The sequence below is a fragment of the Nocardia jiangxiensis NBRC 101359 genome (assembly GCF_000308615.1).
Lineage (GTDB): Bacteria > Actinomycetota > Actinomycetes > Mycobacteriales > Mycobacteriaceae > Nocardia > Nocardia jiangxiensis.
This window is the reverse complement of sequence record NZ_BAGB01000026.1, coordinates 1-115343: the sequence shown is the minus strand read 5'-3', so window position 1 is coordinate 115343 and position 115343 is coordinate 1. Positions and strand designations below refer to the sequence as shown.

Sequence of the window (115343 nt, the reverse complement as noted above, 5' to 3'; positions counted from 1 at the left end):
CCAGCCGCTCTCGAACCCGCATCCGCTCGTCATCCCGCGCCATGCCAGCCACCGTAGGACCGACACCACGGCCCATTGCCGCGCCGACCTGCGGTTATAACTCCCCTGTGGACAACCGATTCGCTGTGGACAACACACCCGACCGGACCCGCGCATGTCGGTCCCCTGTGCTGATGCCGACAAGTAGGCCCCCGTCGACAACGACACAGACCTCACCCGACCCGAACCGGTCCTGGCAGCTGCGGCCCAGTAGATCGAATAAGGTTCTGCTACAGCAATATTCGGGCGACTGCGCCACGATCCGCCGCATGCTCGGGACACCCCCCGAAGTCAGCCGCAGCCGCCGGGGACCACCAGTACACCGACCGCACCCGAGCCCAGATGCACCCCGAGGGTCGGGCCGAATTCCGCGGTGATCAATTCGCGGATGTCGGGAATCAGTTCGTGGAGCTGGGTGGCGAGGGTGACGGCGGCGTCGGGGGCGGCGAGGTGCTGGACGGCGATTGCCGCGCCTGCCTCTCCGGCCGCATCCACCGCCGCGGCAACGAGTTTCGCGTAGGCCTTGGACCGGGTACGGGCCTTCTCCCGCAATTCGAGGCGGCCCTCGACCATCTGCAGCAGGGGTTTGGTCACCAGCTCGGTGCCGAAGAACGCGGCGGCACTGCTGAGCCGCCCGCCGCGGCGCAACTGCTCGGTGCGGTTGACCATGATGAACGCCCGGCCCCGACCGGCCGCGGCGACCGCCGAGTCGTAGACGATGTCCAGCGGCGCACCGGCGGCGGCGCGGCGCGCGGCGGCCAGGACCGGCAGCCCGGTGCCGAGCCCGGCGCCGAGCGAATCCACCAAGCGAACCCGGTCGGCGACGTCCATGTCGAGCACGGCCTGTCGCCCGGCCTCCCAGGTCGCCGAGAGCTGACGAGAAATATGTACGGCCACAACGCCATCGCCGCCGCTGAGCGCCAGCGCGCGTTCGTAGACCGCCCGCAGCTCACCCGGCGAGGCGGCCGAGGTGCTCACCGTCGCCGAGGCGTAGTCGATCGCGCATTCGTCCACGCCCTCGCGAATTTCGCGGTCGTCCACCAGCACATGCAGCGGCACCACGAGAATGCCCAGGTCCGCCACCAGATCGGCGGGCAGGCTCGCGGAGGAATCGGTCACCACAACTACGGACATCGCCTCAGCGCCCTCCGGTCCGCATCGTCAGCAACTCACCTCCGAGATCACCTTCACCATCGCCCGCGCGACCGCGGTATGCCCTTCCCAACCCCAGTGGATGCCATCCGGATTCGACTCGCCGTGGAAGACGTTGTCGCGCACCGCCTCCCCCAGATCCACCAGTGGCACAGCGGTTTTCGCGGACCATTCGCGCAACGCCCGCACCGCGGGTTCGCGACCGTCGTGTACCCGGCCGTACGCCTCGCAGTCGTGCACCGACGGCAGCACGCCCACCACCGGCAACTCGGGACGCAACTGCGCCAGCGAGTTACGGCACTGTTCGAGGTAGTCGATGCTCACATGCGGCGGCAACGCCACCGGCCGACCCAGTTTCGACAACCGCGGCTGCAACCAGTTGTAGCCGTCGCGCACTCGCCGCCGCACCGCGGGCGGCCGCACATAGCGAATCAACTCGCGCAGTGCGGTCGGCAGCGGCGAGGGCAGCGAGTCCATCCCGCCGGTCGCGAAGACCACCGCACCGGCCCGCGGCACCGCGGCCCAGACCCGCGGGTCGCCGATCAGCGCCCAGTACGCGTCGCGGCAGGTCCAGCCGATCCGGCCGATCAGCTCGACATCCCAATCCAGCTCCGCCGCAACCAGATTCGGCCAGATACGCGGATCATCGGCGGGCAGCCCGCCCTTGGGGCCGAAATAGGCCAGCGAGTCGGCGATCACCAGCAGCACCGGCCGCCCGGATCCCTCCGCCGCCTCCGACTCGGCGCTGCTACTCACCGCAGAGCCGGTCTCGGCGACAGCCGGAGCATCCGCATCGTCCGCGACCTCGACCTCCTCAGCCGAATCACTCTCGCCCGAAACGGATTCCGACTCCACATCGGGTGATCGGAGCTGTGCAGCCTCGTCCGCCGTCACCGCCCCGGCATCGGACGATCCACCGAAACTCGGCGAACCGACGCTCGAATCTGCCGGGTCAGCAGCGGAATTCACAGCAAGGGGGCCATCCGGCCCGGACTCGACAGGCAACACCGGATCACCGGAATCACCGGCGACCACAGCGGTTTCGACATTCACCGACCCCCCGGGCGGTCCGGTATCTCCCTCGGAATCACCCGCAGAAGTCCCCGAACCGACGCGTCCGTCCTCGTTCGCCCCCGAGTTCGGTTCCGACGCAGCCGGTTCCGGCGCGGGCCCGCCGAACAGCAGGTCCGGCAGATGCCGCACGGGCCCGCCGGACGCCTTGCGCAACAGTTCGTCGGAGACGGTCCCGCCGTGCTCGGGTGCGGGTGTTTCACCACCGGCCGACACGTCGCCGGGCCGAGCGGGCGCCGGCCCGCCGAACAGCGCGTCCGGCAGATGCCGGACCGGCCCCTCGGACGCCTTGCGCAGCAATTCGTCCGAGACCTGCCGGGTCGCATCGTCCCGGTCGTTCGGGGTGGGTTTGTCAGAGGACATCAGGTGCTACCTTCGCCGCCGCGTTCCATACATCCAGCCGCCACCCGGGCTGCTCGATGCTCGGACCGTGACTGCTGAGCTGCACCCAGCTGGTATTCGCCAGTCCACCCAGGACGGGCCAGTTCGCCGCAGGCAGTTCGAGCAGCGCGGCGGTCAGAGCCGCGATCAACCCGCCGTGCGCGACGAGGATGATCGTACGGCCGGGCCAGTCGGCGCGCGCGTCGAACAATTCGCGTACCACCGGCAGCGCCCGCGCGCCCACCTCGAGCTTGCTCTCACCACCGGGCGGGGTGAACGAGGCATCCAGCCGCCACCGTTGGCGCGCACCGGGATAGCGTGCGTCCACCTCGATATGGGTCAGGCCCTCCCAGTCGCCGAGCCGGGTCTCGCGCAGCCGCTGATCGGGCACCACGTCCAGATCGCTGTGATCGGCCAGGGCGCCGGCGGTGTCGAAGGCGCGCCGTAGATCCGAGGAGATCAGCGCGATCGGCTCGATCCCCATCAGCTCGCGGGCCGCGTCCTTGGCCTGCCGACGACCCAGTTCGCTGAGATCGGTGTCGTACTGGCCCTGCATGCGGTCGGCAGCATTCCATTCGGTCTGGCCGTGCCGCAGCAGGATCAACCGGCGAACGCCGACGTGCTTAGTCATCTGTATCCGTATCCGTCTCCGACGCCGAGCCGACCACCGGACGCCGTGTCCTCGAACACGCCGCCGCGGATCCGTCCGTCACTCGGGCGATCCATCCGCCGTCCGGGCCTCGCCGACCCCCTCGACCGGCACCTGCGGGCAATCCTTCCAAAGCCGTTCCAGCCCATAGAAATCGCGCTCGTCGCTGTGCTGGATGTGCACCACCACCTCGACGTAGTCCAGTAGCACCCAGCGTCCCTCCCGGGTGCCCTCCCGGCGCACCGGCTTGTGCCCGGCCAGACGTAGCTGCTCCTCGACGGCGTCGACGATCGCGTTGACCTGCCGCTCGTTGGGCGCGGACGCGATGACGAAGCAGTCCGTGATCACCAACTGTTCGGACACGTCGAGGACGACCACATCGGTGGCCAGCTTGTCGTCGGCGGCACGCGCGGCCACCTGTGCCATCTGCACCGCTTCGGCGGATGCTGTCATTACGCCCGGCCCACCTTCCCGTTCCCTACCGGCACGTACAGATGCCGCTTCGATATGTACTGCACGACCCCGTCCGGCACCAGGTACCACACCGGCCTGCCTTCGGCGGCCCGGCGACGGCACTCGCTCGAGGAGATCGCCAATGCCGGGATCTCGATCACGGTCACCGCATCGGGCGGGCTGCCCTGCAGATGCTTCTCCAGATGATCGGTGTTCAGTTCGTACCCCGGACGGCTCACCCCGACGAACTTCGCCAGTTCGAACAGTTCGGCCCAATCCTGCCATGTGAGGATGCTGGACAGTGCGTCCGCACCGGTGATGAAGTACAGCTCCGCGTCGGGGTGCTGTTCCTTGAGGTCACGCAGGGTGTCGACGGTGTAGGTGACCTTGCCGCGGTCGATGTCCGCGCGACTCACCGAGAACCGCGGATTGGACGCGGTGGCGATGACCGTCATGAGATAGCGGTCCTCGGGCGGACTTACCTGCTTACCGGACTTCTGCCAGGGCTCGCCGGTGGGGACGAAGATCACCTCGTCGAGGTCGAAACGATGCGCGACCTCGCTGGCAGCGACCAGGTGTCCATGGTGGACGGGATCGAAGGTTCCGCCCATCACACCCAGTTTGCGCCGGCCTGTTTCTTGCACGACTGCCGAGCTTACTGGGCGGCGTTTCCCCGGCGTGTCACTCCCCGCCCGTCGCGGGCGCTCAGGGGGCGGCGCTCAGCGGTGTACCAGCGACCTGAATCCCGCCGCTGCGCAGCGTTCCACCCGGACCACGGACGTCCGGTGGTGATGTCCGGTCTGGGTCGCGGTGCAGGAGGCCGATCCGGATCCGGCCCACAGGCATGCGCCGATCACCGCGAGGATCACCAGCACCAGGGCCGCGCGGGGCGCCATGCCGGTCATATCGCGCTCGCCTCCTCTCGCATCGTGTCGAGCTGTCGGCGGGTCTGCAGGAGTTCACCGCGTACCTCCGCTGAGGATGCGGTCCGTGCGAGCCGCTCCAGATCTTCCAGCAGAGTCCGCATGGTCGCCAATCCGACGCGCGGTGCCGCCGCGACCGATTCCCCGCCCCAGAACTGCAGCCACGCCGCCGAACGCAGACTGCGAGCCCGCGGCCCGACGCGCTCGAGGGTTTCGAACAGATCCGCGGCCCGCAGATACGCGACGAGTGCGTCGGCGTCGCGGCCGCATACGGACAGCGCCGCGGCTTCGGCGTGCACCAGTTCCGAGGTGAGCCCGCGCTGCTGCGGATCGTGCTCGATCAGCCGGGCGGCCTCGGCGAATTGTGTGGCGGCGTCGTGGTATCGGTTCAGCGCGTTGAGCGATTCCCCGAATTGCCGTCGGATCAAGGCGATCTCGGTCGGCGGATAGGGAATCGCATTGCCGGGCAAGGCCTGTCCCGGCGAACCGGATTCCAGCGCCAGCGGCTGCTCGAACAGCGCCGCGGCCTCGCCGTGCCGCTCGGCGCGGTGATAGGCGCGCGCTGCGACCAGGGTGTGGTGCAGTGCGTCGACGGGCGAGAGCGGTTCCCACCGCCAGGCAGCGACGAGCGCCGCGTCGGCCAGGGCGGGTTCGCGACCGCGCTGTCCCGAGATCGCGGTCACCAGCAGCGAACTCAAGCGGGCCAGTTGCTCGCCGGGCAGTACCGACGCGCCTGCCTCGAGCGCCCGGCGCAGGCGCTGCTCGGCCCCGGCGGGATCGACCCCCAGCCGGGCGACGGCCACTTCGGCCAGCCGCTCGGCCTGGGGCCATTGTCCGGACTTCGCGGTCGGCGCGGTGGGTCGGATCGGCGGCCGTACATCGACCGCGGCACGAACTCCCAGCGGCAGATGGTCCACGAGTGGAGCCCGGTCCAGCCGTTCGCGTACCGACCTGCTGATCGAATCGGTGCCGTTGCGAGCGTCGTATCGGGCGCACAGTCCGTAGATCTCCGCGGTGAGCGTCTCCAGCAGCGCTGTGGCGGTGCTCTCGCCGACGCGCACGTCTGCGCGTCCGAGTTCGACCAGCCGCCGCAGCAGCACGCAGACGCCGGTGAGGAATTCCAGTCGCAGATTCGCGTCCGCGGCGCTGTCGGTCAGCCAGTCGGTGTGCTCGGCGAGGATGTCCAGACCGCGCGCCACGTTACCGGTCAGCGCACAGAACTCGATGTGCTGAGCCACCGCGTGACGTAGTCCGAGAACGCCTCTGACCAACGGGTATCCGGTCAGGTGAGCGGCACGGGCCGCCTCGAAACCGCCGGTGCGCACCAGCGGCAGCAGGGCGTGTGCACGGACCCGGTGCGGTTCGTGCGCGCACCGCCGCCTACCGTGCAGAACCGGAGCCCACCGACGCAGCGCATCGGCGTCCGCGGCCGTGGCGGCCGACAGTGATCCCGCCCAATTGCATTCGCACGCTTCACAATCGGTCATCTCATCTCGCGGCGCATCGAGGGCGAGGGCGCGCAGCCGCGCGGCCTCCTCGTACTCACCGAGATCCCGGGCCAGGATCGATCGCAGCTTCAGTACCGGGCGCAGACTGTATCCCGCCGTGCGATAGCGGTTTTCGAGTTCGTCGAACCAACGGCGGACCGTACCCAGCGGAACCGCCGGATTGTCGATCAGGTCGCTGGTCATCCACTTCATGTACCAGTGCACCGAACGCGACAACTCCGCGGTGGCATCGGGATGCTCGTCGAAGATCCGCAGCAGCCGGACGATGGCGATGGGCGCCAGATCCCGTTCTCCCGCATACGTGTACGCCTGCACCAGATCCAGCAGCACCTCCGCCTCCGCTGCGCGATCGGCGCCGATGCGCGCGGTCGTGGCGAGGGCTTCCAGGCACCGGGTGCGATCACGGCCCTCGGGTACCGTGCGGGCACGGGTGAGTGCGTGCCTGATCTCCGCCGAATCCATGCGTGGATGATCGCGACCCGCTCATGTGGCGCGCTTAATAAAAGCTAATGATCACCCCGCCGCTCAGATCGGGAGCAGTCCCCCGACGACGGCGGTCAGCTGCCGGGCCGACCGGCATTCGTACATCTCGACAATCTCCGCATACCGTTTGGCAGCAGAATCACCTGTGCCCCAGGACTTTTCCGCCTCAGGATTGAGCCAGTACGCATGTTTGGCGGTATCGGCGAGACGGCGAAGTGTATCGAGCGCGGGATCGCGATAATTGGTGCGCGCGTCGCCGAGAATCAGCAGTGAGGTGCGGCTGGTGACCGCGTCGGGCCACTGTTCGGCGAATCCTTCCAGGGCGGCACCGTAATCCGAGTGCCCCTCGATGCCCACCACCTTGGTCTCGGTGAAGATGCGCCGGGTCACCTGATCCAGCGGTGTCACCTGGTCGAACAGGTGCGTCACCTCGTCGGCGCGATCCACGAACGCGAAGATCCGCACCCGGGAGAACTGTTCGCGCAATGCGTTCACCAGCAACATGGTGAAACTGGAGAATCCCGCCACCGAGCCCGAGATATCGCACAGCAGAACCAGATCCGGACGTCCGGGACGCGGTTTGCGCGAGGCGAGATCGATCGGCACCCCGCCGGTGGACATCGACCGCCGCAACGTCTTGCGCAGATCGATCTCCCCGCGCCGGGCGCGACGACGGCGCGCGGCCAGCCGGGAGGCCAGCACCCGGGCCAGACGCTGACTGCTGCGCCGCAGTTCGGCCAGTTCGTTCTCGGAGATGCGCAGGAAATCCGCATCCTCGGCCTGTCGTTGCACGCCGTAGGTGGCGACGCGTTCGCGGCCGATCCGCTCGGCAACCCGTCGCCGGGTCTCGGCCTCCACGGTGCCGCGGAACTCCTTGACCCGCGCCCGCGCGGCCCGACGCGCGACCTCCGACCCGAAATCCGAATCGTCGACTCCCGCGGCCAATCCCGCGAGCAACTTGCTCACCAGCAGTTCGGGCTGCACATCCTTGAGCGTCTGATAGGCGGAGAACGACGGGCCGTTGGCCGACCGATACTGTCCCATCTGCTCGACCATCTGCGCGGCGAGCTGCTGCAACTGCTGGGTCCGCTCGCCGGAGGGATCCGCGACGAGCAACTCGGCCAGCATCTTTCGCAGTTCGAGGATGTCGACCTCGCCGTCGGGCCGACGCGGGATCTCCACCTCGTCCGCACCGGTGCGCTCGCCGAGCGCAGCCGGGAACCACAGGTCGAACAGGCCGTCGAAGGTGGCGCGCTGGGTGGTGCGGCGCAGCAGCGCACAGGCCAGGCCCTCGCGCAGCATCTCGCGGTCCATCAGATCCAGGACCGCGATGACCTGTCCGGCGTCCACCGTCTCCGAGGGACCGACCGGAATTCCCCTGGCGCGCAACGCCTTCACGAAGCCGACCAGATGTCCGGACAGCCCGTGCGGCGCCGCGTCCGGGAGGTCGGCGGGCTGGCTGTCCGTCCCGGGCGTTCGGGCTCTGCCGCCGAACATCAGGCCAGCTTCAACTCGGCCAGCGCACGCTGGTGATCGCTGTGATGTTTGAGCACCACGCCGAGGGTGGCGCGCACGGACCTGTCGTCCAGATCCTTCAGGCCCAGGGCCAGCAGCGTGCGGCCCCAGTCGATCGACTCCGCCACCGAGGGCAGCTTCTTGAGCTGCATACCGCGCAGCACGTGCACGATCCGCACCAGCTGCGCGGCGACCGCCGGTTTGAGTTCGGGCACCCGGCTGGCCAGGATGCGCCGTTCGAGTTCCTCGTCGGGGAAGTCGATGTGCAGGTAGAGGCAGCGGCGTTTGAGCGCCTCGGACAGCTCGCGGGTGGCGTTGGAGGTCAGCACCACGAACGGGGTGCGGGTGGCGGTGATGGTGCCCAGTTCCGGGACGGTGACCGCGAAATCGCTGAGCACTTCGAGCATCAGGCCCTCGATCTCGACATCGGCCTTGTCCGCCTCGTCGATCAGCAGCACCGTGGGATCGCGGCGCCGGATCGCGGTCAGCAGCGGGCGCGAGAGCAGGAACTCCTCGCTGAACACGTCGGATTTCGTTTCCGCCCAACCGTTCTCGGCCGAACCGGACTCGGCTCCGGCCGCCCCGGCTTGGATTCGCAGGATCTGCTTGGCGTGATTCCACTCGTACAGCGCCCGCGCCTCGTCGATGCCCTCGTAGCACTGCAGCCGGACCAGTTCCGCGCCCGCGACCTGCGCGACCGCACGGGACAGCTCGGTCTTACCGACACCGGCCGGACCTTCGATGAGTAGGGGTTTGCCCAGGCGATCGGCGAGGAATACCGAGGTCGCGGTCGCCTTGTCGGACAGGTAGCCGGTCGTGGCGAGGCGGGAGATCACATCCTCGACCGACGCGAAGATCGGTTCGTGCACCGGGGTCTGCACTGTTGGACTCCATCCTTGCGAAGTGGGCGGCCACTCCCGTCGGCCCTAGCGGCCGCTACTCGACTGTATACCGTACAAACGTAACTTACCCATCGGTAACGTTACCTCGACGGTAAGGGTGCTGTCGCCGTCATGCGCCTTGCCTCATGGCCTGACCTGGCCGTCTCCCCACACGATCCACTTGGTGGAGGTGAGTTCGGGCAGCCCCATCGGGCCGCGGGCGTGCAACTTCTGGGTAGAGATGCCGATCTCCGCGCCGAAGCCGAATTGCTCGCCGTCGGTGAACGCGGTGGACGCGTTCACCATGACCGCGGCCGCGTCCACGCGATCGGTGAACTCGCGCGCGGCGCGCAGATCCGCGGTGACGATGGCCTCGGTGTGGCCGGTACCCCACCGATTGATGTGCTCGACGGCCGCGTCCAGGTCGTCCACGACCTGCAACGCGATGTCCAGCGACAGATACTCCTGCGCCCAGTCCTCTTCGGTGGCGGGCACCAGGCCCGGCAGATCACCGTGCACGGTGACGCCCACGCCCTCGAGCGCACCGATCAGCCGGGGCACGGCAGTCTCCGCGACGGCCCGGTCGATCAGCACCGTCTCGGCGGTATTGCACACGCTCGGCCGCCGGGTCTTGGCATTGAGCAGGATCGACTCGGCCATATCCAGATCGGCGGCGGAGTGCACGTAGACGTGGCAGTTGCCGGTGCCGGTCTCGATGGTGGGTACCTGCGCGTCGCGTACGACGGCCTCGATCAGCCCGGCGCCGCCGCGCGGGATCACCACGTCCACCAGGCCGCGCGCCTGGATCAGATGGGTGACGCTGGAGCGGTCGTGACTCGGCAGCAGTTGCACCGCGTCGGCCGGAAGCCCCTGTGCGACAAGCGCATCGCGCAGCACCTCGACCAGGGCGGCATTCGAGCGCGCCGCCGAGGACGAGCCGCGCAGCAGCGCGGCGTTACCGGATTTGAGCGCCAGGCCGAACGCGTCGACCGTGACGTTGGGCCGCGCCTCGTAGACCATGCCGACCACGCCGAGCGGCACCCGCACCTGCCGAATCTCCAGGCCGTTGGGCAGCGTGGAACCGCGGATCACCACACCGACCGGATCCGGCAGGCCCGCGACCTGACGCAGGCCCGCGGCGATGCCGTCGACCCGCGCCGAGGTCAGGCGGAGCCGGTCCAGCAGCGAATCGGCGGTGCCGCCGGCGCGGGCGGTCTCGATGTCCTCGGCATTGGCCGCGAGCACCCGGTCCGCGGCCGCGAGGAGGGCATCGGCGCAGGCCTGCAACGCGTCGTTCTTCTCGGCGGTGGTCAGCCGGGCGAGCGTGCGCGAGGCCACCCGGGCACGGCGAGCCGCGTCGTGCACCGCCGTGCGAACGTCGTCGAGATCCGGGGCAGTGGGAGCGGGACCATCCGTCACCCGACCGCCACCCGTCAACGAATCACTACGCGATGCTGTCATGTCGACCAGCGTACTGACCGGGTGATACATCCCACCTCGGCATCCCCCGGCGAACCATTGCCGACCCGGGACACCCATTCCTAAGATGTCTGACATCTGACAGGAGGTAGCGCCGTGGAGCTGACGCCGGTGGCGACCGGATCGACCGTGGACGCCGTGCTGGACCAATTGCAGGCGAGTGTGATGAGCGGGACGTGGGCCGTGGGCCAACGCATTCCCGGCGAACTCGAGCTCACTCGACAGTTGCGGGTCAGCCGCCCCGCGGTGCGCGAGGCGATCCGGGCGCTGAGCCATATCGGCCTGCTCGAGGTGCGGCGCGGCGACGGTACCTATGTGCGCAGCACCGCCGATCCGCGCCCGCTGCTCCAGCGGATGCAGCGCTGCGACGTGCGCGACGTCTTCGAGGTACAGCTCGCCTACGACGTCCAGGCGGCTCGTCTGGCCGCACGCCGTCGCACCGACGCCGACCTCGCCCGGCTCACCGAACTGCTCGAGGCGCGCGATACCGTCTCGGACGCAAGCGAATTCGGCGACGCCGATGCACAGTTCCACCTCGCGATCATCGAGACCACCCGCAATCCGGTGCTCATCGAGGCCGCCCGGTTCTTCGCGACCCGGTTGCGCGAGGCGCTGGGCGCGGTGCGCCTGGATCACGAGGTCCCCGAGGCGGGCCCCGCGCCGCACCGCGCGGTGCTCGACGCGATCGCCGCGGGTGATGCCGAGGCGGCCGGGCGATTGGCCGCGGCCGTGGTGGAACCGACTCTGGCCGTGCTGGATTCGCTGACCGAGCGGGAGATGAGACGATGACGGGACATCGCCTGCGCCTGCTGCTGATCGTGCTGGTCGCGATCAATCTGCGCCCGGCGGTGACGGCGGTCGGCCCGCTGCTCGACGAGATTCGGCGGCAGTTGCACCTGTCCGGTGCGGCGGCGGGCGCGATGACGACGCTGCCGCTGGTCTGCTTCGGTCTCTACGGTCTGATCGCGCCGTTCCTGCGACGTTCGCCCGCACCGGAAACTCTGCTGGTCGCCGCGATGGGCCTGCTCACCGCGACGTTGCTGATCCGGATCATCCCGGTGACGGCGGTGTTGTTCGCGGGCTCGCTGGTGGCCGGTGTCGCGATCAGCATCGGCAATATCGCGGTGCCCGCGATCATCAAGCGCGACTATCCCGAGCGGGTCACCACCGTGACGGCGGTGTACACCGTCGCGGTCACCGTCGGCGCGGCAGGGGCCTCGGCGCTGGCCGTCCCGGTCGAGCACGGTCTGCATTCGAGCTGGCGACTTCCGTTGGCGCTGTTGGCCATTCCCGCGCTGGTGGCGGGGCTGGCCTGGCTGCCCCGAATGCTGCGCGCCCGCGGACAGGGCGCGAGCGCACCGGGCGGGCACGGCGAGTTGTGGCGCGACAAACTCGCCTGGCAGGTGACCGCGTTCATGGGGTTGCAGTCGCTGCTGGCCTACGCGGTGATCGGCTGGATGCCGACCATCTGCATCGATCGCGGCATGGGCAGGGAAGCCGCCGGATACGCGGTGTCCCTGGTCAGTCTGACGCAGGCGGTCGGGGCGATGGCCGTGCCGATCTTCGAGCGACGCCTCACCGATCAGCGTCCACTGGTGGGCGCCGTCGTGGTGCTGAACCTCATCGGCTTCGCCGGAATCGCCTGGGCCCCCATCGGTTCGGTGTGGGTGTGGGCGGTGGTGCTGGGCATCGGCCAGGGCGTGGCCTTCGCCGCCGCACTGTCCTTCCTGGGCCTGCGTGCCCCCGACGCGCACACCGCCCGCCAATTGTCCGGTATGGCACAGGGTGTCGGTTACGTCCTCGCCGCGACGGGTCCGCTGGTCCTGGGCGCGCTGCACGATGCGGCGGGCAGCTGGACCCTGCCGATGATCATCATGCTGGGCGTCGCGATACTCACCGGCCTTCCCGGTCTGGCCGCGGGCCGCAACCGCACCGTCCTGCCCCATCGCGCACCGGCAGCCCGAGAAGCCGCGCATGCCGCGAATTGACCACTAGCGCAATCCAACTCGCGATAGGCGCATCGATCGCGCACGCCCGGCACGGTCGAGGCGCTCAGGCGGCTGCGGTGTGATGAGCCACCAGGGTGGACATCTGGGCGGCGACCCGTTCCAGAGGTGCGGGCGAACGGGTGGCCAGCGACATCACCACCGCGCCCTCGACCGCGGCGATGATGGTGGTCGCCAGGGACCGGGCCAGTTCGGGTTCGATGTGTTCGGCGCGCAGACGTTCGGCGAGGATCGACTCCCAGTCGGCGAAGGTCTCCCCCGCCGCGTCGGCGGCCTCGGGGGCGTCGGCGCGGCCCAGGGCGGCGGCCACGATCGGACAGCCCGCGGTGAAATCGCTGTCGATGACCGTATCCCGCCAGAGCGCCGGGAATGCGGCCAGGCACGTCGCCATATCCGAACTCGCGGCGACCGAGCGCATCAGCGCGCTGTAGGCGCGACCGGCGCTACGCGTCGCCTCGGCGACCAGTTCCGATTTGCCGGACGGGAAATTCAGATATATCGAGCGCCGCGAGACGCCGCTGCACTGCAGCAACTGCGCGATACCGGTCCCGGCCACGCCGTTGCGCCGGATGAGATCGATCGCGCCCTCGATCAGCCGATCCCGCACTCCCATGGGCGACCTTCCTGGTACGCATTTCCGCTGGCCCACCAGCATACCTTGCCACTATACCGATCGGTGTACTACCCTCCCGTTACACCGATCGGTCTACCCGCGGGTGACCGCAGACGAGGGAGCACGACGATGGCGAATCCGCACGACCCCCTGCCGCTGCCCTGCGGGCAGACACTGCCCAACCGGATCATGAAATCCGCGCTAAGCGAGGGACTGGGCAGCGCGGACCTGGCCCCGGACGAACGCTTGCGGCGGCTCTACAGTCGTTGGAGCACAGGCGGTTTCGGCCTGATCGTCACCGGCAACGTGATGATCGACCGGACACAGCTCGGCGAGCCCGGCAACGTCGCGATCACCGACGACCGGGACCTCGATGCGCTGACCCGCTGGGCGAAGGCGGCCAAGGAGGGCGGCACGCCGATCTGGATGCAGCTGAATCACCCTGGGCGGCAGGCCAATCCGCTCGCCGGGCGACACCGTCCCGTCGCTCCCTCGGCGATCGCGCCGTCCATACCCGGCATGCCGACGCCGCGGGCGCTGAGCGAGGACGAGATCGTCGAGCTGATCGAGCGATTCGCCACCGCCGCCCGGGTGGCCGAGGCCGCGGGGTTCGACGGGGTGCAGGTCCACGGCGCGCACGGATATCTCGTCTCGCAATTCCTCTCGCCGCTGTCCAACCAGCGCACCGATGCCTGGGGCGGGGACGCCGCACGGCGGATGCGTTTCGCCCTCGAGGTGGTGCGGGCGATTCGCGGCGCGGTGCGGCCAGGCTTCGCGGTGGCGGTGAAACTCAATTCCGCCGACTTCCAGCGCGGCGGATTCAGCGAGGCCGAATCGCGAGGCGTACTCGAGGCGCTCGCCGCCGAAAGTCTGGACCTGCTCGAAATCAGCGGCGGCAGTTACGAATCCCCGGCCATGATGGGACGTCCGCGCCAGGCCGCGAGCACCCGGGCCCGCGAGGCGTACTTCCTCGAATACGCCGAGACGGTCCGGCATTCGGCGGGCGCGGTGCCGCTCGCGGTCACCGGCGGTTTCCGGTCGCGGGCGGCGATGTCCGCGGCGATCGAATCCGGAGCGTGCGATGTCGTCGGCATCGGCCGGCCGACGGCCGTACTGCCCGACGCCGCACGCGATCTGCTGGAGGGCCGCACCGATGTGCTGCGCACGCCGGCCATCTCGCTGGGGCTGCGCGGACCACTCGCCCGCAGCGGCGGTCTCAAATCCTTCGACGGCGCACTGGATCTGCAGTGGCACACCGATCAACTGCATCGGCTCGGCGCCGGACTGAATCCGGATCCGGCCCGTTCCCCGTGGCGCACGGCGCCCACGATGGTGCGGCGCAACGGAATCGAGGCGCTGCGGTCCCGGCGCGGCGGGTCCGGATCGCGCCCCGACCCGCTGGCTCGCAAGTTCGCCGTCGAACGCAATATCGGTCGGTACGTGGTGAATCCGCTGTTCCGCAACCTGAACCGGATCGGGATCCGGTCGAGTTTCGCGACCGAACTCGAGACGATCGGCCGCAAGTCCGGACAGCCGCGCCGGGTCCCGGTCTCGGTCCGGTTCGAGGACGACGGCGCCTGGATCATCTGCCAGCACGGCCTGCGCTCGGGTTGGGGCAACAATGTCGCCGCCAACCCGAATATCCGTCTGCGTCAGGGTAACCAGTGGCGTACCGGGATCGCCGAACTACGTCCCGAGGACGATGTCGTCGCCCGCGCCCGCGCCTTCGCACCCCATCGACTGCTCGCCCCGCTCACCGCCGCCGGGTTCGCCGCCCTGCAGACCACGCCGGTCTCGGTGCGCGTGACGTTCACCGACGACCGGTAACCTCACTCCCGCACCCACTCGTGACCCCAGTAGCTGTCCGCGGTCATCTCCTCGGCGACGTAGTCCGGACCGACGAGCATTCCATCACAACCGAATTCGAGATCCCAGCCGCCCGGTGTGCGAACGTAGAAGGAGATCATCTTGTCGTTGGTGTGCCGTCCGAGCGTCGAGGACAGGTGATATCCCGATGAGGTCACCCGATCCAGTGCCCGGCCGACGTCGTCCAGCTGATCCACCTCGACCATGATGTGCACCAGACCCGGCCCCGGCGACGGATTTCCGGGAATCAGCGCGAGACTGTGATGCCGCGGGTTGACCCCGAGAAAGCGGATCCACAGCGGATGCTCGGGCGGGCCCACCCGGAACGATCCGCGGGCGGCGAAGCCCAGGACCTCGGCGTAGAACCAGCGGGCGGCTTCGAGATCCGGCACCGGAAGCACAACATGTCCCAAACCCATTGCCCCGCTGACGAATCGGTTGCCGAACCGGGACAGCACCGGAGTATGGTCCAGCAGCGGACCGTGGAACACCTCGACGCTCAGCCCGGACGGATCGGCGAAGGCGATCGCCTCCTCCACATGCCGCGACCGGGCCTGCGCGGGCGTGAGCGTGGTGACCGCGACGTCGGCCTTCTCCAGGACCTCACGCACCAGCGCCAGGGATGTCGCATCGGCCACCTGCCACCCGACCGCGAGCACCTCGTCGCGCTCACCGGGCACCAGTTCGAGCCGGTAGGTGTGCTCGTCCATCCGTAGATAGATCGAATCCGCGGCGGGACCGTGCCCTTCGGCGAATCCGATGGTCTCGAAGGCGAACGTGCGCCAGGCGTCCGGATCGGTGATCCCGATCCGGACGTAGCCGAGGGAACTGAAGGCAGCCACTGTGATCACTCCTTGGGTGTTTCCGGGGATTGCGCGCGTTACCGATGCTCACCGCCCGGCATGCTCACCGGGGCCGACAGTCCCGCTGGACGGGAGAACGACGCCGCCCGGCCGCACGCGGGACATCGCAAGCCACCGCGCTTGCGCCGAAAAGACATATAGCCGACGGTAATCGGAACAGCTCGGCGTGCTCGGTGGTCAATACGTAGCCCCGGTGACCGGGACGAATCGGTAGAAGATACGTAGTTCCACCGATTCGCCGTTCCCCGCGAGAGTCCACTGTGACTGGTAACACGAGTATGCAACCCGAACATGCCCAGTCCACATACTTCGAGACTGCATATGAGCCAACGGAGGAACATATGACCGTCACCGCGCTGCCCGTCACCGAACGCGCCGTTCCTGCCCGAGGCCACGCGAGCGATTCCGACCGGCAGCCCACACGCGCCGCGACCCGGCCGATCCCGGTGTCGATGATCGAGCGGATGACGCTGATCCTGGACGTGTTCGACGCCGCGACCCCGACGCTGACCCTGGTGGAAATCGTTGAGCGGACCGGACTTCCGCGATCGACCGTGCACCGGATCCTGGATCAGATGATCCGGCTGCGCTGGCTTGCGCACACCTCCGGCGGCTACCGGCTGGGCATGCGCACCCTGGAACTGGGCGGCCTGGCCGCCGATCACAACGAGACCCGCGACGCAGTCGGCCCACTGCTGCACGAACTGGCCCAACGCACCGGTCTGGTCGGTCATCTGGCCGTACTGGACGGCCGCGAGGTGGTGTACCTGGACAAGGTCGGCGGCCGGTTCGCCGCCGCACTGCCGACCCGCCTCGGTGGCCGGATGCCCGCGCACGCAACGGCTCTGGGCAAGGCGATGCTCTCGACGCTGGAGCCGCCCATCGCCGAATCGGTGGTCCGGACCCGTCCGGCGCGGCTGACCGCGCGCACGGTCTGTGAGCCCGACGCACTGCGACGCGAACTCGAGCGCATCCGGCTTCGCCAGGGCGTGGCGATCGACCACGAGGAGGCGATGGCCGGAATCGCCTGTGTCGCAGCGCCGGTGCGTGTGCGCGGTGCGGCCCCCGCGGCGCTGTCCCTCACCGGTCCGGCCGATGCGATGGGGTTCGATCGGCTGGCCCGGGTCGTGCTCGAGGTCGCGCACGAGGCCGGACGCGCCCTGTTCCCGAGGCGTGCGCGAGGACGCTAGTCCGGGCGCGGATTCAGCGTCGCGCGATCCGCGCCACCCAGGCCGCGGTCTCCACATTCCCGTCCGCGTCGGCCCGCACCCCTTCGAGGGCTTCCGGCGACAGGACCGCGGTGATCCGGCCGCGATAGCGCGCGGGCTGTAGATCCTCCAATTCCCATCCCTCGCCGAATGATTCGCGAATCATGCCGTCGCTGATCCGCGGCCCGAAGCCGGGCTCGGCATCGGAGAGCGCCAGCAGCAGGACTCGACCGCCCGGTGCGCACAGCGCGTGCAGGGCCTGCACATAGGCGGCCCGCGCCTGGGGGTCCTCCCGGAAGACGTGGAACAGCGCACTGTCCAGAATCGTGTCGAAGACGCCGAGTTCGGCCGCGAGGCCGGGATCGCCGCCGATCGCGACCATATCGGCGAGTTCGAATCGCGCAGCGGGCACACCCTTGTTCGCGGCATTGGCGCGCGCGTAGGCGACCGCGCTGGGCGAGAGATCCACGCCGAGCACGTCGTAGCCGAGGGCGGTCAGTGCGATGGTGTGCTCACCGGCACCGCACCCGGGATCCAGGACACGACCACGGATCCAGCCCTCCCGTTCCAAGGCCAGTACCTGCGGCTGCGGCTCGCCGATCACCCAGGGGGCGGTGTCGTTGTCGTAGACGGTGTTCCAGATCTCTGCGGACTGTGTCATGAGTCCAGCCTGCAACCTCAACCCCGGTAGAGGTCAACCGATCTCGGACCGAATTGTCGCCGGTCGGTTCAGAGCCTGTTCTCGGCCAGCCAGCGCTCGGCCCGCGTCGCCGAGGCCCGGGACAACCAGGCATCCTGCACGACCTCGCGCAACTCGTCCAGGCGCAGTTCGCCGAGCCGGCCCGCCCGGACCAGGACCGAGGAATGCCCGTCGAAATGCGTGGTGCTGAACCAGGGCGACTCCTGATCCTGCACCAATGCCAGCTTGTCGGACTCGGACGGAACCCAGATCACGATCACGTCCGGATAGCGGTCCCCGGTGTCCGGATCGACCGCGTCCGGGCGCGGGGTCCGGAAGAAGATGAACGACTTGCGCCCGACCTGATAGATCGGATTCTCCTGCGGACCGTACTCGACCGTGACGTGCGGCATGGCCAGCGCCAACTCGTGCACGTCCTCGACCCGAGCGCGCCGTGATCGGGGCACGGGTCAGTCCGCCAGCCCGGTGAGCAGGGCTCGGGTGCGGACCGCCTCCTCGCCGCCGACGAAGATCGCGCCGACGAATTCCGTGGCGCCAGCGTGGAAGATGGACCGAATGCGTTCGGCGACATACTCTTCCGAACCGATGATGGCCAGATCCGCCGGGCCCTCGGCGCCTTCGCGATCCATCATCGCCCGGTACGAGGGCAGCGAACCGTAGGCGGCGTAGACCTTGGCCGCCCGCTCCCGGGCGGCGTCCACGTCATCGGTGACGCAGACCGGCAGCGGGCACACCACGCGCGGTGCGGGGCGTCCCGCCTCGGCCGCCGCGGCGGTGATCGCCGGTGCGACGTGATCGCGAACGGTCGCCGGACCCGTCATCCACAGCACGGTGCCGTCGGTGACCCGGCCCGCGAGTTTGAGCATCGCCGGACCCATCGCGGCCAGCAGCACCGGCACCGTTCCCTCGTTCGGCACCGACAGCGCCAGATTGGCCTTCACCGTCTCGCCGGCGAAAGAGACCGGCTTGTTCTCCAGCAGCGGCATCAGCACCGACAGGTACTCGCGCATGTGCCGGGCCGGGCGCTCGAAGCTGTACCCGAACATGTTCTCGATCACGATCTTGTGCGACAGGCCGAGACCGAGCGTGAGCCGCCCGGGGCCCACCGCGAGCGCGGTCGTGCGCGCCTGCTGGGCCAGCGCGCCCGGATGACGCGGATAGCTCGGCACGACGGCGGTGCCGATATCGATCCCCGGCACCTGACTACCCGCGACGGCCAGCGCGGTGAGCGCGTCCACGCCGAAGATGTGCGTCATCCAGGCGGAGTTGAAGCCCTCGTCCGCGGCGCGGCGCAGCTCGTCGGTCAGGCCGCGCAAGCCCTCGGGCCCGGTCGGTTCGTTCAACAGGATGCCGATACGCACAGCGGGCCTCCTCGGTCGTGGGATGCTTCTCGCTCGTGGTCGGCACCGGCGCCGACCACGCATCGGCAAGCCTATGCCCGCCGGATCGGCGGCCCGCAGCCGGTTCGCCGCGAGGTCGATTCGAGCGATCCGGGCACGCGCTAGTGTGGCGGATATGGCGCGGCGTGTCAGCGGGAACCTTCCCGCCGAGGTCACCAGCTTCGTCGGCCGCCACGACGAACTGGCCGCCGCGAAGCGTCTGCTGTCGACCACGCGAGTGCTGACGCTGCTCGGGCCGGGCGGCGTCGGCAAGACGCGCCTGTCGCGTCAGCTCGGCGCCTCGGTCGGGCGGGCCTTCCGCGACGGGGTCTGGCTGGTCGAACTCGCCGACGTGCGGGATCCGGATCTGGTGACGCTCAGCGTCGCCGAGGCGCTGCACCTGGGCGACGACACCAGCGATCCGCTGCCGCGACTGCTGAAATTCCTCGCCACCCAGCGGATGCTGTTGGTCCTGGACAATTGCGAGCACCTGATCGACGCCTGCGCCGAACTGGTCGAGCGCATCGTCACCGCCACCCCGGCGGTGCAGGTGGTCGCGACCAGCCGTGAGGTGCTCGGTATCGCGGGTGAACAGGTGATGCCGGTGCCGCCGCTGCCGGTCGGTGGCCAGCGCCGCGGATGCGAGGAGCCGGGCGGCGACAGCGATGCGGTGCGGCTGCTGGTCGAACGGGCCGGCGCGGTCGATCCCGGTTTCACCAGCACCACCGCCAACCGCGCGACGCTCGCCGCGATCTGTCGTCGCCTGGACGGAATGCCGCTGGCACTCGAGTTGGCGGCCTTGCGTTTTCGCGTCTTCACCCCCGCGCAAATCCTGGACCGGCTCGACGACACGATGACTCTGCTCAGCGCCGGTCCGCGCACCGCGCCACACCGCCAGCAGACCATCGACGGCGCGATCCGCTGGAGCTATCAGCTGTGCACCGACGCGGAACAGACTCTGTGGCAACAACTCTCGGTCTTCGCCGGTGGGCTGGACATCGATGCCGCGGAGGCGGTATGCGCACTGTCCGCCGAGGGGCAGGATCTCGTCGGCGCGCTCACCGGACTGGTCGACAAATCGGTGCTGCTGCTGCGTCAGGACGACGAGAAGGCCAGATATTCGATGCTGGAACCGATTCGGCAGTTCGGCCACGACCGGCTGATCGAATCCGGCACGGAGGCAGCCGTGCGGGCGCGCCATCGCGACCACTATCGACGGCTGGCATTGCGCGGACCGCGCGCCTACTGCAGCTCCGAGGATGTGGCCTGGTTCCGGGACCTGTCCCGCGAACACGCGAATCTTCGTTCGGCCCTGCAGTTCTCGATGTCCGATGCGCCGCGCCTGGCCCTGGACACCGCCACCGCGCTGCGCCCGTACTGGGAGCACTACCGGTTCCTGTCCGAAGGACGCCGCTGGCTCACCGACGCCCTGATGCGCACCCCGACGACGCCCTCGCGCGAGCGGGCGCGCGGGCTGTCCTCGGCGGCCTCACTCGCCGCGCTGCTGTCCGATCGCGAATCCGCGGCCGGATTCGTCGAAGAGAGCCTGGCGCTGGCGACGGAACTGGGCGCGGCAGACGTCCTGGCCGAGAATCGGCTGGACAGCGCCTTGATCGCATTCACCGACGGTGACACCCGGCGGGCGCTGACGATGGCCGAGCAGGCCGCCGCACTGGCCCGCGATGCCGGGCACACCACCACCGAGATGGACAGTCTCTCTTTCGGATTCATGTGCGCGACATTGCTCGAGGACGACCGGTCGACCACGATCGCCGAAACTCTGCGAGCGTTGACCGAACGGCACGGCGTGCACCTGCTGGGTGGTCTGGCGCTGTGGACGGTCGGGGTCGATCATTGGCGGCACGGCAATCAGGAGGCGGCCGCGGCGTACATGAGTCGCGCGGTGGAGATGTTCGCCGAATTCGACCGATGTATCTGGCTGGCCTCGGCATTCGACGGTATGGCCTGGTCGGCGGCGGCCCGCGGCGATATGGTGCGCGCGGCCCGGCTGATGGGCGCGGCGCAGACCCTGCAGCGCGACACCGTGCGCCTGGCCCACGCCATCGCCACCGCGGTCGGCGAGAAGGTGCGTGTCCAGGTCCTGGAAGAATTGGGCGAGAAGGGATTTCGCGAGGCGTACGACAGCGGTGCGGCCCTGTCGCTGCCCGCCGCCATCGACTACGCGCTGGGCCGCACCGCCGCCCCCGCGCAGACCGAGCCGAAACCGTTGCGCGCCGAACCGGTCGACGATGCGGCCGTCGACGTGCTCACCCGCCGGGAGAAGGACGTCACCCGGCTGGTCGCGGCCGGTCACAGCAATAAACGCATCGCCGCGGATCTGGTGATCTCGGTGCGCACCGCCGAAACCCACGTCGAGCACATCCTGACCAAACTCGGCTTCACCTCCCGCACCCAGATCGCCGCCTGGGCCCGCGATCACGGTCTGTGAAAGTTATTCGCCGGTCACGCCGTCGATCCGTTCGCGCAGCAGGTCGGCATGGCCGTTGTGGCGGGCGTACTCCTCGAGCATGTGCAGGTAGATCCAGCGCAGGCTGATCTCGCGACCCGTGCGCGGGTGGACGAAGGTGTAATCCAGCGCGAGTGGGGCGACCGCGGCGTCGCACTGGTCGATCTCGCTGCGGTACAGCGCGAAATCGTGTGCCGCGTCGGCGGTGTCGACGTCGTCGAAATCGCCGTCCTGGTTCTGCTCGGTGGTGTGCTGGTACGGCACGTCCTGCCCCGCCGCACGTTTGCGGAACCAAGCTCGTTCCACCTCGGTCATATGCCTGACCAGGCCCAGCAACGTCATCGAGGACGGTTCGACACTGCGGATCACCAACTGTTCGGCGGTCAGGCCACGGCATTTCCACAGCAGCGTCGCACAATGGTGATCGAGCCTGTTCTGCAGCATCGAACGCTCGTCTCCCACCACGAGCTGCGGGGAACGCACTGTCTCCGGGGCAGTCCACGTCATCCCTCGAGGCTAAGCGGCCGGTCGTCGAGGCGAAACCGAATTCCGTGGCACCCCGACGCGCCGAGCGCGGACCACCGGCGGAGCCGATCCACCCCCGCGGCCACCGACGGCATGCAAAAATCGCAATGGTGCACGAGATATGGCGGATCGATCAGGCCCGGACCCGCTCCATCAGCCCGGAGAACCCGACCGGTGCACCGGGCGGGGGCGGGCGCGCGACGGAGGGCACCGGCGCGCATGCGGCCGCGGAGCTGGGCGTCGGCTGGAAGATGTCGCCGTCGATAGATCTGCCGCCCGGCGAAACCGCCACCCTGGCCGACGTTTCCGGCCCCGGCGTGGTCCGGCACTTCTGGCTGACCACCGACCGCTCGGTGCTGAACGAGATGACGCTGCGGGTGTACTGGGACAACGATGCCGAACCGGCCGTCGAGGTGCCGCTGGGATCGTTCTTCTGCAACGCCTGGGAGGAACTGGCACAGGTGAATTCGGAGATGGTGGTGGTCGCCCCGGCGGGCGGGCTGAACAGCTTCTGGCCCATGCCGTTTCGCGCGCACGCCCGCTTCACCCTGCACAACGGCGGCGATCGCTCGGTGCCGGTCTATTACCAGATCACCTATCTGGAAGAGGATGTGCCGCGCACCGCGGGCTATCTGCACGTGCGGCGGCGGCACAGCAATCCACTGGGCAATCCGGCGATTCACACTGTGCTGGAGGATATTCCGGGACCGGGTCGCTACGTCGGCACCTATCTGGCGATCGTGCCCAACGCGCCGGGCTGGTGGGGTGAGGGCGAGATGAAATTCTATCTCGACGGCGACACCGAATACCCCACCATCTGCGGCACCGGTACCGAGGATTTCTTCGGCGGCGCATGGAATTTCGACATGCAGGACGCCTACCACACCTACTCCACGCCCTATCTCGGCCTGGTGCAGGTACTGCCGCCGGATCAGATCTACCAGCCGCAACAGCGATTCGGCATGTTCCGCTGGCATGTGCGCGACCCGATCTGCTTCGACCGGAGTCTGCGCGTCACCCTGCAGGCGCTCGGCTGGCGGGATGGCGGCCGGTATCTACCGTTGGAGGACGCCGAGGTCGCGACCACCTCCTGGTGGTATCAACACCGGTCGGTCACCGGGCGACGCCACCGTCTCTGAATCGGAATCCGCTGCCCAGCAGTGTAATTCACGATCCGGAGTCGGCGGTGACCACCTCGTGCCGGTGGGACCGGTGCGAGCGCCGGTACTCGCTGGGCGAGATGCCGACCTCCCGGCCGAAGTGCGCGCGCAGGTTGGCCGCGCTACCGAGGCCGCAGCGTTCGGCGACGACGTCCACCGAGAAGTCGGTGGCCTCCAACAACTCTCGCGCCCGGATCAACCGCTGGGTGAGCAGCCACCGCAGCGGTGTCGCACCGAGTTCGGCATGGAAACGCCGGGCCAGGGTCCGCTCGCTCATCCCGGCCCGCTTGGCCAGATCGCCGACGGTGAGCGGAGTGTCCAGCCGTTCCAGCGCCCATTGCAGGGTCGCGGTGAGACCGGGATCGGTGGCCTGGGCGGGCACCGGCGCGGCCAGGAATTGGGCCTGGCCGCCCGCGCGATGCGGCGGGACGACCAGATTCCGGGCGACAGCATTGGCGATGCGGGAGCCGAGATCCTTGCGGACCAGGTGAATACACAGATCCATCCCCGCCATCGTGCCCGCGCTGGTGAGGATGCGGCCGTCATCGATGTAGAGCACCGACGGGTCGACGTCCATGCCGGGAAACCGGTCCAGCAGCACATCGACGTGCTTCCAGTGCGTGGTCATCCGCCGGCCGTCGAGCAATCCCGCCGCGGCCAGTACGAAGGCTCCCGAGCACAGCGCCACGATCCGCGCCCCGCCCGCATAGGCCGCGCGCACGGCCTCGACCAGTTCGGCGGGCGGATCCTGCCGGACGTTCGGCGTGCTGGGGACGATCACGGTTCCGGCGGTGAGCAGGTCGTCGTAGTCGTAATCGGTGAGCGTGACGAACGGATCGCGCAGTGTCGCATGACGAGTCCCGCGCGGACCGCACAGCCGCAGGTCGTACCAGTCCGCTGCGTCGACGCCGGGCGGCGGTTCGAAGAACACCTGATACGGAATCGCCACCTCGAACATCGGCTGTCCGGGAGCGACGGCGATGGCGATGGTCCGCTCGCTACGATCGATCATGTCGGTAATCTAGCGCATATTGTCGATTCAGCCACTGGTTGACGTTCATTCGTGACGGGATAGTTGCACCCATGACTGTTTCCGCCAGTGTCAATGGGCCTGCACGAGTCGAGTTCGTGCCCCCGTCCGCATCATCGCGCCGATGGCGGGTGCTGGCGGTCGCGGCCGTCGCCCAATATCTGGCCATCCTGGATCTGTTCGCCGTCACGGTCGCCTTCCCCACCCTGCAGACATCCTTCGGCCACGCCTCGGCGAGCACGGTGTCCTGGGTGCTCAACGCCTACACGATCGTCATGGCCGCGCTGCTGGTTCCCGCGGGGCGTCTCGCGGACGACACCGGCCGCAAACGCGGATTCCTGCTCGGCATAGCGCTTTTCGGGCTGTCCTCGATCGCCTGCGCGGCCGCGCCCGGTCTGGGCGCGTTGATCGCCGCCCGCATCGTGCAGGCCGTGGCCGCGGCGCTGCTGGTACCGACCGGTCTCGGACTCGTACTGCCCTCGTTCGACAGGCGCGAACACCCGACCGTGATGGGCATCTGGACCGCGATCGCCGCCGCGGGCGCGGGCAGCGGACCGGTGATCGGCGGCCTGCTGCTGCAGGCGGGCTGGCGCTGGATCTTCCTGCTCAACATCCCGTTCACGGTGGCGGCCTTCGTATTCGGGCTGCGTGTACTGCCCGATATTCGCGGGCAGGCGGGACGGAAACTCGACATGTTCGGCGCGGCACTGATTCTCGCCGCCATCGCCGCCCTGACCACCGTCTTCGTGCAGGCATCGGACTGGGGATACACCTCGCCCGCCACGATCGGCACGCTGCTGGCCGCGCTGGCGCTGGCAGGCGTGTTCGGCTGGCACGCGCGACGTCACCCGGATCCGGTCGTGAGCCCGGCAGTCCTGCGGCACAAGCTGTTTCGCATCGCGACGGCCGGAGTGTTCGCCTACTACCTGGCCTTCGCCGCGCTGATCCTGGAGGGCACCCTGTTCCTGACTCGGCAGTGGCACTACTCGCAATTGGCCGCGAGCCTGGGCATCGCGCCCATCCCGATCAGCTGCCTGCTGCTCTCACCGCTGTCCGGACGCCTCGTGGCCCGATTCGGTGCGCGGACCTGCGCGGCGCTGGGTGGGGCGACCATCGCGCTGGGCGCGGCATGGTGGACCGTCACGGCCGGACTCACCACGTCGTATCCGATCATGTTCCTGCCCGGCGCGATCCTCGCGGGGGCGAGTACAGCGCTGTTGCAACCGCCGTTGTTCGGCGCCTCGGCACTGCTGCCCGCCGATCAACTCTCACTGGGTTCGGGGACGTTGATGATGGCGCGGCAGACCAGTTCCGCACTGGGCGTGGCGATTCTGACCGCCATTCTCGCGCGGGCGGCCGTTCCCGGACTCGTCGACTATCGCGCCGGGTGGATGTACATGGTCGCGGTCGGTCTGCTCGCTGCCGTGGCCGGGCTGGCGTACCGGCCCGAGGCGCGGGCTCAGCTCACCGCGGCGGCCCGCAGCCCCGGCCAGCCGTAAAGGCGCGGTCCGTCGGCCAGTCCGGCGATCGGATGCTTCTGCTGAGCCAACTCCGGGGCCTGCGCGAGTTCCGGATTCTGCTTCACCAGCTCGCGGCGAACCTCGTCCATGTCCAGCCACATGATCTCCTGCACAACGTTTTCCAGTTGTTCGGAGGTCTTGAAACCGGGCTCGGCGTAGACCGGCAGGCCGTCGCGGAAGGCCAGCAGCATCGGCAGGCTGCTGACCTGCGCGACGGCCGCCAACTGCTGTTCGACGTCGGCATCGACGGTGGCGTGCACGATATCCGGGTGCATCCGCGCGGATTCCTCGTATACCGGCGCGAATCTGGTGCACCACCCGCACCAGGTCGCCCAGAAGTCCACCAGAACGATGCCGCCGCGAGAGACGACCTGCTGGAAATTCTGCTGATTCAGCGCCTGCGTAGGCATGCGGCCCTCCCGATATCACAACTCGCCTGCATGGCATCGGATTCTTCCACGAAACCCCGGCCACGTCACTGTCCGGGACACGCGCCCCGGATCACTCGGTTCACACCGCGTGAGCTGCGACCCGAGGTGCGCGAGTTCCGGTCCGCCCCAGCGCGGCTCGCAGCAGCCGCACATAGCGGTTCCAGCGCGCCGGGGTGCGCACGGATCCGGTGAGTTCGAATTCGGCGCGATCGAGCAGGTCCTCGATCAGCGCATCGTGCAGCCAGCGCACGGCCAGTGGCCAGAGCAGCCGGAACCGGCCACCGCCCCGGGCCGCCAACTGGTGGACCAGCAGCGTCTCGCCGTCGGCGTCGAGGATCAGGAATTCATGGCAGCCCTCGACGTCCGTCGAGCCGAAGACACTGTCGAATCGGCAGTTCAGCCACCTGCCCGGCTGATATCCCTGCACCGTGTAGCGGACCACGCCGTGGCCTCCGGACGCGCCGACCGACAGCGGCCGGTCCAGGACCAGGGGCGGCCAGGAGTCGCCGGGCCACAGTGCGTCGTGCGGACCGGCGAGTGTGTCGAGCAGAGCTCCCGCCTGCGCGGCAGGCACCGGAATGCGGCAGGTGTGGATATTGAGCACGGCCATCGTGAATCACCCTCTCGGCCGGACCCGCGGGTCGCGGCCGGTCTCGATATGGAATGTTCCCTCTATATCGAATTAGAGCATACATTCCATATCGATGCCATGGCGATGGCCGTGAGCCGGGACACGCGGTGAGCGAGAGTCAGCTCGAGGCGGTGCGATGCTGCTCGGCGGCGAGGAAATGCGCTGTGTCGCTGGTGGATTCGTAGAGTGCGCGATAGTGCCGGTAGTACCGCCCATACAGTTCGGTGTGCGCCGGATCCGGATCGACCGTGGTGACCACCGGATTCCACTGGGTGGTGTCCACCCCGGCCGCCTCGGCGGCGAGCATGGCGTCACCGAGGCAGGCGCCGACGGTCTCGGCCGGGAGCTGCTGCGGCAAGCCGGTGATATCGGAGACGATCCGCGTCCACAGACCGCCCTTGGTGCCACCCCCGACCGCGACCAGCCGGTGCGCCTGGCCACCGGCCTCGGCCATCGCCTCGAGATTGTGGCGCACGCCGTAGCCGATGCCCTCGAGCGCCGCGCGATAGAGCTCGGCGCGACCGTGCGTCAACGTCAGGCCGGCGACGATGCCGCGAGCGTCCGGATCGAACAGCGGCGTGCGCTCACCGGCGAAATAGGGCACCACGATCAGCCCGCAACTGCCCGCCGGAACCTGGCCCGCCTCGGCGACCAGATCGGTGAAATCCCCGCCGACCAGGCGGCGCAACCAGTCGGTCACCGCGCCGGAGGTGGCCATACCGGCCGCGAGAGTGTATGTGCCGGGCCAGGTTCCGCACGTGCCCCACAGACCCGGATGCGGATGCGGATCGGTCAGCACCTGCACCAGGAACATGGTGGTGCCGTACATGACCATGGCGTCTCCGGGCGCGCGCACCCCGACACTGGTGGCCTCGGCCCAGGCGTCGATCGTGCCGGTGGTGACGGGCAGACCGACCGGAAGTCCGGTCGCGGCGGCCGCGGTCCGGCTCACCTGCCCGACGATCTCGGTGGGCCAGCACAATTCGGGCAGTTCGAGTCCGGGCGCGACCGAATCCGCCCAGTCCGTTGCCCATTCGCGGCGGCGCAGATCGTACATCGGCACGCACTGGCTCGCCGATTGGTGATCGAGCACATAGCGACCGGTGAGCCGGTGCACCAGAAAGGAACTCGCCATCAACAACATCCGGGTGCGGGCGTAGATCTCCGGCTCGTGCCGCGCCAGCCAGCGCACCTTGGGTCCGACGGCCTGGCTGGTGAGCGGCGAGCCCGCACGCGAAAGTACCTGTTCCGCACCAAATTCCGCGTTCAGTTCCGCGATTTCGGTGGTTGCGCGAGTGTCCACGCCGTAGAGGATGGCCGGACGAAGCGGAGCTCCCGTGGCGTCGGCGGGCAGCAGACACGGGCCGATACCGCTGACCGCCAGCCCGCGAACCGATTCCGGCCCCGCGGCATCGAGCAGTTCCCGTGTGATCGCGACGAAATCGGCCCACCACACCGCCTCCGCATCGTGCTCGACCCACCCGGGCCGCGGCGTCGAAACACCGTGCACCCGTTCGGCTCTGGCCGCGATCGTGCCATCTGCGGTAACCAGCACGCCCTTGGAGCCGGAGGTGCCGATATCGATCCCTAGAAACATCAGCGCTCCCTTCCTCGCATGCCCGGACACATCGTCCCGCTCCCGCGCCGATCAGTCGGCCGACGCCACCAGAATTACAGGTCCACGGCTCGGTCGGCCGCAATTCTGTCGAACTCGGCGCAGATTGCACCTCGAGGGATTGCGCGCACCCGCCTTCGGCTTGCCTACCGAACATTGGGACGAATCCCACACGCCCAGGTATATCGAGACGGCCCCGGCGCTCGTTCAGGTCGGGTCGGCGAATTGCAGGGGTGCGATGTGCACGCCCCCCTGGCCCCAGCCCGCAGTCGTGATCCACCATTCGCCGTCGTCGGTGACGATCTCGGCGGCGTGGGCCTCGATGTGTCCGACGCGGTCCTGGACGCGGAAGTGCAGCGGATCGGAGCTGAGGAACACGTCGGTGCCGATGTAGTCGGGGCGCGGGCCGACGAACAGATACCAGAAGTCGTTGTGCCGCACCACGAATGGGGATTCGGTCGGTCCGGCGCCGGTGCCGGTGGCCGGATCGGTGTAGGCGATCGCGCGATCGCTCCAGTGCACGAGATCGGTGCTGGTGCGGTAGGCGACCACGTGGTTGCCGCCTGCCGGCTCGCTGGTCGCGCAGTAGTACATCACCCAGCGGTCATCCAGACGCAGCACCATCGGATCGCGGGCGTCGTAGCCGTCGCGGAACAGCGGGCCCTGCGGATGACGCGTCCACTGCCGCAGATCGGTGGAAGTCGCCAGATTCATCGCGGTCCCGGTGCGGTCCGCACCGCCGCCGTCGTAGAACATGGCGTAGCCCGCGCCGCCGTCGACGACGTACGGGGCCCACAGATGCGTCTCGCCGTACTCGCGGTCCACATTCAGCGCGGGCGGCTGCTTCGTCCACGGACCCAGCAGATGTTCGGCGGTCGCGTGCGCGAACTGCGTCTCGTCCCACGGATCGGCGGGCTCGGGGTGGGTGATCCCGAACAGGTGCCAGAGCCCGGTCCCATCACGAATCACGGTGTGGTCGTTGACATACCACGGATGCGTCTCGCCGTCACTCGGATCGTAGATACGCCGGAAGGAGCCTGCGGTCACCTGCATACGGCTACCGTGCCGCCTCCGCCGAACGCGTACACGCCGACACGCCGTCGCCCCGGGGGGTGGGGAGAAATCCGCGCTCGTTCGGGTACCCGGTCAGCATGGCAGGACATCCGCGACGGACCGCGTTCCTGGGAACGCTGATGATGCTGGTCGCCTTCGTCACCGGTCTGTGGGTGCACGAACTGCCGACGACGGCGCTGCGGGTGATCGCGTACGTTCTGCTGTTCCTGTTCGCCGCCCTCGGATTCGTGCTGAGTTTCCGCGACTACTCCTGATGCTCAACGTCTGCGGATCAGACCGGCGAAACCCGCCCCCATCAGCATGAATCCGGAGATCAACGCGAATCCGTTGGTGACCCAGGAGTGCAGCGCCACCTGCCAGGTGGAATCGATCGACGGTAGATCGCCGATCAGTCGGAAGGTGTCGTCCGGGAACAGGATGTGCAGAATCCCCGGGAACACGCCGTACACCAGCCCGGCCGCGAAGGTGCCCGCCGGGGAGAACGCCGCCATTGCCGCCACCAGCATCAATATCACCGAACCGACGATGATCTCACCGGCCGCGGTCCAGCGGTCCGTGACACCGCCGATGATCACCCAGTACCGGATATCCGCACCGCCCTTGGCCGCGAAGGCGATACCGATCGGCGTCACCACCAGCCCGATCAACACACCGATCACGGTGCGGCCGGTTACGCCATGGCTCTGGAACTGCGCACCGGGCGGCGCCCAGCCCGGGGGTGACTCGAACTTGTTCGGCATCGCCCGTCCTCCCTGCTCCCGCGGTGCTCGAGGGCTCATCGCCTCTGCCGCACCCATTGTCGCGCCCGGCGCCTGAATTATCCTCGCGGACGCCGAAATCCTTTGTGCGACGACTCGCCGGGTTGCGGACGGTTAGCATCGGATATGCCCGATGCGATCTCACAGCCCCCCGACATCGCCGGAGTGCGCCGCAGCCACATCACCGCCCGCGGTGTGCGATTCCACGTCACCGAGGCGGGCCCGGCCGAGGGCCGCCCGGTCCTGGCATTGCACGGCTGGCCCCAGCACCACTACGCCTACCGGCACCTGCTCGCCGACCCGCCGCCCGGACTGCGGATCATCGCGCCGGATCTGCCCGGCTACGGCTGGTCCGGACCGGCGCCGCACCGCTGGTTCAAAGAAGAGGTCGCCAGTGATGTGCTGGCGCTGCTGGATTCGCTGACCTCCGACCGCACGCTACTGGTCGGTCACGACTGGGGCGGGTACATCGGATTCCTGATGGCGCTGCGCGAACCCGAGCGGTTCTCCGGATTCGCGCCGCTGAACATCGTGCACCCCTGGCAGACCCCACGCACCCTCGCACCGCACCTGTGGCGATTCCTGCTGTACCAACCTCTCGTCGCGGCACTGGGCATGCCACTGCAACAGCACACTCCCTTCCTGAACCAGCTGTTCCGGCTCGCGGTCGCCGACTCCACCGAATTCACACCGGATGTGGTGCACGCCTACACCGATCGTTTCCGCGATCCGATCCCCGCTCGCGCGGCCACCGACACCTACCGCACCTTCCTGCTGCGCGAGGTCCCCGCCCTGCGGCGCGGTGAACGACGTCGCGCCACCCTCCCGATCCGCGCCCTGTTCGGCACCGCCGACGGCGCCATCCATCGTTCGCTGGCCGCCGCCGAAACCGCCGACGCCACCGATTACACCGTCGAATACGTCTCCGGCTGCGGACATTTCATCCCCGAGGAACGTCCCGGCCTGGTCCGGGCGCACCTGCTGGCGCTGGCCGCCGAAACCGCCTGAACGCGAGAGCGCGACCCCGGCTCGGGCGGTTGTCGCCGCCCGAGCTGCCGCCGTGCCGGTGTGTCTTCCGGTGCGAATACCGCTGTCGGTCAGAGACTTCGGATCATCAAGGGTCTGGGCTCGGGTAGGGAGGAGCGGCGGATGTGTCCGTGCGGGCGTTGCCGGCCGATGCGGGTCAGTGCGGCGCGGAAGCGGGCGGCCACCGCGGCGGTGGGCAACTCGTCCCAGGTCCAGCGGATGACGTGAAACCCCGTGCTGCGCAGGGCATCCTCACGTCGGCGCTCGGCCGCGGCGGTGTCCGCCGGATCGTGCCCGGGGTGTGACCGGCGGCCGTAGCGAGTGCGGCCGTCGAACTCGCCGACGACGCCGGTGTCACCGAAATAGAAGTCGACCCGGCCCAGGAATCTGCCCTCGGCGGTGAAGACGTCGCCCTGCGACTGCGGTATCGGCAGACCGAGTTCGCGCAGCATCACCCGGCTGCGCGACTCGCCGACGCTCTCGCTGTGCGGATTCAGGAAGTTCGCCACCTGCCGTGCTCGATCGATACCCCGACGCCGACCGGCGGCCGCCAACTCCACATCGAGATCGGCTGCGGTGACACCGTATTCACGAGCCAACCAGTCCCCCGCGACGACCGCGGACTCGAACGGAACCGTGCGACCGAGATCGACGATGGTGCGCGCGGGGGTGCTCAGTACCAGACCGCCCACCTCGGCCACGGCGTCGATCGGCGCGCAGTGCACCTTCAGATCCGGTTTGATCCGACCGCCGTTGCGCCGGTTACGGGTGACGCACAGGCGGTCCATCGGCGCGGCCCAGATCGGCGCGCCGTAGAGCGCCGCCGCCGACTGGTGACTCACCACCGCGTCGGCCGCCATGTCCGGCAATACCGCCGCGGCCAGAATGCGATGGCGGGCAACCACATCCAGTTCGGCGTAGACCGCCTCCTCGGAATAGATCCCGCGCCGCAGCCGCCGCCACCGCCCACCGGTGCACATTCGGCGGATCTGATCGTCGGTCACGCCTCGGGCGAGCGCGTCGCGCCGCCGATGGATCCGGGCCTGCTCGGCGGATGCCGAACACGGCTGCGCGGCGGCGTTGTAGTCGTACGGCGCGGCGGCTTCTCCCTCATCGTCTCCCGCGATCACAGGGCTGATCGGTGGACGATATCCAGGACTCGCCGACAACCCGGCGGGACGAGCCGGCCGATCGCCCGGACGCGGGCCCGATCCGGAACCGAATACCGGATGCAACCTCGTGACGCTCATCGGAGATCGGTCTCCGGGCGCGAGCGCCGCGTGGGGCGCGAGGTGAACCGCTCACAGAGCTCACCGTGCCGGAGGACGGGGCGTACCCGCGGTGTGCGAGAGCCGATTCCGTTCCGCCACGAGGTGCGGCAACCTGGACAATTCTTCACGCTCGAACCTCCCCATACGAATTGAGTCGAACCGGGTTTGTTCTAGTTCGACGCGAGGTGGCTCGATCCGGTTCCATAAGTCATTTGACCAGGTCACAGCCGCACCCGCTGGCATCATTCGCATACTTCGCAGCCCGGCCGAAACCGTGCGGATTCGGACACAAGGTGCGGCCGGTCAGCACCCGACTCGGCACCATGCGAAGTCTTGGACGGTGTACAGACGACCAGTTCGCGCGATCCCGCCGCCGACGCAACCGATCGCCGACCCGCACCCTTTACCGACGCCCGCACTCGAAGCAAGTTGGCCGAACGGGTGCACGCGCCGGCATCGGGTGCGTGCGCTGCCGCGCGGTGGAGTGTGTCGGTGGGCTCGGGCACCATGGTCGGCGTGACTACAACCGACCTGCGTGAATCCGCCGAGGCACTGCTGCGTGACCTGGCCGGGCCACAGGCTCGCCTGCGAGAGGACCAGTGGACCGCCATCGATGCGCTGGTCCGGGAGCGCCGGCGGGCCCTGGTCGTACAGCGCACCGGCTGGGGAAAGTCGGCGGTGTACTTCATCGCCGCCAAACTCCTGCGCGCGGCGGGCCGCGGGCCGACGGTGATCGTCTCGCCGCTGCTCGCGCTGATGCGCAACCAGGTCGCGTCGGCTCGCCGGGCGGGTGTCGTCGCCGCGACGATCAATTCCGGCAATATGACCGAGTGGGACGATATCCACGCGCAGGTCGCAGCCGGCGCGGTCGATGTCCTGCTGGTCAGCCCAGAACGCCTGAACAACCCCGACTTTCGCGATGCGGTCCTGCCCGAACTGGCCGCCGACGCCGGACTGGTCGTGATCGACGAGGCCCACTGCGTCTCGGACTGGGGTCACGATTTCCGGCCCGACTACCGCCGGATCCGCACCCTGGTCGCCGACCTCGGCGACGATGTCCCGGTCCTGGCCACCACGGCCACGGCGAACGACCGCGTGGTCACCGATGTGGCCGGTCAGATCGGTACCGACACACTGGTTCTGCGCGGCACCCTGGACCGCGAATCACTACACATGTCCGTCGTCCACATCGAGGACGCGACCGTACGCACCGCATGGCTCAGCAGATATCTGCACGAGCTCCCCGGCTCGGGCATCATCTACACCCTCACCGTGGCCGCGGCCCACGACCTCGCGGACGTCCTCGGCTCGCACGGCCACCGGGTCGGCGCGTACACCGGCCGGACCGATCCGGCCGAGCGGGAGGTGCTCGAACAGGCCCTGCTCGACAACGAGGTGAAGGCACTGGTGGCGACCTCGGCCCTGGGCATGGGCTTCGACAAGCCGGATCTGGGGTTCGTCGTGCACATCGGTGCGCCGTCCTCACCGATCGCCTACTACCAGCAGGTGGGTCGCGCGGGCCGCGGCACCGCACGCGCGGAGGTGGTGCTGCTCCCCGGTCCGGAGGACAAGCGGATCTGGAGTTACTTCGCCTCCGTCGCCTTCCCGCGCGAACATATCGTCCGTGCCGTCCTGGACGCGCTGGATTCCGAGCGCCCGCTGTCCACCTCCGCACTCGAACCGCTGGTCGAGCTCAATCGCTCCCGGCTCGAGATGGTGCTCAAGGTCCTCGATGTCGACGGGGCGGTGCGCCGGGTCCGAGGCGGCTGGCTCGCCACCGGCCAACCGTGGACCTACGACACCGAACGCTACGAGCGCCTGTCCCGAGCACGCGAAGCCGAGCAGCAGGCGATGATCGACTACCAGTCGAGCACCGAATGCCGCATGAGTTTCCTGCGCCGTCAGCTCGACGATCCGGCGCTGTCGGGAGCTGTCGCCGATGCACTCGACTGCGGACGTTGCGACAACTGCACCGGCACCCGTCCCGATACGACGGTCGACACCGCGGATCTGGCCGCCATCCGCACCCGCCTGGACCGGCCCGGTATCGATCTGTCCCCACGCAAGCAGTGGCCGACCGGTATGGCGAAACTCGGAATTTCGCTGTCCGGCAAGATCACCGACGGTCCGGCAACCGGCCGGATACTGGGCCGACTCAGCGATCTGGGCTGGGGCCAACGCCTGCGCCCCCTGCTCGACGGCCCCGATGCACCGGTCCCCGATCACATCGTCGACGCCTGCATCGCCGTCCTGCGCGACTGGGGTTGGGAGCAACGCCCCACCTCCGTCCTGGCCATGGAATCGCCCACCCACCCGAAACTCACCGCCGACCTGGCCGCCCGCCTGGCCCACATCGGCCGCCTGCGTGACCTGGGCACCCTGCACATCCGCCCCGGCCGCCCGCCGGTCTCCGCCGCCAACTCGGCCCACCGCGTAGCGGCCCTGCACGATTCCTGGGAGATCCCGCCCCTCGACGACCTCGACGGCCCAGTCCTGCTCGTCGACGCCCTAACCGAGACGGGCTGGACCCTCACCCTGGCCGCCCACACCCTGCGTGCCGCGGGAGCCCCGGCCGTGCTCCCCTTCGCCTTGGCCACCCCCACCTGACACCCCGGCTGCCCATCGAGCACGGCGAGTGGGCATGTTCACGTGCGGTGAGCGTGATCGACTCGCTATCGTCGGTCGGGTGGCCAGTAAGTCTGCCTCGCCGGCGGTGGAGTTGCCGGTCGGTGAGCATACGGTGCGGGTGTCCAACCCTGATCGGGTCTACTTCCCCGAGATCGGGGCCACCAAGCTGGATCTGGTGCAGTACTACCTCGGGGTGGGCGACGGGATCGTGAATGCGCTGCGGGATCGGCCCTGCATGTTGCATCGGTTTCCGAAGGGATTGCCCGGCGGGAAGGTGCATCAGAAGCGGCTGCCCGCCGGGGCGCCGGACTGGATTTCCACTGTGCGCGTGTACTTTCCACGTTACGGGCGGCATGCCGACGAGCTGTGTGTCCGTGAGCTCGCGGACATCGTGTGGGCCGTGCAGATGTCCACCGTGGAGTTCCACCCCTGGAACTCGCGCCGGTTCGACACCGAGAGCCCCGACGAGTGGCGGATCGATCTGGATCCGATGCCCGACTGCCCGTGGTCACGGGTACAGCGGGTGGCCGGGGTGGTGCACGAGGTGCTGGATGAGATCGGTGCCGTCGGCTGGCCGAAGACCTCCGGGGGTAAAGGGCTGCACGTGTACGTCCGGATCGCGCCGGAATGGGGTTTCGCCGACGTGCGCAGGGCCGCACTGGCGTTCGCCCGCGAGGTGGAACGCCGCGCACCCGACGACGTGACCACCACCTGGTGGCGCAAGGACCGCGATCCCGCACTGCTGTTCGTCGACTACAACCAGAACGCCCGCGATCACACCATCGCCGCCGCCTACTCGGTGCGCGGCGTCCCGGAGGCGACCGTCTCCACCCCGGTGCGCTGGAACGAGATCCCGGATATCGAACCCCGCGACTTCACCATCGCCACCGTGCCCGCCCGCTACGCCGAACTGGGCGATCTGCACGCAGGCATCGACGACGCGGTCTTCCGGATCGATCAGCTGCTGGAATGGGCCGATCGCGAACCCGTCGACCTGGACGCGGACACCGCCGACGCCGAATCGGACGCACCCGGCTAACGTCGGATCCGACCGGCCCCGGACATCGCACAGGAGACCTCATGACGGCGACCCCCATCGCGCTCGGACCGACCCGCACTCCGCTGCTGGAAGGCGCGATCACCGGGGCCGGGGGCGCACTGGCCGACCTGGACGCCGCACGGGCCCTGATCTGGGACGGCGGTCCGGAGGGATTCCCGGAACATCTGCCCGAGAACATCGAATGGGTGCAACTGTTCTCCGCGGGCGTCGAGGAATGGTTCGACACGCCGATCTTCGACCGGCACCCGAACGTCCTGTTCACCTCCGCGGCAGGCGCTTTCGCCAGGACCGTGGCCGAACACACGCTGATGCTGCTGCTCGCGGGTGTGCGCGCACTGCCCGAACACCTCGCGGCCCGCGCCTGGCGCCGACAGGAACTCGGCCGGAGCATCGGCACCCTGCGCAACGCCACGGTGGCCGTCGTCGGCGCCGGAGGCATCGGTCGCGAACTGATTACCCTGCTCGCCCCGCTCGGTTCCCGGGTGATCGCGGTGAACCGTTCGGGCACCCCGATCGATCTGCCCGGTGTGGTGGAAACCCTTCCCGCACAGCGGCTCCCGGAGGTCTGGTCACGCACCGACCACGTGGTGATCGCCGCACCGGCAACCCCCGGCACCCGGCATCTGCTCGGCAAGGCCGAACTCGCCCAGCTCAAACCCGATTCGTGGGTGATCAACATCGCCCGCGGCAGCCTCGTGGACACCGACGCGCTGGTCGAGGCGCTGCGTGCGGGCACGATCGGCGGCGCCGGGCTGGACGTGACCGACCCCGAACCGCTACCCGAGGGCCATCCGCTGTGGGATCTGCCCAATGCCCTGATCACACCGCACGATTCGAATCCGCCGCAACTGCGCACCGTCGCCTTCGCCGGACATGTCGCGGAGAATGTGAGCCGTTTCACCCATGGCCGCGAGCTGATCGCCCGTATCGACGTCGCGGCAGGGTACTGATCGGACCGTTACTACTCGGCGTCCTCCGGATCGACGAATTCGAGTCCGGTGACCATATCGGGCAGGATGCGCACGAGGTGTTCCCGCGGCCCCGGCAGCCACGGCTGCAGCAGCCCGCGACAACGCTCGATCTCGTCCGGATCCTGCACCGGTTCGGCGGAACCGGTCACGATCACGCACCACCCGCGGCGGGTGTTCTCGTCGATGACGTCCGCCTCGTACGCGACCATCTGCCGCTCGGCCGACAGCGCCGCGGCGCGATTGGCGTGCACCACGATCGTGTCACCGTCGACGATGTGATTGACCGGGCGAATGATGGGTAATGCGTAGCGCGCGAACACGATCCGCCCGTATCGCACCAGCCCCAGTCGTCGCAGTGACTCGGCGGAGGTCAGATCGCGCGATGCCTGCGGTGCGAGGGCATCCATATCGGCGATCATTCCCGCACCGTGCCCACCGCCCGGGGGCATGCCGGATCCACCCGACTGCCCGGGGTATTCCTCGGCTCGGTTGTCCATTTGCGCTATCTGCCCCGCTGATCATGAACCTGTTGTTCCGGGTCACCACAAGATTCCCGCAATCGGCAACGATCAAACCCATCCCAGGCCACGCGCACGGAAACGGTGGGCGAACAGCACTGCCTTTCCTCGGCCCTGCCACTGCCTCACTGTCCGGCAGCGCGGGGCGGCTGGATCTGTTCAGGAGGCGGGACCGGCGTCGTCCGGCGAACCATCTCGGCCCACTCGTCCGCCAGGGCGGCCAGCAGGGACCACGCGGTATGGATGCGTTCGTCGCCGATGTCCTCACCGCCGCGCAGCAGTGCGACCGCGCGCACCTGAGCCGCGGCCATCGCGTCCACGACCGCGCCGAGCGATTGCGGAGCCGGGCGCCGGGTGTGTGTGACCACGGCGATCCAGTCGTCGATGTGGGCGACGATTTCGGCACGGCGACAATCGATCCCGGCGGTGCGCAGCGGCGATTCACGACGGGTCAGGTGGAGTTCGGCGAGTGCGCGGGCCCAGCTCGTGACCGGGTGGGCGTCGGGTTCCTCGCCGATGTGCCCGCAGAAAGCCGCGAGCAATTCGTGCCAATCCGGCAGGCGGGCAGCGGAATCGCCGCCCTGCCACGGTGCCGGATCGTCGGGTTGCGGTACGTACATGACGTGTACCTCCAGGACCGCGGCGAGCCGGTCCGGCGGCCTGCGCGCCCCGCAGGCAGTACCTCGCCCACCTTCACTACGTACACACCCGGCGCCACAAACGCGGGAACCGGACCGCGAGCCCGGTGTGGTAAGGGCGGACCACACCGGATCCGGTTGCGCCGCAATCTGCGAAGGGGACATCTCCTTGCGGCGCCGGGTGCACTTCCAGCATGCACTTTTCCGGCGGCCCTCCCACTGCCCTTTCCATGGCCTTCCGGTGACTGTCGAATCGCGGAATCGGTGACGCCGTCTGGCCGCCCCCGCAGCGCCCCGTTACGCTTGTTCGGGTTCGGGGGATGGAACGGTGAAGGGTGAGTCTGGGCGTGAGTTGGTCTTTCACACCGGATGAGTTCGCACACATCTGGCGAGAGACCGACCTGGACCGGTACCCCTTCCCGATCCGGATTCTGGAGACCCCGCGCACCGAGCAGGAGGCGGCCACACTGCGTCGCACGCTGGCCGAGCGCATGCCGTTGGGGTTGGATCCGGATCTGTCCGCATGCCTGCGCATTCTCGCCCGGCCGCATACCCGGGTGGTCGCCATCGGCGGCGCACACGATCCGGGTTCGCAGATCCGGGCGCTGGGAGCCGCGGTCTACGATCACGCCGTACTGGCCGTGCAGGACACCGGCTCATCGCCGGATTTCGGTGGGCAGGTGCATATTTCGATCGGCCACAGCGGCAAACTGGGCGCGCGCATCGCCGCACTGCTGCCCGAGGCTCCCGCCGGGCACGAACCGGCCCGCTCGGCGACCGCGGCCGCGGTGCGCGACGAGGAGACCGTGATCGCCGGTGACCGGCTGGCCGCGCGCATCCGCCGGCTCCTGCTCAAACCGCACAGCGCCGAGGGGCAGATCCGGATCGAACCGCGGCTGGACCGGCCCACCCCGCCCCCGCCGGTCTACTACACCTGGATCGACGTCGCCGGTGACGGCCGCTATCTGATCCGCGCCGGCGAACAGGTGCACCTGACCCCTGCCTCGAGCCAGCAGATCGGCGCCCACCTGCAGAAACGTATTCCACGATGATGCCGTCGAAGCCGTCATCGCCTCACCGCGGTCGTACCCTGCGGTTACGCTTGGCACGACCGACCGATCCTCGAGGGGTGCGCATTGACTATCGATACCAGTCAGGCCGAAATCGCCCGGTTCATGCAGGCGGCGCGCAGCGGCACGGTCCGTTTCGATCCGGACGCGGCTCGGCGGTGCGCGGAACAGTACGAGGAGCAGGCCGAGGGGCTCATCGCCCTGCAGCAGCAGCTGGAGTCGGTGTCGCAGCTGCACGGTTTCGGTGGATTCTTCTCCGCGGAGCAGTTGCAGGCCGGGTTCTCCCGCAAGGCGCGCGACGCGGCAGCACAGCTGGATCGGTACATCTCCGCCTCCTATCGAATGAAGGAAGCCTTCCTGATCAGCGCCGGACTGTACGAGGAGGCCGATATCGCGCACGCGGCCGCTCTGCGCACGCTGTCGTCGAGGCAGCCGTGGTGAGCGAGTTCGAGCGCGGTCGCTGGTCGGTTCGGGTGCGGACAGGGGTGTGTCATGAGTGAGCGCGTCCTGGGTTCCGCGCAGTTCGGCCCGCAGCCGCGGCCCGCCGATCCCGAATACATCAGCGCGATGGAACATTTCGAGTCCGTACCGCACGAGCGGATCTACGCGGGCACCCAGCAGATCGATGCCGGGGAAATCGCGCGGGCGTCACTCGTATGGCTGAACGGCGCCGCCACGATCGGAACGGCGATGCCGATCACCCGGTCCACGACGGACGGAGTGATGAATTCGGCCGGTTGGGAGGGCGCCGCGGCCGACGCCGCCTATGCCAGCACGCGCAGCTTCGCCGAATCGCTCGACGATCTGGCCGAGGTCATGGCCGAGGTCGGCGCGCGATTGGGTGCGGTAGCCGCCGCGGCCGAGGCGGTGAAACTGGCCGTCGTCCCACCCGGCGCATCCGGACCGATCGGCGCGGTCGCCCGCGCCCTCGAAGCTGCGCACGTCATCGATGCCCAGCTGGCGCAGGAGACGCTGCGTCAGGAGGCCGTGCTGGCGATGAACATGATCTACAAACCGGCGTATTCGGGTGCGGGAACCGGAATTCCGGCACTGCCCGATCCTCCCGCACTGCCCGGAGACACCTCGCCGAATGCTTCCGGCACGAATCACACTGCACCACAATCACTCCCACCCCAACAGCAACACCCTGCGACGCCACAGCAACCGGAAACGTCGCAAACTCCCACTCCCCCAGCAACTCCCACGCCGCCGACCGAATCCACGCCCTCGCCGACTCCCCCCGAGTCCACCCAACCCCCCTCGACAGCTCCGACCCCGGCGCCCCAATCACCAAGCCCTTCAGCCGCTCCCGCACCCCCAGCTTCACCCGCACCGGCACCCCCAGCACCGGCACCCCCGGCTTCGCCCGCTCCTGCGCCCCCAGCAGACCCGCGACTCAGCGACCCCGGCGGCCAACCCGGCATCACCGGCCCCATCCCGCACAACACCACCCCCACCACCCCGGACCAACCCGGCATCTCTCCGGACCACTGACCCCACGGATTCGCCGACCGCAGCCGGGAAGTCCAGCGACCCGCGGGTTGCCGAACAGTCTGCCGCTACCTCAGCTCGAGGCTTCGGGATCCTGCGCCAGGACGTTCCAGCCGCGATGATGATCACCGACGCGGGTCATCTGCGTCGAATCAACTCGATCTCGCCTGGCGAATCGTCGCATGCGGCTCACAAGCTCACGAATATGCCGCAACCGCGCTACGACAAAAAGCGCGCGTTCTGCGAGCTTTCGAGTCGCCACACAGACGGAAAGACTTGCCGTGGTGGACAATTCATCGCCCGGTCGGCATCGGCCACAGCGCGTGACCGACGCCGGGCCGACTGACGAGGGTCAGACCTTGACCAGGTCGTCGGCGTGGATGACGGGGCGTTGCATGCCATCCGGGAGTTCGCTGGTGGAGCGGCCGACCATGGTCTCCAGTTCGGAGCTGTCGTATTCGACGACGCCGCGGGCGACGAGGGCGCCGTCCGGAGCGATGAGATCGATCACGTCGCCGCCGGAGAAGCGGCCGCGGACGCCGGTGATTCCCGCAGCCAGCAGAGAGCGGCGGCACTTGGCGACCGCGCGCACGGCGCCGGCGTCCAGCAGCACCGAACCGCGGCTGTCCGCGGCGTGCCGAACCCAGAACTTCCTGGCGGACAGGCGAATCGGCCGGGCGGCGAAGGCGGTGCCGACCGTGGCCGAGGTCAGCGCGGCAGCGGCGTCGGAGGCGGCGGCCAGCAGCACCGGGACCCCGGCGTCGGCGGCCAGGCGTGCCGCGGACAGTTTCGAGGCCATTCCGCCCGTGCCCAGCGCACCACCACTTCCGGCGATCACGCCGTCCAGATCGGCACTGCTGCGTACCTCCGGGATGAACGTCGCACCGCCCCTGCGCGGATCGCCGTCGTAGAGGCCGTCCACATCCGAGAGCAGCACCAGCGCATCGGCGCCGACCAGGTGCGCGACCAGGGCGGCCAGTCGATCGTTGTCACCGAAGCGGATCTCGTCGGTGGCGATGGTGTCGTTCTCGTTGACCACCGCGATCGCGTGCAGCGACCGCAGCCGGTCCAGCGTGCGCTGTGCATTGCGATGGTGTTCGCGCCGCGAGAAATCACCGGCGGTCAGCAACACCTGCCCGACCGTGCGGCCGTAACGCTGGAACGAGGTGCCCCAGGCATGCGCCAAGGCCAGCTGACCGACGCTCGCCGCGGCCTGTTTGGTCGCGAGATCCTTCGGCCGCGAGGTCAATCCGAGCGGCGCGATACCCGCGCCGATGGCGCCCGAGGACACCACGACCACGTCGGATCCGGCACGCATTCGGGCCTCCACCGCATCGGCCAGCCGATCCAGCCGCCCGGTGTCGAGCCCGCCCTCGAGGCTGGTCAGCGCCGAGGATCCGATCTTCACCACCACACTGCGCGCCGACGCGATCACCTGCCGCGTCTCACTCAGTGCATGATCCGAATCCGCCTGCGTCATACCGGAACTCATCAAACCTCACCTGAACCGATCAACACCACAACATTTTTCGGACTGCTGTGTCCGAACACCGACCGCACCCGGCACACCACGCCGCGTGAGCAGCGGCGGCCGGGCCACCGACCGCGCGCCACTCCGTACGGAAAGCGGAGTGGCGGAAGCGGTTCGGCGGACAGCGGTCATTCGGTGATCTCGTCCTCGGAGACCAGACCACGACGGACCCGGGACGCGTGCTTGCGCTCGGCCGCGGAGATGCGGTCGGACTGGTCGAGGCGCGGATCGGTGCCGCGACCGGTCATCACCATGTCCACACCCGCGGAAACCTGCGGCTCCCACTCGAAGGTGACATCGCCGATGGTGACAGGCGCACCCGGCTCGGCGCCGAGCTTCTCGAGCTTCTCCTCGACCCCGAGACGAGCCAGCCGGTCCGCCAGATAGCCGACGGCCTCGTCGTTGTCGAACTGCGTCTGACGCACCCAACGCTCGGGACGTTCACCGCGCACGATGAAACCACCCTCGATTTCGCCATCGCGCTCGACACTGAAACCGCTCTCTCCCGCGGCGACCGGACGAATCACCTGCCGCGGCGGGGCCGCCTTCGGATGCGCCGCACGATACTCGAGCACCATCTCCGCGAGCGCGAAAGTCAACGGCCGCAACCCTTCCCGACTCACCGTCGAGATCGTGTAGACCGGCCAGCCGCGCTCGGAGAATTCGGCGCCCACCATCTCGGCCAGTTCGGCGGCGTCGGGGATATCGGCCTTGTTGAGGATCACCACGCGCGGGCGGTCGGCCAGATCCCCGAGTTCGGCATCGGCCTTCAACGCGGGCTTGTAGGCGGCCAACTCCGCCTCCAGCGCGTCCACATCGGACACCGGATCGCGGCCGGGCTCGAGCGTCGCACAGTCCACCACATGAGCCAGGACCGCACAGCGTTCGAGATGGCGCAGGAATTCCAGACCCAGGCCGCGCCCCTCGCTCGCCCCTGGAATCAGGCCGGGCACATCGGCGACGGTGAACGTGGTGTCACCACTGGACACCACGCCGAGATTGGGCACCAGCGTCGTGAACGGATAGTCCGCCACCTTCGGCTTCGCCGCCGAGAGCACCGAGACCAGCGAGGATTTACCGGCCGACGGGAAACCGACCAGGCCCACATCGGCGACCGACTTCAGCTCCAGAACGACATCGCGTTCCTCACCGTCCTCGCCCAGCAGCGCGAATCCGGGCGCCTTGCGCGCCTTGGACGCCAGCGCCGCATTGCCGAGTCCGCCGCGACCACCACGGGCGGCGACATAGGTGGTGCCGACGCCGACCAGGTCGGCGAGCACCTCACCGTCGGAACCGATCACCACCGTCCCGTCAGGAACCTGCAACAGCAGATCCGCACCCTGTTTGCCGTCACGGTTACCACCCTCGCCGGGTTTGCCGTTACCGCCCTTGGCATGCGGATGGAAGTGGAAGTCCAGCAGGGTGTGCACATTCGGGTCGACCTCGAGGACCACATTCCCGCCGTGCCCCCCGTTCCCACCGTCGGGGCCGCCCAGCGGCTTGTACTTCTCCCGGTGCACCGAAGCACACCCGTGCCCGCCCTTACCCGCGCGGACATGCAGCACGACGCGGTCGATGAACTTCGACATGCTGTTGATCATCCTCCTGTGTCTTCGGCCTCCGCTTCGCTCCGGCGGGGCCGCGGCCGCCAAGGGCCGATTCTTCCCTCCCTCCGCTCCCCCGCTTCGCTCCTCCGCTCCGGTCAGTCCAGAATCGACCCGGGCCGCGGCCTTTCGAGTCGGCGTTGTTCGAGGCGGGTGGAACTTGGTACTCCAGCGTGTAGCGACACTCTGAAGGTGATTCTTCCCTACTGTGTCTTCGGCCTCCGCTTTGCTCCGGCGGGGCCGCGGTTCCCAGAGGCCGGTTCTTCCCCGCTTCGCTCCTCCGCTCCGGTCAGTCCGGAATCAATCTGGGTCGTGGCCTCGGAGCCGGCGCTATTCGAAGTGGGCGGAGCCAGGTGACCTGCGGTTGCGTTGCCTGGAACGGATGCGCCGAAACCGTGAGTCGCTGGGCTCCATCGGGGTCGCGCCGTTGCTGTCGGCGCTCTTCGGGTGGGTCAGCCGGGTGGCTGAGGTTGGTGTTCGGTGACCAGCAACTCCATCGTGACTGCGGTCAGGTGTGGTTCAGCCGCGGTCTGGCGTGATGTTCGGCGCGGCTGTCCCGGACGCACGAAGCGGGCCAGGGTTACTCACCCTGACCCGCTTCGAAGAATGTGTGGAAGGCTCCGGTGCGGCTCAGGCCTGCACCGGCTCCGGAACCACGATGTTCACGGTCTTGCGGCCACGCTTGGTGCCGAACTCGACCGCGCCCGCCGCGAGGGCGAACAGCGTGTCGTCGCCGCCACGGCCGACGTTCACGCCGGGGTGGAAGTGGGTTCCGCGCTGACGCACCAGGATCTCACCGGCCTGAACGGCCTGGCCGCCGAAGCGCTTCACGCCGAGCCGCTGGGCGTTGGAATCACGACCGTTACGGGAGCTGGACGCACCCTTCTTATGTGCCATTGCTGGTTACTCCTCGTAGCCCGGGATGGTTGGTCCCGGGAATCCTGACGGACGTGTGCGGGGTGGAGTCCCCGCAGGCCGCTTACTTGATGCCGGTGACCTTCAGGACCGTCAGCTTCTGACGGTGGCCCTGACGCTTGTGGTAGCCGGTCTTGTTCTTGAACTTGTGGATGCGGATCTTCGGACCCTTGGTCTGGTCGACGATCTCGGCGGAAACCGAGACCTTGGCCAGCTTGTCCGCATCGGTGGTCAGCTCAGCGCCATCGACGACGAGCACCGGGGAAAGCGACACCGCGCTACCCGTCTCGCCCTCGATCTTCTCGACCTTCACCAGGTCACCGACCGCGACCTTGTACTGCTTTCCGCCGGTCTTGACGATCGCGTACGTTGCCATCGGTCGGCTGCCCTCTTCTCTACTAGTGCTCGGCACTCTGCTCACACGGCTGCTTGTCCGGCTGATGCCGGAAAACCGCCGCACGACTGGTCTGGTATTCACCGCCGCCTCAGCGCCTGTGGCTCTCGTCGGAACCGGGCCACGGGCCAGCGCACAAGGCAGTGCTGACGCCGAGCAGCGACTGACCAAGGCTACAGGACGCGCACCCCAGCAACCAAACCAGGGCTACGTCGGTCGTCCACTCGGACAAGGCAGGACGCGGGGTCCGGGCGTTCGTGCGCCCGGACCCCGCGTCCCCGATCAGCTTGCCTGTGACCGACCGCTCAGCCTGTCACCTCGGCTCAGTCGCCCTGTTCCGGGGCTCCCGCGGCGCGTCCGGAGCTGCGTCGGCGGGGACGGCTGCGCGGCACCACGACCGGCGTGAAATCCGTCACCGAGGTCGCCGGACCGTCCGACTGCTCGGAGCTGGACAGTACGAATACCGCCGCAGCGCTGTCGGTGCTGAGCGCGGCCGAGGAGCGAGCCACCCGGCGACGCCCCTTGCGGGCGGAATCCGACGGAGAGCTGTCGGCTGCCGCCTCGGCGGCGACGTCGCCGCGGTCTGCGGCCTCCTCGGCGGCCGCTGTGGCCACAGCGGATTCGGAGGTCCGCGCCGACCGGCTCGCGTCCTCGGCGGAATTCGCGCCTGCCGACACGGCCTCGGGCTCGGTGTCGGCCGCCGTCGCATCGGTCTGAACCGAAGCAGCCACAGCCACCCGATCCTCGTCCGATCCGACGGCCTCCGGCTCGACCGCCGCAGCGGACTCGGCCTGCGCCGACTCGTCCGGACGACCCGACTCCTCGGCATGCGCCGACTCGCTCGCCCGCTCCCGCGCAGCCTCACGACCGGACCGCGAACGGCGTCGACGCGACGGCCGCTCGGTGGTCTCCTCCGACGCGACCGCGGCCTTCTCCGGCTCGGCGGACGAATCCACCGTCGCCACGTCCACCCGCGCCTCGCCATCCTCGCCGTGGTGCGCGGCCATCGCCAGCGCCACCGGATGCGCGCGCTTGGCGGCGGCATCCTCCTCGGCATGCGCGTCGACGGGGGCCGCAGCCGCGGCGGGCGCGGGCGTACCGGACTTGTCCTTGTCCTTGCGACGACGACGGCCCTCGCGACGACCGACGCCCTCCTCCGCGGGTGCGGAGTCGACCGGATAGTCGTGCACGACGATGCCGCGGCCATGGCAGTGCTCGCAGGTGGTGGAGAACGCCTCGACCAAACCGGTGCCCAGCTTCTTGCGGGTCATCTGGACCAGGCCCAGCGAGGTCACCTCGGACACCTGGTGGCGGGTCCGGTCGCGGCCCAGCGCCTCGGTCAGCCGACGCAGCACCAGGTCACGGTTGGATTCGAGCACCATGTCGATGAAGTCGACGACGATCATGCCGCCGATGTCCCGCAGGCGCATCTGCCGCACGATCTCCTCGGCCGCCTCGAGGTTGTTGCGGGTGACCGTCTCCTCGAGGTTGCTGCCGCCCGCGCCGGTGAACTTGCCGGTGTTGACGTCGATGACGGTCATCGCCTCGGTGCGGTCGATGACCAGGGTGCCGCCCGAGGGCAGCCACACCTTGCGATCCAGGGCCTTGGACAGCTGCTCATCGATGCGGAAGCTGCCGAACACGTCGACGTTGTCGTTGTCGTAGCGCTCCACCCGCGCCAGCAGATCCGGTGCGACGGTGCGGATGTAGTTCTCGACGGTCTTCCAGGAGCGCTCGCCCTCGATGACGAGTTTGGAGAAGTCCTCGTTGAACAGGTCACGGATGACCTTGACCAGCAGGTCCGGCTCCTCGTACAGCGTCTTGGGCGCACCCGAACCGCCCTTGGACTGCTCCTCGATGGTCTTCCAGGTCGCCTGCAGCCGCTCGACGTCGCGAGCCAGTTCGGCCTCGGCCACGCCCTCGGACGCGGTCCGGATGATCACACCGGCGTCCTGCGGGACGATATCGCGCAGGATCTCCTTCAGGCGCTTGCGCTCGGTATCGGGCAGTTTGCGGCTGATCCCGGTCGACGTCCCGCCCGGCACGTACACCAGGAAACGTCCGGCCAGGCTGATCTGCGTGGTCAGTCGAGCACCCTTGTGGCCGACCGGATCCTTGCTGACCTGCACCAGCACGGTGTCGCCGGGTTTGAGCGCCTGTTCGATCTTGCGCTCCTTACCGCCGAGCCCGGCGGCCTCCCAGTTCACCTCACCGGCGTAGAGCACACCGTTGCGGCCTCGGCCGATGTCGACGAACGCCGCTTCCATACTGGGCAGCACGTTCTGCACCTTGCCCAGATACACGTTGCCGACCATGGACGCCGACCCCGTGCTGGTCACGAAGTGCTCGACCAGGATGTTGTCCTCGAGCACCGCGACCTGGGTGACCGCGTTCGGGTGGTCGACGAAAGCCTTCTCGCGCACCACCATCACCCGGTCCACCGACTCGCGGCGGGCCAGGAACTCCGATTCGGTCAGGATCGGCGGACGGCGACGTCCGGCCTCACGACCGTCCCGACGACGCTGACGCTTGGCCTCGAGCCGCGTCGAACCGCTGATGCCCTGCACCTCGTCCACGGACGCGGCGGCGACCCGGCGCTTGTTGCGCGGTTCGCGCTCGTGCACGACGGTGTTCGGCGGATCGTCCTCCGACACCTCGTTGTCGGCATCCTCACCGGCCTTGCGGCGACGACGGCGACGGCGACGGCGGGTCGAACCCTCGGGCACCGCATCGCCGTCCTCGGCGCCGCTCTCGGCGGACTCGGATTCGGCGTTACCGGACTCCTCGGTGGAATCCTCGTTCTCCTCGGAATCCTCCGACTCGTCGGCATCGTTGTCCGCGGACTGCTCGCCGCGGCCCCGGCCACGGCCGCGACGACCCCGACGCCGACGCCGCGAACGGCCGCCGTCCTCGGAGTCCTCCCGGGACTGGTCGTCCTCCCAGTCGCCCGACTCGGTCTCGGTCTCGGGCTCGGTGGTTTCGGTGGTGCCGGTGTCCTCGGCGGTCGTGCGGTCGGTGGCGGATTCGGTCCGGGCCGCCTCCTGCTGGGCGGCAGCCTCCTCGGCCGCGGCCTGCTCCTCGGCGGCCTTGGCCTGACGAGCGGCGCGACGCTGCCGCCGGGCCTCCTCCGCAGCCGCCGCATCGGGCGGCAGGAACAGCGGTGCGGCGACCATCGCGGGCGGCTCGAAGGCCACCGATTCCGGGGTCTGCGGCTGGTGCGCCTGGAAGGGGCTGGTGAACAGCGATTGCCGCTGCGGCGGCGCGGCCGGGGCAGCGGGTTCGGGCTGTGGCGTCTGGGCGACGGATGCCGCCTGCGAGGTGGTCACCTCGGCGGCGGTGTTCTCGGTCGTCGAGGCGGGCGCACTCGCTACTGCCTCGGGCGTAGGTGTCGCCGTCTCGGAGGTGCCTGTCGCCGGCTCGGGCGCATTCACCGACTGCTCGGATCCACCCGGCGCCGTCTCCGCGACATTCGTCACAGCGGTGGCCGCTGCCACCGGCTCGACGGCCGCCGGTTCGGCACCCGGGACGTCCGGAGTGACGGTCGCCACCGGCGCGGGCGCGGCTTCCTGCTGTGGCTCGGAAGCCTGTTGTGCTTGTGGTTCGGCAGGCGCGGGGGTTTGCTCCGGCGCCTGCTCGGCGGGGACGAAGGCTTCACGCACCGACTCGGCGACCGTGCGATCCAGGCTCGACTGCGCGCTGCGGGCCTCGGCCCCCAACTCGGTCAGATGGGCCAGAATGCGTTTGCTGGTGGTTCCCAGCAGCTTCGCCAGCGCGTGTACCCGGATACGTTCCGGCAACTGCGCCGCCTCCCCTACCCCTGGCGCCTGCTGCGGCGCGTGTCCATTCGTATCGTGCGACGTTTCCTGCGGCTCTTGATCGGCCACGAAATCTCCTCGGACCCCCGGGCGCGTCCCACTCGACCGAGAGTGACGCGGCCAACGCGGGGGCGCTGTCCGTTCGCCTCACGCCCCGTGGACGCAAGGCCAAGTGGTCTCCGCCCCGCGTGACCCGTTGTCACCTTGTCGGTCGTCGTTCGGGTAACCGGTCACGCGGCGCCTGGCTGTTGGCTCCAACACCGAGTCCGAGCGCTCATCCAGCGTGCGGCCGGACAGCCGAGTCTTGGTAACCGTCCGGGGCAGCGATGATCGGCGTCGAGCCGCGGTGCCATTCGGTCGCACCCGCACCGGCCTCGTCGGCCGATCTCGAGCACTTCCACTGCCAGTATCCCACACGCTCCAGATGAAATGGCTTCCGTGTCCAATTGCCTGTGCTTCGCTCCGGCGTGTTCACGACCCCCGGGAGCGCCGCCCTCCGGGCACGGACCCACACCGTATCGGCCCCGGCCCTGGGCGCACGGGAACCCACCGAGGCGGCAACGCCGCTCCTCGTACGGGGTTCGTGCGGGAAACGAAGTGGATTCGGAACTCGGGGCAGACCGGGACTCGACCCGATCCAGCGGAAAAATCCGGCGACTACTGGGCGAACTCCGGGAACCAGAGCGCGATCTCACGCTTGGCCGACTCGGGCGCATCCGAACCGTGGACGAGGTTGTACTGGGTCTCGAGGGCGTAGTCGCCGCGGATGCTGCCGGGCACGGCCTTCTCGACCGGATCGGTGCCACCGGCGATCTGCCGGAATGCGGAGATGGCGCGCGGCCCCTCGAGGACGGCGGCCACGACCGGACCCGAGGTGATGAACTCGATCAGCGAACCGTAGAACGGCCGCTCGGCATGCTCGGCGTAGTGTGCCGCGGCAAGCTCCTGCGATACCTGCTTGAACTCCAGCGCGGCGATCTTCAGGCCCTTGCGCTCGATGCGGGTGATGATCTCACCGACCAGGCCACGGGCAACGCCATCCGGCTTGATGAGTATCAACGTCTGCTCAGTCACTGTGTCATTATCGCCTCCGCTCCGCTCCGGCGGTTCGCGGGCTCTGTTTTCGGCCTCCGCTCCGCTCCGGCGGGTTCACGGCCCCGAAGGCTCGCTCCGTGCGGATTGCGCTGAGAGCGCATCTAGATCGATGCGTTGTTCGATGTGGTCCGGGCGGGCCGATCGAGCGGCGCTGCGGATCGGACACGTTCGCCGGCCGACCGACGCGCCTGCAAAGACTGGCCGTGCGAGTTGCGTTGGCGGCGGGCGTATTTCGATGTGTATCCGGTGTATTTGCGCTGGCCGGGGCGATTCCGACGGGGTGTCAGGTGCGCTGGCTGGGGAGCAGGCCGCGGTCCATTCGCTTCTTGACATCGGAGCGCAGGACCAGGATGAACGCCCAGACCGCGACGAACACCACGCCGATGATGCCGATCGACAGGTGGACGAACGTGCCGAGCAGGAGCAGCACCTGCATCGCGATGTTGAACTGCATCGCCCAGGAACGCCGCTGCAGTCCGGCGCCGAGGAACATCAGGACGGCCAGGCCGACCAGATAGGTGATCGACCACCAGCTCAACCCACCGCCGACCGAGGCGACCACCGGCAGCGCCAGCAGTACGGTGATGGCCTCGAGGACCAGCGCGCCGGCCATCACACCGCGGAACCCCTTCCACGGATCGGTCGCCGGGGGCGGCACCGGATTCTCACTCATGCGGGATCCTTTCCGAACAGCGAACGCGCGGCCCCCGCGGTGACGACCGATCCGGTGATGACGATCCCCGCACCGGAGACCGGCTCGCCGGACTCGCCCGCCTCCTCCGCGATGGCGATGGCGGTCTCCACCGCATCGGCGAGCGTCGCCGCGGTGACCACCCGCTCGTCCCCGAACCGCTGCACCGCGATATCGGCCAGATCGTCGACCGGCAGGGCGCGAGGTGAACCGTTCGTGGTGACCACGACCTCGTCCAGCACCGGTTCGAGCACGGACAGAATTCCCGCGGCGTCCTTGTCGCCGAGCACCGCGACCACACCGACCAGTTTACGGAAGTCGAACTCGTCGGTCAGGGTCGCCGCGAGGGCCTGCGCGCCGTGCGGGTTGTGCGCGGCGTCCAGGAAGATCGTGGGCGCGTTGCGCATGCGCTCCATCCGTCCCGGACTGATCGCGTTCGCGAATCCGGCGCGCACGGCGTCGATGTCCAGCTGCCGATCCGCGCCCGCACCGAAGAACGCCTCCACCGCGGCCAGCGCGACCACGGCATTGTGCGCCTGATGCTCGCCGTGCAGCGGCAGGAAGATCTCGTCGTACACCCCGCCCAGGCCCTGCAGCTCGAGCACCTGCCCGCCGACCGCGGTCCGGCGGGACAGCAGCCGGAATTCCGAACCCTCGCGCGCGACCGCGGCATCGGCCTGCACCGTGCGGCGCAGCAGCACGTCCATCGCCTCGGGATCCTGTTCCGCGATGATGGCCACGGTGTCGCGCGGGGCCAGCGGATCCTCGGGAGCCTTCTTGATGATTCCGGCCTTCTCCCCGGCGATCGAGGTCAGATCCGGACCCAGATAGTCCATGTGATCCAGGCCGATCGGCGTGATCACCGCGACCTGGCCGTCCACCACGTTGGTGGCGTCCCAGGTGCCGCCCATCCCGGTCTCGACCACCGCGACGTCGATCGGCGCCTCGGCGAACGCCGCATAGGACATCGCCACCAGCACCTCGAACTTGCTCAGCTTCGGCCCGCCCGCGGCCTCGGACTGCTGATCGATCATCTCGATGTACGGCTGGATCTCCCGGTAGATCTCGACATATTTCGCCGGGCTGATCGGCTCGTTGTCGATGGCGATGCGCTCGGTGGCCAGTTGCAGGTGCGGACTGGTGATCCGGCCGGTGCGGCGGTGCAGCGCGGTCAGCAGCGCATCGATCATGCGGGTGACCGAGGTCTTGCCGTTCGTCCCGGCCACCTGGATGGCCGGGTACGCACCCTGCGGGGAGCCGAGCAGATCGAGCAGCGTGACGATCCGGGTCAGCGACGGTTCGAGTTTGGTCTCACCCCAGCGCTTGTCGAGTTCGGCCTCGACCAGCGCCATCTCCGCCAGATCCACCGGGGACGGCCCGGAGTGCAGCCGCTCGGACGACCCCCGCTGGAATTCCGGCTCGGAGTTCACTTGGTCGCCGCCAGACGTGCGATCTCCTCCAGCCGCGCGCCGATGCGGGCGACCTCGGATTCGGCGACCTCCCGGCGGGTGCGGATCTTGGCGACCACCTCGTCGGGGGCCTTGGCCAGGAACGCCTCGTTGCCGAGTTTGGCCGTGGTGCTGGTCAGATCCTTCTGCGCCGCACCGAGATCCTTCTCCAGACGACGACGTTCGGCGTCCAGATCAACCGTGCCGGAGGTGTCGAGTTCGACGGTGACCGTCGCCCCGGACAGCCGCACCTGCACCGAGGCGGTCGCGCTGAAATCGTCACCGGGCTCGGTGAGCCGGGCCAGATTCGCGATCTGGACCGACAGCCCGGTCAGCTCGGCGTCCTCGATGCCGATCAGTGCGGCGGCCACCTTCTGCTTGTCGGTCAGGCCCTGATCACTGCGGAAACGGCGGATCTCGGTGATCAGGCGCTGCGCGTCGGCGATCCGGGACGCGGCCGCCTCATCGGCGGCGACGCCCGAGGACTGCGGCCAGGACGCGACCACGACGGACGCACCCTCCGCACCACCGGTCAGCGCCTGCCACAGCGATTCGGTGACGAACGGGATGACCGGATGCAGCAGGCGCAGTACCGAATCCAGCACGGCGCCCAGCACCGTGCGGGTGCTCGCGGCGCGCTCGTCGGATTCGGCGAACTGAACCTTGGCCAGTTCCAGATACCAGTCGCACAGCTCGTCCCAGGCGAAGTGGTACAGCGCCTCGCAGGCCTTGCCGATCTCGTATCGGTCGAACGCCGAATCCACCTCCGCGCGAACCTGTTCCAGTCGATCCAGGATCCACCGGTCGGCATCGGTGAGGGCGGCGCGATCGGTGATCTCGCCCGGGGCCGCACCGTTCATCAGCGCGAACTTGGTGGCGTTGAACAGCTTGGTGACGAAACTGCGCGAGGCGGTCACGTGCGGCGGGCCGACGGACAGGTCACTGCCCGGCTGCGCACCACGCGCGAGGGTGAAACGCGTTGCGTCCGCGCCGTATTCGACGATCCACACCAGCGGGTCCACGCCGATGCCCTTGGACTTGGAGTACTTGCGGCCGAATTCGTCCCGAATCAGGCCGTGCAGGAACACGTCCCGGAACGGCACCTGCACCGAGTCGGCCGGTTTACCGGCGGTGATGACCGGATCGTCGGCGACGAACGTGCCGAACATCATCATCCGGGCCACCCAGAAGAACAGGATGTCGTAACCGGTGACGAGAACGCTTGTCGGATAGAACTTCTCGAGCTCCGGGGTGGCATCGGGCCAGCCCATCGTGGAGAACGGCCACAGACCCGAGGAGAACCAGGTGTCCAGCACGTCCGGATCCTGGACGTAGCCCTCCGGGGCCTGCTCGTCCGGGCCGACGCAGACGACCTCGCCCTCGGGGCCGTACCAGATCGGGATGCGGTGCCCCCACCACAGCTGACGCGAGATGCACCAGTCGTGCATGTCGTCCACCCAGTCGAACCAGCGCGGTTCCTGGCTGGCGGGGTGAATCACGGTGTCCCCGTTGCGAACCGCGTCGCCCGCGGCCTTGGCGAGGGATTCCACCTTCACCCACCACTGCATGGACAGCCGGGGTTCGATGGGCTCGCCGGAGCGTTCGGAATGCCCGACGCTGTGCACGTACGGCCGCTTCTCCGCGACGATGCGGCCCTCTTCGGACAGCCGCTCGCGGATCTTCACCCGCGCCTCGAACCGGTCCATACCGTCGAATTCGGTTCCGGTATCGGCGATCTTGCCGGTCTTGTCCATGATGGTCGGCATCGGCAGGTTGTGCCGCATGCCGAGCTCGAAGTCGTTCGGATCGTGTGCCGGGGTGATCTTCACTGCGCCGGAACCGAATTCGGGGTCGACGTAGTCGTCGGCGACGACCGGGATCTGCCGTCCGGTGATCGGGTGGTAGATCGTCGTGCCGATCAGGCTCGCGTACCGCGCGTCCTCGGGATGCACCGCGACGGCGGTGTCGCCGAGCATGGTCTCCACCCGGGTGGTCGCCACGATGATGTGCGGCTCGTCGTCATTCAGTGAGCCGTAACGCAGGGAGACCAGCTCACCCTCGACGTCCTCGTATTTGACCTCGACATCCGAGATCGCGGTCTCCAGGACGGGCGACCAGTTCACCAGGCGCTCGGCGCGGTAGATCAGGCCCGCATCGAACAGGCGCTTGAAGATGGTCTGCACCGCGCGGGACAGGCCCTCGTCCATGGTGAAGCGGTCCCGCGCCCAGTCCACGCCGACGCCTAGGCGGCGCATCTGGCCCTGGATCGCACCGCCGGACTCGCGCTTCCAATCCCAGACCTTGTCGACGAACAGTTCGCGGCCGAAGTCCTCCTTGGTCTTGCCGTCCCGCGAGAGCTGCTTCTCCACCACGGACTGGGTGGCGATGCCGGCGTGGTCCATACCCGGCAGCCACAGCACCTCGTAGCCCTGCATGCGCTTGCGGCGGGTGAGCAGATCCATGATGGTGTGGTCGAAGGCGTGGCCCATGTGCAGATTGCCGGTGACGTTGGGCGGCGGCAGCACGATCGAGTAGGGCGCCTTCGGACTCTTCGCGTCGGCGGCGAAGTAACCAGCGGCTACCCAGCCCTCGTACAGGTCCGACTCCACATCGCCGGGATTCCAGCTCTTGGGGAGGGCATCGGCACGATTTCGTGAGTTCTCAGGGGCTGTGCTGGTCACCGTGTGATTCTAAGGAGTTGGGTCCAGGCCCGGACGACGGCCCCGGCAGAGTAGTACCGCATCGGCTCGCAGGCAGCTCCGCAGCGATCACGCCCGCGTGCCGAACGGGGGTATGGATACCCGAGAGGGCGGGGGTTTCGGCGGATGAGGGACACCGAAAACCCCGCCCACAGACTCAGGTTACCGCCGATTCGCGCCGTATTCCCATTTCCATATCGAATTCTCAGGTTCGGCACCGAATCCTTTGTGTTCGTGCAGGATTGCCACTCAGGCGCACCTCAGGTATCCACGCACCCGGGCTGTGACGCGCACCGCTCGAGTTGCCGCCCGGCCCGCGATCCGGCCTACTTGGGTCGAACAGTGCAGATCTGCTTGTTCCTGCTCCGGAAATTCGCTCGCGCCGTGATCGGACCGCCGATCACTCACGAAAGAGGATTCTCATGCGTGCTCGGACTGTTGTCATGGCCACCGTGGCCACCGCGGCGGGTATCGCCGCCGGATGCGTCGGCGCCGGATCGGCCGCGGCGGTCGTCCCGTTCACCGTGCCGCGGACCGGCGGAGTCGGGGTGGAGCTGAACCACGGCGAGACGCAGACGTTCGCCAACGGTCCGATCCCCGCGCTGATCGATCAGGCCCTGCCGCCCGACGCCATCGCCGTCGGCATCGGCCGCGGTTCACAACTGCCCAGGAGCGGCGATCACGTCCGGGCCGATCTGCCCAGCATCGTCACCGAGGCCGCGGGCAGGCCCGGCGGCCGCGTCGCGCTGGTTGTGGAGCCGGGACCGGAACTGGCCGTGGTGCAGATCTGGTAGCCGAACCCGGTCAGGGAACCAGTACCGGCAGGGCGCCGGGCAGCGCACGGAAGGTCGTCGGCAGCATGCCGACCGGTTCACCGTCCGCGGTCACCGGCGCGCCCGGCGCCCGCAGTTCGACGGCGGCCGCGCGATATCGGCTCAGCGCCGGATGGTCGACGCGCTTTCCCGCGGACAGCGCGGGAAGCAGGCGCACCATGTCCCGCCGGGACATCGCACCGACCACGGTCACCTCGAGCAGCCCGTCGTCGACCATCGCGTCGGGGCAGATCAGCATGCCGCCCCCGTAGGTGCGGGTATTGCCCACCGCGACCATCACCGCCTCGGTCTCGACCACCGAGTTCACCGATTGCCCTGGTACGCCCGATAATTCGAGGCGGTAGGGTACGGCCAGCCGCCCGGCAAGTTCCCGCACGGCGGCGAAGGTGTAGCGCAGCCGTCCCCTCGGAAAGCGCATCAGATTGGCGCGCAGGGTGACCCGGGCGTCGAATCCGGTACCGGCCACGGTCGCGAATCTGATCGGTCCGGGAATGCCGAATCCGATTCCCGCCGTGCCGGATTCGGATGACCCGCCCTCGGGAGCCGCGGCATCCGCCGCGCCGAGATCGATGGCGCGCACCGTTCCGCCCAGCACGATGTCGGCCGCGGAGATCGGATCATCCTGTGGCACACCGAGTTCGCGAGCCAGATCGTTACCGGTGCCGCCGGGCACCAGGCCCAGCGGAACACCGGTCCCGGCCAACGCCTGCAAGGTGATGCAGACCAGTCCGTCACCGCCCGCGCAGACCACCACATCGGGCGCGGCGTCGCCGGTGAGCCGATCTCGAACCAGGCGAACCGATTCCGCGGCACTGATGCCGCACACCTCGGTCACCGTCACACCGCGCGCCCGCAACCGCGCCGCGGCCACGGCGCCCGCTGCCTGCCCCCTGCCGTGACCCGACAACGGATTGGTCACCATCAGGACCGAACCCACCCCGGTGGATCCGTTCACGGGATCAGCTTTCCGGGATTGAGGATTCCGGCGGGGTCGACCGTCTGCTTGACCGCGCGCAACACCTGCACGCCCAGGTCGCCGATCTCTCCGGACATCCAGGGCCGGTGGTCCCGGCCGACGGCGTGGTGGTGGGTGATGGTTCCCCCGGCGGCGGCGATGGCGTCGCCGACCGCTCGTTTGGCGGTGTGCCACTGGGTGATCGGATCGTCGAGCTGTTTGGCGATGATCGTGAAGTACAGCGAGGCGCCGGTCGGGTAGGTGTGCGAGATATGGCACATGACCAGTGGCGGGGTGCCCTGGCCGCCCAGTGAGTCGGCCAGCGCCGCAGTCACCTTCGCCTTGAGTTCGGCGAGGTTGGACCAGTTCGTCGCGGTCTCCAGGGTTTCGCAGAGAATTCCGGTGTCCAGCAGCGCATCCCGCAGGTAGGGCGCGGCGAAACGGCCGTGCTCCCACTCCCGCGCGGGATGTTCGCCCAACGCGGTCCCACCGGCCGCGGCGAGCAGCGCATGCGCCTCGGCGCTGCGTGCCTCGACATGAGCCGCTGTGCCCTCGAACGTGGTCACCGCGAGACATCCGGCCACCGGCGCGCCGCCGATATCGCCCGCGCGGGCCAGATTCAGGCCGGTCTCGGCCTCATCGGACAGTCGCAGCACGGTCGGGGCGGCCCCGGTCTGGATCACGCTGCGCAGTGCGGCCGCGCCGGTCGCGAAGTCCGGAAACGACCAGGCTTGATACGCAACGGTTTCCGGCACCGGATGCACCCGCAGGGTGACCTCGGTGATCACGCCGAGCGCGCCCTCCGAACCCGAGAACAGCTCGCGCAGATCGGGTCCCGCGGCCGAGGCCGGGGCGCGGCCGAGATCCAGTGTGCCGCGCGGAGTCGCGACCCGCAGATGCTGGATCATGTCATCGAAGCGGCCGTATCCGGCCGATGCCTGTCCGCTCGAGCGGGTCGCGGCGAAACCGCCGATACTGGCGAATTCGAAACTCTGCGGGAAATGCCCGAGGGAGAAGCCGCGCGCCGAGAGCAGCGCCTCGGCCTGCGGTCCGGTCAGTCCGGCTCCGAGCGTCGCGGTGTGGCTGACCTCGTCCAGCGACGTCATCGCGGACAGGCGCCGAAGGTCCAGGGCGACAACGGCTTCGAAGCCGTCGCGGGCGGGATCCACCCCGCCGACGACGCTCGTGCCGCCGCCGAAGGGCACCACCGCGACCCCGCGCTCGGCGCAGTAGCTCAGGACGCCCAGGACCTCGTCGTGATCCGCCGGGAAGACGACCGCATCGGGTGCGTCCTGTGGATCCGTGGAACGTCGGCGCAGCAGATCCGGGGTGCTCTTGCCACCGGCGCGCAACAAGCGGGCGCGGTGGTCGGTGCGGACGTGCTCCGGGCCGACCACCGCGGACAACCCTGTGAGCTGCGCCTGGGACAGGGCCGAGGCGCGCAATGGCACATTGCCCTCATCGCGACGCGCCATCGACTCACCGGACACTCCGAACACCTGCACCAGCAAGGTCCGGATCTTCTCCGGGAGCGGCGCATGTCCGGACGGAATGCCCCAGGCGTCCCACACCATACTCGGGCGGGATGACAACTCGCCCGGCATTGCCACAGAAGACCCGCTCTGCCGTTCATCGACCATGCGTTACAGTCTTACATAGAATGTCAAGCAGTAATCAGCCGACGCGCGGACCGTCGACGCCCGCGCCCGACCCGACAAGTGATCCGATGCAGACAATCGACGTCGCCGGCACCGGCGACGAACCGTCCGAAATCGACCTGGCGATCCTGGACGCCGCCCGCGCCTGCGTGGAGGAGTTCGGAGTCCGCCGCACCACGCTGACCGAGGTGGCCCGCCGCGCCGGTGTGAGCCGTCCCACGGTCTATCGCCGCTGGCCCGATACCGGCTCACTGCTCGCCGAACTGCTGGTGCGGGAACTGCGCAAGATCGTCGGGCGCACCATGCCCGGCAGCGGCCCGGCACGGGTCCGCCTGGTCGACGGCGTCGTGGCCGGGGCGTCGATCGTTCGCGCGAATCCGTTGTTCGCCAAGATATTCCGCACCGACACCGATCTGATGCTGACCTACGTCTTCGGCCGCCTCGGCCGCAACCAGCGTGAACTGATCCTGTTGTTCGCCGCCCTGATCCGGGAGGGCCAGCGCGACGGCTCGGTGCGTCCCGGTGATCCGGACGAACTGGCCACCATGGTTCTGCTGATGTCCCAGTCCGCGGTCCAATCCGCCGGAATGGTCGGACACATCCTGTCCGAATCCCGGCTGGACGCGGAACTCGCGCGCGCCCTCGACGGCTACCTCGTGCCCGACGACCGCCGAGATGTGGAGTGGTGAGATGAACTCGAGCGCAAGAGTTCCCGGAGACTCCGCGCTGAATTCCGCACGCCGGGAACGGGAGTTGCGGGAACTCGGCGACGGTGGAGTCGTCGACGTGCTGGTGATCGGCGGCGGGGTCACCGGGACCGGGGTGGCGTTGGACGCCGCCTCCCGGGGACTGCGCACGGTTCTGGTGGAGGCGCGTGATCTGGCCTTCGGCACGAGCCGGTGGAGTTCCAAGCTGGTGCACGGCGGGCTGCGGTATCTGGCCAGTGGCGGGGTCGGGATCGCACACGAGAGCGCCGTGGAACGGCATATCCTGCTCACCTCGACCGCGCCGCATCTGACCCGGCCGATTCCCCAGCTCGTGCCGTTGCTGCCGGATATCGGTGCGGCACAGCGGATGCTGGTGCGCGCGGGATTCGCGGCCGGAGACGTGTTGCGGCGCAGCGCCGGAACTCCGGCCTCGGTACTGCCGCGCTCGCGCCGGGCCGCTGCCGCCGAGGCGTTGCGGCTGGCTCCCACGGTGCGCCGTGCCGGATTACGCGGCGGACTGCTGGCCTGGGACGGCCAACTGGTCGACGACGCGCGCCTGGTGGTGACCCTCGCGCGCACCGCGGCCGGGTACGGGGCGAGCGTGCTCACCCGGGTCCGGGCCGAGCAGGTGAGCGGCGATTCCGCGGTGCTGCACGATGCCCTGTCCGGGGAAACCCTCACCGTCCGAGCGCGTTCGGTGATCAATGCCACCGGCGTGTGGGCGGATCGGGTGGATCCCTCCATCGAGCTGCGGCCCAGTCGCGGCGCCCACCTGGTATTCGACGCGGCTGCTTTCGGCGGTCTCAGTGCCTCGCTCACGGTGCCGATTCCGGGCAGTACCAGCCGTTTCGTCTTCGCGTTCCCCGCCGCGCACGGCCGGGTGTATCTGGGTCTGACCGATGAGGACGCGCCCGGTCCGGTGCCCGACGAACCCGAACCGACCGACGCCGAGATCGACTTCCTGCTCGACACCGTCAACACGGTCCTGCGGGAGCCGTTGCACCGCAATGATATCCGCGGCCGGTTCGCGGGGTTGCGCCCGCTGCTGCGCACCGCCGAGGGCAGCACCGCCGACATCTCCCGCGAGCACGCGGTCCTGCACTCCCCCGGCGGCCCGATCACGATCGTCGGCGGCAAGCTCACCACCTATCGCAAGATGGCGCAGGACGCGGTCGACGCCGCGGTCGCCCATGCGGGCCTGACCGCGGGCCCGTGCCGGACCCGGCGAATCCCCCTCACCGGTGCGGTATCCGGCGCGGCACGCGATCGTCTGGACGCGCCGCCGACGCTCATCGAACGCTACGGCAGCCAGGCGACCGCGATCCTCGCTCTGGCACAGGACGATCCGGACCTCGCCACACCCGTGGCCCCCGGAATCGATGTGCTGCGCGCCGAATTCGCGTATTCGATCAGCCACGAGGGCGCACTCGACGCGGACGATCTGCTGGATCGCCGCACCCGGATCGGCCTGGTCGCCACGGACCGTGCGGCCGCGGCAGCCGCCGCGGCGCAGATGTTCCGATGAACCGCCGCCGATAGCGGCGCGGCTGCTGTCCGGCGCGGCGGCGTTTTCCTCCGTACGCTGAGAGCGATGTGCCGCCGAACGTTCCGATGAACCGCCACACGCGATATCGTCCCGATCGTGCCCGATCGGTCGAGCCCCAGGTTTGCCGGTGCGGGCAGCTGGAACAATGCGAAGGAGGCGGGTGTGGCCGATACCCGGCAGACGCCGACCGATACCCGACGGGCCGAGATGTTCGTTGCCCCCGAACACGATCCGCGCACCCGCCTCCACACCACCGGTGACGAACGCAGCGTCCTGACCGAGATACTGGGCGGTCAGCGCGCCACGCTCGAACTGAAGTGCGCGGGTCTGGGCACCGAACTGGCCCGTCGGTCGGTCGCACCGTCCACCCTGTCCTTACTGGGACTGGTACGGCATCTGGCCGATATCGAGCGGCACTGGTTCCGCCGGGTGCTCGCCGGTGAGAAGGCCCCGCCGCTGTTCACCTCCGCGGAGCGCCCCGATGACGACTTCGACGGGGCGAACACCGATCCCGGATCGATCACCGCCGCCTGGGGCGCGTGGCGGGCCGAGGTCGCCTTCGCCGACCGCTTCACCACAGCCGCATCCGATCTGGGGCTGACCGGCGAGGACCCCGGGCTCGGCAAGGTGTCGCTGCGCTGGGTGCTGGCCCACATGATCGAGGAGTACGCGCGCCACAACGGCCATGCCGATCTGCTGCGTGAGCGAATCGACGGTGCGGTGGGCCTGTAGTGACGCCGGACGTCGCGGTGACGCCCGGCGTCCGGTTCAGGAGTTGTTGCCGCCCAGGCTGAATCGCACGCCGCCCGGATCGATCACGGCGGCCATCCGCCCGTACGGGGAGTTCTCGGGTTCGCGTTCCACCGAACCGCCCAGGGAAACCAGGGTTTTCACCGACGCGTCGACATCCTCGACACCGAAGTAGACCCGCCAGCCACCCGGGGACCCGTCGGGCAGGAAGGCCGCGGAGTCCATCACGCCGCCCAGCATCGGGCTGGTCGAATGGATTGTGGTGTAACGGAATTCCGGGATGTCGGAGACGGTGAACGGGTCCTGCCAGCCGAAGACCTCGCGATAGAACTTCAGCGCCTGGTCGTAGGCGGGAGTGTGCAGTTCGAACCAGGACGGGTTGCCCACGTGGTCGCTCCACCGACCGCCGCTGACCTCACCGAGCGCCCCGAATCCCGGATGCCCGCCCGGCTGCCACACTCCGACCCCGGCACCACTGGGGTCACCGAGAACGGCCATCGTGCCGAGTTCACCGACCTGCATCGGGGGTACCACCACCCGACCGCCGTTGGCGGTCGCGGCCGAGGTGGTCGCCTCGGCGTCGGTACTGGCCAGATAGATCGTCCACTGATCCGGCCCGCCGGAGGAGCCGTCGTTGCGCATACCGCCCGCGACGGGTTCGCCGTCCTTGCTGAAGGTGATGTATCCGCCGTATTCGGGCCCGGCCTGTTCGGCGGTCCAGCCGAGTAGTTCGCCGTAGAAGGCGATGGAACGCTCCGGATCGGAGGTGAACAGCTCGACCCAGCAGGGATCTCCGGATTTGAAGGTGTAGGTCATGGTGGCTCCTGGGAAGACGTTGGGGACTTCGCATTGTTGAGACGGCACCGCGACAACATTTTCATCGGCCGCGAGTCGCACCGGCCGGCCACATATCAGGCAGAGTTCACTGTAGGCGGAAATCCTCTCCTTGACCTGAAGTTCGCTTCAGGTTTCACGATGGTGTCATGTCCGAAACCTCCACAGCCCTCATCACCGGCGCATCGGCGGGATTCGGCCGCGCGACGGCCCTGGTCCTGGCCGAACGCGGCTGGGATCTGATCATTACCGCACGCCGGGCCGAACCACTGGAGCAGGTGCGTCGGGCGACCGGCGCGACGGCCCTGCCGGGCGATGTGGCCGATCCGGCGCATCGCGCCCGACTGGCCGCGGTACTCGCCGAGCGCGATCGGCTCGATCTGGTGCTCAACAATGCCAGCGCTCTGGGCCCGAGCCCGCTGCCGCACCTCGCGGATCTTCCACTCGGCGCATTCGCCACGGTGCTGCAGACCAATGTCGTCGCACCGCTGGCGGTCCTGCAACTGGCACTGCCGGCACTGCGAGCCTGCGACGGCACGGTGATCGATATCAGTTCCGACGCTGCGGTCATGGCGTACCAGGGCTGGGGTGGTTACGGCGCGTCGAAGGCGGCCCTGGACCAGCTGACCGCCGTCTTCGCCGCCGAGAATCCGCGACTGCGCATCTACAGCTTCGATCCCGGCGATATGCGCACCGCCATGCACCAGGCCGCATTTCCCGGTGAGGACATCTCCGATCGCCCCGAACCGGAGACCGTCGTCCCGGCGCTGCTGCAGCTGATCGACACCCGGCCGCCCAGCGGCCGATACACCGCCGCGGAACTGTCCGTCGCGCACTGACACCACCTACCAATCGGGACCGGACCACACCCGTCGATTCCGGCCGAACATCGGAGGCAGCCATGACAGCCGTCCCACGCGAATTCGTCCTGCCCGCCGACCGCGCGGCGACCGCTCCGGCGGAGGCACGCGGACTCGCCCGCGACGAGGTCCGCCTGCTGGTGTCCGGCAACACGGGCATCACCCATGCCAGGTTCCGGGAGCTGCCGCAGTTCCTGCGACCGGGAGACCTTGTCGTGGTGAACAATTCGTCGACACTGGCCGCGGCGGTCGACGCACGGTATCGGGGCGTCCCGGCCGTCCTGCATTTCGCCGCGCGACTGGATCACGGCAGCTGGGCGGTCGAACTCCGCACCCCCGAGGGCACCCCGTTCACCGCGGCCGAACCGGAATCCGGTGCCCGCGTGGAACTTCCAGGCGCCACGGCAACGCTGCGCGCGCTCTGGCTACCGCCCGCCCGACGCCTCTGGATCGCCGAGGTCGACACCGATGTCACCGCACTGCTGGCCCGCCACGGCCGCCCGATCACCTATTCCTATGTGACGCAACGATGGTCACCGGAGTTCTACCGCACGGTCTTCGGCCGTGAACCGGGCAGCGCCGAGATGCCCAGCGCCGCAAGACCGTTCACCGACACCCTGGTCACCGACCTGGTGACGGCCGGAATCACGCTGGCGCCGATCACCCTGCACACCGGCGTCTCCTCCCCCGAAACCGGCGAACCGCCGAGCCCGGAGCGCTACCGCGTCTCCGAAACCACGGCCCGCCTGGTGAATTCGGCCCACGCCACGGGCGGTCGCGTGATCGCCGTCGGCACGACCGTCACCCGCGCCCTGGAGTCCGCTGCCACCCCCTCCGGCCTGGTCCACCCGGCCGCCGGATGGACGGATCTGATTCTCGGCGCAGACCGCCCCGCCCGCACGGTCGACGCCCTCATCACCGGATGGCACGAACCCGGAGCCTCCCACCTCCAGCTCCTCGAGGCGGTCGCCGGACCGGAACGGGTCGATGCCGCCTACCGCGTGGCATTGCAGACCGGCTACCTCTGGCACGAATTCGGCGATACCGCACTGCTGTTCGCCGACCGGGCCGAAGCCGTGGCCGCCGCCGACTACTCGGCCGCCTCCAATTTCGGCACCAGACGTTCGAGCATGCCCTCGAGCAGCCCTTCCTCCTCCGGCGTCAGCTCGGCCAGCGCGCGGTAGGCCCGCACCTGCGAACCGCGGATCTGCGCGGCCAGATCGCGCCCCTGGTCGGTGGAGGCCAGATATTTCACCCGGCGGTCGGCGGGATTCACCGTGCGCAGGACCAGACCGCGGGACTCCATGCGGTCCGCGACGCCGGTCAGGTTGGACGGGTCGCAGGCCAGGCGTCCGGCCAGTTCGCGCATGGGCAGTTCGGCGGGGGGTTCGTTGAGTGCCAGCAGGAGTTTGGCCTGGGTGAGGGTCAGGCCGTGTTCCTCCGCGGCGGTCAGGAAGTCCTGCAGGTAGGCCGACACGAACCGTCCGATCAGTAACGCAAGGGGACTCGGTTCTGTGGCCTGACTCATAGCGGCGATCCTACCGGCGCGATTGACAACGAATATATTTGAAGCCTTAAATGCTTGAGGACTTCAAACATATCTGTTCCCAAGCTTCTGGAGGTGTCACATGACGCGGAGGAGTTCGCTGCTGACCGGCGTCCTCGCATTCGCCGCGATGATCGTCACCGTCATGCAGACCCAGGCGGTACCGATCCTGGGTCTGATCGCGACGAAACTGCACGTCTCCACGACGTCGGTGAGCTGGGTGACCACCGCGACCCTGCTGTCCGCGGCCGTGTTCACCCCGCTGCTGGGCCGGATCGGCGATCTGTACGGCCGCAAGCCCACCCTGCTGGGCACGCTCGTGATCGCGGCGATCGGCTCGGTCGTGTCCGCGACGGCCGGCTCACTGGGCGTACTGCTGGCCGGGCGCACGCTGCAGGGCGTGGCGACGGCGATCTTCCCGCTGGCGCTGTCGGTGCTGCGCGACGAGATCCCGGCCGAACGGCTGCACGGGGCGATGGCCATCGTCAGCGGCACCCTCGCCTTCGGCGGCGGCATCGGACTGGTCACCACCGGTCTGCTCACCCAGGGCAGTGATCCCGGCTACCACGTGGTCTTCTGGTTCACCGCCGGGTTGGCGGTGGTGGCACTGGCCCTGGCGGCGATCGTCGTGCCCGCGACGGGCACCCGCCATCCCGGCAGCGTCGACCTGCCCGGTGCGATCACCCTCGGCGGCGCGCTGATCCTGCTGCTCCTGCCGATCTCCCAAGGCCACGAATGGGGATGGACCTCGGCCGCGACGCTGGGCTGCTTCGGCGGCGCGATCGTCATGGCCGCGCTGTGGGTGCTGATCGAACGTCGCTCGGCCGCACCGCTGGTGGACCTGGAGATGTTCACCCACCGACCGGTGCTGTTCACCAACCTGTCCGGCGTCTTCATCGGATTCGCGATGTTCCTGCTGTTCATGGGGGTGTCGTATCTGGCTCAGATGCCCGCGCGGATCGCCGGATACGGCTTCACCGCCTCGATCCTGCGCGCCTCGGTGGAATATCTACTGCCCAGCACGATCGCGTCGATGCTCGCCGCGCCACTGGGCGGACTGCTGGTCGGGCGGATCGGCGGGCGGTACGTGCTGGCCCTGTCCGGCATCGTGGGCGCGGCCGGATTCGCCTGGATGGCCCTGGCGCACGAGGCGACCGGCACCGTGATCACCGCCAGTGTGGTGGTCGGCATCGCGATCAGCTTCGCCTACGCCGCCATGCCCGCTCTGATCGCCGCGAGCGTGCCGCATCGGCACAACGGCGTGGCCAACGGCATCAACTCCATCTCCCGCACCGTCGGCAGTGCGCTGGGCAGCGCCGTCATCACCACGCTGCTGACCGCGAAGCTGCTCCCGCACCTGCCGCTGCCGCAGGAGGGCCAGTTCACGGTCGCGTTCTGGGTGGGCGCGGGAACCTGTGCGGCGACCATCGCCGCCGCCCTGCTCGGGTTGCGCCCGCAAACCCGCTCGGCCACAACCGAACCCGCTGCATCACAGCTGGTGAGCGCGGTCGGCTGAGCACGACGCCGCAGCGCATCGGCCGAGGTGTCAGTGAGCTGGACGCGGTCTCAGTTCCGGTTGATAGCATGCCCGACCGTGACCCAGACGCTCAGTCGACACCCGGCCGATGATCGGCCGCTGGACCAACTCGCCCCCCGACGTGGGGGCGGTCGACTGTGGCGGATCCTCGCCATCGTGACCGGCATCCTCGGCGCGCTGCTGGCTGTGGCGGTGCCACTGCTGCCGGTGCATCAGGAGCAGTCCTCGCTGTCCTGGCCGCAGGCGGGCCGCGCGACCAGCGTCACCGCGCCACTGGTGTCCTACTCCCCGACCAGCGTGCACGCCGACATCCCGTGCAGCGCCGCCACGGCGCTGGGACCGCGCGGCGGCACCCTGCTGGCCACGGTCCCGGCGGCGTCCGGATCGTCCTGGCACTACGGCCTGAACGTCCTGGTCTCCGCCGCACCCACCGGCGACCGGCTGCAGGTGGTGCTGCGCGATCAGACGCTGATCGATACTCCGGTGCGCGACCTGCCGCGCGGCTGCACCATCACGATCTCCTCCGACAGCACCGCCACCTCGGTTCAGGCGGGCGGCGCGCCCGTCACGCTGGCCGGTGAGCACCGCCCGCAGCTGGTCGGCCTGTTCACCGATCTGACCGGCGCCGCACCGTCGGGTATGCACGCCGACGTGGTGATCGACTCGCGATTCACCACCTCCCCGACCGTGCTGAAACTGATCGCGATCATCGGCGCGATCATCGCCACCGCCGTGGCCCTGTACTCGCTGCACCGGTTGGACGGCCTGGACGGCCGGGGCAACCGTCGCGCGCTGCCGCGTCGCTGGTGGCGGCCGCGGCTGGTCGACTTCGCCGTACTGGGCACGCTGATCCTGTGGTACTTCATCGGCGTCGGCACCGCGGACGACGGCTATATCTTCGGTATGGCCCGCACCGCCGGGCCCGCCCGATATCTGGCGAACTACTTCGCCTACTTCGGCGTCCCCGAGACGCCGATCGGCATCCCGTACGACAACCTGTTCGAACTGCTCGCCCGCGTGTCCACCGCGAGCATCGTGGTGCGACTGCCGGAACTGATCTTCGGCATCGCGTGCTGGTTCCTGATCAGCCGCGAGGTGGTACCGCGCCTGGGCGTCGGCGCACGCACCGAACGCTCGGCGATCTGGGCCGGTGGGCTGGTCCTGCTGGCGTTCTGGCTGCCCTACAACAACGGTCTGCGGCCCGAACCGGCGATCGCGCTGGGCGTCCTGCTGACCTGGGTGTCGATGGAACGCGCACTGGCCACCCGGCGCCTGGCCCCGGCCGCGGTCGCGCTGATCCCCGCGGCGCTGGCCGTGGTCACCAACCCGTCCGGTCTGATCTGCTTCGCCGCCCTGCTGGCCGGGGCGCGCCCGCTGGTGCAGATCATCGTGCAACGCGCCCGCACCTCGGGTTATGTGGCGTTGATCGCACCCGCGCTGGCCGCGGGTCTGGTCGTGCTGACCATCGTCTTCGCCGGGCAGCCGCTGGCCGAGGTCTCGGCGATGCGTCAGGCGCACAAGGTCGTCGGTCCCGATATGCCCTGGTACACCGACTATCTCGTCTATCAGGATCTGCTCCAGCCGACCCCGGACGGTTCCCTCGCGCGGCGGTTCGCGATGTTGGTGATGTTCCTCGCACTGGCGGCCGCGGTGATCACGCTGCTGCGCAAGAGCGGCCGGATTCCCGGACTCGCGGCCGGACCCACCCGGCGCATCCTGGGCACCACCGTCGCCGCGGTGCCGCTGATGATGTTCTCGCCCACCAAGTTCACCCATCACCTGGGCGTATTCGCCGGACTCGGCGGCGCGGTCGCGGTGGTCGCCGCGGTCGCGGTGGGATCGCGGTCGCTGCGGTCCGCGCGCAACCGCGCGCTGTTCGCCGCCGCCGTCTTCGCCATGCTGGCACTGTCGTTCGCCAGCTCCAACGGCTGGTGGTATGTCGCGAGCTATCGAATCTCGTGGTGGGACAAGCCGATCTCGGTGCACGGGATCAGCGCGGGCACGGTACTGCTGGCGATTTCGCTGCTGCTGATCGTCGCGGCGGGCTGGTTCCACATCCGTGAACCGTTCCACGGCGAAGCACGCACGCCGCGTCGCCCGATCCCGATCCTCGCCGTGGCCGCGGCGCTGGTCGTGCTGTTCGAGGTGCTCTCGTTCGTCAAGGCCGCGGTCGAGCAGTATCCGGCGTACTCGCTCGCGTCCTCGAACATCAAGGCGCTGACCGGTGATCCGTGTGCCATGGCCGATGACGTGCTGGTCGAGCCGGACGCGAATGCCGGTGTGCTGCGCCCGTTGTCGGGCAGTCCCGCGACCGCGCTCGGCAGTGGCACCAACGACGGCTTCACGCCCGACGGCCTGAACCTCGGCGACCTGACCCCCGACGGTTCGGCCGCGGCCGCGGCCTCGGTCGGCCAGTCCCTCGGTAGTGCGGGCACCACCACCAAGACCGGTAAGGACAGCACCGGAGCCGGCGGCGAGGCCGCGAAGCCGGGCATCAACGGCAGCACCATTCCGCTGCCGTTCGGCCTGGATCCGGCGACGACACCGATCCTGGGCAGTTACGGCAGTCCCGGCGCGGAGAAGTCGCTGACCTCGGGCTGGTATCGCCTGCCCGCCGCGGATTCCGCGGGCAGCCGCGGCAAGATCGTCTCGATCGCGGCCGCCGGGCGCGTCGCCTCCACCGATATCGACAACCTGCCCGTCGCCGGACAGAACGTCCAGCTCGAGTACGGCGTCGCCGGTCCCGGCGGGGTGCAGTCGCTGGGCCGGGTCACCCCGGACGATGTGAGCGTGCTGCAGCCGTCCTGGCGCAATCTGCGAGTTCCGTTGCAGCAGTTGCCTTCCCAGGCCGACGTCGTGCGCGTGGTCGCCTCGGTGAACAGCTCGGATCCGTTGCAGTGGGTCGCGGTGACCCCGCCACGCGTGCCGCATCTGCAGACGCTCGACTCGCTGGTCGGGCACACCGATCCGGTGATGCTGGACTGGCTGGTCGGTCTGCAGTTCCCGTGCCAGCAGCCGTTCCGGCACCGGGACGGTGTCGCGGAGATCCCGCGGTACCGCATCACCCCGGATTTCGCGGCCGCGATCATGACCACCAACTGGCAGAGCCACGCCTCGGGCGGTCCGCTGGGCTACGTCCAGCTGCTCACTCGTCCGGAGGTCATGTCCTCGTATCTGAAGGACGACTGGAAGCGCAACTGGGGCGAGATCGAACGCCTCGTCCCGCTGGATCCGAAGGCGACCCCCGCCCAGCTGGACACGGTCACCGAACAGCGGTCCGCCCGGTGGAAACCGGGTCCGCTGAACTTCGACATCCGGTAGACACCCGATAGACGAAGCAGTGCGGGCGGTTCCCCTGGGGGAACCGCCCGCACTCGTCTTCGAGACTTCAGCGCCCGCCGGGCACGATCCACTCGTTCACGGAGCGTCCGCCGCGCATCTCGAATCCATTGCCGCTCAACCGAAGACGGCGCAGTTGTTGCCCATGTGCGCCCCGTTGGCGACGCGAATGTCGACGTACGGCGTCGGCGTGCCGGCCGGTGTCGCGGCCTGCACGGCGGTGATGTGGTGCCAACCGACCGTCGCCGGAGTCCAGGGTGCGACGACCGTGCCGCCCGAGGGCCGGAACCAGCCGATCGAGCCGTTGTTGTCGAAGACCTGGACCGGCTGCACGGGGTCGGAGACCGTGACCTGCACCGCGGACTGGCAGCCCACCGCGTAATTGGTGCCCAGACCGTAGTTCATACCCGGCTCCGCACCGACCTGTGTGGCGGTCGCACCGGCGGGCGCGGTGAGCAGCGCGACCGGGGTGAGCAGCAGCGCCGCCACCCCCAGGCCCGCCGCGGCGGGACGTACGAGGCGCCGACGAATCCGCGCGGTCCTGAGTCCTTTGTCCATCCTGTTCCGATCCTTGCTGTCCGGTTCCGAGGCAGCTGCCCCGGCGGTCGCATCGATACTTGCCTCCCGAAGGCCGCCATGGGGGCGATTCGCGGCATCCGCGGCAAGTGTGTCGTGCCCGAACACCGCACGATCGTGCCGATTCGTGAACGATCCCGAACATCGGCCGCGACCACCGTGACACCGCGCGTACGCTCGGCATTCGGCCTGCGATCGCCGATCGGCGCATGGGCCGTTTGTCCTAGTCGTTCGGTCAGGAGGACGATGGAATGATGCATCGCCGCGCGCCATCTCACGACATCGACGAATCCAAGGTCGCTGTCACCCCACCGAAACATCAGGCGGCCGGCGTCACGGCCGTGACGATCGCGCTCGAGCGGGCCGTCGAGGAGATGGGCGTGCTGCGCACCGCACGCACCCTGACCAGGGTGAATCAGCGGCACGGCTTCGACTGTCCCGGCTGTGCCTGGCCGGAGCCGAGCGATCATCGCCGCCCCGCGGAGTTCTGTGAGAACGGGGCCAAAGCGGTCGCCGAGGAGGCGACACTGCGCACGGTCGATCCGGAGTTCTTCGCCCGGCATTCGATCGCGGACCTGTCCGACAAGTCCGGCTACTGGCTCGGGCAGCAGGGCCGACTCACTCATCCGATGGTGCTGCGCCCAGGCGAGGACCACTACAGCCCCATCGCGTGGGACGAGGCGTATCGGCTCATCGCCGAGGAGCTGCGCACGCTGGACTCCCCCGACGAGGCCCTGTTCTACACCTCCGGCCGCACCGCCAACGAGACCGCCTTCCTGTATCAGCTGCTGGTGCGCAGCTACGGCACCAACAATCTGCCGGACTGCTCGAACATGTGCCACGAATCCTCGGGCACCGCGCTGAGCGCCTCGATCGGTATCGGCAAGGGTTCGGTGACGATCGACGACTTCTCCGCGGCCGAGGTGATCGTGGTGGCCGGGCAGAATCCGGGCACCAATCATCCGCGCATGCTCTCGGCGCTGCAGAAGGCCAAGGAGCACGGAGCCCGCGTGATCGCGATCAATCCGCTGCCCGAGACGGGTCTGCTGGGCTTCCGCGATCCGCAGACCCTGCGCGGCCTGACCACCGGGATCGATATCGCCGACGACTTCCTGCAGATCCGCCTCGGCGGGGATATGGCCCTGTTCCAGGGTCTGGCCAAGCTGCTGTTCGAGGCCGAGGACCGCGCACCCGGCACCGTGGTGGACCGCGCCTTCGTCGACGCGCACACCGCGGGTTTCGCCGAATACGAGAAGCAGATGCGCGCGGTGGATCTCGCCACGGTGCTCGAGGCGACCGGCCTGACCGGCGAGGATCTGGATCGCACCGCCGAACTGCTGGCCACCTCGAAGTCCACGATCTTCTGCTGGGCGATGGGCCTGACCCAGCAGCGGCACGGCGTGGCCACCATCGAGGAGGCCACGAATCTGCTGCTGATGCGCGGCATGATCGGCAAGCCGGGCGCGGGCGTGTGCCCGGTGCGCGGACACTCCAACGTGCAGGGCGACCGCACGATGGGCATCTGGGAGAAGATGCCCGAAACCTTCCTCACCGCACTGGATTCCGAGTTCGGCATCACCAGCCCCCGCACACACGGCTACGACACCGTCGATGCCATCCGGGCCCTGCACGAGGGCCGCGCGAAGGTCTTCTTCGGCATGGGCGGCAATTTCGTCTCGGCCACCCCCGACACCGCGGTCACCGAGGCCGGACTTCGGCAGTGCGCGCTGACCGTGCAGGTCTCCACCAAGCTGAATCGCAGCCACGTCGTGCACGGACGCACCGCGCTGATCCTGCCCACCCTGGGCCGCACCGATCTGGACCTTTCGCCCGGCGGAGTGAAACAGCAGGTGTCCGTGGAGGATTCGATGTCGATGGTGCATCTGTCGACCGGCCGCCTCACACCGGTGAGCCCGGAGCTGCGCAGCGAGGTGGCGATCGTCTGCGAACTCGCGCAGGAGCTGCTCGGTCCCGAACATCCCGTGCCGTGGGCGAAATTCCGCGAAGACTACGACACGATCCGCGACTCGATCTCCCGGGTGGTCCCGGGCTGCACGGACTACAACGCGAAAGTCCGCGGCCGCAACGGTTTCCAGCTGCCGCATCCCCCGCGCGACGCCCGCGAGTTCCGAACCGCCACGGGCAAGGCGAATTTCGCGGTCAACGAGTTGCAGTGGCTGCCGGTGCCCGAGGGCCGGCTGATCCTGCAGACCCTGCGCAGCCACGACCAGTACAACACCACCATCTACGGCCTGGACGACCGTTATCGCGGCATCCACAACGGCCGCCGGGTGGTCCTGGTCAACGCCGAGGACATCGCCGAATTCGGTTTCGCCGAGGGCGATCTGGTGGATCTGATCTCGGAGTGGACCGACGGCGTGGAACGCAGGGTCACCGGTTTCCGCCTGGTCGCCTACTCCACTCCGCGCGGTAATGCGGCCGCCTACTACCCCGAGACCAACCCGCTGGTCCCGCTGAACCACGTGGCCGAACGCTCCAACACTCCGGTCTCCAAGGCCGTCACCATCCGGCTCGAACCGCACGTCCACACCGCGTGAGCAGCTACACCACATGACCGCGCCACAGGACCCGGAACCGATGACACGGGGCGAGAACAGGAACGAGGCACAACCATGAGCAGGGTGACGGCCCGTCGCAAGACGCTGCGAATCACCGCCCACGGCCAGGTGCACCGCCCGGACACCCTGGCCGTGGAGGAACCGCTCGAACTGCGCGTCGACGGCGAGTCACTGACGGTGACCATGCGCACCCCGGGCAACGATATCGACCTCGCGCACGGATTCCTGTTGAGCGAGAACATCATCGGCTCGGCACAGGACGTCGTCTCGGCCCGATACTGCGCCGGTGCGGACCGCTGCGCACCCGGCGCGAGCAATATGCGCAACCATCTCGGCTTCCCGGAGTCACCGCCGGACAGCACCGCCGGACAGAACACCTACAACATCCTCGATATCGAACTACGCACGCCCACACCGATTTCCACCCGCAACGTGCTGACCACCAGCGCCTGTGGCCTGTGCGGCAGAACCACCCTCGACGAGGTCCGCACCCGCAGCCGCTACCCCCTGACCTCGGACGGCCCGACCGTGGACACCGCGACCCTGGCCACCCTTCCGGACGAATTGCGGGACCGCCAGAAGGTTTTCGCCTCCACCGGCGGCCTGCACGCGGCTGGTCTGTTCACCCCCGACGGCGAGGCGGTGGCGGTGCGCGAGGACGTCGGCCGCCACAACGCGGTGGACAAGGTGATCGGCTGGGCCATGCGGGAGAACCGGATCCCCGCGCACGATCTGGTGCTGATCGTGAGCGGCCGCGCCTCGTTCGAACTCGTGCAGAAGGCCGTGATGGCCGGTATCCCGATGCTCGGCGCGGTGTCCGCACCCAGTTCCCTGGCGGTGGACCTGGCCCTGGAGACCGGGCTGACGCTGGTCGGCTTCCTGCGCGGAGAGACCATGAACGTCTACTCCGGACCCGAACGCCTCACCGCCCTCCCACTCACCGCACACGTCGACTGATTCCGGCCCCCGCGACTGTTACGCTGCGGAACTGAAACACGTTTCAATTCACTGGGAGCAGTCATGGGTACGCAGCAGAGTCGCGCGACGGTCGAACGGTACATCGAGCTGGTGGCCGGCGGTACAGCCGCACAGATCCTCGAGCTCTACGCCCCCGAGGCGGTGGTGGAGGACCCGATCGGCAGCGAACCGCGGCGCGGACTCGAGGCCATCCGTGAGTTGTACGCGGTCCTGGAACCCTTGCAGCGCAAGGCCGAACCCACCACGATCCGCGTCTCGGGCAACCACGCCGCGGTCGCGTTCACCATGGTCTCCGAGGGACACGGACACCGGATGACCATCTCCCCGATCGACATCATGGAATTCGACGACGAGGGCCGCATCCTGAGCATGCGCGCCTACTGGAGCCAGGACGACCTGCAGGTCGACCCCATCTGACCCACGCCACGCCGCCCGCCACGCCAACGCTCTTGTCCGCGGCATTCGCCCGAATTACCGTGACTGTGCAACGCGAGTGCGGCGAGGCGGGAGGATCGGATGCGGATCTCGGTCGAGCGTGCAGGGGACAACCTGCGGGTGCGAATGCGACTGGACGTCAACCGGCGACGCTGGCTGATCACCCGAATCAGCTTGTGGATCCTGGCGATCGTGGGCATCCTGGTCGGACTCTGGGGTGTCCTGGCACCCGGGCCGTTCTATCGGAGTATGCCGGGCCTCGGCCTGAACTGGGTCGCGATGGACGGCCCGTACAACCACCACCTCGTCGCGGACACGGGCGCATTCTTCCTGGCAGTCGGCGCGATGACCGCCGCCGCGCTGTTCTACGGCGACAGCCTGCTGGCGCGGGTGGCCGGTGGCGGCTGGGTGGTGTTCGGGGTGCCGCACGCGATCTACCATCTCACCCACCGCCCGGACGGAATGTCCACGGGCAACTACGTTCTCGAAATCTTCGCCGCGATCCTGCCACCGTTGCTCGGCCTGGTCGCGGCGCTGGCCGCACCCCGCGAACGCGCCCAACTCCGCGATCCGGCGCCGATGACTTTCCGGCTGCCGGGCCGTCGTAACAGATGAGCGGATCGGCCGGTAACGAGGCCGCCACCGCCGACGATTTCCTCAATAACGGACGAAGGTTCAACGGCGAACCAGGGAGGTCGACGACGATCTCCGGCAACGGGCACGAGCGGGCATTCCGATCGTCACCGGTCCGTGGCGGGTGCGCCACAACGCACTCGCCGTTAACTCAAGGGGGCGTGGGACCGTCGTCCTGCCCGACGATCTCTTCGCGCGACACAGTCGAGAGGACGATCAGGGAATTCAGCAGACCCCGCCGGTCGGCGGCGCTGAGTCTGTTCAACAATTTTTCTTCCTGGGCCTGGATATCGGCCTGCGCGGCATCGCGCACCGCTCGCCCGTGCGCGGTCAACGCCAGAACCCGTGCCCGCCGGTCCGCCGGATCCGGCCGACGCTCGATCAGGCCGCGCTGCTGCAGGTCGTCCAGGACCGGGATGATCCGCGTCTTGTCGGCGCCGATCTCCTGAGCCAGCACGCCCTGCCCACGGGCGGGTCCGCGATCGAGCCCGAGTAATACGGCATACGCCCACATCGTCAGCCCGTGCTTGTCGAGTACGGGCAGTTCCGCCGCCATCAGCGTGCGCGCCAGCGGTGCGATCATCGCCGCCAGATCGGGGCGCCCGCTGCGCGGCACATCGGATGTCGGCGGCTCGGGTGACCGCGCAGAGCCCTGCGAAGCGCCGCCGTCGAACTCGGTCATGTCAGCAGACTTTACGTGCTCTCAATTAGTAAGCATGGACATACGATACGCATGCGCTTACTATCTGGACCATGACCACTCCCGATATCCGCGATCTGAATCGCCGCGCCGTCGACTACTCCGTCGAGATCGTCGGGCATCTGACCCCCGACCACCTCGAACACCCCACCCCCTGTGCCGCCTGGACCGTGGCGGATCTACTGGCACACATGACCGTTCAGCACCGCGGCTTCGCCGCCGCCGCACGCGGCAACGGTGCGGACCTCGACGTCTGGAAGGTGCAACCGCTCGCCGACGATCCGGTGCGCGACTACGCCGACGCCGCCGCGGAGGTCACCGCCGCCTACGACCGACCCGACATCCTGGATCGGCTGTTCGATCTCCCCGAATTCGGACCCGGCGTCCAGGCGCCCGGCAGTATGGCCCTGCGCGCCCACTTCATCGACTACGTCGTGCACGGCTGGGATATCGCCCGCGCCCTGGACCTGCCCTATCGGCTCGCCGACGATTTCGTCGAACCCGCACTCGAGATCACCCTCATGGTGCCCACCGGCGAGGCCCGCACCACCGCACAGTCGGCCTTCGCCCCGGAGCTGACCGTCGCGTCGGAGGCCGACCCGCTCGACCGCATCCTCGCCTACCTGGGCCGCAACCCGTCCTGGCCGAACTGATCCCCGTTACCGCTCGGGGCACGCCGGCTCGGCGACAGTGCGCCGAAACGACAACGGGCCCCGGGAGATTCGCTCTCCCGGGGCCCGTTCGGACGTGTAGGCGGAAAACTCAGGCCGACTTCTCGCGACGCTCGGTGCGCTGGGACTGCTTGCGCGGGACGATGGTCGGCAGCACGTTGTCGTTGACGGTGTCGGCGTTCACGACCACCTTGGCGACGTCGTCGCGGCTGGGGATGTCGTACATCACCGGCAGCAGCACTTCTTCCATGATGGCGCGCAGACCACGAGCGCCGGTGCCGCGCAGAATTGCCTGATCGGCGATGGCCTCGAGCGCGTCCTGGGTGAACTCCAGGTCGACGCCGTCCATGTCGAACAGCCGCACGTACTGCTTGACCAGTGCGTTCTTCGGCTCGGACAGGATCTTCACCAGCGAATCCTTGTCCAGGTTCGTCACCGAGGCCACGACGGGCAGACGGCCGATGAACTCCGGGATCAGACCGAACTTGATCAGATCCTCAGGCATCACGTCGGCGAAGTGATCGGTGGTGTCGATCTCGGCCTTCGAACGAACCTCCGCGCCGAATCCGATGCCGCGCTTGCCGACCCGGTCCTGCACGATCTTCTCCAGGCCCGCGAACGCACCGGCCACGATGAACAGCACGTTCGTGGTGTCGATCTGGATGAACTCCTGATGCGGATGCTTGCGCCCGCCCTGCGGCGGCACGCTGGCCTGGGTGCCCTCCAGGATCTTCAGCAGCGCCTGCTGCACACCCTCACCGGAGACGTCGCGGGTGATCGACGGGTTCTCGGACTTGCGGGCGATCTTGTCGACCTCGTCGATGTAGATGATGCCGGTCTCGGCGCGCTTGACGTCGTAATCGGCGGCCTGGATCAGCTTGAGCAGGATGTTCTCCACATCCTCGCCGACGTAACCGGCCTCGGTCAGCGCCGTGGCGTCGGCGATGGCGAACGGCACGTTCAGCATCTTGGCCAGCGTCTGGGCCAGATAGGTCTTACCGCAGCCGGTCGGACCCAGCATGAGGATGTTCGACTTGGTCAGCTCGACCGGCTCACCGCGGCCGTCGCGACTCTTGTCGCCGGCTTGGATGCGCTTGTAGTGGTTGTAGACCGCGACCGCCAGGGTGCGCTTGGCGGTGTCCTGGCCGATCACGTAGTTCTCGAGGAAGTCCCGGATCTCGGCAGGTTTGGGCAGTTCGTCGAGTTTGACCTCGCTCGATTCAGCGAGTTCCTCCTCGATGATCTCGTTGCACAGGTCGATGCACTCGTCACAGATGTACACCCCCGGTCCCGCAATGAGCTTCTTGACCTGCTTCTGACTCTTTCCGCAGAACGAGCATTTGAGCAAGTCGCCGCCATCACCGATGCGCGCCATCTCGTGGGTCCCTACTTCCTTGTCCGCGTGCAACCGTCTGTTCCGGTCGCCGACAAGCCGCCTTCAAACAACGCTACCCGCAACACCCTGTGCGGTGTCGGCCACCGGCTCATACTCCCCCGGCCCCGACATGATGAGTTTGTGCGGTCCTTGCCGACAACCACGAGCAAAGGTCCCTGGAATGACCGTACCTGCTGAGCCCGATACGGGGCGACAACTTGGCGTGTTTCTCACGACGCCGTGTCCGGTTCGACCGGACTCGAGGTCATGGTCGGCGCGTCCCAGTGCCCATAGACTACGGCCACCGGGACGCCGCCGCCCGACCACTCATTTCTTCTGGGCGCTCAGCTTGCGGTAGTCGAAGACCTGATCGACGATCCCGTACTCCTTGGCCTCCTCCGCGGTGAGGATCTTGTCGCGGTCGGTGTCCTTGCGAACCTCCTCCGCCGACTTACCCGTGTGGCGGGCCAGGATGGCCTCCATCTGGGACCGGATCCGTTCGATCTCCGCCGCCGCGATCTGCAGGTCCGAGACCTGGCCCTGGATACCGCCGGTGCGGGGCTGGTGGATCAGCACGCGGGCGTTGGGCAGGGCCGCACGCTTGCCCGGGGTCCCGGCCGCGAGCAGCACCGCCGCCGCCGAGGCCGCCTCGCCGAGGCAGACCGTGGCCACGTCGGCGCGCACGTACTGCATCGTGTCGTAGATGGCCATCAGCGCGGTCACATCACCGCCGGGCGAGTTGATGTACATGGTGATGTCGCGATCGGGGTCCAACGACTCGAGCACCAGCAGCTGCGCCATGACATCATTCGCGACGGTGTCGTCGATCGGCATGCCGAGGAAGATGATGCGCTCCTCGAACAGCTTGTTGTACGGATTCGACTCCTTGACGCCGAAGCTCGAGTGCTCCACGAACGACGGCAGGATGTAGCGCGACTGCGCGCCCTGTGACGCCTTGCCGCCGAGGCCCGCACGCGGGTCGAAAAGATTGGCCATCTTCGTCTCCAAAGTCCTTGTGGGGTGTGCTTATTCGCTCTGGCCGTTATTGGCCTGGGCCTCGCGGCTGATAACACGATCGATGAAGCCGTAATCCAGGGCCTCCGCGGCGGTGAACCAGCGGTCGCGATCGGCGTCGGCCTCGATCTGCTCGACCGTCTTGCCGGTGTGCTCGGCCTGCAGACGGTTCATCTCCTCTTTGTTCTTCGCGTACAGATCGGCCTGGATGGCGATGTCCGCCGCGGTGCCGCCGATACCGGCCGACGGCTGGTGCATCATGATCCGGGCGTGCGGCAGGGCCAGTCGCTTACCCTTCGCACCGGCGGTCAGCAGGAACTGGCCCATCGAGGCCGCCAGGCCCATGCCGATGGTCATGACATCGCAATCCACGAACTGCATGGTGTCGTAGATGGCCATACCGGCCGAAACCGAACCACCGGGCGAGTTGATGTACAGCGAGATGTCGCGCGTCGGATCCTCGGCCGACAGCAGCAGCATCTGGGCGCACAACTTGTTGGCGATGTCGTCGTTGACGTCGGTGCCCAGGAAGATGATTCGTTCCCGCAGGAGGCGCTCGTAGACCGAATCACTCAGGTTGAGCCCAGAAGTTGGGGATGTCATTAACGGATACCTGCCCTCTCTCACCGGCTCGCTGCTTGCAAGCACGCAGTCTCTATCCAACCTGCGATCTCCCGGGGGCGCCTGGTCCTGAACCACCGGACCGCCCGTCGGATCGACCGCAAATCTGATTCGCTGACACAAACCCTAACGAAGCAGGGCGGCACCGAACTCCCGGTACCGCCCTGTTATCGCTTACAGCGCAACTTCGCTGCGAATTTCCCTGCTCACTCGGCGGTCGCGGCGGCCGTCTCCGCGGCCTGCTCGTCCTGCCCCTCGTCCTCGGAATCGGCAGGGCCACCGAACATTTCGTCGGTGTCGACGGTGTTACCCGCGGTGTCGGTGACCGTGGTCTGCCCGACCACACCGGCCAGGGCCTTGCCGCGGCGCACGTCGGCGAAGATCGCGCCGAGCTGACCGGCCTGCTGCACCTGCTGGATGAACTGCTCCGGCGACAGGCCGTAGCGCTGCGCCTGGAACAGGATCCGCTCGGTCAGCTCGTCCTGGCCGACCTGGGTGTCCTCGGCGTCGGCGACCGCGTCCAGCAGCAGCTGGGTCTTGACCGACTTCTCCGCGGACTCCTTGGTGTCCTTGTCGAACTCCTCGCGGGAGGAGCCCTGCGCCTCGAGCGCCTCGGCGAACTTGGCCTCGTCGTGATCGAAGCCGTGCACCGCGTCGTGCAGGACCGCATCGATCTCGGCCTGCACCGCGCCCTCGGGCAGCGGCACCTCGGTCTGCTCGAGCAGGCTCTCGAGCACCTTGTCGCGGATGACGCCGGCCTGCTCGACCTTCTTGACCCGCTCGACGCGGGTGCGCAGGTCGTCCTTCAGCTCGTCGATGGTGTCGAATTCGCTGGCCAGCTGGGCGAATTCGTCATCGGCCTCGGGCAGCTCGCGCTCCTTGACCGAGTTCACCTTGACGGTGATGACCGCTTCCTTACCGGCGTGCTCACCGGCGACCAGGGTGGAGGTGAACTCCTTGGACTCCTCGGCGTTCATACCGGCCAGGGTCTCGTCCAGCCCCTCGATCAGCTGACCCGAGCCGACCTCGTGCGACAGGCCGGTGGTGGAGGCCTCGGGGACCTCTTCGCCGTCGACGGTGGCCGACAGGTCGATGGAGACGAAGTCGCCGTCCTGCACCGCGCGCTCGGCGGTGGTCAGGGTGCCGAAACGCTGACGCAGCGACTGCAGCTGCTCCTCGATGTCCGCGTCCTCGATCGCGATCGGGTCGACAGTGACCGCGATGCTGGAGAAGTCGGGCAGGGTGATCTCCGGGCGGACGTCCACCTCGGCGGTGAAGGCCAGCTCCTGGCCGTCCTCGATCTTGGTGATCTCGATCTCCGGGCGGCCGATGACCTTGACCTCGCCCGCCGTCACGGCCTCGCTGTAGCGGGCCGGAAGCGCATCGTTGACGACCTGTTCGAGGACCGCTCCGCGCCCCAGCCGGGCCTCGAGCAGCTTGGCCGGGGCCTTACCCGGACGGAAACCCGGAATACGCACCTGACCGGCCAACGCCTTGTAGGCCCGATCGAAGTCCGGCTTCAGCTCCTCGAAGGGCACCTCGACGTTGATGCGGACCCGGGTCGGGCTCAGCTGCTCGACGGTGCTCTTCACGGACATGCTCCTTGTTCGTTGTTCACTGGATGAAGTTCAAGTCTTCGTCCCCCCGGACGCATCCCGAACAGCCTAGTCGACCCCGGTCCCCGTGCAGAAACCGGCCAGGATGCCAACCGAACAACTGATCTCGGATGGACATGGGTACTCCCGGGGTACGCCCGAAGCCCGAGCGCCCTACCAACCGTCGGCCCGACACGAAAGTCTCGTTGCGCCCGACGGCACGCTGAAATCGCGGGGAGGCGGACCGGTCAGCTACCCGACTTTGACCGCGTCGGTGACGAAGACCAGGGTTTCGTTGGGCTTGATGCCGTTGCCGCCCTCGCCGTAGCCGAGGTTGGGCGGGATGATCAGCAGGCGGCGGCCGCCCTGTTGGATGCCGACCAGGCCCTGATCCCAGCCGGGGATGACCTGACCTGCGCCGAGTTGCAGCGGGAAGGGCTCGTGCCGATCGAAGGAGCTGTCCAGCTTCTTCTTGTCCGACCAGGTGACCAGGGTGTAGTTCATGCTCACCTGATCGCCCGTCTTCGCGGCCGGTCCGGTTCCGGTGATCAGATCCTTGGTCACCAGGTGGGTGGGCGGATCGCAGTCGTCGGGAATGGTGATCGTCGGAGCCTGACCGAAACCGCCAGCGGTCTTGACGTCGTCGGCGGTGCATTCACGCCCGTGGCTCGCCGGTGCGGCGGACTGCGCCTGCGGGGCCGTCGAGGCCGCGGCGCTGGTCGAGCTCGCCGAGGACGACGAGGTGCTGCTGCTACTGCACGCGGTGAGCGCGACCGCAGCCGCCGTGACCGCCGTCGCACCGAGAATTCTGGCCAGTGTGTGCATGCGCCGCACCCTAATCCACCGTGCTGTCGCGCACTGCGCCCGGTAGCGTGAGAGCCGAATCCGAAGCGGTTACGTCTCGCGTCATCCCGAGCCCAGCACAACCTTTCGTTCGAGAGGGGATTCTGCGCAATGACCGATCAGGCAACCATCTCCGAGGACACCTCGGCCGACAATGTCGGCGGCCACGACGGCGAGACCATCGCCCCGCAGCCCTATCTGCTCTCCGACGCACCCGGTCCGCTGAACCGCGAGGAACTCACGGATCTGGATGCGTGGTGGCGCGCGGCGAACTATCTGGCGGTCGGCCAGATCTATCTGATGGACAACCCGCTGCTGCGCACACCGCTCGAACCCGCGCACATCAAACCGCGCCTGCTCGGGCATTTCGGCACCGTCCCGGGATTGAATCTGATCTGGGCACATGCCAATCGGGCGATTCTGTCCCGCGATCTGGACGCGGTGTTCGTGGCCGGACCGGGCCACGGCGGGCCGGGCCCGAACGCCTGCGGCTGGCTCGAAGGAACCTATTCGGAGCTGTACAGCCATATCGCCCGCGACGCCGACGGGATGCGCGAACTGTTCGCGCAGTTCTCCTATCCGGGCGGCGTGCCGAGCCACTGCGCCCCCGAGACGCCCGGTTCGTTCCACGAGGGCGGCGAACTCGGCTATTCGCTGCTGCACGCGTTCGGCGCGGCACTGGATCATCCGGAACTGACGGTGTTCTGCGTCATCGGCGACGGCGAGGCCGAGACGGGTCCGCTGGCGGGTAGCTGGCACGCGAACAAATTCCTCAATGCCGCCCGGGACGGCGCGGTGCTGCCGATCCTGGCGCTGAACGAGTACAAGATCGCCAATCCCACTGTGCTGGCCCGTATTCCGGAGGCCGAGCTGGTCGCGCTGCTGCGCGGATACGGCTACGAGCCGATCATCGTCGCGGGCGACGATCCGGCCGCGGTGCACCAGGCCACCGCCACCGCCGTGGACAGCTGCCTGGACCGCATCGCCGAGATCCAGCGCGCCGCCCGCGAGGACGACGTGGACGAGCGTCCGATCTGGCCGATGATCGTGCTGCGCACACCCAAGGGCTGGACCTGTCCCCCGGTGGTCGACGGCGAGCGGGTCGAGGGCACCTTCCGGGCGCATCAGGTGCCGCTGCCCGCGGCCCGCACGGACGCGGGGCATCGGGCGGTGCTCGAACAGTGGCTGCGGTCCTACCGACCGCAGGAGTTGTTCGACGACACGGGCGCGCCGACGCCCCGGCTGCGGGCGCTGGTGCCGCTCGGGGATCGGCGGATGAGCGCCAATCCGGTGAGCAACGGCGGCGCGCTCGTGCGGGATCTGCGGCTGCCGGATTGGCGGGACTACGGCGTCGAGGTGCCCGCACCGGGCGCGACCGCGCACGAGGCCACCCGGGTGCTGGGCGCCTGGCTGCGCGATGTCACCGCGGCCAATCCGGACAACTTCCTCACCTTCGCCCCGGATGAACTGGCCAGCAACCGATTACAGGACATCCTCACCGTGACCGGCCGCAATTGGCAGGCCGAGATCGGCGAGTACGACGTGAAACTCGATCGCACCGGCCGGGTCGTGGAGGTGCTGTCCGAGCACATGTGCCAGGGCTTGCTGGAGGGCTATCTGCTCACCGGCAGGCACGGGGTGTTCACCTGCTACGAGGCGTTCATCCACATCGTCGACGCGATGTTCAACCAGCACGCCAAATGGCTGGACGCCAGCGCCGCGGTCCCGTGGCGACTGCCCATCGCGAGCCTGAACTACCTGCTGTCCTCACATGTGTGGCGGCAGGATCACAACGGATTCACCCATCAGGATCCGGGATTCCTGGACGTCGTGCTGAACAAGAGCCCCTCGATCGTGCGGGTGTATCTGCCGCCGGATGCCAACACCCTGCTGTCCACCTACGACCACTGTCTGCGTTCGCGTCATTATGTGAACGTGGTCGTCGCGGGGAAACAGCCTCAGGCGGACTGGCTTTCGGTGTCCGAGGCCATCACGCACTGCACCCGCGGTATCGGCATCTGGGACTGGGCCGGGCACAACGACGAGACCGGAACCAGTCCCGATGTGGTTCTGGCCTGCGCCGGTGACGTGCCGACGCTGGAGACCCTGGCCGCCGCGGCGATCCTGCGAGAACGACTGCCGCAGTTGCGGATCCGGGTGGTGAATGTGGTCGACCTGATGCGCCTGGTGCCCCGGGAGGAACATCCGCACGGCCTGTCCGACAGCGAGTTCGACACCCTGTTCACCGCCGACCGGCCGGTGATCTTCGCCTTCCACGGCTATCCGTGGCTGATCCACCGGCTCGCCTACCGCCGCACCAACCACAGCGGTCTGCATGTCCGCGGGTACAAGGAGAAGGGCACCACGACAACGCCTTTCGACATGGTCATGCTCAACGACCTGGACCGCTTCCACCTGGTCATGGACGTCGTGGACCGGGTGCCGGGCCTGCGTGAGCGCGCCGCCGGACTGCGGCAGGAGATGGTGGACGCCCGGTTGGCGGCCCGCGCGTGGACCCGCGAGCACGGGGTGGACATTCCCGCGGTCGCGGACTGGAAGTGGCCGTATCGCGCGAGGTGAACTCGGCGCGGCGGTGTCCGGAATTGGGTTGCCGCGATCGATGTGTGCGGGTGAAGATCGCAGAGTGTTGCTGAGCATTACGTGTACCCGAGCCGAAGGCGCCGACTGGGCCGCCACCGACCTGGGCTTTCTGCTGCACAAGAACCCGGCGCGGGTGCAGGTGTTCGAGCAGTCCTACGGTTCGGCGCACGTCCTGTATCCCGAGGCGACCGAGCAGCGGTGTACCGCGGCGCTGCTGCTGGAGATCGACCCTGTCCGGCTGGTGCGCGGAAAGACCCGTGGCACACCGGAATTCAGCCTCGGCCAGTACGTCAACGATCGGCCCTACGCGGCTTCCTCACTGCTGTCGGTCGCGATCTCGACGGTGTTCGAGAGCGCCCTGCACGGCAAGTGCGGTCAGCGCCCCGAGCTCGCGGCCGGCGCGCTGCCGCTGCGGATCGAACTGCCCGCGGTGGCCTGCAAGGGCGGCCCGGACACGGCCGAGCGGATGTTCGCACCGCTGGGCTGGCAGGTTCGCGCCACCCCGATCCCGCTCGATCCGGCATTTCCCGAATGGGGCGAATCCCGTTACGTACAACTGGAATTGACCGGAGCGATACGTCTCGCCGACGCTCTGTCCCACCTGTACGTGCTGCTGCCGGTCCTGGACGGCAGCAAGCACTACTGGCTCGCCGCCGACGAGATCGACAAACTGCTGCGCGCGGGCTCCGGCTGGCTCCCCGCTCACCCCGAACGCAGCTGGATCACCCGCCGCTACCTCGCGCGCAGGCACTCCCTGGTGCGCACCGCTCTGGCCCGCCTGGCCGAGATCGATGACACCGACCCGGAGTCCCTCGATGCGGTCGACGAGCCCGGTACGGACGAATACGGTTCGGAGACACCGACTTCCAGCGAGCTTGCGAAGCGGAGCATAGTCGTGCCCGAGACGAGGGCCTTCCCGGCGCACGAATCGACAGCGTCGGCACGGAACGGCCGGACGTCGTCCACCGCGGCCACCGACTCGATCGACGACCGTGCACAGAGCAACAGCATCGCCGTAGAGATCGACGATGCGCCCGGCACGGGCGTCGACAGCTCCGACCTCGCTGACAACGCCGCGAGTGATTCGATGCAGACCCCGGGCTCGGATGTTCCGGCCGAAGGAACCACACAGGAAGCTGCACGACCGTCGCTGGCGGTCGCGCGACGTGCTGCCGTACTGGGTGCGCTGCACGACGTGGGCGCTCGCCGAGTGCTCGATCTGGGCTGCGGTGAGGGCGCCCTGTTGCGGGAGTTGCTGGCGGACAAGACGTTCGCCGAGATCGTGGGAGTCGATGTGTCGATGCGCGCGTTGCGGATCGCGCAGCGCAGGTTGCGGCTGGATCGTGCCCCGCAGCGGGTTGCCGACCGGATCACATTGCGACAGGGGGCGCTGACCTACGGTGACGCCGCACTGCGCGGATTCGACGCGGCGGTGCTCATGGAGGTGATCGAACATGTCGATCCGCCGCGGCTGGGCGCCCTGGAACAGGCGGTATTCGGTTCCGCCGCACCGGGATCGGTGATCGTGACGACACCGAACGGGGAATACAACGCACTGTTCGAGACGCTGCCCGCCGGATCGTTCCGGCATCCGGACCACCGGTTCGAGTGGAGCCGTGCGGAATTCGAGGCGTGGGCGGGTCGAGTCGCCGAAAAGTACGGGTACCTGGTGCGTTTCGAGCCGGTCGGCCCACGGGATCCGGCGTACGGATCCCCGACCCAGCTGGCGGTCTTCGACAAACCGGCGCGGGCGGCCGGGAAGGGAGCGGCGTGATGGTCGAACTGTCCGTCCCCGAACTGTCCCTGGTGGCACTGGTCGGCTGCACCGGCTCGGGTAAATCCACCTTCGCGCACAAGCATTTCCCGCGCACCGCGATCGTCTCCTCCGACGCCTGCCGCGGCATCGTCAGCGACGACGAGAACGATCAGTCGGCTACCGACGACGCCTTCGCACTCCTGCACCACATCGCCGCCGTGCGGCTGCGGCGCGGTCTGCGGACCGTGGTCGATGCGACCAATGTGCAGCAGCACGGGCGGGCGGAGCTGATCCGGCTGGCCCGCGAACACGATGTTCTCCCGGTCGCGATCGTGCTGGACGTCCCGGAGCGGGTCTGCCTGGATCGCAATGCCCGACGCACCGAACGCGCGCACCTCGGCGCGCACGTGGTGACCCGGCAGCAGCGCGACCTGCGCCGCAGCCTGCGAAGTCTGGAACGCGAGGGTTTCCGCCGGGTGTTCGTGCTGCGCGGCGTCGAGGAGATCGATGCGGCGACCGTGGTCGACGAGAAGCTCTGGAACGACCGCCGCGAGCTGACCGGCCCGTTCGACGTGATCGGCGACGTCCACGGCTGCCGCGCCGAATTGGAGACGCTGCTGGGCGAATTGGGCTACGCCCTGCGCCGGGACGAGTCCGGACGTCCGGTGGACGCCCGGCACCCCGACGGGCGCACGGTGGTATTCGTCGGCGACCTGGTCGATCGCGGCCCCGACACCCCGGGCGTGCTGCGGCTGGTCATGGGCATGGTCGAGGCCGGGCATGCGTTGTGCGTCACCGGAAACCACGAGTACAAACTGGTCCGCGCGCTGGACGGGCGCAAGGTCACCATCGCGCACGGTTTGGCCGAGTCGCTGGCTCAGCTCGATCAGGAGGACGACGAATTCCGCAGGGCCGCACACGATTTCTGTCGCGGCCTGATCGGACACTACGTCCTGGACGGCGGCGATCTCGTGGTGGCGCACGCCGGACTCGAGCAGCAGTACCACGGACGGGCCTCGGGCCGGGTGCGCCAGTTCGCCATGTACGGCGAAACCACCGGGGAGACCGACGAATTCGGCCTGCCGGTGCGCTACCCGTGGGCCGAGGACTATCGCGGCCGCGCCACGGTCCTGTACGGGCACACTCCGACCACCGAACTGCGCTGGGTCAACAACACCCTGTGCCTGGACACCGGCGCGGTGTTCGGCGGACGGCTCACCGCGCTGCGCTATCCCGAGCGTGAACCGGTATCGGTTCCCGCACAGCAGGTCTGGTGTGAACCGGCGCGCCCGCTGGAGGACATCGCGGCGCCGGGCGGTGCGACGCACCGTGATCCGGGCGTCCTGGAGCTGGACGACGTCCTGGGCCGCCGTGTGGTGGAGACCCGTCAACTCGGCCGGGTGAGCGTTCAGGAGGAGAACGCGAGCGCGGCGCTGGAGGTGATGAGCCGATTCGCGGTCGATCCGCGTTGGCTGATCTACCTGCCGCCGACGATGTCACCTTGCGCCACAGCCGATTCCGACGCTCTGCTGGAACATCCGGCGCAGGCGTTCGCGTACTACCGCAGCGAGGGCGTCCCCGCCGTGGTGTGTCAGGAGAAGCACATGGGTTCGCGCGCCATCGCGGTGCTGACCCGCTCGGCGAACACCGCCCGGGACCGCTTCGGCATCGAGGACGGCAGCACCGGCGCGCTCTACACCCGCACCGGCCGACCCTTCTTCGACGATCCGGCGCTGACCGAAGCAGTGCTGAGCCGGATCCGCGCCGCGGCCGAAAGTTCGGGCCTGTTCGAGGAATTGGGCTCGGACTGGTTCGCCCTGGACGCGGAACTCATGCCGTGGTCGGCCAAGGCGATGGGTCTGCTGCGTGATCAGTACGCGGCCGTCGGTGCGGCGGCGCGGGCTTCGCTGGGCGCGGCCGACGAACTGCTCGCGGCCGCTGCCGCACGCGGCCAGGACGTCGGCGAGCTCGCGGCCCGCACCTCCGCGCGCCGTGCGGACGCCGAGGCGTTCACCGCCGCGTACGGCCGGTACTGCTGGCCGGTGTCGGGCATGCACGGCCTGCGGCTCGCCCCGTTCCAGATCCTGGCCGCCGAGGGCGTGAACTACGCTGTGCGCGAACATGAATGGCATCTGGCCAAGCTGGATGCACTCGCCGCCGCGGATACCGAACTGTTCACCCGGACCCGCCGGACGATCGTGCAACTGTCCGACCCGCGGGCCGAGGCCGAGGCGACCGCGTGGTGGACCGAACTCACCGCGAGCGGCGGCGAGGGCATGGTGGTCAAGCCGGTCGAGGCGCTGACGCACGGAACTGCCACGCGCAGTGGCCGTCCCGTGCAACCGGGTGTGAAATGCCGTGGGCCGGAATACCTTCGCATCATCTACGGCCCGGAGTACCTGCGCCCCGACCAGCTGCGCCGTCTGCGCTCGCGTGGCCTCGGCCGCAAGCGCTCCATGGCCCTGCGCGAATACGCCCTCGGGCTGGAGTCGCTGGACCGTTTCGTCACGGGAGAGCCGCTGTGGCGCGTCCACGAAGCCGTCTTCGCAGTCCTGGCCCTGGAATCCGAGCCGGTCGACCCGCGCCTGTAGGTGCAGGCGCGGGGCCTCCGGTCTCGTTATCGCGCAGCGTTCTTCGGTGCGGTGAGGTCGTAGACGGGCAGTTCACCGATCGTCGTCGCCGAGTAGTGCTGCTCCACCCACCGGGTGATCTCCGAGGCCGCGGAGGTCCGGTCGCGCGAGCCGGGCCCACCGCGCATCTGTTCGGGGCGGCCGATGAAATAGTGGATCCGGCCGTGCGCGACGTAGTCCTGGAACTGCTGCAGCGTCGGCGACGGATCGCCGCCGGCGAAGCCGCCGATCGGCATCACCGGATAGCCGGCTTCGAGTTGCAGGTCCGAGGACGCCATCGATCCCACCGACGCCGCGGTCCAGGTGTGGTTCGGGCCGCCGTCGCGCAACTTCGTGATCAGGGCCGGATCGGGCGGGCCGCCGAACGGAGGCCCCTGATGCCCCTTGTTCTTCTGTCCCGCAGGGGTATTCGCGTCGGCGGGCGTACCGTGGCCGTTCGGCTGCCCCGGCGTGGCCTTACCGCCCTTCGGCTCGTCCTGCGTCGGCGGCGGGCCGAACGGAAAGTCACCGAACTGCGTTTTCGGACCGGCCAGCACGATGCCGCCGGAATGCGGCGTCCCGATCGTCTGCAGCGAAAAGGCGACCGGACCGGCCAGCGCGGTCAGCACCGCGGCCACCGCCGCCGGCACCGCGAGGCCGTGCGGCCGGGGAACCAGCAGCGCCACGGTGGCCAGGATGCCGACGACCAGCACCACCCAGCGCAGCCACGGCACGAAGTCGGGAGTGCGCGAGAGCAGCAGAATGGCGGCGGCCGTGCTCAGCGCGACGGCCAGCGCCGCGGCGAACCGCACCCACATCCGATCGCGCCCGCGCCAGACCATCACCGCACCCAGCCCCGCGGTCCCGGCGACCGCGGGTGCCAGGGCAACGGTGTAGTACTGGTGGAAGATGCCCTGCATGAAGCTGAACACCAGTCCGGTGACCAGCATCCAGCCACCCCACAACAGCAGTGCCGCCCGCTGCGGATCGGTCCGGGATGCCTTGCCGCGCAATAGAATTCCCGCGATGAGCAACGCCACCGCCGCCGGGATCAGCCAGCCGATCTGACCGCCGACGGTCTCCTGGAACATCCGGGTGATCCCGGCCGAGGATCCGAAGAAACCGCCCTTGGGCAGGTGCCCGCCCGGCGGCCCGGGGAACGGACTCGACGACCCGACACCCAACCGGCCGAGCCCGTTGTAGCCGAGGGTCAGCTCGATGATCGAATTGTGCTCGGAGCCACCGAAGTACGGCCGCGAGGCGGCGGGCCACAGCTGGGCGACCAGCACCCACCAGCCCGCGCCCGCGACCATCGCCACCCCGGCCGCGCACAGCTGCAACAGACGGGTGAGCACACGCGGCGGACCGGCGATCAGATAGGTCACCGCGAGCGCGGGCAGCACCAGCAGCACCTGCAATTGCTTTGCCAGGAAACCGAATCCGACCAGCACCCCGCACAGCACCAACCACCGCCAGCGCCCGTCCTCCAACGCGCGAGTCATCGCCCACACCGCGGCGATCATCAGGAACACCAGCAGCGCGTCCGGGTTGTTGAACCGGAACATCAGCGCCGCAACGGGAGTCACCGCCAGCGCCAGCCCGCCGAGTACGCCCGCGGCGCTGCCGTGCGTGCGGCGCAGCGTCGCCCACAACAGTGCCACCGAGGCGACACCCAACAGCACCTGCGGCAGCATCATGCTCCACGGATGCATACCGAACAGCCGCGCCGAGATCTCCATCGGCCACAGCGAGGCCGGAGTCTTGTCGACGGTGATCGAATTGCCCCAGTCCGAGGAGCCGAAGAAGAACGCCTTCCACGAATGCGCACCCGACTGCACCGCGGCCGCGTAGAACGAGTTGGCCCAGCCGTTGACACCCAGATTCCACAGATAGACGACCGCGGTCCCGATCAGCAGCAGGGCCACGCTCAGATTCTCCCAGCGCAGGAGGCCCCGTCCCGGACGGGCGGGCGGGCTGCTCGGCAGACTCGGCGCGATCGCGGTGTCGGTCATGGCGACCAATCATGGTCCATCCGTCCCCTCCTCTCCTGGGACCACGCTGAGAAAAAGCTGGGAGCCGCCCTCGGCCCGCCCCGGACACGACTGTGGCCGGGATCCGACGGGATCCCGGCCACAGTGCTGACCGATCGGGTGACTAGTCGGCGCAGAGCCGCTCGCCCTGGGAGGCCAGCGCCATCTCGGCCGTGGCGGCCTGCGGGGCGGCCGGCTCGGCGGCGACCATCTCGCTCGCGACCTGCTCGTTGCGGATCGCGTCGGCGGGAACCGCGTTGCGAAACACCCAGCGCAGCGCGACGAAGCGGATCAGCGTGGCGACCAGATTCGCGACCACCAGCACGAACAACTGCAGGTGTACGGCCGACGCGGGAGCCCAGTGGTGCAGCGCGAACAGCGAACCACTGGTCAGGAACCAGGTGAACGCGAAGATCAGCAGACCCTGGACCTGGTGCGAAACGGCCTTGGTCGAGCCGCGCACACCGAATGTGAAGGCCCGATTGGCCGCGGTATTACCGACGGCGGTGATCAGCAAGGCCAGGAAGTTCGCCGCCTGCGCGCCGGCCAGCGGCTGCAACACCAGATACAGCAGCATGTAGGCCAGCGTCGAGACGACCCCGATGATGCCGAATCGCACCAGCTGCCCGACCATGCCCAGCGGCACACCGTCCATCAGCGGTTCGCGTCCGATGGCCGCGCGCAGCTCGTTCACCGGCAACGTCCCCTTGGCCAGGCCCTTGCTGACCCGCCAGACACCTTCCAGATCCTTGCGCGCGGTGTCCACGATGTTCACGCTGGAGTTCGGATCATCGATCCAGTCCACCGGAACCTCGTGAATCCGCAGTCCGGCGCGTTCGGCCAGGACCAGCAGCTCGGTATCGAAGAACCATTCGCCGTCCTGCACCAACGGCAGCAGCTTGCGCGCCACGTCGGTGCGCATGGCCTTGAAACCGCACTGCGCATCGGAGAACCGCGCCTGCAGCGACGCCTTCAGGATCAGGTTGTAGCAACGCGAGATGAATTCCCGCTTGGGCCCGCGCACCACGCGCGAGGACTTCGCCAGCCGCGTGCCGATCGCCAGATCCGAATGTCCGGACACCAGCGGTGCGACCAGCGGCAGCAGTCCGTTGAGGTCGGTGGACAGGTCGACGTCCATATAGGCGACGACCTGCGCGTCCGATGCCTCCCAGACCGCCCGCAGCGCCCGGCCGCGCCCCTTGCGGTCCAGATGCACCACCCGGACGCCGTCCAACTCGGCCGCGAGGTAGTTCGCGACATCGAGAGTGGCATCGGTGGACGCGTTGTCGGCGATGGTGATCCGCGCACTGAACGGGAACCCGTCGCTGAGAAATTCGTGCAGACGGCGCACGCAGACGCCGAGATCACGTTCCTCGTTGTAAACGGGAACAACCACATCCAGAACGGGCGCGGGCAGTGCCGCATCGTGGCGCTTCCGAGAGCCCTGCGTGGTTACGCAAGCTGCCTCCTCCGGGCTCACCGGGCGCGCCACCGCCGCGCCCCTGCGGTTCGAAGCGGTAACGGTCGAAGTCTCGGTCATGTCACCAAGATTCTCCGGTCAGCCTTGGTGAGCACTGGATCGGAGCTGCGAGATCGCTGGGAGCCCCGATTCGCCACCGGCCTGCGACTACTTCGGACGGGTACGCGGCAGCACGACGGTGAACGTCGCACCCTCGCCCGGCGCACTGTCCACCGCCACCGTGCCGCCGTGCGCGGCCACCAACGCCTGCACGATCGACAGACCCAGTCCGCTGCCGCCGCTGGCCCGCGCGCGCGAGGTGTCGGTGCGATAGAACCGCTCGAATACCCGCGCGGCCGCCTCGGGCGACAGCCCCGGGCCCTTGTCGCCGACCTCGAGCCGCACCGCATCCTCGCCGGGCGTCAGCCGCACCGTCACCGGCGTACCGGGCGGCGTGTGCGCCATCGCATTGCCGACCAGATTGGCCAGCACCTGACGCAGCCGCGCGGCGTCGCCGGGCACCTCCAGCGTGCCCGGACCGGACCGGATGTCCAGTGCCACAGGGTGATCCGGGCCGTCCTGCTTGGCGGCCATCGCCTGTGCACCGTGCACCACGTCACCGGCCAGCGCGAGCAGGTCCACCGGCACCGATTCCAGCGGACGCTGCGCGTCCATCCGGGCCAGCATCAGCAGATCCTCGACCAGCAGACCCATCCGCCCGGCCTCGGCCTCGATACGTTCGAGCACCAGCGCCGGATCCTGGCTCGCGCCCTGGCGATACAGTTCGGCGAATCCCCGGATGGTCGTCAACGGGGTGCGCAGTTCGTGACTGGCGTCGGCGACGAACTGCCGCATCTTGGCCTCCGAACGTCGCGCGGCCTCCTCCGACGCCTCGGTCGCGGTGACGCCGTGCTGGATCTGGGTGAGCATCACGTTGAGCGAACGAGCCAGGTGATCGACCTCGGTATCCACGTCACGCACCGGCACACGACGGCTCAGATCACCCCCGGCGATCGCAGCCGCGGTCTCCTCCACCTGACTCAGCGGGCGCAGACTGCGCCGCACCACCAGATAGCCGCCCGCGCCGAGCAGAACCAGCGCACCCACGCTGGTGGCGATCTCGAATCCGATCAGTTTGGAGACGGTGTCGACGTTGTCGGTGAGCGGCAGACCGATGATGGTGGACCCATGTGTGTTGGTGGTCACCAGAACTCGCCAGTCGGTGTCCGAACCGTCCGAGGAAGGGACCGTCACCGGAGTGTGCGCTGTGAGCCCCGACAGTTTCGGCATCGAGGAGGTCTTGTCGGGCTGAATGCGATACAGCTCACCCTCCGGACCGCGACGCAGCTCGAAGAAGCGGTGCGGTTGGTCGGCCGAGCCGAGTTTGGGCGGCGGGGCGGTCGCATCGGCGGGAACCCACGTCATCTCGCCCTCGCCGGTGCTGATCAGCTTCATCGGTGTGGGCCGAGCCCAGGTGTGCGCCGCGTCGAACAACTGCTCGTCGGTGCGATCGGTCAGGGATTTCGACAAGGCGGAGGTCACCGCGAATCCGGAGGCGGCCAACACGACTCCGGCCAGGCTCACCATGGCGACGACCAGCACGATACGCAGCGGGACCGCCGATACTCGACGCCCCAGCATTGCGCGGGTGCGCCGGAATACAGTGGTCACCGACCTATCTCTACCGAGCGAAGCTGGGAGCTTCCTGCATGCCGACTGGGCATTTCCTACGGGCGCGTCAGCGGGCCGCGAGATGTTCGGCGAGGCGGTCCAAGTAGGGACGCTGACCCACGCCGAGTTTCTCGTGTGCGGTGGCGGTATCGAACCATTCGGCGCGATCGATCTCCGGGAACTGCTGCATCCGGCCCGACCGCGGCGGCCACTCCATCTCGAACCTGCCCGGATTCACCTGCGCGGTATCGAGATTCGCCTCGACCGCCCAGACGGTGACCTCCTTCTTGCTGCGGCCGCTGCCGTACCGGACCTCGCCGAGTTCTACCCATTCCCCGTCGGGCACCGGCAGTCCCAGTTCCTCGGTGAACTCCCGGCGCGCCGCTGCCTGCGCGGCCTCGGTTTCCGGATCGTATTCGCCCTTGGGAATCGACCAGGCCTTCAGATCCTTGCGCGCCCACAGCGGCCCGCCCATGTGCCCGAGCAGCACTTCGATCCCCGAGGTACGGCGGAACAGCAGGACTCCGGCGCTGAATTTCATGTTCGGAGTCTATATTTCATGCTCAGGTCGCTGCCTGGATGCTCAGGATTCCTGGCGGATCCGCTCGAACATCCTGCGCATATTCGGACCGATCTCGGCGATCTCCACGAACGGCACCCCCGCCGCCGCCCCGTCGAGATAGGCGAAGCGCATCTCACCGAACATATCGCCCTGCTGCACGATCTCGATGCCCTGTGCGGACGCGGCCGCCACCGCCGCATCGAAATCCGTCGGCTCGGAACAGATGTGATGCAATCCGGGGCCGGACCGGTCGAGGAATTCGGAGTAGATCGACACCCCGCGCACCGGCTGGATCAGCTCCAATTGCACCGCACCGCGGTAGGACAGCCCGATGTGCGCGGTGAAATCCGCGGGTTCACCACGGTACGAACAGGTTTCGGGACCGAAGTGCACATCCGGCATGCGGGTCCAGGCCCGCACACCGAAGCAGGCGCTCAGAAATCGTTCGGTCGCGGCGATATCGGTCACCACCCAGGCAACCTGCGTGATCGCCTCGCCACCCGGCGCATTGTCGAAGTCGGCCACGCCGACCACCCTACGATGAGGTGATGGCCGGACCGAAGCGAGTGATCCTCGCCCTGGGCAGCGGTGGCGCCCGGGGGTACGCGCACGTGGGCGTCATCCGGGAGTTGCAGGCACGCGGGTTCGAGATCGCCGGTGTGGCCGGATCCTCGATGGGCGCCTTGGTGGGCGGTGTGTTCGCTGCCGGGAAACTGGAGGACTACGCGGACTGGGCGACCACGTTGAATCAGCTCGAGGTGGTGCGCCTGCTCGATCCGTCGTTCTCCGAGCCGGGGGCGATCCGCGCGGCGAAGATCCTGGGCCGCATCCGGGAGATCCTGGGCGACACCGTCATCGAGGAACTCCCGATCCCCTACACTGCCGTCGCGACCGATCTGACCAGCGGCCGCTCGGTGTGGTTCCAGCACGGTCCGGTCGAGACCGCCATCCGCGCGTCCATCGCGATCCCCGGGGTCATCTCACCCCTGGTGATCGGCGACCGGGTGCTGGCCGACGGCGGCATCCTCGACCCGCTGCCGGTGGTCCCGACCCTGGCCATCCAGGACGCCGACATCACCATCGGCGTCAGCCTGACCGGCAACGATCCGATTCCCGAAACCCCACGCGACGCGGCCGCTCCCAAGGAACCCGGCGCGATCGACGAATGGGTGGACCGCATCCGCCGCGGCGCCGCCCAGATGACCTCGACCATCATCGGCCGCTTCGGCGGAACTCCGCAGATCATCGGCGAACCGCATCACCGAGTCGCCGAAACCTCCCCCGCCGCCCCGAGACTGGGCCGCGTCGACCTGCTCAACCGTTCCCTCGACGTCATGCAAGCCGCCCTGACCCGCCACCAACTCGCCGCCCAACCCCCGGACCTGCTGATCGAAATACCCCGCTCGATCTGCCGCACCCTGGACTTCCACCGTGCCGCGGACGTCATCGCGGGAGGCCGTGAAATCACCGCCGCGGCATTGGATGCGGCGGGTTTGTGGGGACCGACGGCGGAAGCACCGACACCGCAGCATCAACCGGAGATGGCGACACCCGAACGGGGAGCGGAGTCCGATGCGACCGGATCTCGTTGAACAACAAGAAATTACAGTCGGGATGACAGGATTTGAACCTGCGACCCTCCGCTCCCAAAGCGGATGCGCTACCAAGCTGCGCTACATCCCGGAGGGGTCACAGCGGACCGCCAGAGCGGGTGACGGGAATCGAACCCGCACCATCAGCTTGGAAGGCTGAGGTTCTACCATTGAACTACACCCGCAGGCACACGACACCGACGGGATCGCCTCGATGTCGTCTGCGCCTGAGACTGTACCGAACCTCACTTCGGAAATGCCAATCGCCCTGCCGGGCGCGCTGACGCGCCGCCGATATCGGCCCGCGTGGGACGGTCGCGAGGTGAACGCGCCCAAAGCGAGCGAGACACATGTCACATCAAGATTCGCCGAGGTAGGTCGGGCTGTTTCGGCGCGTCGCGGACGACACGCTGGGGGCGGCTGTAACGCCGCAGCTCTCGCCGCGATGACCTACGCGTTGCCATTCGCCGAATTCCGGAAGAGGTTGGAAAACAGCATTTTTCGGAGTCGGGTGGCTTGCTAGGATCCTTTTTGCCGGACGGGGGTATCTGGAAAGGGGGCGGTGAGCATGCACCGAGTTCGGTGGAGCGGACCGCATAGCAGTAGGCACGACCCGGAGGGTTTCGGTCCGGAGAGCACAGTCGGCGCGCCCGGCGCGCCCCGTGACGTCTGTACGGGGTGAGCGCCATGCTCGCCGACATCGATCCGGTGACCGCCGCCGCGGTCACCACGACGTCCCGGTACTGGGTCTCCGCGGTCTATCCCAGCAGTGGGCTCACGGTGCAGCCCGAACATCTCCAGCGGGTGTTCGCCTCGCTCATCAACGAACTGCTCGATCTGGCGCGTTCGGAGCCGTTCCCGGTCCGGCCGGCCCGCGGCATCGGGCGACGGCTGGCCGAGGCGCCGTTCGATCGCACCCGCATGCTCGCTCCCGCCAGTCGCGCCCTGCTCGGCTTCGCGCCGGGATATCCCGGTTCGCTCGTGGCCACCCGCTGGCCACTCGTGGCCAGTCATGCCATCGAGAGCTACGCCGAGGCGCTGCAGCAGCAGGCCCTCGCGCAGCAGGAGGCCAATCTCGAGGAGCGGGTCTCGGTCCGGGTCCAGGAGATCGCTGAGCTGCACCACCAACTCCGGCACGAGGCCACCCACGACGCACTCACCGATCTGGCCAACCGCTCGCTGTTGCAGGAACGGGTGCGCCTGATGGCCGCGGACCGTTCGCGCGGCGTCGGCCTGCTGCTGATCGACGTGGACGACTTCAAGCAGATCAACGACGGATACGGGCACAGCGTCGGAGACGAAGTGCTGGTGGAGATTTCGCGTCGACTGCGCATCACCTGTCCGCAGGACACGGTGGTCTGCCGGTACGGCGGCGACGAATTCGTGCTCGCGCTCTCGGCCCGGCGCAACACCCTCGGCGAGGTGGCCATGCGCGTGCTGGCCGCGTTGAACGATCCGGTTCCCACCGCCTCGGGCCCGGTTCCGGTGTCGGCGAGTGTCGGCACCGCGTACTGCCCGCCCGGACGGGCCTGTGATTTCTCCGACCTGCTGCGCAGCGCCGACCGAGCCATGTATTCGGCGAAAACCGCAGGTAAGCGGCGATTCGCGGTGTCCGAGCCGGAGGACGAGGAGTCCGAACCGGGCACGCCCATCCTCGCGGAACTGCCCTACGACGTGGCCGTCGCCGGATAACAGCAACCGGGCGGCAATCGAATCCGCGTACGCTGGACGACGTGGTGATACTCCTGGTCATCCTGGTCGTCGTCCTCGCGGTCTTCCTGGTGATGAACTTCGCCGGTCGCAATACCGCCCGCGGTCATCAAGCGACCCAGCTCGCCGACGCCAAGGCCGACGCCCGTCGGCTGATCGAGCGTCTCGGCGGGCAGGTCTACAACCTCACGGGCACCGATCAGGCATCCAAACAAGCTCTCGCCGATGCCGGTGAGCGGCTCAACGCCGCCGGATCGCAGATCGAGCAGGCGACCACCGTCGCCCAGGCCCACCTGGCGAAGGAGACCGCCGTGGAAGGGCTCTACTACGTGCGGGCCGCGCGGACCGCGATGGAGCTGGATCCGGGCCCGCCGATTCCCGAACTCGACGGGCAGCGCTCCGCGGGGCGGGTCTCGGAGGATCGCACGGTCGACTTCGACGGCCGCAGCGTCCAGGCCTCGCCCATACCGTCGGCGCGGACGCCGAACTACTATCCGGGCGGCCGCGTCGCCGGACGACCGGTCCCGGCCGGGTGGTACTCCGAACCGTGGTGGAAGACCGCGCTGGTGGCCGGAGCCTGGGGCGTGGGCTCGGTCCTGCTGTTCGACACCCTCTTCCACGGCATGTCGGGTGTGGGGTACGACGCCGCCGGATTCGAGGGCGGCTACGGCTCGGGCTACGACGACGGCTTCGCCGCCGGACAGGACTTTCAGGGCGGTTACGACCAATCCGGTTACGACAATGGCGGATTCGACCAGGGCGGCTACGACCAAGGTGGTTACGACCAGGGCGGCGGATTCGACGGCAGCGGCTGGGACGGTGGCGGATTCGACGGCGGCGATTGGGGCGGCGGCGGATTCGACGGCAGCTTCTGAGCGCGTTCGCCCGAAGCCCGTCGACTACTTTCCCGCGGGGAGCCGCCCCGGCGAGGACGACCGCGCCCGCGCGAGTTCGGTGATCGCGCTCGTCGCGTGCCGGTCGAATCTGTCGCGGGAGATGTCCAGCGCACCGTCGAGCCAGGGCCGGTACAGGAAGGCCAGCGCACCGAAGATGGCGTGCGCGTTGAGCCGGATATCGACCTCGTCCGGCGGATTCCTCTTCCGCTCGCCGCCGGCCAGACTCATCGCGATCGGCGCGGTGAATTCGACGATGAGCTGATTGCCTCGTTCACCCAGCGCCATGGTCGCCTGGGACTCCACGAACATGATCCGGCCGCGTCGCGGGTCCTCGTCCATGTAGTCGGTGAAACGGGTCACCACATGCGCGAAAACCTTGTCCGGCTGGGGCGGGGCGTCGGCCAGCGCGGTGAGCAGCCGATCGCGGGCACCGAGCACGACCTCGTCCAGGATGGCCAGTTGCAGCGCGTCCAGATTCGTGAAGCTCTCGTAGAAATACCGCTCGGTCAGGCCCGCCGCGCGACAGACCGCGCGCATCGACATCTCCGCTGCCCCGATGGTCCCCATCAGCTCCAGTCCGGCGTCGAGCAGCTGCCGACGTCGGGTGGCGATGCGGTCGGCGGGATCCTGTCCCCGCCAACGCCGTGACTCGCCCTTGCCGGGCTCCTCGGTGGCGTTCGGCATGTGTGTCCTCTCACAACAATTTCACCGGGCAGATGTTGACATCACACGCTGTTGACAGCAGCTGATGTCGATAATTACCCTGGTAAGTGTAACCCGCGCGATTCCAGTGAATTCAGGGCTCTGCCTACATCTTTCGGAATTCGATCATTTCGAGGAGAAGCCATGAGGTTCGGCCAGGCAGCACAGTCGGTGGTGCTGAGCATCCTGCGTCCCGGCGGGCTGCTGTCGGCGGTGCAGATCCAGCGCCAGGCACAGCTCACCGGATGGAGCACTCGGAATGCACTAGCGCGCTTACAGGCCCGTGGTCTGATCGTCGCCATCCCCTACAAGGGTTGCTGGCAGATCAGCGAACGCGGCCGGGCGCTGGCTCTCACCACCCGGGCCCCGCACTGATCGAATCGCCCGCAGGCGACGTGATTGCGTCCTGTCAGCTGGGCTGACAGGACGGGCACCAGAACAGATTCCGGCCGTCCAGCACCGAATGCAGGACGGTCGAACCGCACAGGCGACAGGGATCTCCGGCCCGGCGATAGACGTAGGTGCGAGGCTTCCCCTCGGTGTATGACGGTGCGCCGTGGTCGTGTTCGCGGCGTACGACGACGATCTTGCCGCGCCGCACCCCGACCCGCATCAGCTCGACCAGATCGGCCCACAGCTCGTCCCATTCGGCCGGGCTCAGCTCACGGCCCGGCCGATGCGGTGAAATCCCGTGGCGGAAAAGCAATTCCGCGCGATAGACGTTGCCGACTCCGGCCAGCACCTTCTGATCCATCAGCAACGCACCCAGCGGACGAGCCGAACGTCGGATGCGATCCCGGGCCGGCGAGGGATCGGCGTTGCGGCGCAACGGATCCGGACCCAGTCGCGCGGTCAGCGCCGCGACCTCCGGCTGGTGCAGCACCTCGCAGGCGGTCGGGCCGCGCAGATCCGCGCCGTACAGCTGCGCATCGGCGCGACCGGCACCGACCATCCGCATTCGCACCTGTCCCACCGGATCACCCGGTGGCCCGGCCGATTCGGTGAAGGTCCCGTACAAGCCGAGGTGCACATGCACGGCCACGCCCGAATCATAGTGGTGCAGTAGATGTTTCCCCCAGGCCTCGGCGCGCACGAGCGTCCGGCCGTCCACCAGCGCGGCCCCCTCGGCGAAGCGGCCCTGCGGACTGGACACCCGCACCACTCCCCCGGCGAACCGCTGATGATGCAGCTTCGCCAGCCGATGCAGCGTATGCCCCTCCGGCATGACCCGTCCTCACCTCATCCTTGCCCCGCGACCGATGACACTCACCACAGACGACCACACCCCGTCGAGCTCCGTGGACGGGGTGCGATCGACTCCTGGTGGTGCGATCAGCCGGCGGAGACCTCCGGCGCCTTCCCCGTCTTCTCGTACTCGGAGATGATATCGATGCGACGCTGGTGCCGCGGCTCGTCCGACCACGGGGTGGCCAGGAAGGCGTCGACGATCGCCAGCGCCTCGGGCAGCGGGTGCATCCGGCCGCCGATACCCATCAGCTGAGCGTTGTTGTGCTGGCGGGCCAGCTGCGCGGTCTCCACACTCCAGGCCAGGGCGCAGCGCGCGCCGGGCACCTTGTTCGCGGCGATCTGCTCGCCGTTTCCGCTACCGCCCAGCACGATGCCGAGGCTGCCCTCGTCGGCGACCACGCGCCGCGCGGCATCGATGCAGAAGGCCGGGTAGTCGTCGGCGGCATCGTATTCGTGTGCGCCGCAGTCGACCACTTCGTGTCCGGCCTGCTTCAGGTGATCTCTGATGTGATTCTTCAGCTCGAAGCCGGCATGGTCGGCACCCAGGTATACGCGCATGGCAGCGATTGTGTCAGGCCCCTCGCACCGCTCCGACGCGGGGCCGACGGCGGATTTCTATAGAGTTCAGGCCATGCAGCCCGAGGACCAACTGCCGCCGCCACCACCGCAGCAACCACCGGGCTGGAATCCGGTCACCGGCATGTCCGGCTGGGATCCACGCCTGGGTCCGCCCGGCTGGTCCCCGCAGACGCCGTACACGCCGCCGCAGCCGCCGATGGTGCAGCAGGCCCGGGGACTGTCGCCGTACGGCATGCCCGCGCGGCACAGCTGGGAGATCCCGATGCTGATCGTCGTGATCGCGGTGACCGTGCTCGCCTATGTCGTGACCCTGATGCTGGTGCTGCTCGGCGTGATCAACGACTACACGCTGGCATTCCTGGCCGCGCCGATCCTGCTGTGGTTCGGCCGCGGCGCGAATTACGCGATGCAGCGGGTCAACGCGGTGCAGATGTCGCCGACCCAGTTCCCCGAGGGCTACCGGATGGTGGTCGAGGCGGCCGCGCGCTACGGCATGCCCACCGTGCCCGACGCCTACGTGGTGCTGGGCAACGGTCAGATCAACGCCTTCGCCTCCGGGCACGGTTTCCGCCGCTTCGTCTGCGTGTACAGCGATATGTTCGAGGTCGGCGGCCAGGCCCGCGACCCCGACGCGCTCGCGTTCATCATCGGCCACGAGGTCGGCCACATCGCCGCCGGACACACCTCGTACTGGCGCAATCTCGGCATGTTCCTGGCGCCGTTCCTGCCGATCCTGGGCAACGCGCTGATCCGCACCCAGGAGTACACCGCGGACAATCACGGCTACTGCAATCGGCACATGGGCGCACCCGGCGCGATGCGCGTGCTGGCCGCCGGAAAGTATCTGAACTCGCTGGTCGACATCAACGAGATGGCGGATCGGGCCCCGCGGGAGAAGGGTTTCTTCATCTGGGTGGCCAACGCGATGTCCTCGCATCCCGTACTGACCTGGCGGATCTGGGCACTGCGCGACCGCAGCCGCCACGGCAGGCTGTTCCTGCGGCCCAGCGCACCGGATCCGGTGCAGCACAACGGTGCTCAGCTGCCCGGCTATCCGCCGCCGGGGCACTACACCGAGATTCCGAGCAACGTCCGCTGATCGCCCGGAATCCGCCGACGATCGCTGGGGCGCACCGGATCACGGTGCGCCCCAGGGTGATTCAGTCGAATTCCGGACCTTCGGTCCGGGTCCGCTTGAGTTCGAAGAAGTGCGGGTAGGAGGCCAGGGCCACCGCGCCGTCCCAGACCTTCCCGGCCTCCTCGCCGCGCGGGATGCGGGAGATCACCGGGCCGAAGAAGGCCACGTCGTTGATGTGGATGGTGGGGGTGCCCACGTCGGGGCCGACCTTGTCCATCCCGGCGTGATGGCTCTCGCGCAGCGCCTCGTCGTAGTCGGTGCTGGTGGCGGCCTCCGCCAGTTCCGCGGGCAGCCCGACCTCGGCGAGAGACTCCGCGACAACCAGGGCGAACGTCTCGGCGCGGTCCTCGCGCTCGTACTCGTCCTTGCGGTTGTGGATGCGGGTGCCCATCGCGGTGTAGAGCGGGGCGAGCACCTCGTCACCGTGCTTCTGTGCGGCGGCGATGGCCACGCGCACCGGTCCCCAGGCGGACTTCATCAGTTCCACATACCGTTCGGGCAGGCCCTCACGTCCCTCGTTGAGCACCGCCAGGCTCATCACGTGGAATCGCGCCTCGATATCGCGGACCTTCTCCACCTCCAGAATCCAGCGGGAGGTGATCCAGCACCACGGGCACAGCGGATCGAACCAGAAGTCCACCCGGTCCTTGGCGCCGGTCGTCACATCGGTCACGTCGCAGTCCTCTCGAAAGTTCGGGGCGGTGGTGCACTCCCACCGTCAATTCTGATCAACCACGGAAAGTTCCGGATATTTCCCGACCGTGTCGGCGGGCCGCAGTAGGGTCGGAGACGACCTGGTCACCGTCGCACGGAGGGTTCGCATGAGCACAGATTCCAGGTTCGTCATCGTCGGCGGCGGGCTCGCCGCGGCAAAGATCGCCGAGAATTTGCGTGCCGGCGATTTCACCGGTGCGCTGACCCTGATCGCCGCGGAGGATCATCTGCCGTACGAGCGGCCGCCGCTGTCCAAGGAACATCTGCTGGGCAAGCAGGCGCTGGCCGATTTCACGGTACAACCCGCGCAGTGGTACAGCGATCACGATGTCGCGGTGATGCTGGGCACCACCGTTGCCGGAATCGATCGTGCGTCGAAAACCGTTGCGCTGCCGGATGGTTCGACCCTGCCCTACGACAAGCTCGCCCTGGCCACCGGATCGCGCCCGCGTCGGCTGCCGCTCGCCGGGGCCGACGCCCAGGGCGTCTACCACCTACGGACCATCGAGGATTCCGATGCGCTGATCGAGTTGTTCGACTCGGCCCGGCGGCTGGCGGTGATCGGCGCGGGCTGGATCGGCCTGGAGGTCACCGCGGCCGCCCGCGCGGCGAACGTCGAGGTGACGATCCTGGAGACCGCGTCGGTTCCGCTGCGTGCCGCACTCGGCCCGGAAATGGGTCAGGTGTTCGCCGATCTGCATCGCGCGCACGGAGTGGATCTGCGCTGCGGGGTCCGGGTCACCGAGATCGTCACCGATCAGGGTCGCGCCACCGGAGTCCGGCTCGACGACGACACCGTCTTCGAGGCCGATGCGGTGCTCGTCGCCGTGGGTGCGCGGCCCAATACCGATCTGGCCGCCGATGCCGGACTCGCCGTCGAGGGCGGGGTCCTGGTCGACGAATCCCTGGCCACGAGCGATCCGGATATCGTCGCCGTCGGCGATATCGCCGATCAGCAGCATCCGGTGCTGGGCCGGCGGATTCGGGTGGAGCACTGGGCCACCGCACTCAATCAGCCCACGGTGGCGGCGCAGACCATGCTGGGCACTCCGGCGGTCTACGACCGGGTTCCGTACTTCTTCACCGATCAGTACGACCTCGGCATGGAGTACACCGGCTACGTCGGCCCGGACCAGGAAACCACCCTCGTGGTGCGCGGCGACACCGCAGCCCGCGAATTCGTCGCCTTCTGGTTGGACTCCCGCGATCGGGTGCTGGCCGGGATGAACGTCAACGTCTGGGATGTCACCGACCGCATCAAGGAACTCATCCGGACCGGCGATCCGGTCGATCGTCGGCGTCTGGCCGACACCTCCACGACGTTGTGATGCAAGTCACTACGCCGATGCGATAATTCTTCGCCCCCAGCTCCGACCTCACAGCAGACAACCGATGCGGACCGTATGCCTGCCGAAGCGGAGCAGCGGCCGACGAAACACAGGAGCCGACCGTGAAATACATGCTGCTGAAGACCTATGCGCCCGCCGAATACTGCGACACCCCGATCACCGAGTGGACGCCACAGGAGATCGCCGCGCACATCGAGTTCCAGCGGATGCTGGGCGAACAGCTGCGCGACTCCGGTGAACTCGTCGACGCCCAGGGCCTGGCCTATCCGGATCAGGCGCAGGTGGTCAGCTCCGACGGCCGCTCGGCGCCGGTGGTGACCGACGGACCGTTCCCCGAGACCAAGGAATTCCTGGCCGGATACTGGATCGTCGACGTCGACACCCCCGACCGCGCCATCGAGATCGCCGCGCAGGCCTCGGCCGCTCCCGGTCCGGGCGGCAAACCCATCGGCGAACGCATCGAGGTCCGTCAGGTCATGGACGCCCCCGCCGCCGACTCGTGATCGAATCATTCTCCGCCGCGACGGAATCCGAGAGTCCACCGGTCGACAGCAGTCCACCGGACCGTGATGTGACCGAACAGGCGGAGGCACCGGCCCCGCATGCCGATACGGCCACCGGATCGGGTCGTACCGGAGCGGGTGAGCGGGACATGGAGATCGCTTACCTGCTCCGAGAGGTGGCGCCGACGGTGCTCGGGGTGCTGGCGCGGCGGTTCGGGGACTTCGACGCCGCCGAGGATGCGGTGCAGGAGGCGATGCTGGCGGCCACGATGCAGTGGCCCCGGACGGGTCTGCCGGACAATCCCCGGGCCTGGTTGATCCAGGTCGCGCAGCGCCGGATGGCCGATGCGGTCCGGTCCGACATCGCCCGGCGCAACCGCGAGGTCACCGCCGCGACGCGAGAGGTGCAGCCGCCCAGCGATATCGAGCCCGCACGCGAGGACACGCTCACCCTGTTGCTGCTGTGCTGCCATCCCGCGCTGTCACCCGCGAGCGCGATCGCATTGACCCTGCGCGCGGTGGGCGGCCTCACCACCGAGGAGATCGCCCACGCTTTCCTGATTCCGGAACCAACGATGGCGCAACGGATTTCGCGGGCGAAGAAACGTCTCGCGACGCTGGAACGCCCGTTCGCCTCCTCGGAGCGAACCGAGACCGCCGCATGGGCCGATCGGCGCGACTCGGTCCTGCACGTGCTGTACCTGATGTTCACCGAGGGCCACACCGCCTCCGCGGGCGCAGCCGTGCACCGCGCCGACCTGGCCGCCGAGGCGATCCGGCTGACCCGAATCGCCCAGCGCCTGCGCCCCGACGACCCCGAGGTCACCGCCCTGCTGGCCCTGATGCTGCTCACCGACGCCCGCCGCGCGGCCCGCACCGGTCCCGGCGGGGAACTCGTCCCCCTCCCCGAACAGGACCGGACCCGCTGGAACCGCACCCAGCTCACCGAGGGCATCCGCCTGGCCACCACGGCCATCACCACCGGCCTCGACGGCCCCTATCGCCTGCAAGCCGCGATCGCGGCCCTGCACGCCCAGGCCCGCCGAGCCGAGGACACCGACTGGCCCCGAATCCTGTTGCTGTACACCAAATTGGCAGCGCTCACCCCGAACCCCATGATCACCCTGAACCGCGCGGTGGCCACGGCCATGGTGCACGGCCCCGCCGCAGCCCTGGCCCTGACCACCGACCTGGAACCCGCCCTGTCGACCAGTCACCGCCTCGACGCAGTCCGAGGCCACCTCCACGAAATGGCAGGTGACCGCCCCGAGGCCATCGCCTGCTACACCGCCGCGGCCCGCCGCACCACCAGCACCCCCGAACGTGACTACCTACTCCTGCGCGCCGCCCAACTCCGGCAATAACGTTGCGCCGAAACCTTTTTCAACACACCCGAACCACCGGCGAGTCCGCGCGGCGATCAAGCCGATGGCACGGAACTCCGCACCCGTCCGGCGGCCGAACCCTGGAATGATTCCGTGATCGCCGCCGAGGCAGGACCCGGCATCGACGCCACCCAGGTCGGAGGCGAGTTCCGGTAAGCTCCCGATGGGGAGGTCATCGCAAGCGACATCAGGAGTTCGAACGAGTTTGCATGATGAGCTGGTCGAGCTCGCAGCGGGAATGGATGTGCCCGAAGGGTTCCGGGCCGACGCACAGGGGGAGGTAATCATCGTGTCGCCGCAACGGCCCGAGCGCTGGCGGATCATCTCCGATATCGACTTCTGCATCCGGCTGAATGCCCCGAACCTTCGCACCACCTCCGATGTCAAGATCCCAGGAACCGGCGAGCATGACAAAGCACCCGACTTCGGCCTTTTCTACAAGAACGCCGAGTTGCACGCCTCGAAAGCACTCGCCTTCGTCGAAGTCGTCTCGCAGAGCAGCCAGGAAACCGACTACGTGGACAAGACACGCATCTACGCCTCGGCCGGAGTTCCCGAGTATTTGATCGTCGACCAGGAGCGTGCTGTGTGGACGTTGAACACCACACCGACCGCCGACGGCTATCGGACCACCATCACCAAACCGATCGAGACTCCGGTCGAAATCGCAGGCGTGCAGGTCGAACTCGACCGATAAGCAACACCGACGGGAATCGATCCCGCGGGTGCTGTATCCGATCGTCACCGAAGGCCCGTCGGGAGGTCTCGCCGCCCCCAGATTGCCCCCTGTGACTGTCGCCCCTAGGTCGATCAGGCGACGGGCGAGGTCCAGGTTTTTCCGGTGATGAGTTCGTACGCTTCCTGGTACTTCTTGCGGGTGGCGGCGACGATGTCGTCCGGGATCTCCGGGCCCGGGTACTCCTTGTTCCAGCCGGTGGAGGTGGACCAGTCACGGACGAACTGTTTGTCGAAGGAGGGCTGGGGACGGCCGGGCTGCCACGTAGCGGCGGGCCAGTAGCGTGAGGAGTCCGAGGTGAGGACCTCGTCACCGAGGGTGAGAACGTCTGCGTCCCAGCCGAATTCGACCTTCGTATCGGCGATGATCACACCGCGTTCGGCGGCGTGGGCCGCGCCGCGCGAGTAGATCTCCAGGGTCAGCTCGCGCAGGCGCTCGGCCACCTCGCGGCCCTCCCGGGCGACGACGTCGTCGAAGGTGATCGGCTCGTCGTGCCCCACCGCGGCCTTGGTGCTCGGGGTGAAGATCGGCTCGGGCAGCCGATCGCCCTCGCGCAGGCCCGGCGGCAGCGCGATGCCCGAGACCGAACCGGTGCTCTGGTACTCCTTCAGGCCCGAGCCCGACAGGTAGCCGCGGGCAATGCATTCCACCTGTACCATCTTCAACGGTTTCACCCGGACCGCGCGTCCGGCGAACTCCGCGGGCACATCCGTCGTCGAGAGCACGTGATTGGGGATGCCGGACAGGTGGTCGAACCACCAGTTCGACAGCTGGGTCAGCAGCGCGCCCTTGTCGGGGATCGGCGTCGGCAACACCACGTCGTAGACCGAGACCCGGTCCGAGGCGACCAGGATCAGCGAATCGCCGTCCTCGTACAGATCGCGCACCTTACCCGCGTGGATGTGCTTCAACTGTCCTCCTCGTATGCGCGCCGGTGATACACCCGATGGCCGACCATGCGCGCTCGGCACCGAGCGGCGCGGACGTCGCACAGCCTACCGAGGCGCACACCGTCGCCGGTCGCGGGCATGTGCACACCCCGCTCTCCCGCGACGTGGCATTCTGGGCAACGTTGCATTCGCACCCGTGCACGACAGGTGATCCCGGTCGGCGGCGCGGGCTGTGGACCGCACGACGCACCGAGCCGACGGTGCTGCCCGCTCCACGGACCGGAGCGAGCGGACTGTCCGGCACAGTTCTCCGACCAGCGAAGGAGTCTCCTTGTCCGCACCGAACCTCACCCGTGAGCAGGCGATCGCACGGGCCGCGACGATCACCGTGGAGAACTATCGCGTCGAACTCGATCTGACGGGTGAGCCGACCGCTGTGTCGGATGGCGGCACTCGCGGGCCCTCCGTGGTTACGCAAGCTGCCGCCTCCGGGCCTGACGCGAGTGCCGCGGGCACGGGCGAGACGTTCTTCTCCCGGTCCACCGTCACGTTCACCGCGCAGCCCGGGGCGGAGACGTTCGTCGACTTCGTCGGCGCCGGTGTGCGGTCCGCGGTGCTCAACGGCGCCCCGGTCGAGATCGGCGAGTACGACGAATCCGCGGGAATCACGCTGACCGGCCTGGCCGAGCACAACGAACTCGTCGTCGAGGCCGACGCCGAATATTCGCACACCGGTGAGGGTCTGCATCGGTTCGTCGACCCCACCGACGACAAGGTCTACCTGTACTCGCAGTTCGAAACCGCCGATGCCAAGCGGATGTTCGCCTGCTTCGACCAGCCCGACCTGAAGGCCACCTACGACATCACCGTCACCGCGCCGCAGGACTGGGAGGTCATCTCCAACGGAGCGACGACCGATACCCAGCAGACCGGCGAGGTGGTGCGGCACACCTTCGCGACCACGCCGAAGATGAGCACCTACCTGGTGGCGCTGATCGCCGGTCCGTACGCGAAATGGACCGACACCTACACCGACGATCACGGCAACATCCCGCTCGGCATCTACTGCCGCGCCTCGCTGGCCGAGCACATGGACGCCGAGCGGCTGTTCACCGAGACCAAGCAGGGCTTCGGCTTCTACCACGCCAATTTCGGTGTGCCGTATGCCTTCGGCAAGTACGACCAGCTGTTCGTACCCGAATTCAACGCCGGCGCAATGGAGAACGCGGGCGCGGTCACCTTCCTCGAGGATTACGTGTTCCGCTCCAAGGTGACTCGCGCCTCCTACGAGCGCCGCTGCGAGACCGTGCTGCACGAGATGGCGCACATGTGGTTCGGTGACCTGGTCACCATGAAGTGGTGGGACGACCTGTGGCTGAACGAGTCGTTCGCGACCTTCGCCTCGGTGCTGTGCCAGACCTCGGCGACCGAATACACCAGCGCCTGGACCACATTCGCGAACGTGGAGAAGTCCTGGGCGTACCGGCAGGACCAGTTGCCCTCCACCCATCCGATCGCCGCGGACATCCCGGATCTGGCCGCGGTCGAGGTCAACTTCGACGGAATCACCTATGCCAAGGGCGCTTCGGTACTCAAGCAGTTGGTCGCCTACGTCGGCCGGGAACCGTTCCTGGCCGGACTGCGGGACTACTTCACCGACCACGCCTACGGCAACGCCACCTTCGACGATCTGGTAGGCGCGCTCGAAAAGTCCTCGGGCCGTGACCTTTCCGGCTGGGGTGCGCAGTGGCTCAAGACCACCGGACTGAACATCCTGCGCCCGGAGTTCGAGGTGGCCGACGGCAAGTTCACCTCCTTCACGGTGGTGCAGGAAGGCGCAGCGCCGGGCGCGGGTGAGCACCGGGTGCATCGGCTGGCCATCGGCGTCTACGACGATCAGAATGGAAAGCTGGTGCGCACCAAGCGCATCGAACTCGACGTCGACGCTGCCGAGCGCACCGACGTACCGGAACTGGTCGGCGTGGAACGCGGCAAGCTGGTGCTGATCAACGACGACGATCTCACCTACTGCTCGGTGCGGCTGGACCCGGAGTCCCTGGAGACGGTCACCGCCCGCATCGCCGATATCGCCGAATCACTGCCGCGCACGCTGTGCTGGTCGGCGGCGTGGGAGATGACCCGGCAGGCCGAGATGCGGGCCCGCGACTTCGTCGCGCTGATTCGCCGCGGCGTCGGCGCGGAGTCGGAAATCGGTGTGGTGCAACGTCTTCTGATGCAGGCGAACACCGCGCTGAGCAGCTACGCCGATCCGGAGTGGGCCGCCGCAACCGGCTGGCCGGAATTCGCCGACCGGCTGCTGGAGCTGGCGCGCGCCGCCGAGGCCGGATCGGACCACCAGCTCGCCTTCGTCAACGCACTCACCGTCGCGCGGTTGTCCCCGGCACACACCGGGGTGCTGCACGCGCTGCTGTCCGGCGATCCGGCGGATGCGGGCCTGCCGGGTCTGGCGGTCGACACCGATCTGCGCTGGCGAATCGTGCAGGCGTTGGCCGCATCCGGCGTCATCGATGCCGAGGGCGTCGAAACACCGGTCATCGACGCCGAATTGGATCGTGATCCCACCGCCGCGGGTCGGCGTCAGGCCGCATCCGCCGCGACCGCGCGTCCGCAGGCCGCGGTCAAGCAGAGCGCCTGGGATTCGGTGCTGACCGATGATTCGCTGCCGAACATCACCACCCGCGCGATCGTGGGTGGTTTCGCACCGAACGGACAGGCCGAACTGCTCGCCCCCTACGTGGAGCGCTACTTCGCCGAGATCCCCGCGGTGTGGGAGCGGCGTTCCAGCGAGGTCGCACAGACCGTCGTGGTCGGGCTCTACCCGCACTGGGCGATCGCCGACGAGGCCGTCGCCGTGGCCGACAAGTTCCTCGCCGGCGACCATCCTCCGGCCCTGCGCCGCCTGGTCGTCGAGGGCAAGGCGGGGATCGAACGTTCCTTGCGTGCAAGGGCTTTCGACGCACACTGAGTGATCCGAGCGACGGCCCCTTCCCGGCGAGTGCATCGTCGAGAGGGGGCCGTCCCGTATTCGCTGCTGTGAGCAGATCCGCCCTGGGCAGCGTTGGGCGATTTCGTGGTGATCGCCCGGCACTGTGGAGACATGGCTCAGGACGACAAAACTCCGATGTTCGGATGGCGGATGCGCGAACAGCTGTTCGGCCGCCGCATTCTGGTACTCGACGGTCCGCTGGACGACGACAACGGAACCGTGTTGATGACGCAACTGCTCACCCTCGCCGCGGAGGATCCGGGCGCACCCGTCTCCCTGTGGATCCACTCCCCCGGCGGCTCGGTGCCCTCGATGCTCGCGATCCGCGACACCATGCGGCTCATCCCGTGTGAGGTGTCCACGCTGGCCCTCGGATTGGCTTGCAGCGCAGGACAATTCCTGCTCTCGGCGGGCAGCCCCGGGCGACGTCTCGCGCTGCCGCACGCCCGGATCCTGATGCATCAGGGCTCGTCCGGGATCGGCGGCACCGCCGGTGAGGTCGAGGTGCAGGCCGACGATCTGCGGCACACGGTGAACACGGTGCTCGGCATCATCGCCGAGGACACCGGACAACCCTTCGACCGCATCTACGAGGATTCGCTGCACGACCGCTGGTTCACCGCCGAACAGGCCAGGGATTACGGCTTCGTCGACCGGATCGTCGACTCCTTCGACCAGGTGATCCCGCAGCGCCCACGGGTGGGGATCAACGCGTGACCGGCCGGACCACGACCAGCGAGGTGCACTCATGACCAGCTACACGATTCCGAACGTCATCGCCCAGCATCCGCGCGGCGAGCGGATCATGGACGTCTACTCCCATCTGCTCACCGAGCGCATCGTCTACCTGGGCACCCCGATCGATGCGGGAGTTGCCAACGCGCTCATCGCACAACTGCTGCACCTGGACGCGGACAGTCCCGGACAGGACATCAACCTCTACATCAACTGCGAGGGCGGCGATCTGCCCGCCATGCTCGCGGTGTACGACACCATGCAGTACATCCGCTCACCCGTCGCGACGACCTGCGTCGGCCAGGCCATCGCGGTCGGCGCGGTGCTCCTCGCGGGCGGTGCGAGCGGACGTCGCTCGATGCTGCCGCACGGCCGGGTCGTCCTGCATCAGCCCGCCACCCGCGGCCAGGGCGCCATCCCCGACCTGATTCTCCAGGCCGACGAACTGGTCCGGATGCGCGCCGAAATCGAATCCATCCTGTCCCGCCACACCGGCCAGAACGTCGAAACGCTCCGTCACGACACCGACCGCGACCGTGTCTTCACGGCGCACTCCGCCGTCGACTACGGCCTGGTCGACCAAATCCTCGACCCCGTCGCCTGACCGGCGTCCCCGGACGGCGCGCCGGGGACGCCGCAGCAGTTCTCGAAACCCATTGCTACGGGCCGACGTTCACGCCGCCAGGGCATACATCGTCGGGCCCGAGGTGCGACGGCGTGCGCCCGAGGTCGTGAATGCCGTGCGGCGCTGCTGATGTAGATCACGCACGACCTGTTCGGTGAGGCCGATCAGGGTGAGACCGAGGGCGCCGGCCAGCGCGGCGATCATCTCGCTGGAGGGATCCTTGCGCCCGCGCTCGACCTCGGACAGATACTGCGGCGAAACCCCTGCGCGCCCGGCGGTTTCGACCAGCGTCTCGCCCTGTTCGGTGCGCAGCGTCCGCAGCCTTCGACCGAGCGCCTCCCGCCACAGCGGCTCGCCGGTCTGCTGCGGCGGTGCGGGTCGAGCCGCATCCGGCGCGGGTCGTTCGTCCCGTCCGCCGGGGATCGCATGAAGTCGCGGATGCTGGGCCATGTGCCGAGCCTACGATCACCCCGCCCGCGGCACGGGCCGATTCTGCTCACAGCAGATATCGGCCCGCGCATCACCCGCGGCTGCGACCGGACGTGGTCAGATAGGCGATCGCCATATCGGAGGTCTCCTCGGTCCAGCGCGGCCAGGAGATGCCGTCCGGGACGGTCTGCACGGTCAGCATGCGGTGAATGCACCCACCGAGGACGACGCGAAAGACCGTCGTCAACGCCGTCACGGCGTCCGCACGCCGCACCTGCGCAACGTGCGGACTCGCGGCGTCCAGGAACAGGCGCTGCATGACCGACACCGCGCGCCCGGTGCGTTCCTCCTTCGCCTCGCCCCCCTTGCCGCTCAGCAGATACGGGAACACATCGGTCCCCGCCGACAGTCCGCGGACGGTGGCTCCGACGAACGCGTCGACGACCCCTTCGAGCCCGGCGTCCACGTCGGCCAGCGCCGCGGACAGCTCCTGCTCCAGGTTGTCGATCAGCCGGTCCTTCACCGCGTTGAGCAACTCTTCGCGGCCCGCGAACCGGCGATACACCGCACCGACCGACACACCGGCCCGTTCCGCGACGCTCGCCATGGTGAACGCATCGGAGCCTTCGGTTCGCAGGAGTGCCTCGGCGGCCGCCAGCACCTTGCGCTGCGCCTCCCGGCTCCGCTCCTGCTGCGGGGGACGCGGACCCGCGGCACCCGAACCCTCGGCGCTCATGGCATGGAGGCTACCCGGGCGCTACACCCGCAAGCGCGCGACCATCGGCGGCTCGGCCCCGGTCAGGTGGTAGTCGCCGACCCAGACCTCCTTGGCATCGGTCGGGTCGTGCAGCGAGAAGGTCCGGGCGTTGCGCCAGAAGCGGTCGAAGCGGTACCGGTTCGACGCGCTGCGTGCCCCCGTGAGATCGAAGATGCCCGAGGTGACCTCCAGCGCGGCCTTCACACACACGCGACCTTGACCGCGAACGACTCGATGGTCAACGCTGGATCCTCCTCGCCCGCGGACACCTGCGCCGCGGTGCGGAGCAGATACGCACGCGCGGCCCCCAGGGTCGACACGTACTCCCCGATCCGTCGACGCACCAGGGGATCCTTTGTCGCGGAGTCGAATTCGTCCGGCAGCGTCGATCGGTCCAGCTTCCTGACATGGTCCAGCGCCGCGTCCAGTGCGCCGTATCCGGGCCCGAGCATGATCGCGGAATGCATCAGGAACAAAGCCGACAGCACCGCCCCGGACATGCCCTGCCGCGGAAAGTGATAGCCGTCGGGCACGAAGACGTCGTCGTATTCGATGGTCTGACTGTGCGTACCGCGCTGGCCCATCATGTCCCACTCGTGGGTGCACGTCACACCCTCGCCGTCCAGCGGAACCAGCGCGTGATAACTCATCGGCTGGTCGTCCTCCGCCATCCGCAGTCCCACGTTGGCCCAGCCGCCACCGCCGCTGTTGGTGTTGAACGTCTTCACCCCGCTGATCCGGATCCCGCCCGGCACCACGCGCCCCAGAACCGGACGCGCGGAACCGGTTTCGGCGTTCGAGGCGACGAACCGGATCCCCTCCTGCGTGATCAGGCGAGCCATCTCGGCCTTCGTCGATTCGGGCAGGCCGCTGTCCGGGCCGAAGATCTCGATGGTCACCAGCGTCTGCACCGTGTAGTTCATCCCGGCGGCCGAATCACCCGCACACAGATCCAGCACGATCTCGGCGAAGTCCTCCGTCAGCACCGTTGGATCACCCCCCGTGATCCCGCCGTACCGCGACGACAGATGGAACTCGTACAACCCCGCTTCCCAGATCCGCCGCATACTCTCCGCCGAGTCGGCGTTCGCGGCATCGGCCGCAGCCGCACTCTCCGGCAGCTCCCGCCGAAGCCCGCGCGCCCGCTCCTTCAGCTCCGCCACCCGTCCCGCCCACTCGGACGGACGCACTTCGAACTCTTCCCGGACCGTCATCCCGGCCCTCCAATCACTACGATATGAGAATCATCATTCCGGTTTCCCCAAGTCTGCCGACGGAACCGACCCGGTCAACCGATTGCCCTCAAAATGCCTGAAACCAAGCAAGTTTCGTGAATACTCAGCATTGACCACATGAGCAAATCATGACCGCAGGTATAATCATCGGAACATACATTCACATTCCCTCGCTCAGGAATGAAGCGGCAGATACCCGGCTACCCCGAATCGAGGATCCCGCCCCACCACCCGCTCCGACTCAGCCCAAAGCTGATGAACCCAGGCCCATGAAAAACAACAGCCGCAAGCACAACCCCCTACCTGGCTGAACGTTGGAAGGAAGGGTGCTTCAATGCCGCCACCCTGGCGGGCGAACTACGCGAGCGCGGCTATCGAGGCAGCGAACGCCAGGTCCGCCGCCTGCTGCACACTTGGCGCGAAAGCAGCACACCGCCGACCGCTACCCCGATCACGACACCCGAGCCCCGGCAGGTCACGGGAGCGCGGCCGGGACTCGCAGGCCGCGCTCATTCCTGAACGCCCGGTGATATGCCGTACTCCGCTGGTGGAGAGCGGGTTTCTGGCATCACGGCCGTGGGTTGAGGCTTAAAGT

General features: G+C 68.4%; 103 protein-coding genes and 2 tRNA genes (1 of these 105 running past the window's edge). 43 read left to right on the top strand and 62 right to left on the bottom strand.

The window, feature by feature from the left end:
- The 11 genes from ON40_RS08530 to ON40_RS08480 form a co-directional block, all read right to left on the bottom strand.
- On the bottom strand, positions 1 to 43 hold the 5' portion of the coding sequence (locus tag ON40_RS08530; RefSeq protein ID WP_040820345.1) for a ComEA family DNA-binding protein. The gene continues 899 nt to the left of window position 1, outside the view; only the first 43 of its 942 coding nucleotides appear in the window; its start codon is at positions 41 to 43; its stop codon lies beyond the left edge, outside the window.
- A 287-nt stretch (positions 44 to 330) separates the two neighbouring features.
- Positions 331 to 1173, bottom strand: a complete 843-nt coding sequence (locus ON40_RS08525; protein ID WP_040820342.1) for a DegV family protein — start codon at positions 1171 to 1173, stop codon at positions 331 to 333.
- Positions 1174 to 1200: 27 nt separating this feature from the next.
- Entirely contained in the window at positions 1201 to 1947 is a 747-nt protein-coding gene (octT, locus tag ON40_RS55740; RefSeq protein ID WP_051192845.1) for a diglucosylglycerate octanoyltransferase, read from the bottom strand.
- 667 nt (positions 1948 to 2614) lie between these two features.
- On the bottom strand, positions 2615 to 3274 hold the full coding sequence (locus ON40_RS08515; protein ID WP_040820340.1) for a histidine phosphatase family protein: 660 nt from the start codon (positions 3272 to 3274) through the stop codon (positions 2615 to 2617).
- Positions 3275 to 3352: 78 nt separating this feature from the next.
- Entirely contained in the window at positions 3353 to 3745 is a 393-nt protein-coding gene (gene rsfS, locus ON40_RS08510) for a ribosome silencing factor (RefSeq protein WP_040820339.1), read from the bottom strand.
- Positions 3745 to 4389 (bottom strand): nicotinate-nucleotide adenylyltransferase, encoded by a 645-nt coding sequence (gene nadD, locus ON40_RS08505; protein WP_083895495.1) that lies wholly within the window; start codon positions 4387 to 4389, stop codon positions 3745 to 3747. The genes rsfS and nadD overlap by 1 nt, the downstream gene beginning before the upstream one ends.
- 75 nt (positions 4390 to 4464) lie before the next feature.
- Positions 4465 to 4650, bottom strand: coding sequence for a hypothetical protein (locus ON40_RS08500; RefSeq protein ID WP_040820335.1), 186 nt, complete (start codon positions 4648 to 4650; stop codon positions 4465 to 4467).
- On the bottom strand, positions 4647 to 6638 hold the full coding sequence (locus ON40_RS08495; RefSeq protein WP_040820333.1) for a hypothetical protein: 1992 nt from the start codon (positions 6636 to 6638) through the stop codon (positions 4647 to 4649). The genes ON40_RS08500 and ON40_RS08495 overlap by 4 nt, the downstream gene beginning before the upstream one ends.
- 63 nt (positions 6639 to 6701) lie before the next feature.
- Positions 6702 to 8156, bottom strand: a complete 1455-nt coding sequence (locus ON40_RS08490; protein ID WP_040820330.1) for a vWA domain-containing protein — start codon at positions 8154 to 8156, stop codon at positions 6702 to 6704.
- A complete protein-coding gene (locus ON40_RS08485) occupies positions 8156 to 9055 on the bottom strand; it encodes an AAA family ATPase (RefSeq protein ID WP_040820329.1) in 900 nt (299 codons plus the stop codon). The genes ON40_RS08490 and ON40_RS08485 overlap by 1 nt, the downstream gene beginning before the upstream one ends.
- Before the next feature lie 144 nt (positions 9056 to 9199).
- A complete protein-coding gene (locus ON40_RS08480; protein ID WP_245567715.1) occupies positions 9200 to 10516 on the bottom strand; it encodes a glutamate-5-semialdehyde dehydrogenase in 1317 nt (438 codons plus the stop codon).
- A gap of 114 nt (positions 10517 to 10630) precedes the next feature.
- Here ON40_RS08480 and ON40_RS08475 point away from each other — a divergent pair, with 114 nt between their 5' ends.
- The gene (locus ON40_RS08475) at positions 10631 to 11323 is read left to right on the top strand and encodes a FadR/GntR family transcriptional regulator (RefSeq protein ID WP_218008756.1); all 693 of its coding nucleotides are present in this window, start codon (positions 10631 to 10633) and stop codon (positions 11321 to 11323) included.
- Positions 11320 to 12522 (top strand): CynX/NimT family MFS transporter, encoded by a 1203-nt coding sequence (locus ON40_RS08470; RefSeq protein WP_040820326.1) that lies wholly within the window; start codon positions 11320 to 11322, stop codon positions 12520 to 12522. The genes ON40_RS08475 and ON40_RS08470 overlap by 4 nt, the downstream gene beginning before the upstream one ends.
- A 64-nt stretch (positions 12523 to 12586) precedes the next feature.
- Here ON40_RS08470 and ON40_RS08465 read toward each other — a convergent pair whose 3' ends face one another.
- Positions 12587 to 13153, bottom strand: a complete 567-nt coding sequence (locus ON40_RS08465) for a TetR/AcrR family transcriptional regulator (RefSeq protein WP_040820324.1) — start codon at positions 13151 to 13153, stop codon at positions 12587 to 12589.
- Between the two features lie 129 nt (positions 13154 to 13282).
- Between ON40_RS08465 and ON40_RS08460 the strand changes: the two genes are divergently transcribed.
- Positions 13283 to 14980 carry a nitroreductase family deazaflavin-dependent oxidoreductase gene (locus tag ON40_RS08460; RefSeq protein WP_040820322.1) on the top strand — a complete coding sequence of 566 codons (1698 nt, stop codon included), beginning with the start codon at positions 13283 to 13285 and terminating at the stop codon, positions 14978 to 14980.
- A gap of 2 nt (positions 14981 to 14982) precedes the next feature.
- Here the strand turns inward: ON40_RS08460 and ON40_RS08455 are convergent, their stop codons facing one another.
- Entirely contained in the window at positions 14983 to 15861 is an 879-nt protein-coding gene (locus ON40_RS08455; RefSeq protein ID WP_040820411.1) for a VOC family protein, read from the bottom strand.
- Between the two features lie 362 nt (positions 15862 to 16223).
- Here ON40_RS08455 and ON40_RS08450 point away from each other — a divergent pair, with 362 nt between their 5' ends.
- Positions 16224 to 17072 carry an IclR family transcriptional regulator gene (locus ON40_RS08450; RefSeq protein ID WP_083895494.1) on the top strand — a complete coding sequence of 283 codons (849 nt, stop codon included), beginning with the start codon at positions 16224 to 16226 and terminating at the stop codon, positions 17070 to 17072.
- Positions 17073 to 17085: 13 nt separating this feature from the next.
- Here the strand turns inward: ON40_RS08450 and ON40_RS08445 are convergent, their stop codons facing one another.
- The 3 genes from ON40_RS08445 to ON40_RS08435 form a co-directional block, all read right to left on the bottom strand.
- Positions 17086 to 17751, bottom strand: coding sequence for a class I SAM-dependent methyltransferase (locus ON40_RS08445; protein WP_040820319.1), 666 nt, complete (start codon positions 17749 to 17751; stop codon positions 17086 to 17088).
- A 68-nt stretch (positions 17752 to 17819) separates the two neighbouring features.
- A complete protein-coding gene (locus ON40_RS08440) occupies positions 17820 to 18182 on the bottom strand; it encodes an MmcQ/YjbR family DNA-binding protein (protein ID WP_051192843.1) in 363 nt (120 codons plus the stop codon).
- Positions 18183 to 18239: 57 nt separating this feature from the next.
- Positions 18240 to 19151 (bottom strand): LLM class F420-dependent oxidoreductase, encoded by a 912-nt coding sequence (locus ON40_RS08435; RefSeq protein ID WP_040820314.1) that lies wholly within the window; start codon positions 19149 to 19151, stop codon positions 18240 to 18242.
- A gap of 154 nt (positions 19152 to 19305) precedes the next feature.
- Between ON40_RS08435 and ON40_RS08430 the strand changes: the two genes are divergently transcribed.
- Positions 19306 to 21618 carry a LuxR C-terminal-related transcriptional regulator gene (locus ON40_RS08430; protein ID WP_040820312.1) on the top strand — a complete coding sequence of 771 codons (2313 nt, stop codon included), beginning with the start codon at positions 19306 to 19308 and terminating at the stop codon, positions 21616 to 21618.
- Positions 21619 to 21621: 3 nt separating this feature from the next.
- Here the strand turns inward: ON40_RS08430 and ON40_RS08425 are convergent, their stop codons facing one another.
- Entirely contained in the window at positions 21622 to 22143 is a 522-nt protein-coding gene (locus tag ON40_RS08425) for a DinB family protein (RefSeq protein ID WP_040820310.1), read from the bottom strand.
- Positions 22144 to 22268: 125 nt separating this feature from the next.
- On the opposite strand from ON40_RS08425, the gene ON40_RS08420 reads away from it, so the two are divergent.
- A complete protein-coding gene (locus ON40_RS08420; RefSeq protein WP_051192837.1) occupies positions 22269 to 23300 on the top strand; it encodes a glycoside hydrolase family 172 protein in 1032 nt (343 codons plus the stop codon).
- 28 nt (positions 23301 to 23328) lie between these two features.
- Here the strand turns inward: ON40_RS08420 and ON40_RS08415 are convergent, their stop codons facing one another.
- Positions 23329 to 24333, bottom strand: a complete 1005-nt coding sequence (locus tag ON40_RS08415) for a GlxA family transcriptional regulator (RefSeq protein ID WP_040820309.1) — start codon at positions 24331 to 24333, stop codon at positions 23329 to 23331.
- Between the two features lie 71 nt (positions 24334 to 24404).
- Here ON40_RS08415 and ON40_RS08410 point away from each other — a divergent pair, with 71 nt between their 5' ends.
- On the top strand, positions 24405 to 25850 hold the full coding sequence (locus ON40_RS08410; protein WP_083895493.1) for an MFS transporter: 1446 nt from the start codon (positions 24405 to 24407) through the stop codon (positions 25848 to 25850).
- Here the strand turns inward: ON40_RS08410 and ON40_RS08405 are convergent.
- The 4 genes from ON40_RS08405 to ON40_RS08390 form a co-directional block, all read right to left on the bottom strand.
- On the bottom strand, positions 25811 to 26281 hold the full coding sequence (locus tag ON40_RS08405; RefSeq protein ID WP_040820307.1) for a thioredoxin family protein: 471 nt from the start codon (positions 26279 to 26281) through the stop codon (positions 25811 to 25813). The two genes, ON40_RS08410 and ON40_RS08405, sit on opposite strands and share 40 nt — an antisense overlap.
- Before the next feature lie 100 nt (positions 26282 to 26381).
- Positions 26382 to 26912: a hypothetical protein gene (locus ON40_RS08400; protein WP_051192835.1), complete on the bottom strand. Its 531-nt coding sequence runs from the start codon at positions 26910 to 26912 to the stop codon at positions 26382 to 26384.
- Between the two features lie 139 nt (positions 26913 to 27051).
- On the bottom strand, positions 27052 to 28530 hold the full coding sequence (locus ON40_RS08395) for an FGGY-family carbohydrate kinase (RefSeq protein WP_040820304.1): 1479 nt from the start codon (positions 28528 to 28530) through the stop codon (positions 27052 to 27054).
- Positions 28531 to 28755: 225 nt separating this feature from the next.
- The gene (locus ON40_RS08390; RefSeq protein WP_040820303.1) at positions 28756 to 29601 is read right to left on the bottom strand and encodes a glycoside hydrolase family 32 protein; all 846 of its coding nucleotides are present in this window, start codon (positions 29599 to 29601) and stop codon (positions 28756 to 28758) included.
- Between the two features lie 98 nt (positions 29602 to 29699).
- Here ON40_RS08390 and ON40_RS51735 point away from each other — a divergent pair, with 98 nt between their 5' ends.
- Entirely contained in the window at positions 29700 to 29876 is a 177-nt protein-coding gene (locus tag ON40_RS51735; protein WP_157186233.1) for a hypothetical protein, read from the top strand.
- Between the two features lie 3 nt (positions 29877 to 29879).
- Here ON40_RS51735 and ON40_RS08385 read toward each other — a convergent pair whose 3' ends face one another.
- Positions 29880 to 30362, bottom strand: a complete 483-nt coding sequence (locus tag ON40_RS08385; protein WP_040820301.1) for a hypothetical protein — start codon at positions 30360 to 30362, stop codon at positions 29880 to 29882.
- Positions 30363 to 30506: 144 nt separating this feature from the next.
- Here ON40_RS08385 and ON40_RS08380 point away from each other — a divergent pair, with 144 nt between their 5' ends.
- The gene (locus ON40_RS08380) at positions 30507 to 31388 is read left to right on the top strand and encodes an alpha/beta fold hydrolase (RefSeq protein ID WP_040820299.1); all 882 of its coding nucleotides are present in this window, start codon (positions 30507 to 30509) and stop codon (positions 31386 to 31388) included.
- 89 nt (positions 31389 to 31477) lie between these two features.
- Here the strand turns inward: ON40_RS08380 and ON40_RS08375 are convergent, their stop codons facing one another.
- On the bottom strand, positions 31478 to 32536 hold the full coding sequence (locus ON40_RS08375; protein ID WP_245567714.1) for a putative endonuclease domain-containing protein: 1059 nt from the start codon (positions 32534 to 32536) through the stop codon (positions 31478 to 31480).
- A gap of 648 nt (positions 32537 to 33184) precedes the next feature.
- On the opposite strand from ON40_RS08375, the gene ON40_RS08370 reads away from it, so the two are divergent.
- From ON40_RS08370 to ON40_RS08360, 3 genes are all read left to right on the top strand, one after another.
- Positions 33185 to 35284 (top strand): RecQ family ATP-dependent DNA helicase, encoded by a 2100-nt coding sequence (locus tag ON40_RS08370; protein WP_040820401.1) that lies wholly within the window; start codon positions 33185 to 33187, stop codon positions 35282 to 35284.
- Positions 35285 to 35363: 79 nt separating this feature from the next.
- Positions 35364 to 36344, top strand: a complete 981-nt coding sequence (ligD, locus tag ON40_RS08365; protein ID WP_040820400.1) for a non-homologous end-joining DNA ligase — start codon at positions 35364 to 35366, stop codon at positions 36342 to 36344.
- Between the two features lie 41 nt (positions 36345 to 36385).
- Positions 36386 to 37315, top strand: a complete 930-nt coding sequence (locus ON40_RS08360; protein ID WP_040820297.1) for a D-isomer specific 2-hydroxyacid dehydrogenase family protein — start codon at positions 36386 to 36388, stop codon at positions 37313 to 37315.
- An 11-nt stretch (positions 37316 to 37326) separates the two neighbouring features.
- Here ON40_RS08360 and ON40_RS08355 read toward each other — a convergent pair whose 3' ends face one another.
- Entirely contained in the window at positions 37327 to 37833 is a 507-nt protein-coding gene (locus ON40_RS08355; protein ID WP_218008755.1) for a pyridoxamine 5'-phosphate oxidase family protein, read from the bottom strand.
- Positions 37834 to 37979: 146 nt separating this feature from the next.
- The gene (locus tag ON40_RS08350; protein WP_063712964.1) at positions 37980 to 38474 is read right to left on the bottom strand and encodes a hypothetical protein; all 495 of its coding nucleotides are present in this window, start codon (positions 38472 to 38474) and stop codon (positions 37980 to 37982) included.
- A 365-nt stretch (positions 38475 to 38839) separates the two neighbouring features.
- Between ON40_RS08350 and ON40_RS08345 the strand changes: the two genes are divergently transcribed.
- From ON40_RS08345 to ON40_RS53150, 3 genes are all read left to right on the top strand, one after another.
- The gene (locus ON40_RS08345) at positions 38840 to 39544 is read left to right on the top strand and encodes an ESX secretion-associated protein EspG (protein WP_040820394.1); all 705 of its coding nucleotides are present in this window, start codon (positions 38840 to 38842) and stop codon (positions 39542 to 39544) included.
- A gap of 84 nt (positions 39545 to 39628) precedes the next feature.
- Entirely contained in the window at positions 39629 to 40003 is a 375-nt protein-coding gene (locus ON40_RS08340) for a hypothetical protein (RefSeq protein WP_040820295.1), read from the top strand.
- Between the two features lie 51 nt (positions 40004 to 40054).
- A complete protein-coding gene (locus tag ON40_RS53150; RefSeq protein ID WP_051192834.1) occupies positions 40055 to 41056 on the top strand; it encodes a hypothetical protein in 1002 nt (333 codons plus the stop codon).
- 349 nt (positions 41057 to 41405) lie between these two features.
- Here the strand turns inward: ON40_RS53150 and proB are convergent, their stop codons facing one another.
- From proB to ON40_RS08290, 9 genes are all read right to left on the bottom strand, one after another.
- Positions 41406 to 42506 carry a glutamate 5-kinase gene (proB, locus tag ON40_RS08330; protein WP_040820388.1) on the bottom strand — a complete coding sequence of 367 codons (1101 nt, stop codon included), beginning with the start codon at positions 42504 to 42506 and terminating at the stop codon, positions 41406 to 41408.
- Between the two features lie 206 nt (positions 42507 to 42712).
- On the bottom strand, positions 42713 to 44173 hold the full coding sequence (gene obgE / locus ON40_RS08325; protein WP_040820385.1) for a GTPase ObgE: 1461 nt from the start codon (positions 44171 to 44173) through the stop codon (positions 42713 to 42715).
- Positions 44174 to 44818: 645 nt separating this feature from the next.
- A complete protein-coding gene (gene rpmA / locus ON40_RS08320; protein WP_040820292.1) occupies positions 44819 to 45085 on the bottom strand; it encodes a 50S ribosomal protein L27 in 267 nt (88 codons plus the stop codon).
- Between the two features lie 82 nt (positions 45086 to 45167).
- On the bottom strand, positions 45168 to 45479 hold the full coding sequence (gene rplU / locus ON40_RS08315) for a 50S ribosomal protein L21 (protein ID WP_040820290.1): 312 nt from the start codon (positions 45477 to 45479) through the stop codon (positions 45168 to 45170).
- A gap of 341 nt (positions 45480 to 45820) precedes the next feature.
- Positions 45821 to 49381: a translation initiation factor IF-2 N-terminal domain-containing protein gene (locus ON40_RS08310; protein ID WP_083895491.1), complete on the bottom strand. Its 3561-nt coding sequence runs from the start codon at positions 49379 to 49381 to the stop codon at positions 45821 to 45823.
- A gap of 588 nt (positions 49382 to 49969) precedes the next feature.
- A complete protein-coding gene (gene ndk / locus ON40_RS08305) occupies positions 49970 to 50386 on the bottom strand; it encodes a nucleoside-diphosphate kinase (protein WP_040820287.1) in 417 nt (138 codons plus the stop codon).
- 304 nt (positions 50387 to 50690) lie between these two features.
- Positions 50691 to 51080 (bottom strand): DUF4233 domain-containing protein, encoded by a 390-nt coding sequence (locus tag ON40_RS08300; RefSeq protein WP_040820286.1) that lies wholly within the window; start codon positions 51078 to 51080, stop codon positions 50691 to 50693.
- On the bottom strand, positions 51077 to 52450 hold the full coding sequence (gene folC / locus ON40_RS08295) for a bifunctional tetrahydrofolate synthase/dihydrofolate synthase (protein ID WP_051192842.1): 1374 nt from the start codon (positions 52448 to 52450) through the stop codon (positions 51077 to 51079). Before folC ends, ON40_RS08300 begins: the two co-directional genes overlap by 4 nt.
- 74 nt (positions 52451 to 52524) lie before the next feature.
- A complete protein-coding gene (locus ON40_RS08290) occupies positions 52525 to 55227 on the bottom strand; it encodes a valine--tRNA ligase (protein WP_040820283.1) in 2703 nt (900 codons plus the stop codon).
- Positions 55228 to 55667: 440 nt separating this feature from the next.
- Between ON40_RS08290 and ON40_RS08285 the strand changes: the two genes are divergently transcribed.
- A complete protein-coding gene (locus ON40_RS08285; RefSeq protein WP_157186231.1) occupies positions 55668 to 56039 on the top strand; it encodes a hypothetical protein in 372 nt (123 codons plus the stop codon).
- 10 nt (positions 56040 to 56049) lie between these two features.
- Here the strand turns inward: ON40_RS08285 and ON40_RS08280 are convergent, their stop codons facing one another.
- Together ON40_RS08280 and ON40_RS08275 are read right to left on the bottom strand one after the other, a co-directional pair.
- The gene (locus ON40_RS08280) at positions 56050 to 57033 is read right to left on the bottom strand and encodes a diacylglycerol kinase family protein (RefSeq protein ID WP_306305378.1); all 984 of its coding nucleotides are present in this window, start codon (positions 57031 to 57033) and stop codon (positions 56050 to 56052) included.
- Entirely contained in the window at positions 57030 to 58607 is a 1578-nt protein-coding gene (locus ON40_RS08275) for an FAD-binding oxidoreductase (RefSeq protein ID WP_083895496.1), read from the bottom strand. The genes ON40_RS08280 and ON40_RS08275 overlap by 4 nt, the downstream gene beginning before the upstream one ends.
- Before the next feature lie 152 nt (positions 58608 to 58759).
- Here ON40_RS08275 and ON40_RS08270 point away from each other — a divergent pair, with 152 nt between their 5' ends.
- From ON40_RS08270 to ON40_RS08260, 3 genes are all read left to right on the top strand, one after another.
- A complete protein-coding gene (locus ON40_RS08270; RefSeq protein WP_040820274.1) occupies positions 58760 to 59380 on the top strand; it encodes a TetR/AcrR family transcriptional regulator in 621 nt (206 codons plus the stop codon).
- A 1-nt stretch (position 59381) separates the two neighbouring features.
- Positions 59382 to 60923 (top strand): glycerol-3-phosphate dehydrogenase/oxidase, encoded by a 1542-nt coding sequence (locus ON40_RS08265; protein ID WP_040820273.1) that lies wholly within the window; start codon positions 59382 to 59384, stop codon positions 60921 to 60923.
- Between the two features lie 117 nt (positions 60924 to 61040).
- Positions 61041 to 61676 (top strand): DinB family protein, encoded by a 636-nt coding sequence (locus ON40_RS08260; RefSeq protein WP_245567713.1) that lies wholly within the window; start codon positions 61041 to 61043, stop codon positions 61674 to 61676.
- Positions 61677 to 61712: 36 nt separating this feature from the next.
- Here ON40_RS08260 and ON40_RS08255 read toward each other — a convergent pair whose 3' ends face one another.
- Positions 61713 to 62510, bottom strand: coding sequence for a VOC family protein (locus tag ON40_RS08255; protein WP_040820271.1), 798 nt, complete (start codon positions 62508 to 62510; stop codon positions 61713 to 61715).
- Between the two features lie 167 nt (positions 62511 to 62677).
- Between ON40_RS08255 and ON40_RS08250 the strand changes: the two genes are divergently transcribed.
- Both ON40_RS08250 and ON40_RS08245 read left to right on the top strand, forming a co-directional pair.
- Positions 62678 to 63367, top strand: coding sequence for an SDR family NAD(P)-dependent oxidoreductase (locus ON40_RS08250; protein WP_040820270.1), 690 nt, complete (start codon positions 62678 to 62680; stop codon positions 63365 to 63367).
- Between the two features lie 62 nt (positions 63368 to 63429).
- A complete protein-coding gene (locus ON40_RS08245; protein WP_083895490.1) occupies positions 63430 to 64572 on the top strand; it encodes an S-adenosylmethionine:tRNA ribosyltransferase-isomerase in 1143 nt (380 codons plus the stop codon).
- Here ON40_RS08245 and ON40_RS08240 read toward each other — a convergent pair.
- Positions 64479 to 64916, bottom strand: a complete 438-nt coding sequence (locus ON40_RS08240; protein WP_040820268.1) for a MarR family winged helix-turn-helix transcriptional regulator — start codon at positions 64914 to 64916, stop codon at positions 64479 to 64481. The genes ON40_RS08245 and ON40_RS08240 overlap by 94 nt on opposite strands.
- 100 nt (positions 64917 to 65016) lie before the next feature.
- Here ON40_RS08240 and ON40_RS08235 point away from each other — a divergent pair, with 100 nt between their 5' ends.
- Both ON40_RS08235 and ON40_RS08230 read left to right on the top strand, forming a co-directional pair.
- Positions 65017 to 66450 carry an MFS transporter gene (locus ON40_RS08235; RefSeq protein WP_040820265.1) on the top strand — a complete coding sequence of 478 codons (1434 nt, stop codon included), beginning with the start codon at positions 65017 to 65019 and terminating at the stop codon, positions 66448 to 66450.
- Between the two features lie 78 nt (positions 66451 to 66528).
- Positions 66529 to 69792, top strand: a complete 3264-nt coding sequence (locus tag ON40_RS08230) for an arabinosyltransferase domain-containing protein (protein WP_040820264.1) — start codon at positions 66529 to 66531, stop codon at positions 69790 to 69792.
- Positions 69793 to 69927: 135 nt separating this feature from the next.
- Here the strand turns inward: ON40_RS08230 and ON40_RS08225 are convergent, their stop codons facing one another.
- The gene (locus ON40_RS08225; protein WP_157186230.1) at positions 69928 to 70368 is read right to left on the bottom strand and encodes a hypothetical protein; all 441 of its coding nucleotides are present in this window, start codon (positions 70366 to 70368) and stop codon (positions 69928 to 69930) included.
- Positions 70369 to 70640: 272 nt separating this feature from the next.
- Between ON40_RS08225 and ON40_RS08220 the strand changes: the two genes are divergently transcribed.
- The 4 genes from ON40_RS08220 to ON40_RS08205 all read left to right on the top strand — a co-directional run bounded on the left by ON40_RS08220 (position 70641) and on the right by ON40_RS08205 (position 74993).
- Positions 70641 to 72944 (top strand): FdhF/YdeP family oxidoreductase, encoded by a 2304-nt coding sequence (locus tag ON40_RS08220; RefSeq protein WP_051192841.1) that lies wholly within the window; start codon positions 70641 to 70643, stop codon positions 72942 to 72944.
- 75 nt (positions 72945 to 73019) lie between these two features.
- Positions 73020 to 73922 (top strand): formate dehydrogenase accessory sulfurtransferase FdhD, encoded by a 903-nt coding sequence (gene fdhD / locus ON40_RS08215; protein WP_040820258.1) that lies wholly within the window; start codon positions 73020 to 73022, stop codon positions 73920 to 73922.
- 63 nt (positions 73923 to 73985) lie between these two features.
- Positions 73986 to 74360: a nuclear transport factor 2 family protein gene (locus ON40_RS08210; RefSeq protein WP_040820257.1), complete on the top strand. Its 375-nt coding sequence runs from the start codon at positions 73986 to 73988 to the stop codon at positions 74358 to 74360.
- A gap of 99 nt (positions 74361 to 74459) precedes the next feature.
- Positions 74460 to 74993 carry a hypothetical protein gene (locus ON40_RS08205; RefSeq protein WP_051192832.1) on the top strand — a complete coding sequence of 178 codons (534 nt, stop codon included), beginning with the start codon at positions 74460 to 74462 and terminating at the stop codon, positions 74991 to 74993.
- A gap of 169 nt (positions 74994 to 75162) precedes the next feature.
- Here ON40_RS08205 and ON40_RS08200 read toward each other — a convergent pair whose 3' ends face one another.
- Positions 75163 to 75594, bottom strand: a complete 432-nt coding sequence (locus tag ON40_RS08200; RefSeq protein ID WP_051192840.1) for a MarR family winged helix-turn-helix transcriptional regulator — start codon at positions 75592 to 75594, stop codon at positions 75163 to 75165.
- Positions 75595 to 75764: 170 nt separating this feature from the next.
- On the opposite strand from ON40_RS08200, the gene ON40_RS08195 reads away from it, so the two are divergent.
- The gene (locus ON40_RS08195; protein ID WP_040820255.1) at positions 75765 to 76364 is read left to right on the top strand and encodes a TIGR03086 family metal-binding protein; all 600 of its coding nucleotides are present in this window, start codon (positions 75765 to 75767) and stop codon (positions 76362 to 76364) included.
- Positions 76365 to 76473: 109 nt separating this feature from the next.
- Here the strand turns inward: ON40_RS08195 and clpX are convergent, their stop codons facing one another.
- The 5 genes from clpX to ON40_RS08170 all read right to left on the bottom strand — a co-directional run bounded on the left by clpX (position 76474) and on the right by ON40_RS08170 (position 81812).
- Positions 76474 to 77757 (bottom strand): ATP-dependent Clp protease ATP-binding subunit ClpX, encoded by a 1284-nt coding sequence (clpX, locus tag ON40_RS08190; RefSeq protein WP_040820252.1) that lies wholly within the window; start codon positions 77755 to 77757, stop codon positions 76474 to 76476.
- Positions 77758 to 78084: 327 nt separating this feature from the next.
- Positions 78085 to 78753, bottom strand: a complete 669-nt coding sequence (locus ON40_RS08185) for an ATP-dependent Clp protease proteolytic subunit (protein WP_040820250.1) — start codon at positions 78751 to 78753, stop codon at positions 78085 to 78087.
- 30 nt (positions 78754 to 78783) lie between these two features.
- The gene (locus tag ON40_RS08180) at positions 78784 to 79374 is read right to left on the bottom strand and encodes an ATP-dependent Clp protease proteolytic subunit (protein ID WP_040820248.1); all 591 of its coding nucleotides are present in this window, start codon (positions 79372 to 79374) and stop codon (positions 78784 to 78786) included.
- Between the two features lie 224 nt (positions 79375 to 79598).
- Positions 79599 to 80984 (bottom strand): trigger factor, encoded by a 1386-nt coding sequence (tig, locus tag ON40_RS08175; protein WP_040820366.1) that lies wholly within the window; start codon positions 80982 to 80984, stop codon positions 79599 to 79601.
- A 255-nt stretch (positions 80985 to 81239) separates the two neighbouring features.
- Entirely contained in the window at positions 81240 to 81812 is a 573-nt protein-coding gene (locus ON40_RS08170; RefSeq protein ID WP_040820245.1) for an FKBP-type peptidyl-prolyl cis-trans isomerase, read from the bottom strand.
- A gap of 129 nt (positions 81813 to 81941) precedes the next feature.
- On the opposite strand from ON40_RS08170, the gene ON40_RS08165 reads away from it, so the two are divergent.
- The 3 genes from ON40_RS08165 (at position 81942) to ON40_RS08155 (ending at position 88778) form a co-directional block, all read left to right on the top strand.
- Positions 81942 to 84410 carry a phosphoketolase family protein gene (locus ON40_RS08165; protein WP_040820243.1) on the top strand — a complete coding sequence of 823 codons (2469 nt, stop codon included), beginning with the start codon at positions 81942 to 81944 and terminating at the stop codon, positions 84408 to 84410.
- Positions 84411 to 84474: 64 nt separating this feature from the next.
- Positions 84475 to 86205: a 3' terminal RNA ribose 2'-O-methyltransferase Hen1 gene (locus ON40_RS08160; protein WP_040820241.1), complete on the top strand. Its 1731-nt coding sequence runs from the start codon at positions 84475 to 84477 to the stop codon at positions 86203 to 86205.
- Positions 86205 to 88778 carry a polynucleotide kinase-phosphatase gene (locus ON40_RS08155; protein ID WP_040820365.1) on the top strand — a complete coding sequence of 858 codons (2574 nt, stop codon included), beginning with the start codon at positions 86205 to 86207 and terminating at the stop codon, positions 88776 to 88778. The genes ON40_RS08160 and ON40_RS08155 overlap by 1 nt, the downstream gene beginning before the upstream one ends.
- Positions 88779 to 88804: 26 nt before the next feature.
- Here ON40_RS08155 and ON40_RS08150 read toward each other — a convergent pair whose 3' ends face one another.
- The 5 genes from ON40_RS08150 to ON40_RS08130 all read right to left on the bottom strand — a co-directional run bounded on the left by ON40_RS08150 (position 88805) and on the right by ON40_RS08130 (position 95043).
- On the bottom strand, positions 88805 to 90808 hold the full coding sequence (locus ON40_RS08150) for a glycosyltransferase family 39 protein (protein ID WP_040820238.1): 2004 nt from the start codon (positions 90806 to 90808) through the stop codon (positions 88805 to 88807).
- A gap of 142 nt (positions 90809 to 90950) precedes the next feature.
- Positions 90951 to 92366: a bifunctional glycosyltransferase family 2/GtrA family protein gene (locus ON40_RS08145; RefSeq protein WP_083895488.1), complete on the bottom strand. Its 1416-nt coding sequence runs from the start codon at positions 92364 to 92366 to the stop codon at positions 90951 to 90953.
- Between the two features lie 87 nt (positions 92367 to 92453).
- Positions 92454 to 93872: a sensor histidine kinase gene (locus tag ON40_RS08140; protein ID WP_444543722.1), complete on the bottom strand. Its 1419-nt coding sequence runs from the start codon at positions 93870 to 93872 to the stop codon at positions 92454 to 92456.
- 151 nt (positions 93873 to 94023) lie between these two features.
- A complete protein-coding gene (locus ON40_RS08135) occupies positions 94024 to 94497 on the bottom strand; it encodes an NUDIX hydrolase (protein ID WP_040820235.1) in 474 nt (157 codons plus the stop codon).
- Between the two features lie 42 nt (positions 94498 to 94539).
- Positions 94540 to 95043 carry a VOC family protein gene (locus tag ON40_RS08130; protein ID WP_051192838.1) on the bottom strand — a complete coding sequence of 168 codons (504 nt, stop codon included), beginning with the start codon at positions 95041 to 95043 and terminating at the stop codon, positions 94540 to 94542.
- A 23-nt stretch (positions 95044 to 95066) separates the two neighbouring features.
- Here ON40_RS08130 and ON40_RS08125 point away from each other — a divergent pair, with 23 nt between their 5' ends.
- Positions 95067 to 96110, top strand: coding sequence for a patatin-like phospholipase family protein (locus tag ON40_RS08125; protein ID WP_051192831.1), 1044 nt, complete (start codon positions 95067 to 95069; stop codon positions 96108 to 96110).
- A 17-nt stretch (positions 96111 to 96127) separates the two neighbouring features.
- Here the strand turns inward: ON40_RS08125 and ON40_RS08120 are convergent.
- A tRNA-Pro gene (locus ON40_RS08120) sits at positions 96128 to 96201 on the bottom strand.
- 23 nt (positions 96202 to 96224) lie between these two features.
- Positions 96225 to 96295 (bottom strand) — tRNA-Gly (locus ON40_RS08115).
- A gap of 502 nt (positions 96296 to 96797) precedes the next feature.
- On the opposite strand from ON40_RS08115, the gene ON40_RS08110 reads away from it, so the two are divergent.
- Both ON40_RS08110 and ON40_RS08105 read left to right on the top strand, forming a co-directional pair.
- Positions 96798 to 97802, top strand: a complete 1005-nt coding sequence (locus tag ON40_RS08110; protein WP_040820357.1) for a GGDEF domain-containing protein — start codon at positions 96798 to 96800, stop codon at positions 97800 to 97802.
- 92 nt (positions 97803 to 97894) lie between these two features.
- Positions 97895 to 98695 (top strand): GA module-containing protein, encoded by an 801-nt coding sequence (locus ON40_RS08105; protein ID WP_085997672.1) that lies wholly within the window; start codon positions 97895 to 97897, stop codon positions 98693 to 98695.
- A gap of 24 nt (positions 98696 to 98719) precedes the next feature.
- On the opposite strand, the gene ON40_RS08100 is transcribed toward ON40_RS08105, so the two are convergent.
- On the bottom strand, positions 98720 to 99400 hold the full coding sequence (locus ON40_RS08100) for a TetR/AcrR family transcriptional regulator (RefSeq protein ID WP_040820231.1): 681 nt from the start codon (positions 99398 to 99400) through the stop codon (positions 98720 to 98722).
- Positions 99401 to 99562: 162 nt separating this feature from the next.
- Here ON40_RS08100 and ON40_RS08095 point away from each other — a divergent pair, with 162 nt between their 5' ends.
- Complete coding sequence (locus tag ON40_RS08095) at positions 99563 to 99793, top strand: helix-turn-helix domain-containing protein (RefSeq protein ID WP_040820228.1); 231 nt, start codon at positions 99563 to 99565, stop codon at positions 99791 to 99793.
- A 34-nt stretch (positions 99794 to 99827) separates the two neighbouring features.
- Here the strand turns inward: ON40_RS08095 and ON40_RS08090 are convergent, their stop codons facing one another.
- Positions 99828 to 100643: an Fpg/Nei family DNA glycosylase gene (locus ON40_RS08090; protein ID WP_040820227.1), complete on the bottom strand. Its 816-nt coding sequence runs from the start codon at positions 100641 to 100643 to the stop codon at positions 99828 to 99830.
- 107 nt (positions 100644 to 100750) lie between these two features.
- Entirely contained in the window at positions 100751 to 101224 is a 474-nt protein-coding gene (locus ON40_RS08085) for a ribose-5-phosphate isomerase (protein WP_040820225.1), read from the bottom strand.
- 73 nt (positions 101225 to 101297) lie between these two features.
- Here ON40_RS08085 and ON40_RS08080 point away from each other — a divergent pair, with 73 nt between their 5' ends.
- Positions 101298 to 102344 (top strand): M48 family metallopeptidase, encoded by a 1047-nt coding sequence (locus ON40_RS08080; protein WP_040820221.1) that lies wholly within the window; start codon positions 101298 to 101300, stop codon positions 102342 to 102344.
- Between the two features lie 61 nt (positions 102345 to 102405).
- On the opposite strand, the gene ON40_RS08075 is transcribed toward ON40_RS08080, so the two are convergent.
- Positions 102406 to 103047 carry a mycothiol-dependent nitroreductase Rv2466c family protein gene (locus ON40_RS08075; RefSeq protein WP_040820355.1) on the bottom strand — a complete coding sequence of 214 codons (642 nt, stop codon included), beginning with the start codon at positions 103045 to 103047 and terminating at the stop codon, positions 102406 to 102408.
- Between the two features lie 157 nt (positions 103048 to 103204).
- On the opposite strand from ON40_RS08075, the gene ON40_RS08070 reads away from it, so the two are divergent.
- The 4 genes from ON40_RS08070 to ON40_RS08055 all read left to right on the top strand — a co-directional run bounded on the left by ON40_RS08070 (position 103205) and on the right by ON40_RS08055 (position 107031).
- On the top strand, positions 103205 to 104425 hold the full coding sequence (locus ON40_RS08070) for an NAD(P)/FAD-dependent oxidoreductase (RefSeq protein WP_040820219.1): 1221 nt from the start codon (positions 103205 to 103207) through the stop codon (positions 104423 to 104425).
- Between the two features lie 122 nt (positions 104426 to 104547).
- Positions 104548 to 104949 carry a YciI family protein gene (locus tag ON40_RS08065; RefSeq protein WP_174435014.1) on the top strand — a complete coding sequence of 134 codons (402 nt, stop codon included), beginning with the start codon at positions 104548 to 104550 and terminating at the stop codon, positions 104947 to 104949.
- Between the two features lie 149 nt (positions 104950 to 105098).
- Positions 105099 to 106313: an RNA polymerase sigma factor gene (locus ON40_RS08060; RefSeq protein ID WP_040820350.1), complete on the top strand. Its 1215-nt coding sequence runs from the start codon at positions 105099 to 105101 to the stop codon at positions 106311 to 106313.
- Positions 106314 to 106539: 226 nt separating this feature from the next.
- Positions 106540 to 107031: a Uma2 family endonuclease gene (locus ON40_RS08055; protein ID WP_040820217.1), complete on the top strand. Its 492-nt coding sequence runs from the start codon at positions 106540 to 106542 to the stop codon at positions 107029 to 107031.
- Between the two features lie 113 nt (positions 107032 to 107144).
- Here ON40_RS08055 and ON40_RS08050 read toward each other — a convergent pair whose 3' ends face one another.
- Complete coding sequence (locus ON40_RS08050; RefSeq protein ID WP_040820215.1) at positions 107145 to 107981, bottom strand: phosphoribosylaminoimidazolesuccinocarboxamide synthase; 837 nt, start codon at positions 107979 to 107981, stop codon at positions 107145 to 107147.
- 310 nt (positions 107982 to 108291) lie between these two features.
- Here ON40_RS08050 and pepN point away from each other — a divergent pair, with 310 nt between their 5' ends.
- The 3 genes from pepN to ON40_RS08035 all read left to right on the top strand — a co-directional run bounded on the left by pepN (position 108292) and on the right by ON40_RS08035 (position 112306).
- The gene (gene pepN, locus ON40_RS08045; protein WP_040820213.1) at positions 108292 to 110946 is read left to right on the top strand and encodes an aminopeptidase N; all 2655 of its coding nucleotides are present in this window, start codon (positions 108292 to 108294) and stop codon (positions 110944 to 110946) included.
- Between the two features lie 132 nt (positions 110947 to 111078).
- Positions 111079 to 111684: a ClpP family protease gene (locus ON40_RS08040; RefSeq protein ID WP_040820348.1), complete on the top strand. Its 606-nt coding sequence runs from the start codon at positions 111079 to 111081 to the stop codon at positions 111682 to 111684.
- Positions 111685 to 111715: 31 nt separating this feature from the next.
- Complete coding sequence (locus ON40_RS08035) at positions 111716 to 112306, top strand: ClpP family protease (RefSeq protein ID WP_040820211.1); 591 nt, start codon at positions 111716 to 111718, stop codon at positions 112304 to 112306.
- A gap of 69 nt (positions 112307 to 112375) precedes the next feature.
- Here ON40_RS08035 and ON40_RS08030 read toward each other — a convergent pair whose 3' ends face one another.
- The 4 genes from ON40_RS08030 to ON40_RS55425 all read right to left on the bottom strand — a co-directional run bounded on the left by ON40_RS08030 (position 112376) and on the right by ON40_RS55425 (position 114727).
- Positions 112376 to 112777 carry a helix-turn-helix domain-containing protein gene (locus tag ON40_RS08030; RefSeq protein WP_040820208.1) on the bottom strand — a complete coding sequence of 134 codons (402 nt, stop codon included), beginning with the start codon at positions 112775 to 112777 and terminating at the stop codon, positions 112376 to 112378.
- A gap of 70 nt (positions 112778 to 112847) precedes the next feature.
- Entirely contained in the window at positions 112848 to 113492 is a 645-nt protein-coding gene (locus ON40_RS08025; protein WP_040820205.1) for a TetR/AcrR family transcriptional regulator, read from the bottom strand.
- A 21-nt stretch (positions 113493 to 113513) separates the two neighbouring features.
- Positions 113514 to 113717 carry a hypothetical protein gene (locus ON40_RS55430; RefSeq protein ID WP_051192830.1) on the bottom strand — a complete coding sequence of 68 codons (204 nt, stop codon included), beginning with the start codon at positions 113715 to 113717 and terminating at the stop codon, positions 113514 to 113516.
- Positions 113714 to 114727, bottom strand: a complete 1014-nt coding sequence (locus tag ON40_RS55425; RefSeq protein ID WP_051192829.1) for an acyl-CoA dehydrogenase family protein — start codon at positions 114725 to 114727, stop codon at positions 113714 to 113716. The genes ON40_RS55430 and ON40_RS55425 overlap by 4 nt, the downstream gene beginning before the upstream one ends.
- Positions 114728 to 115343: the final 616 nt, after the last annotated feature.

Excerpts from the sequence above, each read along its gene's own strand:
- ON40_RS08255 (WP_040820271.1), bottom strand. The coding sequence starts at position 62,510 with ATGACCTACACCTTCAAATCCGGAGATCCCTGCTGGGTCGAGCTGTTC.
- ON40_RS08030 (WP_040820208.1), bottom strand. The coding sequence starts at position 112,777 with ATGGCCCAGCATCCGCGACTTCATGCGATCCCCGGCGGACGGGACGAA.
- ON40_RS08395 (WP_040820304.1), bottom strand. The coding sequence starts at position 28,530 with ATGTTTCTAGGGATCGATATCGGCACCTCCGGCTCCAAGGGCGTGCTG.
- ON40_RS08400 (WP_051192835.1), bottom strand. The coding sequence starts at position 26,912 with ATGGCCGTGCTCAATATCCACACCTGCCGCATTCCGGTGCCTGCCGCG.
- ON40_RS08195 (WP_040820255.1), top strand. The coding sequence starts at position 75,765 with ATGACCACTCCCGATATCCGCGATCTGAATCGCCGCGCCGTCGACTAC.
- ON40_RS08025 (WP_040820205.1), bottom strand. The coding sequence starts at position 113,492 with ATGAGCGCCGAGGGTTCGGGTGCCGCGGGTCCGCGTCCCCCGCAGCAG.
- ON40_RS08185 (WP_040820250.1), bottom strand. The coding sequence starts at position 78,753 with ATGGCCAATCTTTTCGACCCGCGTGCGGGCCTCGGCGGCAAGGCGTCA.
- ON40_RS08060 (WP_040820350.1), top strand. The coding sequence starts at position 105,099 with ATGGAGATCGCTTACCTGCTCCGAGAGGTGGCGCCGACGGTGCTCGGG.
- ON40_RS08270 (WP_040820274.1), top strand. The coding sequence starts at position 58,760 with ATGCAGACAATCGACGTCGCCGGCACCGGCGACGAACCGTCCGAAATC.
- ON40_RS08265 (WP_040820273.1), top strand. The coding sequence starts at position 59,382 with ATGAACTCGAGCGCAAGAGTTCCCGGAGACTCCGCGCTGAATTCCGCA.
- ON40_RS08285 (WP_157186231.1), top strand. The coding sequence starts at position 55,668 with ATGCGTGCTCGGACTGTTGTCATGGCCACCGTGGCCACCGCGGCGGGT.
- ON40_RS08350 (WP_063712964.1), bottom strand. The coding sequence starts at position 38,474 with ATGTACGTACCGCAACCCGACGATCCGGCACCGTGGCAGGGCGGCGAT.
- ON40_RS08085 (WP_040820225.1), bottom strand. The coding sequence starts at position 101,224 with ATGCGCGTATACCTGGGTGCCGACCATGCCGGCTTCGAGCTGAAGAAT.
- ON40_RS08460 (WP_040820322.1), top strand. The coding sequence starts at position 13,283 with ATGGCGAATCCGCACGACCCCCTGCCGCTGCCCTGCGGGCAGACACTG.
- ON40_RS08380 (WP_040820299.1), top strand. The coding sequence starts at position 30,507 with ATGCCCGATGCGATCTCACAGCCCCCCGACATCGCCGGAGTGCGCCGC.
- ON40_RS08200 (WP_051192840.1), bottom strand. The coding sequence starts at position 75,594 with ATGATCGCACCGCTGGCGCGCACGCTGATGGCGGCGGAACTGCCCGTA.
- rplU (WP_040820290.1), bottom strand. The coding sequence starts at position 45,479 with ATGGCAACGTACGCGATCGTCAAGACCGGCGGAAAGCAGTACAAGGTC.
- clpX (WP_040820252.1), bottom strand. The coding sequence starts at position 77,757 with ATGGCGCGCATCGGTGATGGCGGCGACTTGCTCAAATGCTCGTTCTGC.
- ON40_RS08090 (WP_040820227.1), bottom strand. The coding sequence starts at position 100,643 with ATGCCGGAGGGGCATACGCTGCATCGGCTGGCGAAGCTGCATCATCAG.
- ON40_RS08360 (WP_040820297.1), top strand. The coding sequence starts at position 36,386 with ATGACGGCGACCCCCATCGCGCTCGGACCGACCCGCACTCCGCTGCTG.
- ON40_RS08300 (WP_040820286.1), bottom strand. The coding sequence starts at position 51,080 with ATGAGTGAGAATCCGGTGCCGCCCCCGGCGACCGATCCGTGGAAGGGG.
- ON40_RS08180 (WP_040820248.1), bottom strand. The coding sequence starts at position 79,374 with ATGACATCCCCAACTTCTGGGCTCAACCTGAGTGATTCGGTCTACGAG.
- ON40_RS08155 (WP_040820365.1), top strand. The coding sequence starts at position 86,205 with ATGGTCGAACTGTCCGTCCCCGAACTGTCCCTGGTGGCACTGGTCGGC.
- ON40_RS08250 (WP_040820270.1), top strand. The coding sequence starts at position 62,678 with ATGTCCGAAACCTCCACAGCCCTCATCACCGGCGCATCGGCGGGATTC.
- ON40_RS08105 (WP_085997672.1), top strand. The coding sequence starts at position 97,895 with ATGAACTTCGCCGGTCGCAATACCGCCCGCGGTCATCAAGCGACCCAG.
- ON40_RS08070 (WP_040820219.1), top strand. The coding sequence starts at position 103,205 with ATGAGCACAGATTCCAGGTTCGTCATCGTCGGCGGCGGGCTCGCCGCG.
- ON40_RS08170 (WP_040820245.1), bottom strand. The coding sequence starts at position 81,812 with ATGCACACACTGGCCAGAATTCTCGGTGCGACGGCGGTCACGGCGGCT.
- ON40_RS08415 (WP_040820309.1), bottom strand. The coding sequence starts at position 24,333 with ATGATCGATCGTAGCGAGCGGACCATCGCCATCGCCGTCGCTCCCGGA.
- ON40_RS08355 (WP_218008755.1), bottom strand. The coding sequence starts at position 37,833 with ATGGACAACCGAGCCGAGGAATACCCCGGGCAGTCGGGTGGATCCGGC.
- ON40_RS55425 (WP_051192829.1), bottom strand. The coding sequence starts at position 114,727 with ATGACGGTCCGGGAAGAGTTCGAAGTGCGTCCGTCCGAGTGGGCGGGA.
- ON40_RS08470 (WP_040820326.1), top strand. The coding sequence starts at position 11,320 with ATGACGGGACATCGCCTGCGCCTGCTGCTGATCGTGCTGGTCGCGATC.
- ON40_RS08515 (WP_040820340.1), bottom strand. The coding sequence starts at position 3,274 with ATGACTAAGCACGTCGGCGTTCGCCGGTTGATCCTGCTGCGGCACGGC.
- ON40_RS08490 (WP_040820330.1), bottom strand. The coding sequence starts at position 8,156 with ATGTTCGGCGGCAGAGCCCGAACGCCCGGGACGGACAGCCAGCCCGCC.
- ON40_RS08095 (WP_040820228.1), top strand. The coding sequence starts at position 99,563 with ATGAGGTTCGGCCAGGCAGCACAGTCGGTGGTGCTGAGCATCCTGCGT.
- ON40_RS08370 (WP_040820401.1), top strand. The coding sequence starts at position 33,185 with ATGGTCGGCGTGACTACAACCGACCTGCGTGAATCCGCCGAGGCACTG.
- ON40_RS08150 (WP_040820238.1), bottom strand. The coding sequence starts at position 90,808 with ATGACCGACACCGCGATCGCGCCGAGTCTGCCGAGCAGCCCGCCCGCC.
- ON40_RS08450 (WP_083895494.1), top strand. The coding sequence starts at position 16,224 with ATGACCGTCACCGCGCTGCCCGTCACCGAACGCGCCGTTCCTGCCCGA.
- ON40_RS08080 (WP_040820221.1), top strand. The coding sequence starts at position 101,298 with ATGCAGCCCGAGGACCAACTGCCGCCGCCACCACCGCAGCAACCACCG.
- ON40_RS08125 (WP_051192831.1), top strand. The coding sequence starts at position 95,067 with ATGGCCGGACCGAAGCGAGTGATCCTCGCCCTGGGCAGCGGTGGCGCC.
- ON40_RS08525 (WP_040820342.1), bottom strand. The coding sequence starts at position 1,173 with ATGTCCGTAGTTGTGGTGACCGATTCCTCCGCGAGCCTGCCCGCCGAT.
- ON40_RS08480 (WP_245567715.1), bottom strand. The coding sequence starts at position 10,516 with ATGACAGCATCGCGTAGTGATTCGTTGACGGGTGGCGGTCGGGTGACG.
- ON40_RS08040 (WP_040820348.1), top strand. The coding sequence starts at position 111,079 with ATGGCTCAGGACGACAAAACTCCGATGTTCGGATGGCGGATGCGCGAA.
- ON40_RS08425 (WP_040820310.1), bottom strand. The coding sequence starts at position 22,143 with ATGACGTGGACTGCCCCGGAGACAGTGCGTTCCCCGCAGCTCGTGGTG.
- ON40_RS08110 (WP_040820357.1), top strand. The coding sequence starts at position 96,798 with ATGCTCGCCGACATCGATCCGGTGACCGCCGCCGCGGTCACCACGACG.
- ON40_RS08440 (WP_051192843.1), bottom strand. The coding sequence starts at position 18,182 with ATGCCGCACGTCACGGTCGAGTACGGTCCGCAGGAGAATCCGATCTAT.
- ON40_RS08495 (WP_040820333.1), bottom strand. The coding sequence starts at position 6,638 with ATGGATTCGGCGGAGATCAGGCACGCACTCACCCGTGCCCGCACGGTA.
- ON40_RS08235 (WP_040820265.1), top strand. The coding sequence starts at position 65,017 with ATGACGCGGAGGAGTTCGCTGCTGACCGGCGTCCTCGCATTCGCCGCG.
- fdhD (WP_040820258.1), top strand. The coding sequence starts at position 73,020 with ATGAGCAGGGTGACGGCCCGTCGCAAGACGCTGCGAATCACCGCCCAC.
- ON40_RS08385 (WP_040820301.1), bottom strand. The coding sequence starts at position 30,362 with ATGCCGAACAAGTTCGAGTCACCCCCGGGCTGGGCGCCGCCCGGTGCG.
- ON40_RS08140 (WP_444543722.1), bottom strand. The coding sequence starts at position 93,872 with ATGGTGAGCCTGGCCGGAGTCGTGTTGGCCGCCTCCGGATTCGCGGTG.
- rpmA (WP_040820292.1), bottom strand. The coding sequence starts at position 45,085 with ATGGCACATAAGAAGGGTGCGTCCAGCTCCCGTAACGGTCGTGATTCC.
- ON40_RS08165 (WP_040820243.1), top strand. The coding sequence starts at position 81,942 with ATGACCGATCAGGCAACCATCTCCGAGGACACCTCGGCCGACAATGTC.
- ON40_RS08410 (WP_083895493.1), top strand. The coding sequence starts at position 24,405 with ATGACTGTTTCCGCCAGTGTCAATGGGCCTGCACGAGTCGAGTTCGTG.
- ON40_RS51735 (WP_157186233.1), top strand. The coding sequence starts at position 29,700 with ATGGCAGGACATCCGCGACGGACCGCGTTCCTGGGAACGCTGATGATG.
- ON40_RS08135 (WP_040820235.1), bottom strand. The coding sequence starts at position 94,497 with ATGAAATTCAGCGCCGGAGTCCTGCTGTTCCGCCGTACCTCGGGGATC.
- ON40_RS08240 (WP_040820268.1), bottom strand. The coding sequence starts at position 64,916 with ATGAGTCAGGCCACAGAACCGAGTCCCCTTGCGTTACTGATCGGACGG.
- folC (WP_051192842.1), bottom strand. The coding sequence starts at position 52,450 with ATGGCGCTGGTCGAGGCCGAACTCGACAAGCGCTGGGGTGAGACCAAA.
- ON40_RS08420 (WP_051192837.1), top strand. The coding sequence starts at position 22,269 with ATGGTGCACGAGATATGGCGGATCGATCAGGCCCGGACCCGCTCCATC.
- ON40_RS08245 (WP_083895490.1), top strand. The coding sequence starts at position 63,430 with ATGACAGCCGTCCCACGCGAATTCGTCCTGCCCGCCGACCGCGCGGCG.
- ON40_RS08220 (WP_051192841.1), top strand. The coding sequence starts at position 70,641 with ATGCATCGCCGCGCGCCATCTCACGACATCGACGAATCCAAGGTCGCT.
- ON40_RS08405 (WP_040820307.1), bottom strand. The coding sequence starts at position 26,281 with ATGCCTACGCAGGCGCTGAATCAGCAGAATTTCCAGCAGGTCGTCTCT.
- ON40_RS08100 (WP_040820231.1), bottom strand. The coding sequence starts at position 99,400 with ATGCCGAACGCCACCGAGGAGCCCGGCAAGGGCGAGTCACGGCGTTGG.
- ON40_RS08275 (WP_083895496.1), bottom strand. The coding sequence starts at position 58,607 with ATGGTGTGGGACGCCTGGGGCATTCCGTCCGGACATGCGCCGCTCCCG.
- ON40_RS08430 (WP_040820312.1), top strand. The coding sequence starts at position 19,306 with ATGGCGCGGCGTGTCAGCGGGAACCTTCCCGCCGAGGTCACCAGCTTC.
- ON40_RS08500 (WP_040820335.1), bottom strand. The coding sequence starts at position 4,650 with ATGACCGGCATGGCGCCCCGCGCGGCCCTGGTGCTGGTGATCCTCGCG.
- ON40_RS08035 (WP_040820211.1), top strand. The coding sequence starts at position 111,716 with ATGACCAGCTACACGATTCCGAACGTCATCGCCCAGCATCCGCGCGGC.
- ON40_RS08465 (WP_040820324.1), bottom strand. The coding sequence starts at position 13,153 with ATGGGAGTGCGGGATCGGCTGATCGAGGGCGCGATCGATCTCATCCGG.
- obgE (WP_040820385.1), bottom strand. The coding sequence starts at position 44,173 with ATGTCGAAGTTCATCGACCGCGTCGTGCTGCATGTCCGCGCGGGTAAG.
- ON40_RS08445 (WP_040820319.1), bottom strand. The coding sequence starts at position 17,751 with ATGACACAGTCCGCAGAGATCTGGAACACCGTCTACGACAACGACACC.
- ON40_RS53150 (WP_051192834.1), top strand. The coding sequence starts at position 40,055 with ATGAGTGAGCGCGTCCTGGGTTCCGCGCAGTTCGGCCCGCAGCCGCGG.
- ON40_RS08225 (WP_157186230.1), bottom strand. The coding sequence starts at position 70,368 with ATGGACAAAGGACTCAGGACCGCGCGGATTCGTCGGCGCCTCGTACGT.
- rsfS (WP_040820339.1), bottom strand. The coding sequence starts at position 3,745 with ATGACAGCATCCGCCGAAGCGGTGCAGATGGCACAGGTGGCCGCGCGT.
- ON40_RS08210 (WP_040820257.1), top strand. The coding sequence starts at position 73,986 with ATGGGTACGCAGCAGAGTCGCGCGACGGTCGAACGGTACATCGAGCTG.
- ON40_RS08145 (WP_083895488.1), bottom strand. The coding sequence starts at position 92,366 with ATGACCGAGACTTCGACCGTTACCGCTTCGAACCGCAGGGGCGCGGCG.
- ON40_RS08390 (WP_040820303.1), bottom strand. The coding sequence starts at position 29,601 with ATGCAGGTGACCGCAGGCTCCTTCCGGCGTATCTACGATCCGAGTGAC.
- ON40_RS08205 (WP_051192832.1), top strand. The coding sequence starts at position 74,460 with ATGCGGATCTCGGTCGAGCGTGCAGGGGACAACCTGCGGGTGCGAATG.